General features: G+C 72.4%; 96 protein-coding genes and 2 pseudogenes (2 of these 98 cut by a window edge). 59 read left to right on the forward strand and 39 right to left on the reverse strand.

From position 1 onward, the window contains the following. Positions 1-371: the beginning of a Ppx/GppA phosphatase family protein gene (locus JK364_RS29455; RefSeq protein WP_307841417.1), read on the reverse strand. Its footprint begins 625 nt before the window's first position; the window shows 371 of its 996 coding nt (coding positions 1-371); the start codon lies at positions 369-371; its stop codon lies off the left edge, out of view. A gap of 212 nt (positions 372-583) precedes the next feature. On the opposite strand from JK364_RS29455, the gene JK364_RS29460 reads away from it, so the two are divergent. The 4 genes and pseudogenes from JK364_RS29460 (at position 584) to JK364_RS29475 (ending at position 5929) form a co-directional block, all read left to right on the forward strand. Continuing rightward, entirely contained in the window at positions 584-2902 is a 2319-nt protein-coding gene (locus JK364_RS29460; RefSeq protein WP_201854369.1) for a serine/threonine-protein kinase, read from the forward strand. Positions 2903-3500: 598 nt separating this feature from the next. Next, positions 3501-4316: an alpha/beta fold hydrolase gene (locus JK364_RS29465; RefSeq protein WP_230992676.1), complete on the forward strand. Its 816-nt coding sequence runs from the start codon at positions 3501-3503 to the stop codon at positions 4314-4316. Positions 4317-4339: 23 nt separating this feature from the next. Next, positions 4340-4537: pseudogene (locus tag JK364_RS55610) on the forward strand (MerR family transcriptional regulator); the annotation flags it as partial. A 630-nt stretch (positions 4538-5167) separates the two neighbouring features. Beyond that, positions 5168-5929, forward strand: coding sequence for a class I SAM-dependent methyltransferase (locus JK364_RS29475; RefSeq protein WP_201854483.1), 762 nt, complete (start codon positions 5168-5170; stop codon positions 5927-5929). A gap of 74 nt (positions 5930-6003) precedes the next feature. On the opposite strand, the gene JK364_RS29480 is transcribed toward JK364_RS29475, so the two are convergent. After that, the gene (locus tag JK364_RS29480) at positions 6004-6855 is read right to left on the reverse strand and encodes a universal stress protein (protein ID WP_201854484.1); all 852 of its coding nucleotides are present in this window, start codon (positions 6853-6855) and stop codon (positions 6004-6006) included. 90 nt (positions 6856-6945) lie between these two features. Continuing rightward, positions 6946-7620: a CBS domain-containing protein gene (locus JK364_RS29485; RefSeq protein WP_201854371.1), complete on the reverse strand. Its 675-nt coding sequence runs from the start codon at positions 7618-7620 to the stop codon at positions 6946-6948. 269 nt (positions 7621-7889) lie between these two features. Here JK364_RS29485 and JK364_RS29490 point away from each other — a divergent pair, with 269 nt between their 5' ends. The 3 genes from JK364_RS29490 to JK364_RS29500 all read left to right on the forward strand — a co-directional run bounded on the left by JK364_RS29490 (position 7890) and on the right by JK364_RS29500 (position 11833). Next, positions 7890-9128 (forward strand): Acg family FMN-binding oxidoreductase, encoded by a 1239-nt coding sequence (locus JK364_RS29490; protein ID WP_201854372.1) that lies wholly within the window; start codon positions 7890-7892, stop codon positions 9126-9128. Between the two features lie 69 nt (positions 9129-9197). Continuing rightward, entirely contained in the window at positions 9198-9758 is a 561-nt protein-coding gene (locus JK364_RS29495) for a GNAT family N-acetyltransferase (protein ID WP_201854373.1), read from the forward strand. A 191-nt stretch (positions 9759-9949) separates the two neighbouring features. Next, positions 9950-11833 carry an amidohydrolase gene (locus tag JK364_RS29500; RefSeq protein WP_201854374.1) on the forward strand — a complete coding sequence of 628 codons (1884 nt, stop codon included), beginning with the start codon at positions 9950-9952 and terminating at the stop codon, positions 11831-11833. Between the two features lie 554 nt (positions 11834-12387). On the opposite strand, the gene JK364_RS29505 is transcribed toward JK364_RS29500, so the two are convergent. Beyond that, positions 12388-13020 (reverse strand): NAD(P)-dependent oxidoreductase, encoded by a 633-nt coding sequence (locus JK364_RS29505; RefSeq protein ID WP_201854375.1) that lies wholly within the window; start codon positions 13018-13020, stop codon positions 12388-12390. Then, entirely contained in the window at positions 13017-14018 is a 1002-nt protein-coding gene (locus JK364_RS29510) for an EamA family transporter (RefSeq protein WP_201854376.1), read from the reverse strand. Before JK364_RS29510 ends, JK364_RS29505 begins: the two co-directional genes overlap by 4 nt. 80 nt (positions 14019-14098) lie before the next feature. Between JK364_RS29510 and JK364_RS29515 the strand changes: the two genes are divergently transcribed. Continuing rightward, on the forward strand, positions 14099-14980 hold the full coding sequence (locus JK364_RS29515) for a LysR family transcriptional regulator (protein WP_201854377.1): 882 nt from the start codon (positions 14099-14101) through the stop codon (positions 14978-14980). 43 nt (positions 14981-15023) lie between these two features. Here the strand turns inward: JK364_RS29515 and JK364_RS29520 are convergent, their stop codons facing one another. Continuing rightward, positions 15024-16019 carry a LacI family DNA-binding transcriptional regulator gene (locus tag JK364_RS29520; RefSeq protein ID WP_307841418.1) on the reverse strand — a complete coding sequence of 332 codons (996 nt, stop codon included), beginning with the start codon at positions 16017-16019 and terminating at the stop codon, positions 15024-15026. 139 nt (positions 16020-16158) lie between these two features. On the opposite strand from JK364_RS29520, the gene JK364_RS29525 reads away from it, so the two are divergent. Further along, entirely contained in the window at positions 16159-16719 is a 561-nt protein-coding gene (locus JK364_RS29525; RefSeq protein ID WP_201854379.1) for an NADPH-dependent FMN reductase, read from the forward strand. On the opposite strand, the gene JK364_RS29530 is transcribed toward JK364_RS29525, so the two are convergent. Both JK364_RS29530 and JK364_RS29535 read right to left on the reverse strand, forming a co-directional pair. Further along, the gene (locus JK364_RS29530) at positions 16716-18275 is read right to left on the reverse strand and encodes a sensor histidine kinase (RefSeq protein WP_201854380.1); all 1560 of its coding nucleotides are present in this window, start codon (positions 18273-18275) and stop codon (positions 16716-16718) included. The genes JK364_RS29525 and JK364_RS29530 overlap by 4 nt on opposite strands. A 175-nt stretch (positions 18276-18450) precedes the next feature. Next, complete coding sequence (locus JK364_RS29535) at positions 18451-19311, reverse strand: SDR family oxidoreductase (RefSeq protein ID WP_201854381.1); 861 nt, start codon at positions 19309-19311, stop codon at positions 18451-18453. A 165-nt stretch (positions 19312-19476) separates the two neighbouring features. On the opposite strand from JK364_RS29535, the gene JK364_RS29540 reads away from it, so the two are divergent. Beyond that, complete coding sequence (locus JK364_RS29540) at positions 19477-19872, forward strand: winged helix-turn-helix transcriptional regulator (RefSeq protein ID WP_230992677.1); 396 nt, start codon at positions 19477-19479, stop codon at positions 19870-19872. A gap of 73 nt (positions 19873-19945) precedes the next feature. Here JK364_RS29540 and JK364_RS29545 read toward each other — a convergent pair whose 3' ends face one another. After that, on the reverse strand, positions 19946-20620 hold the full coding sequence (locus tag JK364_RS29545; RefSeq protein WP_201854383.1) for an HAD family hydrolase: 675 nt from the start codon (positions 20618-20620) through the stop codon (positions 19946-19948). A gap of 138 nt (positions 20621-20758) precedes the next feature. Between JK364_RS29545 and JK364_RS29550 the strand changes: the two genes are divergently transcribed. Genes JK364_RS29550 through zwf form a run of 4 tightly spaced genes read left to right on the forward strand, consistent with a single transcriptional unit; the run spans position 20759 to position 26838 of the window. Next, the gene (locus tag JK364_RS29550; RefSeq protein ID WP_201854384.1) at positions 20759-22174 is read left to right on the forward strand and encodes an FAD-dependent oxidoreductase; all 1416 of its coding nucleotides are present in this window, start codon (positions 20759-20761) and stop codon (positions 22172-22174) included. A 54-nt stretch (positions 22175-22228) separates the two neighbouring features. After that, on the forward strand, positions 22229-24277 hold the full coding sequence (tkt, locus tag JK364_RS29555; RefSeq protein ID WP_201854385.1) for a transketolase: 2049 nt from the start codon (positions 22229-22231) through the stop codon (positions 24275-24277). A 27-nt stretch (positions 24278-24304) separates the two neighbouring features. Beyond that, complete coding sequence (gnd, locus tag JK364_RS29560) at positions 24305-25339, forward strand: phosphogluconate dehydrogenase (NAD(+)-dependent, decarboxylating) (RefSeq protein WP_230992678.1); 1035 nt, start codon at positions 24305-24307, stop codon at positions 25337-25339. After that, the gene (gene zwf, locus JK364_RS29565; protein WP_201854386.1) at positions 25336-26838 is read left to right on the forward strand and encodes a glucose-6-phosphate dehydrogenase; all 1503 of its coding nucleotides are present in this window, start codon (positions 25336-25338) and stop codon (positions 26836-26838) included. The genes gnd and zwf overlap by 4 nt, the downstream gene beginning before the upstream one ends. Positions 26839-27198: 360 nt before the next feature. On the opposite strand, the gene JK364_RS29570 is transcribed toward zwf, so the two are convergent. Then, positions 27199-27981 carry an MBL fold metallo-hydrolase gene (locus JK364_RS29570; RefSeq protein ID WP_201854387.1) on the reverse strand — a complete coding sequence of 261 codons (783 nt, stop codon included), beginning with the start codon at positions 27979-27981 and terminating at the stop codon, positions 27199-27201. A 96-nt stretch (positions 27982-28077) separates the two neighbouring features. Here JK364_RS29570 and JK364_RS29575 point away from each other — a divergent pair, with 96 nt between their 5' ends. Then, positions 28078-28680, forward strand: coding sequence for a TetR/AcrR family transcriptional regulator (locus tag JK364_RS29575; RefSeq protein WP_201854388.1), 603 nt, complete (start codon positions 28078-28080; stop codon positions 28678-28680). Positions 28681-28859: 179 nt separating this feature from the next. Beyond that, positions 28860-29162, forward strand: a pseudogene (locus JK364_RS58145) (alcohol dehydrogenase catalytic domain-containing protein); the annotation flags it as partial. Between the two features lie 375 nt (positions 29163-29537). Here JK364_RS58145 and JK364_RS29580 read toward each other — a convergent pair. The 3 genes from JK364_RS29580 to JK364_RS29590 all read right to left on the reverse strand — a co-directional run bounded on the left by JK364_RS29580 (position 29538) and on the right by JK364_RS29590 (position 32027). After that, positions 29538-30302, reverse strand: coding sequence for an SDR family NAD(P)-dependent oxidoreductase (locus tag JK364_RS29580; protein WP_201854389.1), 765 nt, complete (start codon positions 30300-30302; stop codon positions 29538-29540). Between the two features lie 145 nt (positions 30303-30447). Further along, positions 30448-31050, reverse strand: coding sequence for a TetR/AcrR family transcriptional regulator (locus JK364_RS29585; RefSeq protein WP_201854390.1), 603 nt, complete (start codon positions 31048-31050; stop codon positions 30448-30450). Between the two features lie 59 nt (positions 31051-31109). Then, positions 31110-32027 (reverse strand): LysR family transcriptional regulator, encoded by a 918-nt coding sequence (locus JK364_RS29590; protein ID WP_201854391.1) that lies wholly within the window; start codon positions 32025-32027, stop codon positions 31110-31112. A gap of 116 nt (positions 32028-32143) precedes the next feature. Here JK364_RS29590 and JK364_RS29595 point away from each other — a divergent pair, with 116 nt between their 5' ends. Then, the gene (locus JK364_RS29595) at positions 32144-32551 is read left to right on the forward strand and encodes a tautomerase family protein (protein WP_201854392.1); all 408 of its coding nucleotides are present in this window, start codon (positions 32144-32146) and stop codon (positions 32549-32551) included. A gap of 29 nt (positions 32552-32580) precedes the next feature. On the opposite strand, the gene kdpC is transcribed toward JK364_RS29595, so the two are convergent. The 7 genes from kdpC to JK364_RS29630 all read right to left on the reverse strand — a co-directional run bounded on the left by kdpC (position 32581) and on the right by JK364_RS29630 (position 39676). Continuing rightward, entirely contained in the window at positions 32581-33210 is a 630-nt protein-coding gene (gene kdpC / locus JK364_RS29600; protein ID WP_201854394.1) for a potassium-transporting ATPase subunit KdpC, read from the reverse strand. Positions 33211-33249: 39 nt separating this feature from the next. Then, on the reverse strand, positions 33250-35349 hold the full coding sequence (gene kdpB, locus JK364_RS29605) for a potassium-transporting ATPase subunit KdpB (RefSeq protein WP_201854396.1): 2100 nt from the start codon (positions 35347-35349) through the stop codon (positions 33250-33252). Further along, complete coding sequence (gene kdpA / locus JK364_RS29610; protein WP_201854398.1) at positions 35349-37013, reverse strand: potassium-transporting ATPase subunit KdpA; 1665 nt, start codon at positions 37011-37013, stop codon at positions 35349-35351. The genes kdpB and kdpA overlap by 1 nt, the downstream gene beginning before the upstream one ends. After that, the gene (kdpF, locus tag JK364_RS29615; RefSeq protein ID WP_201854399.1) at positions 37013-37102 is read right to left on the reverse strand and encodes a K(+)-transporting ATPase subunit F; all 90 of its coding nucleotides are present in this window, start codon (positions 37100-37102) and stop codon (positions 37013-37015) included. Before kdpF ends, kdpA begins: the two co-directional genes overlap by 1 nt. Further along, positions 37099-37242: a hypothetical protein gene (locus tag JK364_RS29620; protein ID WP_201854400.1), complete on the reverse strand. Its 144-nt coding sequence runs from the start codon at positions 37240-37242 to the stop codon at positions 37099-37101. The genes kdpF and JK364_RS29620 overlap by 4 nt, the downstream gene beginning before the upstream one ends. A 563-nt stretch (positions 37243-37805) precedes the next feature. Continuing rightward, on the reverse strand, positions 37806-39161 hold the full coding sequence (lysA, locus tag JK364_RS29625; protein ID WP_201854402.1) for a diaminopimelate decarboxylase: 1356 nt from the start codon (positions 39159-39161) through the stop codon (positions 37806-37808). 11 nt (positions 39162-39172) lie between these two features. Then, positions 39173-39676, reverse strand: a complete 504-nt coding sequence (locus tag JK364_RS29630; protein ID WP_201854403.1) for an SAV_915 family protein — start codon at positions 39674-39676, stop codon at positions 39173-39175. Positions 39677-39930: 254 nt separating this feature from the next. On the opposite strand from JK364_RS29630, the gene JK364_RS29635 reads away from it, so the two are divergent. The 9 genes from JK364_RS29635 (at position 39931) to JK364_RS29675 (ending at position 46271) form a co-directional block, all read left to right on the forward strand. Further along, positions 39931-42438 (forward strand): DUF4118 domain-containing protein, encoded by a 2508-nt coding sequence (locus tag JK364_RS29635; protein WP_201854405.1) that lies wholly within the window; start codon positions 39931-39933, stop codon positions 42436-42438. 41 nt (positions 42439-42479) lie between these two features. Further along, positions 42480-42806 carry a gas vesicle protein GvpO gene (locus JK364_RS29640; protein ID WP_201854406.1) on the forward strand — a complete coding sequence of 109 codons (327 nt, stop codon included), beginning with the start codon at positions 42480-42482 and terminating at the stop codon, positions 42804-42806. A 206-nt stretch (positions 42807-43012) separates the two neighbouring features. Continuing rightward, on the forward strand, positions 43013-43387 hold the full coding sequence (gene gvpJ / locus JK364_RS29645; protein WP_138917512.1) for a gas vesicle protein GvpJ: 375 nt from the start codon (positions 43013-43015) through the stop codon (positions 43385-43387). 2 nt (positions 43388-43389) lie between these two features. After that, complete coding sequence (locus JK364_RS29650; protein ID WP_201854408.1) at positions 43390-44136, forward strand: GvpL/GvpF family gas vesicle protein; 747 nt, start codon at positions 43390-43392, stop codon at positions 44134-44136. Positions 44137-44149: 13 nt separating this feature from the next. Further along, positions 44150-44413 carry a gas vesicle protein GvpG gene (locus JK364_RS29655; RefSeq protein WP_201854409.1) on the forward strand — a complete coding sequence of 88 codons (264 nt, stop codon included), beginning with the start codon at positions 44150-44152 and terminating at the stop codon, positions 44411-44413. Beyond that, positions 44410-44802, forward strand: a complete 393-nt coding sequence (locus JK364_RS29660) for a gas vesicle protein (protein WP_201854410.1) — start codon at positions 44410-44412, stop codon at positions 44800-44802. The genes JK364_RS29655 and JK364_RS29660 overlap by 4 nt, the downstream gene beginning before the upstream one ends. Beyond that, positions 44799-45662, forward strand: a complete 864-nt coding sequence (locus JK364_RS29665) for a GvpL/GvpF family gas vesicle protein (RefSeq protein ID WP_230992679.1) — start codon at positions 44799-44801, stop codon at positions 45660-45662. Before JK364_RS29660 ends, JK364_RS29665 begins: the two co-directional genes overlap by 4 nt. A 46-nt stretch (positions 45663-45708) precedes the next feature. Then, positions 45709-45918, forward strand: a complete 210-nt coding sequence (locus tag JK364_RS29670; RefSeq protein WP_201854411.1) for a gas vesicle protein — start codon at positions 45709-45711, stop codon at positions 45916-45918. Continuing rightward, entirely contained in the window at positions 45915-46271 is a 357-nt protein-coding gene (locus JK364_RS29675; RefSeq protein WP_372462011.1) for a gas vesicle protein K, read from the forward strand. Before JK364_RS29670 ends, JK364_RS29675 begins: the two co-directional genes overlap by 4 nt. 18 nt (positions 46272-46289) lie before the next feature. Here JK364_RS29675 and JK364_RS29680 read toward each other — a convergent pair whose 3' ends face one another. Continuing rightward, positions 46290-47192, reverse strand: coding sequence for a MurR/RpiR family transcriptional regulator (locus tag JK364_RS29680; RefSeq protein ID WP_201854414.1), 903 nt, complete (start codon positions 47190-47192; stop codon positions 46290-46292). A 121-nt stretch (positions 47193-47313) separates the two neighbouring features. On the opposite strand from JK364_RS29680, the gene JK364_RS29685 reads away from it, so the two are divergent. From JK364_RS29685 to JK364_RS29725, 9 genes are all read left to right on the forward strand, one after another. After that, positions 47314-48486, forward strand: a complete 1173-nt coding sequence (locus JK364_RS29685) for a C45 family autoproteolytic acyltransferase/hydrolase (protein WP_201854416.1) — start codon at positions 47314-47316, stop codon at positions 48484-48486. A 40-nt stretch (positions 48487-48526) separates the two neighbouring features. Beyond that, positions 48527-50176 (forward strand): ABC transporter substrate-binding protein, encoded by a 1650-nt coding sequence (locus JK364_RS29690; protein ID WP_201854417.1) that lies wholly within the window; start codon positions 48527-48529, stop codon positions 50174-50176. A 4-nt stretch (positions 50177-50180) separates the two neighbouring features. Further along, a complete protein-coding gene (locus tag JK364_RS29695; protein WP_201854419.1) occupies positions 50181-51155 on the forward strand; it encodes an ABC transporter permease in 975 nt (324 codons plus the stop codon). After that, positions 51152-52003 carry an ABC transporter permease gene (locus JK364_RS29700; RefSeq protein WP_201854421.1) on the forward strand — a complete coding sequence of 284 codons (852 nt, stop codon included), beginning with the start codon at positions 51152-51154 and terminating at the stop codon, positions 52001-52003. Before JK364_RS29695 ends, JK364_RS29700 begins: the two co-directional genes overlap by 4 nt. 6 nt (positions 52004-52009) lie before the next feature. Next, positions 52010-53032: an ABC transporter ATP-binding protein gene (locus JK364_RS29705; protein ID WP_201854422.1), complete on the forward strand. Its 1023-nt coding sequence runs from the start codon at positions 52010-52012 to the stop codon at positions 53030-53032. After that, a complete protein-coding gene (locus JK364_RS29710) occupies positions 53029-53886 on the forward strand; it encodes an ABC transporter ATP-binding protein (RefSeq protein WP_201854423.1) in 858 nt (285 codons plus the stop codon). Before JK364_RS29705 ends, JK364_RS29710 begins: the two co-directional genes overlap by 4 nt. Before the next feature lie 183 nt (positions 53887-54069). Beyond that, positions 54070-56394: a glycosyl hydrolase family 95 catalytic domain-containing protein gene (locus JK364_RS29715; protein WP_372462007.1), complete on the forward strand. Its 2325-nt coding sequence runs from the start codon at positions 54070-54072 to the stop codon at positions 56392-56394. A gap of 82 nt (positions 56395-56476) precedes the next feature. After that, complete coding sequence (locus JK364_RS29720) at positions 56477-57664, forward strand: helix-turn-helix domain-containing protein (RefSeq protein ID WP_201854425.1); 1188 nt, start codon at positions 56477-56479, stop codon at positions 57662-57664. Next, positions 57661-58215, forward strand: a complete 555-nt coding sequence (locus JK364_RS29725) for a PIN domain-containing protein (RefSeq protein WP_201854426.1) — start codon at positions 57661-57663, stop codon at positions 58213-58215. The genes JK364_RS29720 and JK364_RS29725 overlap by 4 nt, the downstream gene beginning before the upstream one ends. Here the strand turns inward: JK364_RS29725 and JK364_RS29730 are convergent. Beyond that, a complete protein-coding gene (locus JK364_RS29730; protein WP_201854427.1) occupies positions 58204-58659 on the reverse strand; it encodes an ATP-binding protein in 456 nt (151 codons plus the stop codon). The genes JK364_RS29725 and JK364_RS29730 overlap by 12 nt on opposite strands. A 162-nt stretch (positions 58660-58821) precedes the next feature. On the opposite strand from JK364_RS29730, the gene JK364_RS29735 reads away from it, so the two are divergent. Next, complete coding sequence (locus JK364_RS29735; RefSeq protein WP_201854428.1) at positions 58822-59679, forward strand: helix-turn-helix domain-containing protein; 858 nt, start codon at positions 58822-58824, stop codon at positions 59677-59679. Then, positions 59676-59861, forward strand: a complete 186-nt coding sequence (locus JK364_RS29740; RefSeq protein ID WP_201854429.1) for a DUF397 domain-containing protein — start codon at positions 59676-59678, stop codon at positions 59859-59861. Before JK364_RS29735 ends, JK364_RS29740 begins: the two co-directional genes overlap by 4 nt. Positions 59862-59876: 15 nt before the next feature. On the opposite strand, the gene JK364_RS29745 is transcribed toward JK364_RS29740, so the two are convergent. The 3 genes from JK364_RS29745 to JK364_RS58150 all read right to left on the reverse strand — a co-directional run bounded on the left by JK364_RS29745 (position 59877) and on the right by JK364_RS58150 (position 61913). Continuing rightward, positions 59877-60974 carry an LLM class flavin-dependent oxidoreductase gene (locus JK364_RS29745; protein ID WP_201854430.1) on the reverse strand — a complete coding sequence of 366 codons (1098 nt, stop codon included), beginning with the start codon at positions 60972-60974 and terminating at the stop codon, positions 59877-59879. Between the two features lie 45 nt (positions 60975-61019). Beyond that, positions 61020-61574, reverse strand: a complete 555-nt coding sequence (ssuE, locus tag JK364_RS29750) for an NADPH-dependent FMN reductase (RefSeq protein WP_201854431.1) — start codon at positions 61572-61574, stop codon at positions 61020-61022. 258 nt (positions 61575-61832) lie between these two features. After that, positions 61833-61913, reverse strand: coding sequence for a putative leader peptide (locus JK364_RS58150; RefSeq protein ID WP_350338121.1), 81 nt, complete (start codon positions 61911-61913; stop codon positions 61833-61835). 207 nt (positions 61914-62120) lie between these two features. Here JK364_RS58150 and JK364_RS29755 point away from each other — a divergent pair, with 207 nt between their 5' ends. Continuing rightward, positions 62121-63053 carry a LysR family transcriptional regulator gene (locus JK364_RS29755; RefSeq protein WP_201854432.1) on the forward strand — a complete coding sequence of 311 codons (933 nt, stop codon included), beginning with the start codon at positions 62121-62123 and terminating at the stop codon, positions 63051-63053. Here JK364_RS29755 and JK364_RS29760 read toward each other — a convergent pair. Then, complete coding sequence (locus JK364_RS29760) at positions 63043-63468, reverse strand: cytidine deaminase family protein (RefSeq protein WP_201854433.1); 426 nt, start codon at positions 63466-63468, stop codon at positions 63043-63045. The genes JK364_RS29755 and JK364_RS29760 overlap by 11 nt on opposite strands. Further along, positions 63465-65408, reverse strand: a complete 1944-nt coding sequence (locus JK364_RS29765) for a GDSL-type esterase/lipase family protein (protein WP_230992680.1) — start codon at positions 65406-65408, stop codon at positions 63465-63467. The genes JK364_RS29760 and JK364_RS29765 overlap by 4 nt, the downstream gene beginning before the upstream one ends. A gap of 209 nt (positions 65409-65617) precedes the next feature. Here JK364_RS29765 and JK364_RS29770 point away from each other — a divergent pair, with 209 nt between their 5' ends. Continuing rightward, a complete protein-coding gene (locus tag JK364_RS29770; protein WP_201854435.1) occupies positions 65618-66412 on the forward strand; it encodes an IclR family transcriptional regulator in 795 nt (264 codons plus the stop codon). 110 nt (positions 66413-66522) lie between these two features. Here JK364_RS29770 and JK364_RS29775 read toward each other — a convergent pair whose 3' ends face one another. The 4 genes from JK364_RS29775 to JK364_RS29790 all read right to left on the reverse strand — a co-directional run bounded on the left by JK364_RS29775 (position 66523) and on the right by JK364_RS29790 (position 73340). After that, the gene (locus JK364_RS29775; protein ID WP_201854436.1) at positions 66523-67542 is read right to left on the reverse strand and encodes a response regulator transcription factor; all 1020 of its coding nucleotides are present in this window, start codon (positions 67540-67542) and stop codon (positions 66523-66525) included. Positions 67543-67628: 86 nt separating this feature from the next. Continuing rightward, the gene (locus tag JK364_RS29780; RefSeq protein WP_201854437.1) at positions 67629-71312 is read right to left on the reverse strand and encodes a S8 family serine peptidase; all 3684 of its coding nucleotides are present in this window, start codon (positions 71310-71312) and stop codon (positions 67629-67631) included. A gap of 202 nt (positions 71313-71514) precedes the next feature. Beyond that, positions 71515-71883: a GMC oxidoreductase gene (locus JK364_RS29785; protein ID WP_372462008.1), complete on the reverse strand. Its 369-nt coding sequence runs from the start codon at positions 71881-71883 to the stop codon at positions 71515-71517. Continuing rightward, positions 71871-73340 (reverse strand): aldehyde dehydrogenase family protein, encoded by a 1470-nt coding sequence (locus tag JK364_RS29790; RefSeq protein WP_201854438.1) that lies wholly within the window; start codon positions 73338-73340, stop codon positions 71871-71873. Before JK364_RS29790 ends, JK364_RS29785 begins: the two co-directional genes overlap by 13 nt. A gap of 430 nt (positions 73341-73770) precedes the next feature. Here JK364_RS29790 and JK364_RS29795 point away from each other — a divergent pair, with 430 nt between their 5' ends. Continuing rightward, complete coding sequence (locus tag JK364_RS29795; RefSeq protein ID WP_230992681.1) at positions 73771-77394, forward strand: hypothetical protein; 3624 nt, start codon at positions 73771-73773, stop codon at positions 77392-77394. 112 nt (positions 77395-77506) lie between these two features. Here JK364_RS29795 and JK364_RS58155 read toward each other — a convergent pair whose 3' ends face one another. Continuing rightward, a complete protein-coding gene (locus tag JK364_RS58155; RefSeq protein WP_372462009.1) occupies positions 77507-79624 on the reverse strand; it encodes a transcriptional regulator in 2118 nt (705 codons plus the stop codon). Between the two features lie 245 nt (positions 79625-79869). Here JK364_RS58155 and JK364_RS29805 point away from each other — a divergent pair, with 245 nt between their 5' ends. After that, positions 79870-80562, forward strand: a complete 693-nt coding sequence (locus JK364_RS29805; RefSeq protein ID WP_201854439.1) for a hypothetical protein — start codon at positions 79870-79872, stop codon at positions 80560-80562. 697 nt (positions 80563-81259) lie between these two features. Continuing rightward, positions 81260-81940: a GOLPH3/VPS74 family protein gene (locus JK364_RS29810; protein ID WP_201854440.1), complete on the forward strand. Its 681-nt coding sequence runs from the start codon at positions 81260-81262 to the stop codon at positions 81938-81940. Between the two features lie 127 nt (positions 81941-82067). On the opposite strand, the gene ssgD is transcribed toward JK364_RS29810, so the two are convergent. Further along, a complete protein-coding gene (gene ssgD, locus JK364_RS29815) occupies positions 82068-82481 on the reverse strand; it encodes a spore wall synthesis regulator SsgD (RefSeq protein WP_201854441.1) in 414 nt (137 codons plus the stop codon). Positions 82482-82709: 228 nt separating this feature from the next. On the opposite strand from ssgD, the gene JK364_RS29820 reads away from it, so the two are divergent. Next, positions 82710-84185, forward strand: a complete 1476-nt coding sequence (locus tag JK364_RS29820) for a hypothetical protein (RefSeq protein WP_201854442.1) — start codon at positions 82710-82712, stop codon at positions 84183-84185. 636 nt (positions 84186-84821) lie between these two features. Continuing rightward, complete coding sequence (locus JK364_RS29825) at positions 84822-85913, forward strand: WD40/YVTN/BNR-like repeat-containing protein (RefSeq protein ID WP_201854443.1); 1092 nt, start codon at positions 84822-84824, stop codon at positions 85911-85913. 24 nt (positions 85914-85937) lie between these two features. Here JK364_RS29825 and JK364_RS29830 read toward each other — a convergent pair whose 3' ends face one another. Beyond that, complete coding sequence (locus JK364_RS29830) at positions 85938-86234, reverse strand: YciI family protein (protein ID WP_201854444.1); 297 nt, start codon at positions 86232-86234, stop codon at positions 85938-85940. A 30-nt stretch (positions 86235-86264) separates the two neighbouring features. On the opposite strand from JK364_RS29830, the gene JK364_RS29835 reads away from it, so the two are divergent. After that, entirely contained in the window at positions 86265-87002 is a 738-nt protein-coding gene (locus JK364_RS29835; protein WP_201854488.1) for an endonuclease V, read from the forward strand. Positions 87003-87099: 97 nt separating this feature from the next. Here the strand turns inward: JK364_RS29835 and JK364_RS29840 are convergent, their stop codons facing one another. Next, entirely contained in the window at positions 87100-87591 is a 492-nt protein-coding gene (locus JK364_RS29840; RefSeq protein WP_201854445.1) for a DUF1203 domain-containing protein, read from the reverse strand. Positions 87592-87839: 248 nt separating this feature from the next. Between JK364_RS29840 and JK364_RS29845 the strand changes: the two genes are divergently transcribed. The 6 genes from JK364_RS29845 to JK364_RS29870 all read left to right on the forward strand — a co-directional run bounded on the left by JK364_RS29845 (position 87840) and on the right by JK364_RS29870 (position 96141). Next, complete coding sequence (locus JK364_RS29845; protein WP_201854446.1) at positions 87840-88574, forward strand: S1 family peptidase; 735 nt, start codon at positions 87840-87842, stop codon at positions 88572-88574. 216 nt (positions 88575-88790) lie between these two features. Next, positions 88791-89729, forward strand: coding sequence for a dihydrodipicolinate synthase family protein (locus JK364_RS29850; protein WP_201854447.1), 939 nt, complete (start codon positions 88791-88793; stop codon positions 89727-89729). Then, positions 89726-91183 carry a sialate:H+ symport family MFS transporter gene (locus JK364_RS29855; protein ID WP_201854448.1) on the forward strand — a complete coding sequence of 486 codons (1458 nt, stop codon included), beginning with the start codon at positions 89726-89728 and terminating at the stop codon, positions 91181-91183. The genes JK364_RS29850 and JK364_RS29855 overlap by 4 nt, the downstream gene beginning before the upstream one ends. Before the next feature lie 174 nt (positions 91184-91357). Next, positions 91358-92503, forward strand: a complete 1146-nt coding sequence (locus tag JK364_RS29860) for a CaiB/BaiF CoA transferase family protein (protein WP_201854449.1) — start codon at positions 91358-91360, stop codon at positions 92501-92503. A gap of 72 nt (positions 92504-92575) precedes the next feature. Then, positions 92576-93790 carry an acetyl-CoA C-acetyltransferase gene (locus JK364_RS29865; protein ID WP_201854450.1) on the forward strand — a complete coding sequence of 405 codons (1215 nt, stop codon included), beginning with the start codon at positions 92576-92578 and terminating at the stop codon, positions 93788-93790. Positions 93791-93933: 143 nt separating this feature from the next. Further along, positions 93934-96141: a 3-hydroxyacyl-CoA dehydrogenase NAD-binding domain-containing protein gene (locus JK364_RS29870; protein ID WP_201854451.1), complete on the forward strand. Its 2208-nt coding sequence runs from the start codon at positions 93934-93936 to the stop codon at positions 96139-96141. Positions 96142-96331: 190 nt separating this feature from the next. Here the strand turns inward: JK364_RS29870 and JK364_RS29875 are convergent, their stop codons facing one another. Then, positions 96332-97270: a LysR family transcriptional regulator gene (locus tag JK364_RS29875; protein ID WP_201854452.1), complete on the reverse strand. Its 939-nt coding sequence runs from the start codon at positions 97268-97270 to the stop codon at positions 96332-96334. Positions 97271-97369: 99 nt separating this feature from the next. Between JK364_RS29875 and JK364_RS29880 the strand changes: the two genes are divergently transcribed. Further along, complete coding sequence (locus JK364_RS29880) at positions 97370-98263, forward strand: alpha/beta hydrolase (RefSeq protein ID WP_201854453.1); 894 nt, start codon at positions 97370-97372, stop codon at positions 98261-98263. An 87-nt stretch (positions 98264-98350) separates the two neighbouring features. Here the strand turns inward: JK364_RS29880 and JK364_RS29885 are convergent, their stop codons facing one another. Then, complete coding sequence (locus tag JK364_RS29885) at positions 98351-99094, reverse strand: MerR family transcriptional regulator (protein ID WP_201854454.1); 744 nt, start codon at positions 99092-99094, stop codon at positions 98351-98353. 273 nt (positions 99095-99367) lie between these two features. On the opposite strand from JK364_RS29885, the gene JK364_RS29890 reads away from it, so the two are divergent. Next, the gene (locus tag JK364_RS29890; protein ID WP_201854455.1) at positions 99368-103108 is read left to right on the forward strand and encodes a glycoside hydrolase family 2 TIM barrel-domain containing protein; all 3741 of its coding nucleotides are present in this window, start codon (positions 99368-99370) and stop codon (positions 103106-103108) included. A gap of 19 nt (positions 103109-103127) precedes the next feature. Then, positions 103128-103988, forward strand: coding sequence for an oxygenase MpaB family protein (locus tag JK364_RS29895; protein ID WP_201854456.1), 861 nt, complete (start codon positions 103128-103130; stop codon positions 103986-103988). A 138-nt stretch (positions 103989-104126) separates the two neighbouring features. Here the strand turns inward: JK364_RS29895 and JK364_RS29900 are convergent, their stop codons facing one another. Continuing rightward, a complete protein-coding gene (locus JK364_RS29900) occupies positions 104127-105617 on the reverse strand; it encodes a M1 family metallopeptidase (protein WP_201854457.1) in 1491 nt (496 codons plus the stop codon). Positions 105618-105742: 125 nt separating this feature from the next. On the opposite strand from JK364_RS29900, the gene JK364_RS29905 reads away from it, so the two are divergent. The 3 genes from JK364_RS29905 (at position 105743) to JK364_RS29915 (ending at position 111110) form a co-directional block, all read left to right on the forward strand. Further along, positions 105743-107821, forward strand: a complete 2079-nt coding sequence (locus JK364_RS29905) for a Xaa-Pro dipeptidyl-peptidase (protein ID WP_230992682.1) — start codon at positions 105743-105745, stop codon at positions 107819-107821. Positions 107822-107926: 105 nt separating this feature from the next. Next, positions 107927-109249 (forward strand): M14 family metallopeptidase, encoded by a 1323-nt coding sequence (locus JK364_RS29910; RefSeq protein ID WP_201854458.1) that lies wholly within the window; start codon positions 107927-107929, stop codon positions 109247-109249. Positions 109250-109412: 163 nt separating this feature from the next. Then, positions 109413-111110, forward strand: coding sequence for a BCCT family transporter (locus JK364_RS29915; RefSeq protein WP_201854459.1), 1698 nt, complete (start codon positions 109413-109415; stop codon positions 111108-111110). Positions 111111-111158: 48 nt separating this feature from the next. Here JK364_RS29915 and JK364_RS29920 read toward each other — a convergent pair whose 3' ends face one another. Continuing rightward, the gene (locus tag JK364_RS29920; protein ID WP_201854460.1) at positions 111159-112115 is read right to left on the reverse strand and encodes an FAD-dependent oxidoreductase; all 957 of its coding nucleotides are present in this window, start codon (positions 112113-112115) and stop codon (positions 111159-111161) included. Positions 112116-112313: 198 nt separating this feature from the next. Between JK364_RS29920 and JK364_RS29925 the strand changes: the two genes are divergently transcribed. Continuing rightward, the gene (locus tag JK364_RS29925) at positions 112314-113345 is read left to right on the forward strand and encodes an oxidoreductase (protein ID WP_201854461.1); all 1032 of its coding nucleotides are present in this window, start codon (positions 112314-112316) and stop codon (positions 113343-113345) included. 99 nt (positions 113346-113444) lie between these two features. Further along, on the forward strand, positions 113445-114256 hold the start of the coding sequence (locus JK364_RS29930; RefSeq protein ID WP_201854462.1) for an ABC-F family ATP-binding cassette domain-containing protein. It continues 826 nt past the right edge of the window; 812 of the gene's 1638 nt are visible here — the first part of the coding sequence; its start codon is at positions 113445-113447; its stop codon lies beyond the right edge, outside the window.

The raw sequence follows: 114256 nt of genomic DNA on the forward strand, positions 1-114256 counted from the left end.
GCCGACCAGCCGAGCCAGCCGCGCACCGCCCGGAACGTCAGCCGGGCCTCCTCCACGCCGCTCATGAAACCCACGCGGATACCGGTGGCGGCCTCGATCTCGTCGAGCACCGCGTCCCGGTTGGTCGCGTCCCGTACGGCCGAGGTGGCGAAGGGGATCAGATGGTCGACGTGGTGGGCGGACGCGGCCGCGGCACTCGCGGTGACGGCGCCGACCAGGGACCGGACCGCCTCGCGCGGGATCACCCCCTGGCGATCGGTCGCGTCGGCCAGGCGGACCGGCTGTTTCCACGAGGCCACCGGCTCCGGGGGTCTACCGGGGAAAAGGTCGGCGATCTTGAGATGGACGGTACGGGATCCGATGTCGAGCACTCCACAGCGCATCCGTGATGAGTGCCCCCACCTGACATATTCCAGACGTCGGATGATCGCGCGCTGTCCGGACGCTGTCCGGACTGTCCGGAGATCCGGTCTTCGTGTCTTCGTATGGTTCGTGTCTTCGTATGGGGGGAGAGCTGCTACGGGTGGTGGGTTCGTTTACGCTGTCGCTCGCTCGAACGGCGAGAGACGGGGTGACGGGGAGCATGTCCCAACCGGACCATGACCATGGTCGATTGGCGGTTCCATCCGCTGGGGCGGGGCAGCCACCGGGGTGGCCGACAGCTCCGCCACCACACCGCCCCCTGGGGGCCGCGGATCCCGCCACGGCCGGTCCGTACCGGCTGGAGGCGGTGCTGGGCGCGGGGGGAATGGGCCGCGTCTACCTGGCGCGTACGCCGGCCGGCAGCGCGGTGGCGGTCAAGGTCGTCCACCGCGAATACGCGGGCGACGCCTCGTTCCGCAAGCGTTTCGAGCAGGAAGTGGCCGCGGCCCGGCGGGTCCAGGGCCTCTACACCGTGCCGGTCGTGGACGCGGATCTGCGGGCCGAAGAGCCCTGGCTGGCCACGGCGTACGTACCCGGGCCGTCCCTCCAGCACGCGGTCGCCGAAAGCGGGCCGCTGTCGGCCGACGCGGCGCTGGGGCTGATCGCCAGGGTGGCCGAGGCCCTGCAGTCCATCCACGCCGCCGATGTGATCCACCGTGACCTGAAGCCCTCCAACATCATCCTCACCGCCGAGGGACCGAAGGTCATCGACTTCGGTATCGCGCGGGCCGCGGATGTCACCGCGGTGACCGCCACCGGGATGCGCACCGGGACGCCCGCCTACATGGCGCCCGAATACATCAGGGGGCAGGACGTCACCGAGGCCGGTGATGTGTTCGCCCTCGGCGTGATCGCCGGTTTCGCCGCCACCGGACGGCTCGCCTTCGGCGGCGGCTCCGACCACAGCGTCATCTACCGCATCCTGGAGCAGGCTCCCGACCTCGACGGCTGCCCCGAGCCCCTCCGGGCCATCGCCGGCCACTGTCTGGCGAAGGACCCGGAGCGGCGGCCGACCCCCGCCCAGGTCATCGAGCAGTGCGGCCGGGTCGGCACGACGGGCATCGCGGACGCCATCGCCGACGCCCACACCCGCACCGTGGTGTCGCCGTCGGGGCCCGAGCGCGTGGCACCCGGCCCGCTCAACGCCCCTGGCTCGCTGGGCACTCCCGGCTCGCCCGACGCCGAGACACGCACATCACCGTCGCCGCGCGGGTCCGGGCCCGCCGCCCCCGTACCGCCGCCGTCCGCTCCGGCCGCGCCCGACCCGGCACGGGGCGCCTCTCCCAGCGGCCCCGCGACCCCGCCGGGCGCGGACACCCCGCCGAACCCGCCGGTCCCGGACCCGCTCACCACGCCCGCCCCGGGGCTGGCCGTCCTGCTCAGCGGGGTCGGGATCCTCGTCCTCGCCGTCGTCCTGATCGCCGTCTACCTCCCCGGCTCTTCCCCCGACCGCGGCCCCAGCCTCCCCTATCGCTCGTTCGAGCCGACGGCCGCCATCGGCCCCACCGGGCAGTCCAGGGACACCGAAGGCATGGCGTTCAGCCCGGATGGCAAGACGCTGGCCACGGGCAGCGACGAGGGCAAGGTGCGACTGTGGAATGTCGCCGACCGCAAGCCACGCGCCACCTTCACCGAACGCGACGGCGTCGGCAATAGCGGGTTCCCGACCCGCGAAGTGACGTTCAGCCCCGATGGCAAGCTCCTCGCGGCCACCAATATGACCGGTTGGCTGACCATGTGGGACGTGGCCAAGCACCGGCAGATTCGCTTCCTCCAGGGAGCCGATGCCGGCGAAATGGTGGCCTTCAGCCCGGATGGCAAGCTGTTCGCCACCGGCAGCCAGGCCGGCTCGGTGGACCTGTGGGACACCAACAGCCGCAAGGACGAGATACTCGCCTACTACGACCAGGAGGCCAAAGTCACGGGCGTGGCCTTCAGCCCGGACGGCCGGACGCTGGCCTCCGCGAGCGACGACTCCGACAGCAACCTCACCCCGAAACACTCGGTGCGGCTGTGGGACGTGGCACACCGTGACCCGGAGCCTTACGGCCAGGACGATCCACGGGTCACCATCTCCCCCGCGCAAGGAGTCCTGAGCCTGGCGTTCAGTCCGGACGGCAGGACAATCGCCACCGGCAGCTACGACGACACGGTGCGGCTGTGGGATGTGAAGACCGGCCGTCAGCGAGCCACACTCAGCGACTCCTACCAGGGGAGGGTCGACCACCTGGCGTTCAGCCCGGACGGCAAGACGCTCGCCGCCCCCGCCACACATGGACTGATGCTGTGGAACGTGGCCGGCCGCAAACCACGCGCCATTCTGTCGACCGGGGCGCAGGGGGCGGAGAGCACGGTCAAGGATGTGGCCTTCAGCCGGGACGGTCGGCTCATCGCGGGCAACGACACCAAGCACCACAAGGTGTACCTGTGGAAGAACCCGTACCGGGCAAGCCAGGGGGCGGCGTCCGGCGGATCGTGACGCCTGCGGCGGGCTGCCCATCCCCTCCCCGCCCCTTCCCACAACTGGGTCTCTGCCCCAGGTCCCGTAACTGGGGCTTTGCCCCAGGCCCCGCATCCGGGGCTCCGCCCCAGGCCCCCGCGTCCGGGGCTTTGCCCCAGTCCCCGCGTCCGGGGCTTCGCCCCAGGCCCCACAACCGGGGCTCCGCCCCAGGCCCGGCGTCCGGGGCTTCGCCCCAGGCCCCGCATCCGGGGCTCTGCCCCAGACCCCGCATCCGGGCTCTGCCCCAGGCCCCGCATCCGGGGCTCCGCCCCAGGCCCCACAACCGGGGCTCTGCCCCAGATCCCGCGTCCGGGGCTTTGCCCCAGACCCCGCATCCGGGCTCTGCCCCAGGCCCCGCATCCGGGGCTCCGCCCCAGGCCCCACAACCGGGGCTCCGCCCCAGATCCCGCAACCGGGGCTCCGCCCCAGACACCGGACCCCGGGGATCCGCCCCAAACACCGGGGTCCGGGGGCCAAGCCCCGCCACGCGGCGGACACCCCGTAGAGCGCCTGCCGGCGGTGGGGGCCGCCGTGGTGGTTGACCCTGACGTAGGGGCAACCTCGCAGCATGGGCGGCATGACGACGACGCGCCACTTCACCGTCCACCACGACGGTGTCACGATTCCGGTGTCCCGGGGCGGTCGCGGGCGACCGCTGGTCCTGTGCCCCGGCCTCAACTCCACCCAGGCCGATCTGCACGAGCTGATCGAACTCCTGCGGCGCGACCACGACGTGGTGACCTTCGACCTCCGGGGCCATGGCCTCGCCTCGGTCGCCGACCGGTACTCCTTCGACGCGTTTCGGAGCGACCTCTTCGCCGTGCTGGCGGAGTCGGGGCGCCTCGGCCTGCCCTCGCCGCCCGTGCTGGTGGGCTACTCGCTGGGCGCGGACCTGGCCGTGCACTACGCCTCCGAGTGCCCTGAGGCCGTCGCCGGGCTGGTCCTCATCGACGGGGCGAACCCGCTGCCCGAACCCTTCATCACCGACGCCGATCTGCCGGAGTTCCGCGCGATGGCGGAGGACCCGGCCATGTGGCGGGAGATCGAGCGGGCCAGGGGCACCGTGCGTCAGGTGTTGCTCGGCCCCCGGGACATCCTCGAGCTGCAGGTGGAGATGGATGTGGTGCGGGCCGGAATCCTCGACCGGTACCGGAGGATCGACTGCCCGATCCACATGGTCATGTCGGCCGCGATCGCGGGCGACAGCACCGAAGGACGTGCGCCCCGGCACAACCGGCTCTGGCGCGCGGGCATCGACCGGCTTGTGCACGAGCGGCCGGACACCTCCGCGACCTGGTTCGACACCGGCCACCAGCTGGTCTTCACCCACGCCCGGGAGATCGCGGAGATCATCCGCAGCGCACACCACCCGGCCGACGAGGTGGCCTCGTAAACGACTTCCAGGAGACTGGTCCGATGCTGACCATCGGCGAGCTGGCGTCGTACGCCGGGGTGACGGTGCGCGCGGTGCGGCACTACCACGCCAAGGGGCTGCTGCCGGAGCCGGAGCGGGATCACTCCGGCTATCGGCGGTACGGCGCCGACGCCGTCGTCGAGCTGATCAGGATCCGGACCCTCACCGAGGCCGGGGTTCCGCTGGCGCGCGTACGGGAGCTGCTCCGGGCCGGTGAGGAGGAGTTCGCCGCGGCGGTCGCGGAGATCGACCAGCGGCTGCGGGCGGAGATCCGGGAGCGGCAGCGGCACCGAGCGCGGATCGCCCGCCTGGCCGCCGGGGACAGCCTGGCGCTGCCCCCGGAGGTGGTGGAGTTTCTCGACCGGTTGCGGGCGCTCGGGATCGACGAGCGGATCGTCCAGGTGGAGCGCGACGGCTGGATCCCGCTGGCCGCGCACGCACCCGAGCGGGTCCCGGAGTGGATGGCGCGCAAGCGGGAGCAGATCGCCGACCCGCGGTTCATCGGCTTCTACCGCACCCTGGGCCGGGCGCTCGACCGCGCCGACGACGATCCACGGCTGGCGGGGCTGGCCGACGAGCTGGCCGCCTACCTCACGGGGATGGCCGAGGAGCGGGGCGAGGACTACATCGACGATGCCGAGATCGAGCCACCGCTGGTCAGGGTGATGGACACCCTGGCGTTCGACACCATGCCGTCGGCCCGCCGGCTGATCGAGCTGCTGGGGCGGCGGGGTTGGACCGGCTGGACCAAGGTCGGGCGCGTCGGCCGGGAGGTGCGGCCGGACCACGGGGGACTCGGCAGGCGGGGCCGAACGGGTGAGGATGGGGGGATGACCGCCACCTCGCGTGCCCATTCGTTCAACGCGGCCGCCGCCCAGTACGCCGCGAACCGACCCTCCTACCCATCCGCCCTCTTCGACGCCGTCGAGGAGCTCGCCGGGCGCCCTCTCGCGGGCGCCCGCGTCGCCGACGTCGGTGCGGGCACCGGAATCGCCACCGCCCTCCTGCGCGAGCGCGGCGCCGATGTGATCGCCGTCGAGCCGGGCGCGGGCATGGCGGCCCAGTTCCGCCGGACGCTTCCGGACGTGCCGATCGTCCGGGGCGACGGCAACGCCCTGCCCCTCGCCGAGGCCTCCCGCGACCTGATCACGTATGCGCAGTCCTGGCACTGGACCGACACCGACCGGTCCGTTCCGGAGGCACTGCGCGTGCTGCGGCCGGGTGGCGCGCTGGCGGTCTGGTGGAACACCACCGCCTACGACGTGCCGTGGATCGCCGCCCAGGCCGAGCGCGTCGCGGCCCACTCCGATGTGGGGTCGACCCCTCAGGTGCGTCCCGACGACAGCCGCGCCGCCCAGCTCGCGGGCCTCTCCGATCTCCGTGTCAGCCGCCGCCATGTGCGCTGGAGCCGCGTCGTCTCCCTCGACACCCACCTGGCCAACCTCACCAGTCACTCGGCGTTTCTCGTCCTCGGAGAGGCCGGCACCCAGGCGTTTCTCGCCGACGAACGCGGTCGGCTGCGCGAGCTCTTCCCGGACGAGAAGGTGGAGGAGACCTATGTGGTGGACCTACTGGTGGCCGCCCGTCCCTGACCAGCACCCGGGCGCACCGGCCGGCCGCGGCCGTATCGGGTGGCCTGAGCCGCGCCACACGACGTCGAGGGCACTCACTCATGCGGGACGACGGCGACCGGGCAGTTCGCGTGGTGCACCGCCGCCTGCACCACGGGCCCCAGACGGGGCCCCAGCGCGGGCGGGTGTTTGCGCCGTCCGACCATCAGCAGATCGCTGTCGGCCGCGGCCTGGACGACGGCCTGGGCCGGGCTCTCCAACCGGACCTCGTCGACGACCCGCACCCGGGGGAACTTCTCCCGCCACGGCCGCAGCACCTCGTCCAGCTCCCGCCGCGCCCGCTCCACGGTGTCCCGGGCCGTGCCATCGCCCCCGGCGGCCGTGTGGGCCCGGTCGGGCTTGCGTCCGTGGACGGCGTGCAGTGGCACATCGCGGGTGAACGCGGTGACGTAGGCGAACTCCAGGAGGTTGTCCTGCGGGCCGTGCAGGCTCAGGCCCACGACCACACGCCGCTCGTGTCCGTCGGCTTCCCGGCCCGCGCGCATCAGCACCACCGGCCGCTCCGCGCGGGCGATGGTGTGCAGCCCGATGTCACCGAGGAAGAAGCTGGCCACCCGGTCCAGCCCCCGCGATCCGAGCACCAGCATGCGGGAGTGCGCCGCCGCGTCGAGCAGGGCCGTCTCGGCCTCGTCCGCCACCAGGTCCTCGATGATGGTCAGCTTCGGATGGTCACGGGCCAGCTCGGTGTGCGCGTCGTGCACGATCCGCTTCGACCAGTAGTTCTGGTCATCCGCCGCCGGGCTGTCGGGTGTGGGCGGGGACAGCAGGATCCACGCGTGCGTCAGACGCAGCGCCAGCTCACGCCGCTCCGCCTCGTCGGCGGCCCAGTGCGCGGCGGCCAGGCTCTCGGCCGAGCCGTCGAGCCCGACGGTGACCACTTGCTCCATGGCGGCTTGCTCCATGGCGGCTTGCTCCGCGGCGGCTTGTTCCATGGTGGTGCCTCCTGCCGGGTTTCCGGGTTCCCGGGTTCCCGGGTTTCACGCGGCCAGGGCGGGGCCGCCGGTGTCATCGGTGCCGTAGGCGATGTGCTCGGTGACCGAGACCACCCCGTCCACGCCCCGGCACAGCCGCACGATGACCGGGACCAGGCTCCTGGCCTCGACCGATCCGTCCAGCGTGACCTCGCCCTCCCGTACGTCGACCGTCACGGCCGAGGGCGCCAGCCGCAGGGTCCGCCGCAGCAGATCCCTTTCGATCTCGTCGCGGATCGCGTCGTCCTGGCGCAGGAACACCCGCAGCAGATCACCACGGCTGACGATGCCGAGCAGCTTGTCGGTCTCGTCCACCACGGGAAGCCGCTTGATGCTCCGGTCCGACATCACCCGGGCCGCCTCGACGACGGTCCACTCCGGACGCGCGCACACGGCGGGCGCCGACATCAGCTCCTCCGCCCTCGCCCCCTCCGCCTTCGCGCGCTCCCACGCCTCCAGGTGCGGGACCGGCAGGAGACCGGAGGGGTCCGCCTGGCCGGACGACTTGCGCAGCAGATCGCCCTCGGACACCACGCCGACCGGGCGTCCCGAAGCGTCCACGACCGGCACGGCGGTGACATCGCTCGCCGCGAGCAGTGCCACGAGTTCCTTGAACGGCATGTCACGGGGCGCCTGGACCACCGGGCGCGTCATGAGGTCTCCGACCGTTCTGTGATGCATGTTCCGACTCCTCTCGCACCCGCGCGGTGGGTCGGCCGGTGTTTCCGTCGCAGAGCCTGGCTCCCTCGTCGAGCCCGGCTCCTGTACCGAGCCCGGCTCCTGCACCGAGCCTGTCAGCTCGCCCGCGCCGCCGAATGAGCCTCATGGCTCCCTCTCCCGGCCACACGGCCCACCACGGGGCCATCCGGCCCCTCGGCCGAGGGCGTTCCGCCCCAGGACACCGCCCACCGGCGGTGCCACAGTGGACGGCGTCAGGCAGGAGAGGCGGGATGTCGATGCATGCCCATGTCGGCGACCAACTGATTGTCGAAAGCCCCACCACCGGTGCCACCAAACGGGACGGTGAGATCGTCGGACTCCACCATGACGACGGGACACCTCCCTATGACGTGCGGTGGTCGGACTCGGACCAGATCACCCTTGTGTTCCCCGGCCCGGACGCACACATTCACCCCACCGGGCACGAACCGGAACGGCAACGGGAGGAGACGGGCCACCGCGGCTCCACGGCGGCACACCGCGGCGCTCGTTCGCTCTCCGAAGCGGTGGTCATGGCGCTGGTGGAAGACGCCACGGCCGCGCCCTCGATGCACAACGCCCAGCCCTGGCGGTTCGAGTACTCCCGGCGCGGCCGCGTCTTCCGTCTCAGGGCCGATCTGCGGGGCGCTCTGCCGCACACCGACCCCGAACTCCGCGCCCTGCACATCGGCTGTGGCGCCGCCCTGATGAACCTGCGGGTCGCGGTGGCCCACGAGGGCTGGGAGGCGGCGACCCGGCTGCTGCCCGACCCCGTCGACCCGATGCTGCTGGCCTCCGTGACACTGACCCGCCCGCTCGGTGACGAGGCCGGTCCGGCCGCCCTGTACCCGGCCGTGCGCACCCGGCACACCAGCCGGTTTCCCTTCGCCGAGACCGAGATCCCCGCGTCCGTGCGGAGCGCCCTCGTCGACGCAGCGCACCGGGAGCACGTTTCGCTGTCCTTCGTGTCCGGATGGCATCTCCAGTACGTCGTGGACCTGGCGCTGGAGGCCGAGGCCCGCAACCTCACCGACGCCGGCGCCGCCGCGGACCTGGCCCGCTTCACCCGCGCCGCGGACGACACCCGGCCGGCCACCGAAGGCGTTCCGGAGTACGCCTTCGGGCCCCGCCGCCGGATCGGCAAGGCCCCCGTACGTGACTTCGCGGGTGGCAAGTCCATCCCCGGCCGACCGACCGCCGACTTCGAGACCTTCCCCCATCTGGTGTTGCTGTCCACCTCGCGCGACCGCCCGGTGGACTGGCTGCGCACCGGCCAGGCGGTGGAGCGGGTGCTGTTGCGCGCCACCCTGGCGGGACTGTCCGCCTCGTTCGTCACCCAGGCCCTCGAATGGCACGATCTGCGCTGGCCACTGCGCGACCCGACGTCGGCCATGGCCCATGTGCAGATGGTGCTGCGGCTGGGGTACGGCCCCCGGGGCAGGCAGACCCCGCGGCGGCCGGTAGACGACGTCCTGGACATCGAGCCATAGCCCCGGCCGCGACGGCCCGCCGCGAATATCCGCTGGCGGGCCCGGCCGTCCGGTGGTGAGGATCGCGGCATGGATGTCTTCCTGGAAACCGAACGGCTCGTGCTGCGCCCGTTCACCGACGCCGACGCAGGCCACCTCTTCGCGCTCGACAACGACCCCGATGTCATGCGCTACCTCACCGGTGGCAAGCCGACGAGCCGGGAGACGATCCTCACGAGGACCCTGCCACGGTTCCTCCACGACCACCCGGCCCTCGGGGCCCGCGGCTACTGGGCCGCCGAGGAGAAGGCCACCGGAACCTTCCTGGGCTGGTTCGAGTTCCGCCCCCTGGACGACCGCAGCCCCGCCGTGGTGGAGCTCGGCTACCGCCTGAACCAGGCCGCCTGGGGCAAGGGCTACGCCACGGAAGGATCCCGGGCCCTGATCCACAAAGGCTTCACCGACCTCGGCGTGGCACGGGTCACCGCGAACACCATGGCCGTGAACACCGGGTCCCGGCGCGTGATGGAGAAGTCGGGCCTGTCGTTCCTCCGCACCTTCACCGAGGAGTGGCCGGAGGCGATCGAGGGATCCGAACACGGCGAGGTCGAGTACGAGCTCACCCGGGCCGCCTGGGAGCAACGCCGTTAGCCACGCGGCGAAGGAGAAAACCGGGGGAGAAAACCGGGGGAGGGAACCGTGCGTCCGGCGGGGCGGACGGCTGCGGAATCCGTTGTGGACACCCTCACCCACGGGCCATATCGGCGGCGCCGGGCGCTGGTGCTTAAGGGCTTAATCACCAAGGCTGACGCGTCACACCTCATCACACTCAGGGAGTGAGCATGAGCCTTGACCTGGCGCGTCGCCGTCTTCTGTCGGCCGCGGGCGCGGTGGGTGTCGCGGGCGCACTCGGGTCGGCCCCCTCCGCGGCGGTCGCGGCCTCCGGCCGCTCTCCGTCCGGATCCCGTCGTCCGGGGCGGGCCGCGACGATCATCCACGGTGGGCGGGTGCTGACCGGGCTGCCGTATGTGCCACAGCAGGAGGCCCTCGCCGTGGGAAGGGACGGGCGGATCCTCGCGGTCGGCCCGGCGTCCGTGGTACGGCGATTGGCCGGGAGGGACACGGAGTTCGTCGACGCCCGCGGCGGCACCGTCATGGCGGGGATCATCGACGCCCACGCCCACTGCCTGGAGGCCGGGTGGCGCTCGCTCAACCCGTCCCTGGGCAATGAGACGTACACCGTCGCCGCGCTCCAGGCGAAGCTCACCGGTTTCCTGAAGGCGAGCAAGGACCAGGAGCCCGATGGATGGCTGGTGGTGGAGGACTGGAACCCGGTGGGCCTGCCGGCCGGGACCGAGACCCACCACCGCATCCTGGACGCGCTGCCGACCCGCCGGCCGATCGCGCTCAAGGGCTCGGACGCCCACAACATGTGGGTCAACCAGCGTGCCCTGGAGCTGGCGAAGATCACGTCGAGCACCCCGGACCCGGCCGGTGGCCATATCGTCCACGACGCGGCGGGAGCGCCGTCCGGGTTGCTCAAGGACACCGCGCAGGACATCGTCGCCGCGGTGATCCCGCCACCGGACGAGGACAAGGCGCTCGTCGCCGCGGCGAAGGCCCTCCGCCAGGCGGCGGCCAACGGCATCACCACGTACATGGACGCGGCCACCGGGACCGACGGACTCCGCGCCTACGCCGACCTGGCCGCCTCGGACCGGCTGCCGCAGCGGGTCATTCCCGCGCTGCGCCTGGGCATCGACCTCGTCCGCGACCCGAAGGCCGCGCTGGCTCACATCAACGAGCTGCGCACGGCGTACGGACAGGTGCCGGGCCTGTGCTTCGGGACGGCGAAGGTCTTCCTCGACGGCGTGATCGAGCACCCCGCGCAGACCGCCGCACTGCTGGAGCCGTACCTCGACGCCGACGGCGAACCCACCGACAACCGCGGCGACTTGTACGCCACCGCCACCGAGTACGGGCGCCTGGCGACCGTACTGGACCGGGCCGGGTGGCAGTTGCACGCGCACGCGATCGGCGACCGCGCGGTACGCACCGCGCTGGACGGCTACGAGACGGCGGTACGCGCCAACGGCCGCCGCGGCAACCGGCACACCATCGCCCATCTGCAACTGGTGCACCCGGACGACTACCGGCGCTTCGCACCGCTCGGCGTGGTCGCCTGTATGCAGCTTCAGTGGGCGATGCGCAATGTGTGGACGATGGACGCCCTCCTGCCCTACATCGGCCCGGACCGCCACCGGCTGATGTATCCGGCGCGCAGCCTGGAGCGGCACGGCGCGGCGCTGGCCGGGGGATCGGACTGGCCGGTGGACCCGCTCGACTCGTTCAACCAGATCCGCACCGCGATCGACCGGGAGGGCGAGGACGGGGCGCTGTACCCGGAGCGGGAGGGCATCAGCCGCTCCACCAGCCTGCGCATGCACACGGCGGGCTCGGCCCATCAGCTCCGTATCGACCACGAGACCGGTGTGCTCACCCCGGGCCGGGCCGCCGATGTGATCGTGCTCGACCGGGATGTGACCCGAGTGCCGGTCAAGGACATCACCGGCACGAAGGTCCGTCTGACGCTGGCGGGTGGCAGGCGCGTCTGGGACGCGGACCAGCCCGGCGCCGAGGCGGCCACCGCGTCGTTCACGGCGGCCCGGCCCGCCTCCCTCGCCACCGCGCACGGCCGGCACGCCGCCTGCGGCTGCCACCGCTGACCCGCCGTCGCCGCCCTTCGGCCAGAGATGCTTCCCCCACCCCGCCCCTTCCCGCAACCAGGGGCTCCGCCCCTGGACCCCGGGGTCGGGGCGGGGCCCCGGACCCCCTGGCGTGCTGGCACGTCTGGAGGGCTGGGTCGGCCTGGCTGTCTGCCCCTCTCCGCCCCTCCTGCGGTGTCGATGTGCGGCTCCGCCGTGTGGCAGGGGCTTCGCCCCTGGGCCCCGGGGTCGGGGCAGGGCCCAGGACCCCCTGGCGTGCTGGCACGCCTGGAGGGCTGGGCCAGCCTGGCTGCCCGCCCCTCTCCGCCCCTCCTGCGGCGTCGATATGCGGCTCCGCCGCGTGGCAGGGGCTTCGCTCCTGGGCCCCGGGGTCGGGGGCGAAGCCCCGCTTTCCAGCCTCTCCAGGGGGCACCTCCCAGCGGTAGCTGGGGGAGTTTGAGGAGCGGGGGCTGGGGCGGAGCCCCCACGCGGCGGAGCCGCACATCGACGCTGCGTGGGAAGGGGCGGGGAGGGGAGCAGCCCGCCGCAGGCGTACGCGTACCGTCGGACACCCCCTAGTAGCCGATGGTGAAGTGCGCGTCCTCGCTCGGGTTCTCCAACTCGTCGAGGACCGCCACAGCCAGATCCTCGGCCGAGACGCGGGACGCGCCGTCGGCGGTGGTGATGAGGGTCGTGGCGCCGCGCCGGTACTTTCCGGTGCGGTGGCCGGGCTCGAGGAGGGCGGGTGGGCTGAGGTAGATCCAGTCCGCCGAGTGGCCCCGGCAGACGTCCAGTTGCGCGGCGCTGGCGGCGGCGATGGCGCGAAAGGGCTCGGGGACGTACTCCGGGCTGTCGAGGACGAGCCGGTCGGGGCGGCCCGGGTTCCGCAGGGGCGCGGCGCCACCGACGACAAGGATGCGTGTTCCGGCCGTCTCGGCCGCGGTGAGCAGCGCCGTCGTGGTCCTGACGGCGGTGTCCTCGTGACCGGGGGCGGGGCGGGTCGCGGCCACGATCGCGTCGGCTCCGGCGAACAGCCGGCTCATGTGGTCGGGGTCGTTCGCGTCGCCCCGCACGGCGATCACTCCGGGTGGCGGGGCGGCCGTCGGTTCGTTGCGGAACACCGCGACGAGGTCATGGCCCCGGCGCACGGCTTCGCTGACGACGCGCGAGCCGACCATGCCGGCGGCTCCGACTACGGCGATCTTCATCGAGGTGACCCTTCCGGGGCGGAGGTGGAGGTGGAGGTGGAGGTGGAGTCGTGTTCGGGCGTCCGGGTGCGACCCCGTGAGCGGGCGCGGGTGCGGGTGCGTGGCGGAAGCTGTCCCGCGACGATCGCGGCGAGCGAGAGCGCGAATCCCACGAGCTGGATCGGGCCGAGCGTCTGGTCGAGCACGATGGCGCCGAGCACGGCGGCCACCAGCGGTGAGAGCAGGGCGAGCACCGCGACCGAGGCCACGGGCAGGCTGGTGATGCCCTGGAACCACAGCGCGTAAGTGATCAGACCGCCGACCAGTCCCAGCCAGAGGTAGCCGAGGGCGGCGGGCAGGTCGATCGCGGGAGGTGCCCCCTCGACGAGGAAGGTGAGGGGCAGCAGGAAGAGCCCTCCCGCCGTGAGTTGCCATCCGGCGAAGGTGGTGGCACCGACCCCGGCGGGGCGCCCCCAGCGTTTGGTGAGCGTCACGCCGAGCGCCATCGTGACGGCGCCCGCGAGGCCCGCCACGACCCCGACGGTGTCGAGCGTCGCGTTCGGCCCGATCACCACAAGTCCGACGCCGACGACGCCCGTCACCCCCCACAGGAGGCGCCACGGCGATAGGCGCTCATGGAGCACGGTGATGGCCAGGACGGCCACGACCAGCGGCTGGGCCGCCGCCAAGGTGGCGGCGACGCCGCCCGGCAGGCGTTCGGCCGCGACGAACAGCAGCGGGAGGAACAGCCCGATGTTCAGCACGCCGAGCGCCGCGGCCTTGCCCCACCAGGCGCCGCGCGGCAGCGTCCGGGTGAGGGCCAGCGCGATCAGTCCGGCGGGCAACGCGCGCAGGAATCCCGCGAAGAGCGGATGTCCCTCGGGGAGCAGCTCGGTGGTGACGACATACGTCGTGCCCCACACCGAGGGGGCGAGCGCCGTCAGAGCGGTGCGTGGCAGGTTTCCGTGGCGGACACCGCCGGCCCCGCCGGAAACCACTTCTGTGGTGTGCCGTGTCATGCCTCGAAGTCTCGCCTCGGGCCCATTGATGAGTCCAACACATGTTTGTCACCTCATCGATCTCGATCCACGATGGATCCATGGAGCTTCAGCAGATGCGGTACGTCGTCGCCGTCGCCGAGACGAACAGCTTCACGCGCGCCGCGGAACGGTGTCTGGTCGTCCAGTCCGCCCTCAGCCACCAAATCGCCCGCCTGGAAAAGGAGTTGGGTGCGAGACTCTTCGAGCGCACCAGCCGCCGGGTGCGGCTGACCCCGGCCGGTGCGGCCTTCCTCCCGGCCGCCCGCCAGTGCCTGGACGCCGCCGAGCGCGCGGCCGCCGAGGTCGCCGCGGCCGTGGGGGAGGTACGCGGACGGCTCGCCGTGGGCCTGATCCCCACCGTCACCGCGGTCGACATCCCGGGCGCGCTGCGCGACTTCCGCGAGCGGTACCCGCGTGTGCGCGTCAGCCTGCGGGTGGGTGCCAGCGACGAACTCGTCGAGCAGGTCGGGGAAGGCGCCCTCGACGTGGCGTTCCTCGGCCTGCCGACCACCGTCCGCCCGCGAGGTGTCGCCGCGCATGAACTCGCGCGTGACCGGCTCGTCGCCGTGGTCGCGCCGGGCCATCCCCTCGCCGGGGAGTCACGGGTCGACCTGCGCAGGCTCTCCTCCGAGGTGTTCGTGGACCTCCCGGCCGGGACCGCCGGGCGCGCCCAGTCCGACCTGGCCTTCGAGGCCGCGGGTCTCACCCGTGACGTGGCGTTCGAAGTGACCAGCGCGGACTTCATCGCCCGGCTCGTGGGACCGGGCCTCGGCGTGGCGATGCTTCCCACCGCCTACGCGCCTCATCTCGCGGGCGTCGTCACCATCGAGGTCGCGGACGCACCGGCCCGCGTCGAGTACGTCATCTGGAGCCGCTCCACCCGCACACCGGCGGCGACGGCCTTCCTCACGGCGCTGGGCATCACGCCGACGGAATCCTGACGCACGATCCTGACGCACGCGACGGGACCCGGGCCGCCCGCCCTCACGACGCCTGTCGACGGGATCGGCGCATGGAGGACGAACGAACCACCAGACGAGTCCCGATCACCACGGGCGGCGGTGTGTGCGGCGGATCCTCCACCAGGCTCACCAGCGCGTCGACAGCCGCCGTCCCGGCCTGCTCGGGGGCCAGCGACACCGTCGACACGGGCGGCACGGTCCGCCCGTAGGCCGGATCCTCGCTGCCGCATACCACCATCAGGTCCTCCGGCACCGAAAGCCCGCACCGCGTGGCCGCCGCCAGGATCTGACGGCCGCACGGGTCGTACAGGCCGAACACCGCGTCCGGCCCGCCCTCCCCGGTCAGCAGGGCGTCCAGACCCCGCCCCGCGGAGTCGTCCTCGTCGAACGGGACCACACACGGCCGCACCCCGGCCCGCGAACACCACCGCCGGTAGGCCGTCGCGCTCGCGCGGCTGTAGTACTCCTGGGTGGGCCCGGCGATCAGCGCGATCCGCTCCGCGCCCTGCCCGGCCAGATGGTCCAGCACCCGGCGGGTCATGGCCTCGTGGTCGTTGTCGACCCAGGTCTCCCGCGCCCGCAGATCGCCGGGACGGCCGTCGAACACCAACGGCAGACCGCGGGCTCGCAGCATCCGCACCACGGGGTCGCCGGCCGGACTGTCCAGCACCACCACCCCGGCGGCCGGGAGGGTGCGCCACATGTGCTCGGCCGGTCCCGAGTCCATCGCCATCAGCGCGTAGCCACGCCGATGCGCGGCGACGGTGGCCGCGCTGATGGCCTGGGCGAAGTACGGCACGCTCGCGAAGTCCCACGCGCTGTCGCCATGAGCGGTCACCGCGAGCCCCAGGGTGCGCCCGCCGCCGCTCACCGGGCCGTAACCGAGCGCACCGGCCACCGCCCTCACCCGGGCCCGTGTCGCCTCCGAGACCCGGCCGGTGCCGCCCCGCACGTTGGACACCGTCGCGGTCGACACCTCCGCCGCCCGTGCCACATCCCCGATCGTCACCCTCGACACGCCCGGCAGAATACGCTCCCGCCGCCGCGTCATCCGCTGATGTCGTGCGCGAGAGCGGACGATGGGGGACAGCGGTCCAACCGGACGAGTTACCGGCCCGACTCCGGGAACGCGCCACGGAACGGAAAGGATTACGCATATGCCCAAGATCGCCATCATCCTCGGCAGCACCCGCCCCGGGCGCAACGGTGAGGCCGTCGCCCATTGGGTCTTCGACATCGCCCGGCGGCGCACCGACGCGGAGTACGAGCTCGTCGACGTCGCCGACTACCGGCTCCCCCTCCTGGACGAGCCGGTTCCGCCGTCGATGGGCCAGTACTCACAGCCGCACACCAAGGTGTGGGCGGAGAAGATCGCCTCCTTCGACGGCTTTGTGTTCGTCACCCCCGAGTACAACCACTCCACCTGCGGCGCCCTGAAGAACGCCATCGACTATCTGTACGCCGAGTGGAACAACAAGGCCGCCGGCTTCGTCGGCTACGGCAGCGCCGGTGGCACCCGCGCGGTCGAGCATCTGCGCCTGGTCATGGCCGAGCTGCAGGTGGCCGATGTGCGCGCACAGGTCTCGCTGTCCCTGTTCACCGACTTCGAGAACTTCAGCACGTTCACCCCGGCCGAGCACAAGGCCGAGGCCGTGAACACGCTGCTCGACCAGGTCGCCATCTGGAGCACCGCGATGGCCACCGTCCGCGCAGCCTAGTCCGGCCCCGTCGCCGAGGCATGGGTGACCCGCGGGTCGGTGCGTTGCGGTGTGCCGGACGTCGTCGGCAGCGCGTGGCGGCCGGTCAGCCAGTCCCGGCGCAGCAGCGGCAGGGTGCTCTCCACGTCCCGGACGCCGGTGACCGGCAGTCGCACCTCGAAGCGTGTGCCGGGGCGTCCGTCGGGCCGGTCCAGTACGGTGATCCGGCCCCGGTGCAGGGCGATCTGCTGGGCGACCAGGGTCAGGCCGAGGCCGGAACCGGGGCTGTCCGGGCCGCGCCGGAAGCGCTGGAAGACCTCCTCGCGGCGCTCGGGTGGGATGCCGGGGCCGTGGTCGTCCACGGTGAGCACGGCGAGCGGCTGCCGTGGATCGCCGTCGCCGTCGCCGTAGTGGCGCAGGGTCACCTCGATATGGGCCGTGCCGTCGGTGGCGCGGCCGTGGGTCCAGGCGTTGGTCAGCAGATTGTCCACCGCCGAGCGCAGCCCCTCCTCCCAGCCGTGCACCAGCAGCCCCGGGGTGGTGCGCACGGACACCTCGGCGTCCGGGTGGGTGCGCCGCAGGTCGGAGACGGACGCGTCCAGCACCTCCGTGAGGTCCAGCGACGCGAACGCGTCCGCCTCGACCAGGTCGCCCTGCGCGAGCGCCCTGAGCATCACCAGCAGCCCCAGCAGCCGGGTGTGCTCGCGGCCCAGGTCGTCGAGCACCTCCGCACGGTCGACGGGGTCCAGGCCGGGGTGGTCGGCCAGGATGTCGATGTTGGTGCGCATGCTCATCAGCGGGGTGCGCAGCTCGTGGGAGGCGGTCGCGGCGAACGCGCGGGCGGTGGCGAGCGCCTCCCCGGTGCGTTCGACCTGCTCGTCGTAGCGGGCGAGCACGGTCTGCAGCGTGTACGCCAGGTCGTCGACCTCGCCGATACGGGTCGGCGTGTGCTCCAGGCGTACGGTGCTGGTCCTCGGGTCCAGGCCGCTGGTGCGCCGCTGCAGCCGCCGCAGCGGCAGGACCGCCCGGGCCGCGATGGCCCAGGTGGTGGCCCCGGCCAGGGGCGCGGCCACCAGCGCCCCGAACAGGACCCGTTGGCGCACCAGCGCCAGCTCCTCCTCGGCGGTGTCCGGCGAGAACAGCCACAGATTCGGCGTGGTGCCCTCTTTCGCGGCACCGACACGCAGCGACAGGACCAGCCAGTCCGTGTCACCGGAGGTCACGGTGACCGGCTTCGGGGCGTTCTTCGGGGCGTTGCGGGGCAGCGAGGGGAACGGATCGGGCTGCGGCCCGGCCGAGATCGTGCCCCCGGGCGCGGTCAGCCGGATGCCCACGTCCCGCGCGGAGTTGACCAGCCGCCGCTGCCTGGCCCGCTCCATGACCGGGCGGTCGGCCCCGGCGACCTCGAGGAACGCCTTGGCGTTCTTGGCGACGACCGTGGCGCGAGCGCGCAACTGGGAGTTCTGGTGTGCGCGCAGGTCGTCTCCGACCAGACGCAGCAGCAGCCAGCCGGAGGCCAGCACCAGCAGCGGCACGCTCACGCCGACCGCGAGCGCGATGCGGGTGGACAGCCTCATGGCGCCTCCCCGGACGACGTTTCCCCGGACAGTCCGTCGTTGCCTGCCATGCGTACCTCTGTTCCGCGGCGGTCGAACGCGTCCGTCCGACGAACAGATCAAAGCATCGACATGGCCCGTGTCTCCACACCGGACCGGCGCGGCCCCGGCGACCGCCGCCGCGGTGGCCCCGCCGTCAGGAGCCGAGAGCCCCGGTGAGCGCGTCGGTGAGGGTGGTCGTGGGGCGGCCGATCAGACGGCTCAGATCCGAGGAGTCGGTGAAGAGCTCACCGCGCTTGAGCCCGAGGTCCGAATCGGCGAGCACCTCGGCCAGTTCGGCGGGCAGCCCGGCGTCGAGCAGCGCGCCGCGGAACCGCTCGGCGGGGAGGTCGCCGTAGACCACCTCCCGGCCGGTGGCGGCGGACAGCGCGGTGGCCAGCTCCGCGAGGGAGAAGGCGGTGTCCCCGCCCAGTTCGTACACGGAGCCCGCATGCCCTCCGGCGGTCAGGACGGTGGCCGCGGCCGCCGCGTAGTCACGTCGCGACGCGGCGCTGACCCGCCCGGCACCGGCGCTGCCGGGCACGACTCCGGACCGCAGATAGAGCGGGATCTGGGAGGTGTAGTTCTCCAGGTACCAGCCGTTGCGCAGGACGACCCCGGGCACGCCGCTGTCGCGCAGATACCGCTCGGTCCTCGCATGGGCGCCGGCGAGGATCATGCTCGCGGTGTGCGCGTTGAGCGTGCTGGTGTAGGCGATCAGCTCGGCACCGGCCCGCGCGGCCGCGTCGATGGCGCGGGTGTGGTTGTCGAACCGCTCGCTGACGGTGGTCGTCGACACGAGCAGGACCTTCCGCGCCCCCTTGAACGCCTCGGTGAGGCCGGTGGGGTCGGTGAAGTCGGCCTGCCGCACCTGGACGCCGCGCTCGGCCAGATCGGCCAGCCGGTCGGTGCTCCGCCCGGTGGCGATGATGTCGTGTGCCGCCACTCCGCGGCGCAGCAGGTCCTCCACGACGAGACGGCCGAGCTGGCCGGTGGCTCCGGTAACGGCGATGGACATGTCTGTACTCCTGCTTCCGGTACGTGGTTCACCTGGTTCGAAAGGGGGGCTCGAACGCCCCGTCAGAAGTACAGCGGAGTGGCTCCCCATTGGGAAGTGACCACTTTTTGGTAGGGTTACTCTCTGATGGAGAGCAAGGCGACGGCGCCGGAGGAGATCACGGGCATGGCGAAAGCACCGCGCACCGACTGGGACCCGTACGCCGGCGGCTGTCCGTCCCGGGAGGTCCTGGACCGCATCGGCGACAAGTGGACCGTCCTCGTCCTCGGCGAACTCGCGGAATCCGGCTCCAAGCGGTACACGGCGCTGCGCCGGAAGCTGGACGGGGTGAGCGAGAAGATGCTCACGCAGACGCTGCGCGCCCTGGAACGGGACGGGCTGATCCGGCGGACCGTCCATCCGGAGATTCCGCCCCGGGTCGAGTACGAGCTCACCGCACTGGGCACCACGCTGCGCGAGCCGTTGGTGGCGCTGACGAACTGGTCGACGCGGCACATGGACGAGGTGCTGGAGGCGCGGGCCGCCTACGACCGGGAGAAGGACGCCGCCGCGGAAGGCTGACCAGAAGGACGCCGCCGCGGAAGGCTGACCGGGGGTCGGCCCCCGTCGGCCCCCGCTCGTTCTCACGCCGCGCTCACGTGTGCGGGAACGGCTCGGTCAGCGACGTGAGCACATGGTCGGCCTCGGCGGCACGCAGCTCCGCCGCGGAGTAGTGGCCGCTCGCGACCCCCACCGCCGTCGCGTTCGCCGCGTGCGCGGCCTCGATGTCACGGGGGGTGTCCCCGACCACGTAGACATCGGAGCGGCCCAGATCGTGCCCGTGCAGCCGGGCGGCCTTCGCCATCGCCAGGCGGGTGATCTCGGCCCGGTCCGGGGAGTCCGAGCCGTAGGCGCCGAACACGAAATAGCGGCCCAGGCCGCCCGGTTCCATCTTGATCCGGGCCGCGCCCTCCATCGCGCCGGAGATGAGCCCGAGGATGATCCCCGCGTCCGTGATCCGCCGCAGGGTGTCTTCGACGCCGTCCATGACGCGGTACCCCGCCGAGGCCCGGATGTCCTCCGCGAGATGCCACAGATACGCCGCGTACAGGCGGGCCATCTCATCGTGACTGGGTTCGCGGCCGAGCACGGCCCGGAATGTCTCCCGGCCGACCTGCGGGTCCGTCTCCCCGGCCGAGGTGTGTTTTCCGATATCGGCGGCCACGCCGTGCAACCGGTCGAAGGCCCAGGCCCAACTCCGGGCTCCCGAGCCTCCGGTGTGGACCAGGGTTTCGTCGATGTCGAAGAGCACCGCTATCGGTCCGGCCATCACACGTTCTCCTCCGGTTCCGCCTGCTTCCAGGGTGCGCGGTGGTTCCGGGGGCGGCCAGTTGCGGGGCCGCGGCGTTGGTGGTGCCGTTGAAATGACGGAGGCAGCACCCCCGATGGGCCGAGAAGGGGAGCGACCATGGACACCACCGACCGCACCGACCGCAGCCCCCTGAGCCTGCGAGCCGATCTGCTCGTGATCGGTTTCGGCAAGGGCGGCAAGACGGTGGCCGCCACGCTGGGCGGGCTCGGCAAGCGCGTGGTGCTGGTCGAGCGGTCGGCGCGGATGTACGGCGGCACCTGCCCGAACGTCGGCTGTGTGCCGACCAAGGCACTGGTCCACCACTCCCGCAAGCGCCGTCCGGAGGATGTGCCCCAGGAGTGGTACGAGCGCTCCGTCGGCGAGGTGCAGGCGCTGACGAAGCTGTTCCGCGGTGACAACTACGACGGGCTGAACGACATGGACACCGTCTCGGTGATCACCGGGACCGCCGCGTTCACCGATCCGCACACCGTGCGCGTCGAGACCGCCGACGGCCCCCTGACGATCACCGCGGAGACGATCCTCATCAACACCGGATCGGAGCCGATCGTCCTCGACATCCCCGGCCTGCGGACCAGCCAGTACACCGTCACCAGCACCGAACTGATCGACACCACCATCCTCCCGGAACGGCTGGCGATCATCGGCGGCGGCTACCTCGGCCTCGAATTCGCCTCCATCTACGGGCAGTTCGGCTCCGAGGTCACCGTGCTCGAGGCGGCCCCGAAGGTCTTCGGCCTGGTGGACGACGACGTTGCCGCCGTCGCCGAGAGCATCCTGGTGGAGGAGCGCATCGAGATCGTCACGGGGGCCGACGTCACGGAGGTCCGGGACGGCGAAACCCACGCGACCGTCGTCTACGAGACGGACGGCCAACAGCACACGCTGGAGGCCGACGCCGTCCTCGCCGCCACCGGCCGCGCACCGGCCACCCGCGATCTGGCGCTGGACGCCGCCGGTGTGCGCACCACCGAGCGCGGCGCGGTCGAGGTGGACGAGCATCTGCGCACCAGCCGGCCGCACATCTTCGCCCTCGGAGATGTCAACGGCGGGCCGCAGTTCACCTATGTCTCCCTCGATGACAGCCGTATCGTCCTCGACCAGCTCCTCGGCGAGGGCAAACGCTCCACCGACGACCGGGTCGCCATCCCGCACACCGTCTTCATCACCCCGCCGCTGGCCACCGTCGGGCTCACCGAGGAACAGGCCCGCGCGGCCGGACACCGGGTGAAGGTCGCGAGCCAGCCGGTCGCCGAGATCGTCGCCATGCCGCGTGCGTACATCGTCGAGGACACCCGTGGGGTGATGAAGTTCGTGCTCGACGCCGAGACCGACGAGATCCTGGGCGCCGCCCTGCTCAGCGTGGACGCGCAGGAACTCATCAACACCGTCGCGCTCGCCATGCGCCACGGCATCCGGGCGGCCGAGCTCCGCAACGCCGTCTACACCCACCCCACCTCCACCGAGGCCTTCAACGACGTCCTCGCGACGATCGTCCGATCCGACACCTAGCGACCTGGCGAGGCTCAACAGACATCCATCGAGCGCACGGAGGGCGGCGTCGCCATGACCGACCTGGACACGCTGTCGGTGAACACGATCCGCGGACTGTGCATGGACGCGATCCAGAGGGCGAATTCGGGGCACCCCGGAACGCCCATGGGGATGGCGCCCGTCGCGTACACACTGTGGCAGCGGTTTCTGCGCTTCGATCCCGCCGATCCCATCTGGCCGAACCGCGACCGCTTCGTGCTCTCCGAGGGCCATGCCTCCGCCCTGCTCTGGACGCTGCTGCATCTGACCGGCGTGCGCACGGTCGACCCCGAGTACGAGGTGCTGGGCCGTCCGGCGGTGACCCTCGACGATCTGAAGTCCTTCCGGCAACTCGACTCGCGCTGCCCCGGCCACCCCGAGTACCGGTGGACGAGCGGCGTCGAGACGACCACCGGCCCGCTCGGCCAGGGCGTCGCCACCTCCGTCGGCATGGCGATCGCCGGGCAGTGGCTGGCGGCGAGGTACAACCGCGACGACTTCACGCTCTTCGACTTCGATGTGTACGCGCTCGCCGGGGACGGCTGCATGATGGAGGGCGTCTCCTCCGAGGCGGCCTCGCTCGCCGGACATCTGCGGCTGTCCAATCTGTGCTGGATCTACGACTCCAACCGGGTCACCATCGAGGGCCACACCGACATCACCTTCACCGAGGACCTCGCCGCGCGCTTCCTGGCCTACGGCTGGAACGTGACCACCGTGGCCGACGCCAACGACCTGGGCCGGATCGGCCGCGCCTTCCACTCCTTCCGCGCCGAGGCCGCGCGCCCGACCCTGATCCTCGTCCACAGCCACATCGGGTACGGCTCGCCGGTCGAGGACTCACCGAAAGCACACGGGGCGCCGTTCGGGCCGGAGGGGGTCAAAGCCACCAAGCGCGCCCTCGGCCTGCCACCCGACGCCGACTTCCACATCCCCGACGGGGTGCCCGACTGGTTCGCCCGGGGCATCGGCGCGCGCGGTGGCCAGTTGCGCGGCCACTGGGAGAAGACGTTCGACGCCTACCGCGGCGCGTACCCCGAGCTCGCCGACGAGTTGGAGCGGATCCAGCGCCGTGAGCTGCCGGACGGCTGGGAGACCGCGCTGCCCACCTTCCCCGCCGACCCGAAGGGCCTGGCCAGTCGCGACTCCTCGGGGCAGGTGCTGAACGCGGTGGCCAAGGCGGTGCCCTGGGTGCTCGGCGGATCCGCCGACCTGGCGCCGTCGACCAAGACCCGCCTCACCTTCGGCGGCGCGGGCGACTTCCAGCCGTATGACCACGCCGGGCGCAATCTGCACTTCGGCGTCCGGGAACACGCGGCCGCGGCCGTCGCCAATGGAATGGCGCTGACGAAGCTCCGTCCGTACTGGTCCGGGTTCCTGATCTTCTCCGACTACGCCAAGGCGGCCATCCGCCTCTCGGCGCTGATGGAGATCCCCACCGTGCACATCTTCACCCACGACTCCATCGGGGTCGGCGAGGACGGCCCCACCCACCAGCCCGTCGAGCAGCTCGCGGGGCTGCGTGCCACGCCCGGCCTGCTGGTGTTCCGCCCCGCCGACGCGAACGAGGTCGCCGAAACGTGGCGGGTGGTCGCGGGTCTCCGCCGGGCGCCGGCCGCGCTGGTCCTCTCCCGCCAGCCCCTGCCCACCCTCGACCGCGCCCGGCTCGGGGCGGCCACCGGTGTCGCGTGGGGTGCCTACGTCCTGGCGGACGCGGACCGGGGCGAGCCCGAGGTGATCCTGCTCGCCACCGGCTCCGAGGTGGCACTGGCCCTGGCCGCGCACGAGGAGCTCATCGCCGAGGGCATCGCGTCCCGGGTGGTGAGCATGCCCTGCTGGGAGCTGTTCGACCGGCAGCCGCGCGAGTACCGCGACCAGGTGCTGCCGCCCGCGGTCACGCGCAGGGTCGCGGTGGAGGAGGCCTCCACGTTCGGCTGGGACCGGTACGTCGGCGCGGACGGGGCCGTCGTCGGAATGCACACCTTCGGCGCCTCCGCACCCCTCAAACAGCTGCTCACGAAGTTCGGATTCACCCCCGAGCGCGTCGCGCAGGTGGCGCGCGAGCTGGTGGCCCCGGGCTGAGCGGGCGATGACGCGACAGGAGAGCACATGGCTACCGACACCCCCATGCAGCTCGGCATGATCGGGCTCGGCCGGATGGGCGCGAACCTCGTGCGCCGGCTGATGCGCGACGGCCACCGCTGTGTGGTCTACGACGTCAGCGAAAGCGCCGTACAGGAAATGGCGGGCGAGGGCGCGGTCGCCGCCCGTTCGCTCGGCGACCTGGTGGCGAAGCTGGAGCGGCCACGGGCCGTGTGGCTGATGCTGCCCGCCGCCGTCGTACAGCCCACCCTCGACCAGCTCACCGAGCTCCTCGACCCGGACGACGCCATCATCGACGGTGGTAACTCCTACTACCGCGACGACATCACCCGCGCGGCACAGCTCGCCCCGCACCACCTCCACTACCTGGACTGCGGAACCTCCGGCGGGGTCTGGGGACTCGAGCGCGGCTACTGCCTGATGATCGGCGGTGAGGACGGGCCCGTCGCCCGGCTCGACCCCATCTTCCGCACCATCGCGCCCGGCACCGGCTCCGCCGAGCCGACACCGAGCAGACACGGCGACGGAACCGCGCCCGAGGGCTATCTCCACTGCGGGCCCAGCGGAGCCGGCCACTTCGTGAAGATGGTCCACAACGGGGTCGAGTACGGCATGATGGCCGCGATCGCCGAGGGGCTCAGCATCATCGACCACGCGGACGCCGGACTGCGCAAGCGCGCCGCCGACGCGGAGACCACCCCGCTGCGCGAGCCGGAGGCGTACCAGTACGAGATAGACGTCGGCGAGGTGGCCGAGGTGTGGCGCCGCGGCTCGGTCGTGGGCTCCTGGCTCGTCGACCTCACCGCCGACGCACTGGCCCGGTCACCGCAGCTGGACGAGTTCACCGGGCGCGTCTCGGACTCCGGCGAAGGGCGCTGGACGGTCCGGGCCGCGATCGACGAAGGCGTACCCGCCGCCGTGATCAGCACGGCGCTCACCGACCGCTTCCAGTCCCGGGGCCTCGGCGAGTTCGCCGACCGGGTGCTGTCCGCCATGCGCAGCGAGTTCGGCGGACACGCCGAGAAGCGGAGCGGGCGATGACGGCACCGGACGACCATGTGATCGTGCTCTTCGGCGCCACCGGCGACCTCGCCAAGCGCAAGCTCCTCCCCGGGCTGTTCCACCTCGCCGCCGCGGGACTCCTCCCCGACGGCTACCGCATCGTGGGCTCGGCCCCGACCCGGTCCGCCATGAGCGACGACGCGTTCCGCACCCTCGCCCATGACGCGGTCGCCACCTTCGGACGGTCCAAGCCGACCGGGCCGGGGTGGAAGTCCTTCCAGGAGTCGCTGTCCTTCGGCGCGGCCGACCCCCAGGACCCCGGGGCGCTGCTCGCGGCCGTACGGGCGGCGGAGGACTCCCTCGGCGGGCCGTCCCGCAGACTGTTCCACCTGGCCATTCCGCCCTCGGCGTTCGCGTCCACCATCGGCATGCTCGGCGACACGGGCCTGGCGGCGGAGAACGCGAAGGTGATCGTGGAGAAGCCCTTCGGCACCGATCTGGCGTCGGCGCGGGCGCTCAACGAGACGATCAACACCGTCTTCGACGAATCCCGCGTCTTCCGCATCGATCACTTCCTCGGCAAGGAGTCGGTGGACAACATCCTCGCCCTCCGGTTCGCCAACGGCATGTTCGAGCCCAACTGGAACCGGGACCACATCAGATATGTGCAGATCGATGTGCCCGAGACGCTCGGCCTGGAGGGCCGTGCCCACTTCTACGAGGGCACCGGAGCCTTCCGGGACATGATCGTCACCCATCTGATCCAGGTGCTCGGCATCGTGGCGATGGAACCACCGGTCTCGCTCGCCGCCGAGCCGTTGCGCGACGAGAAGGACAAGGTCTTCGAGGCGCTGCGCCCCATCCAGCCCGGGGATGTCGTGCGCGGCCAGTACGAGGGCTACCGCGACGAACCCGGTGTGGCCTCCGATTCGACGACCGAGACGTTCGCCGCGCTGCGGGTGGAGGTGGACAACTGGCGGTGGGCCGGGGTCCCGTTCCATCTGCGCTCCGGCAAGAACCTCGCACAGGGCCGCCAGGTGATCACCCTCGGACTGCGCGAGCCGCCCCTGCGGATGTTCCCCACCGATCCCACCGACCTCGTCGACCAGGAGCGGAACCGGGGCAACAAGATCGTGATCGACTTCGGGGACCCCGGGTGGATCGCCGCCCGCTTCCTCACCAAGGAGCCCGGCCCCGCCATGCGGCTCGAACCGGCCACGATGGCCTTCGGCTACGCCGGGTCGTTCTGCGAGGAGAACGGGCTCGAGGGGTACGAACGCCTCATCCTGGACGCCATGCTGGGCGACCAGTCGCTGTTCACCCGGGCAGGCGGCATCGAACACATCTGGGCCGCGTCGACCCCCCTCCTCGAAAACCCCCCGCCGGTCCAGCCCTACGCCCCCGGCTCCTGGGGCCCCGAACCGGCCGTCAGCGAACTGATCGTGCCCTACCCGTGGCATCTGCCGGACGCCGCCGAGATCCTGCCCGGGACGTTCGGAACGCCCGGAACGTCCGGGACACCCGGGGCCGGCACATGACCGAGTCTCGCGGTCAGATGCCGGAGACGGCCACCCCCCGCTCGGTGAGGGCCGTGTGCACGGGAACGGGCCGCCCGTAGTACGCCTCCCACGCCATGCCGTGGGGCAACGCGGCGGTCGCCAGGGACGGCAGGCCGAGCAGCGGGCTCCCGGATCAGGATGAGTTTCCCGATGGCCTTGCGTATCCTGACCGGCTTGCCCGTCGCCAGCAGCTCGCGGAGTTCGCCCAGTCGGTTGTCCGAGATCATGGCACGGGACCTTATAGGCCGGGCCTGACAGCGGTACGGAATTGCGAGCGGCCACTGTCCCGGGTGGGTCAGCCGGGTGCCGAAGAGCCCGTTGGCACGGCGGAGTCTCCGGTCAGGTGGCCAGGTCCAGCCATTCCCCGACGGCCAGTATCTGTGCGCGCCGTCCGGCGTGTGTGCGGAACTCGTTCTCCGGGTCGGAGACCTCGACGTAGCCCGCGATCTTGTCCGGCTGCTCCGTGTCGTAGTGCATCGGTACCGCGTACCGGGCGTCGAGGATCTCCGCGGCCGCGGCGGCCTGCCTGGGGTCCATCGCGGCGGGCAGCGGGCTGGGCGGCTGCAGGTGGGGTGCGTCGACCACCGCGCCGTTGGCGGGCAGGAACGCCGCGTCGAACGGGCTGAACCGGCGCGCGATGAGCCACCAGGCGCCGTGGAACATCGTGTCGCCGCCGTGGAAGACCCGCTGCCCCTCGGCCTGCACCACCCAGTTCAGCTGTGGGTCGCCCAGCCCGTCGACGGAGGGGACCGCGGTGACGTGGAACGGTCCGATTTCGTGGCTGGACCAGGTATCCACGACCTCGGTGGCCAGCCGGTGCAGGGTCAGCTCGCGCTCGGCCGGCAGGGTTATCACGTTGTCCACGTCGTCGCCGTGACCGGGCGCCGGTCGCAGCACCGGCGCCCGGGGTGTCAGCGCGTTCGCGAGCGCGGACGCGTCGGTGTGGTCCCGGTGCAGGTGGGTGACCAGTGCGGCGGTGGCCTTCCCGCTCGGCGTCGCCAGTCCCTCGCCGGGCTTCCATCCCGTGAACAGCGGTGTGAGGTCCTGTACGTAGTCGATCACCAGCCTCTTGCCGGCCGCCTCGATCTCCAGTCCGGCCCAGCCCAGTCGTCGCACCCGCATCTCGCACTCCTTCGTTTCGGTGGTCGGTCGCCATGGAATTTAGCGTACGGTCGTTCGTTAAATCAATAGCGAACGCACGTACGCTATGCTTGTCGCATGTCACCACGACGCTCAGCGGCCGAAGCGCGGGCCACCAGGGGCCGGATCCTCGGCCGTGCCGCTGAGATCGCCTCCGAGGAAGGGCTGGACGGCATCACCATCGGCCGGCTCGCCGAGGAGCTGGAGATGAGCAAGTCCGGGGTGCACAAGCACTTCGGCACCAAGGAGACGCTGCAGATCTCCACGCTGGACAAGGCGTTCGTGGACTTCTGGCACCGGGTGGTCGAGCCCGCGCTGGCCGAGCCGCCGGGCCTGCGGCGGCTGCGCGTGGTGTGCGCCAACTCCGTGGGCTACCTGGAGGCGCCACTGCTGCCCGGCGGCTGCCTGATGACCGCGGCGCTCAGCGAGTACGACGGCCGCCCCGGCCGGGTTCGCGACGCGGTGGCCGAGGTGTGGTCGCGCTGGCGGGAACAACTGCGGGCGGACCTGGCCGCGGCGGTGGAGGGCGGTGAGCTGCCCGCCGGGTTCGACATCGACCAGGCGCTGTTCGAGATCCTCGCCGCCGGACTGGCCCTGAACGCGGCCATGCAGCTCCAGCACGACCGGGCGGCCGCGGACCGGGCCCGCCGCGCGATCGAACGGGCCCTGGACCAGTCCTGACCGCACGCGGGGCCGGGCACGCCACGCGAGAGTACGGCCGCCATCGCGCCGGGCCCGTCCGATCGCGAGCGGCCGACCGCGGGGCTACGGTGAGAAGGGGTTTCGCTGACATCCGGAGGGGCTCGCCGGACGCCCGGAGGGGGCTCGCCGACATCCGGAGCGACATTGTGCGTGCCATCGTGATCGAGAAGTTCGGCGGACCGGAAGGCCTCGTCCATACGGAGCTGCCGGAGCCCGAGCCCAAGGCCGGACACGTCGTCATCGACATCAAGGCGTTCGGCCTCAACCACGCCGAGATGCATATGCGCAGGGGCGAGTGGGCCGAGGCCGCGAAGGTCAGCGGTATCGAGTGCGTCGGCCTGGTGAAGGCGTGCCCCGGCGGTGAGTTCCCCGTCGGTACGAAGGTCGCCGCGCTGATGGGCGGCCTCGGACGCACCATCAACGGCAGCTACGCCGAGTACACCCGGGCGCCCGCGTCGAACGTCGCCACCATCGCATCCGATCTGCCGTGGGCCGAGCTGGCCGTCGTCCCGGAAACCTACGCGACCGCCTGGACCTGCCTGTTCCGCAATCTGGAGATCGCCCCCGGTGAAACCCTGGTCATCCGGGGCGCCACCTCGGCCTTCGGCCAGGCCGCCAGCAACCTCGCGGTGAACGCCGGAGCACACGTCATCGGCACCTCCCGCAACCGTGAGCGATTCGCCCTGCTGGAACAACTCGGCGTGGGGCGAACCGAGTTGGAGGGCCCTGACCTCTCCGGGCGTCGCGGTGGCGGACACACTCGCCCGGCCGGCCTCCGGGGGTGCCGCACACCGCTGGCGCGGCTCCCGTGCCCACCGGCCGGAACACGTGGTCCGCTACGCCGCGATGACGGCCGCCGTCGTGCGACCGCCGTCGACGTCCAGCACGATGCCGTGGACGAACGCGGCCTCGTCGCCCGCGAGATAGACCGCCGCGTGCGCGATGGCCTCCGGACTGCCGACGCCCCCGGCCGGGGTGCCGTTCATCATGGCCTCGCCCGGGTGCGCCGCGCCGGGTACGGGCGTGTGGACCACTCCCGGAGAGATCGCGTTCACCCGCACACCGCGCGGGCCGAACTCGGCGGCCCAGGCCCGCGTCAGGGTCTCCATCGCGCCCTTGCTGGAGCTGTAGAGCGCGCCCATCGGAATGCCCAGCCGGGCGATCCACGACCCCAGGTTGACGATCGCCCCGCCACCGGCCTCGGCCATCGCCGGAGCGACCGCGGCGGTCAGGAAGAACGGCGCCTTCACATTCACCGCGTAGACCTGGTCGAAGGACTTCTCGTCGGTGTCCGCGGTGCTGTCACCGGGGTAGATCCCGGCGTTGTTGACCAGGACGTCGATGCCTCCACCCAGAACGGAGCCCGCCTCCTCGGCCAGGGCGCGGGAGGCCTCCGCGGTTCCGTCCAGATCCGCCTGTACGAAGTCGGCCCGGCCGCCCCTCGCGCGGATGGCGTCGACCACCTCCGTACCCCGCTCGGCGCTGCGGCCGGACACCACCACATGTGCGCCCTCGGCGGCGAACCGTTCCGCGATCGCCCGCCCGATGTTGCTGGTGGCACCGGTCACCAGAGCCCTCTTGTCCTGCAGCCGTCCACTCATCACGCACTCCCGCACGCTCGTTCACCGCACCATGGATGCCCCGCGATTCCGCCGGGGCCATGCCACTGTGCGAAGAAAAAAATGGACTTGCAAGTCCAGTATCCGGGGTCGCTCGGGCCGCCGCGGTGCGCTCATCCGTGGCCGCTCAGGCCGCCGCGGCGCGCCGCAGATCCCCGATTCCCTGATCGAGCGCGGCCCGCAGATGGTCGGCTCGGCCGGTCGACTGGAGAATCAGCACACCGCCCTGGATGCCCGCCAGCAGGGCGGCCGCGCGGTGCTCGACATCCAGCTCGGCGGGCAGCTGCCCGGCCGTCTGCAGGGCCCGGATGCCGGTGGCCAGGCTCTCCTGCCACTGCCGCATCAACGTCACCACGACATCCCGGGCGCCCGGGGTGGAGCGGCCCAGATGGAGGACCAGCGAGCCCAGCGGGCACTCCTCGCCCTGCTCCGCGTAGCGCTTGACCACCTGATCGCGCCACCGCTGCCACGCCTCCCAGGAGTCCAGGCAGCCCAGATACGGCTGCTGGTCCTCGATGACCTGGTCGGCCTCGTGGTGCGCGACCGCCAGCAGCAGCTCGTCCTTCCCCTCGGGGAAGTAGTGGAACAACTGGCTCTTGCTGGTGCGGGTGCGCGCCATGACGTCGTCGAGCGTGGCCACCGACACGTCCTTCTCGCGCAGCACCGCGGCCGCGCCCTCGATGATCCGGTTCCGGGTGGCCTTCCCCTTCGCCGTCAGCTCCTTGTGCATGGCGCCCCTCTGGACTGGACTGACTGGTCCAGTCTAGCCGGGGGTATCGGCCGAGGCCGTCAGCCGGGGTCGTCGGCCGGCTCGGTGGCTTCCTGCCGCAGGGCATGCGCCACCGCGTTCGCCGACGCCGCGGCGGGGCCCGGCGCGTGCACGAGGCTGACGCGTCGCCACTCCTCCGCCACGCCCTCGACGGCGACGATACGCACCCCGGGCGGGACGGCGGGAAGCAGCGCCGGCGGGGCCGTGGTGATACCCGCCCCGGCCGCCACCAGGTGCAGCTTCGTCAGCCAGTCGCGGACGGTGTGGCGCACCCGGGGCCGTCCCGGCAGCCCCGGCCAGACGCCGAGCAGTGGCTCCTCCGCGGCGGCCGGGCCGGCGATCCACGGCTCGCCCGCGATCTCCTCGGCCGTGACGCTGTCGCGTCCGGCGAACCTGCCGCTCGCCGCCACCGCCACGGCCAGCCGGGTCTCGAACAGCGGCTCCACGCGCAGCGGCGGGGCGTCGGTGTCGGGGGAGCGGTGAGGTGGCCTGGAGGTCAGCAGGGCGATATCGAGGGTGCCGGTGCGCAACGCCCGCACCAGCGACGGGGTGGTGCCCTCCCGTGTGCTCACCCGGATCCGGGGGTGCTCCCGGCGCAGGGTGGCCAGGGCACGGGACACGATCACCGCTCCGGCGGTGGGGAAGAAGCCGAGCCGGACCGGGACGTCCTCCGCCTCGTCCCCGCGCAACTCCCGGTCGGCCGCGTCGAGCGCGTCCAGTGCGACCACGGCGTGCCGCAGCAGGGCACGCCCCTCGGCGGTCAGCCGCACACCGCCGGGGTGGCGGTCGAAGAGCCGGGCACCGGCCGCCTGCTCCAGCGCGGCCACCTGCCGGGAGACGGCCGACTGGGTGTACCCGAGCGCCTCCGCCGCGGCGGTGATCGTGCCCCGCTCCGCCACCTCGCGCAGTACCCGCAGCCCGACCAGGGTCATGTCCATGAGCGCACGTCCATGCGCACGCAGCATACCGGCCATGCGAGACATTCGTTGGCGGAATGTCGTGGGCGTTCCTAGCGTGGTGAACACACACCACAGCGGAACGGAAACGACACACCATGCCTCTGGTCAACATCTACCTGCGCGAGGGCACCACCCCGGAGTACCGCCGGAATGTCTCGCTGGGCATCCACCGGTCCATGGTGGACGTCCTGAAGGTGCCGCAGGACGATCAGTTCCACCTCATCCACGAGCTCAAGCCCGAGAACGTGCAGACGCAGCCGGTGTTCTTCGGCATCCGCCGCGGCGACCGCACGATGTTCATCCAGCTCTTCTTCAACGACCGCGACCCCGAGCAGAAGGCGGAGCTGTTCGCGGCCATCCGCGGGAATCTCCGGCTGTACGCGGACGTCCCCGAGGAGGACATCCTCCTGTGCGCGGTCGAGACGAACAGCGAGAACTGGTGGGCGGCCGGGCGGACCGTCAACCCCCGGACGGGCTACGACGAGCGCATGGACATCGATTGACCATCGATGGACATCGTTCGGGGCGCGCCTCATCCGTGGTCGGCCAGCGCCGCGTTGAGCTGGACGACGTTCACCCGCCGCTCGCCCAGGAAGCCGAGGACACGGTCCTGGACATGGGCGGTGACCAGCGCGCGCACGATTGCCGGCCGCAGACCGCGCGCCGTGGCCACCCGGTTCACCTGCTGGTAGGCGTACGCCGCGGAGATGTGCGGATCCAGGCCGGAGCCGGAGGCGGTGACCGCGTCCGCGGGGACGTCCCCGGGGGCGACACCGTCGAACCGCGCGACCGCGGCACGCCGCGCCTCGACCGTCCGCACCAGGACCGGGTTGTTGGGGCCGAGGTTGGAGGCGCCGGAGGCCAGCGGGTCGTATCCGCCGGCGGACGGGCGGGGCTGGAACCACGCGGGATCGGGTCGGGGCGCCCGGCCGGAGCCCCCGGGGCGTTCCCCGGGCAGGGCGAAGTTCTGGCCGAGGAGGGTGGAGCCCATAACCGTACCGTGCCGGGTGATCCGTGAGCCGTTGGCCTGGTACGGGAAGGCGCCCTGGGCCACGCCGGTGACGGCCAGAGGATAGAGGACGCCGGTGACGAGGGTGAACACGACCAGGATCCGCAGGGCGGTCAGGTGGTTGCGGACCACGGGGGGAAGCGGCTTGGTCATGGTGGCGCCTTCTGCCAGACCGTCCTGGCGGGTCGTCGGTCAGCGCAGTCCGGGGACGAACTGGACGACCAGATCGATGAGTTTGATGCCGAGGAAGGGCAGTACGAGCCCGCCGAGGCCGTAGACCCGGATGTTGCGGCCGAGCAGGTCCGCCGCCGAGGAGGGCCGGTAGCGGACACCGCGCAGGGCGAGCGGGATCAGCGCGACGATGATGAGCGCGTTGAAGATGATCGCGGAGGCGATGGCCGAGGTCGGGCTGTGCAGCCGCATGACATTGAGCTTCTCCAGGCCCGGATGGACCACGGCGAACATCGCGGGGATGATGGCGAAGTACTTCGCCACGTCGTTGGCGATGGAGAACGTGGTCAGCGCGCCACGCGTGATGAGCAGCTGTTTGCCGATCTCCACGATCTCGATCAGCTTGGTGGGGTTGGAGTCCAGGTCCACCATGTTCCCGGCCTCCTTGGCGGCCGAGGTGCCGGTGTTCATGGCGACGCCGACGTCCGCCTGGGCCAGCGCGGGGGCGTCGTTGGTGCCGTCGCCGGTCATCGCCACCAGCTTGCCGCCCGCCTGCTCGCGCCGGATGAGCGCCATCTTGTCCTCGGGCGCGGCCTCCGCCAGGAAGTCGTCCACCCCGGCCTCGTCCGCGATGGCCCGCGCGGTCAGCGGATTGTCGCCGGTGATCATGATCGTGCGGATGCCCATCCGCCGCAGCTCCTCGAACCGCTCCCGCATGCCGTGCTTGACCACGTCCTTGAGGTGGATGACCCCGAGCACCCGGGCGGCCGCGCCGGTGTGTTCGGCGACCACCAGCGGGGTGCCGCCCTCCTGGGAGATCCGGTCCACGACCGCCTGGACATCGGCACCGGACCGTCCCCCGTGTCCGGCCACCCACTCGGCGACGGCCGAGGCGGCGCCCTTGCGCACCTGACGGCCGCCGATGTCCACCCCGCTCATCCGGGTCCGGGCGGTGAAGGGCACGAACCGGGCCCCGCCCAGCTCGCCCTCGTCCCGCGCCCGCAGCCCGTACGTCTCCTTCGCCAGGACCACCACCGAACGGCCCTCCGGCGTCTCATCGGCGAGCGACGACAACTGGGCGGCGTCCGCGAGCTCTTCGACCGCGGTGCCGCCCACGGGCAGGAACTCGGCGGCCTGGCGGTTGCCGAAGGTGATGGTGCCGGTCTTGTCCAGCAGCAGGGTGTTGACGTCCCCGGCGGCCTCGACGGCGCGGCCGGACAGGGCGAGGACATTGCGCTGGACGAGGCGGTCCATACCGGCGATGCCGATCGCGGACAGCAGCGCGCCGATGGTGGTGGGGATGAGCGCGACCACCAGTGCGACGAGGACCACGATGGACTGCTCGGCCCGAGCGTAGATCGCGAACGGCTGAAGGGTGACCACGGCGAGCAGGAAGATGACGGTGAGCGAGGCGAGCAGGATGTTCAGCGCGATCTCGTTCGGCGTCTTCTGCCGTGCCGCGCCCTCCACCAGCGCGATCATCCGGTCGATGAACGTTTCCCCCGGCCTGGAGGTGATCTTCACGACGATCCGGTCCGACAGCACCTTCGTACCGCCGGTGACCGCCGAGCGGTCGCCGCCGGACTCGCGGATGACCGGCGCCGACTCGCCGGTGATCGCCGACTCGTCGACCGAGGCCACGCCCTCGACCACATCCCCGTCCCCCGGGATGACCTGCCCCGCCTCGACCACCACCCGGTCGCCCAGCCGCAGTTCGGCGGCGGGCACCTCCTCCTCCGCCACCTCCGCCGCCCGAGGCCGCCAGTCCACGAGCCGGCGGGCGACCGTGGCCGTCTTCGTCCGCCGCAGCGTCTCCGCCTGGGCCTTGCCCCGCCCCTCGGCGACGGCCTCCGAGAGGGTGGCGAAGAGCACGGTCAGCCAGAGCCAGACGGTGATGACCCAGGCGAAGACACTGGGGCCGCGGCAGGCGAACGCGGTGGTGAGGAGCGCGCCGACCTCCACCACGAACATCACCGGGTTTCTGACCATGCCCCGCGGATCCAGCTTCCTGGCGGCGTCGGGGAGGGAGGCGATCAGCTGCCGGGGGTCGAGCAGACCGCCGGAGACGGTACGGGACGGTGCGGTGCCGGGAGCGGTGCCGGGACGGGACGGTGCGGACATCACTGGAGCCCTTCCGCGAGCGGTCCCAGCGAGAGAGCGGGGAAGTAGGTGAGGCCGACGACGATGAGGACCACGGCGGTGAGCAGACCGACGAACTGCGGCCGGTGGGTGGGCAGGGTCCCGGCCGTGACCGGCACCGGGGCCTGCCCGGCGAGCGACCCGGCCAGCGCCAGGACGAACACCATCGGCAGGAACCGCCCGAAGAGCATGGCCAGGCCGAGCACGGTGTTGTACCAGGCGGTGTCGACGGAGAGCCCGGCGAAGGCGGAGCCGTTGTTGTTGCCCGCCGAGGTGAAGGCGTACAGCACCTCGGAGAAGCCGTGCGGCCCGGGATTGAGCATCCCGGCGCGTTCCCCCGGCCGCGCCATCGCGAGACCCGCGCCGGCCAGCACCACCGCCGGGGTGGTCAGGATGTACAGGGAGGCGAACTTCATCTCCCGCCCGCGCAGCTTCTTGCCCAGGTACTCGGGGGTGCGCCCGACCATCAACCCGGCCACGAAGACCGCGATGACCGCGAGGACGAGCATGCCGTAGAGGCCGGAACCGGTGCCGCCGGGCGCGATTTCGCCCAGCATCATGTTGAAGATCGTCATCCCGCCGCCGAACGGCGAGTACGAGTCATGGGCGGAGTCGATCGCGCCGGTGGAGGTGAGGGTGGTGGCGGCGGCGAAGAGGGCCGAGGCCCAGACGCCGAGCCGCTGCTCCTTGCCCTCCGCCATGCCGCCCGCCGCGTGGCCCGCCCGGCTGCTGACGCCGTGCAGTTCGTTGACGGTGACGATGGCGACCGAGGCGGCCCAGATCAGCGCCATGACCGCCACGATCGCGTACCCCTGCCGGTGGTCGCCGGCCATCCGGCCGAAGGTGCGCGGCAGCGCGAAGGCGATCGCCAGCAGCAGATAGATCTCCAGCCAGTTGGTGAAGGCGTTGGGGTTCTCGAAGGGATGGCTGGAGTTGGCGTTGTAGAAGCCGCCGCCGTTGGTGCCCAGCTCCTTGATGACCTCCTGGGAGGCCACCGGGCCTCCGATGACGCTCTGGTGGCCCCCGGCGATGGTCGGGACCGTCTCCACCCCGTGGAAGTTCTGGATCACACCGCCCGCCACCAGCACGATCGCGAAGACGAACGCGAGCGGGAGGAGGACCCGCAGCACGATCCGCGTCAGATCCACCCAGAAGTTGCCGACCCGGTCGGTCCCGGTGCGGGTGAAGCCGCGGATCAGGGCCGCGACGACGGCGATGCCCACCGCCGCCGAGACGAAGTTCTGCACCGCGAGCCCGGCCATCTGCACCAGATGGCCCAGGGTCGACTCGCCGGAGTACGACTGCCAGTTGGTGTTGGTGACGAAGGAGGCGGCCGTGTTGAAGGACTGGTCCGCGGGCATCGGCGGTCTGCCGAGCGACAGCGGCAGGCAGCTCTGCAGCCGCAGGAATCCGTACAGGAAGAGCACCGACACCGCGGAGAACGCGAGCACCCCGCGCAGATAGGCGCTCCACCGCTGATCGGCGTCCCCGTCCACCCCCGCCAGCCGGTAGACCAGCCGCTCGGCGCGCAGATGCCGGGGCGTGGTGAGGACGTGGGCGATCGCGTCGCCCAGCGGCCGGTAGGTCAGGGCCAGTGCCGCCACCAGCGCCACGATCTGGAGCCAGCCCGCGAGGGTGCCGCTCACTAGAACTTCTCCGGGAAGATCAGGGCCAGCACCAGATAGCCGAGCAGGGCGGCGGCCACGATCAGCCCGACGAGGTTGTCGGCGCTCACAGCCGCTCGGCGCCTCTCGCGACGGCGCCGATGACGGCGAACACGGCGACGGTCAGGACGATGAACACCACATCTGACATACGGACACCACCCCGGCGGCTCGGGTCGTAAGGGCCGTGACCGTTCACCACCTCGGCCACCGACGACCCTTGTTAGCGCGACCCCGGCGCCCCGCCCGAGACGTCGGCGGTGTCCGCGCGCAAATCAGGCCGATGGAGTGAACGGGCGGTGCCCAGGGGCGCCCCGGGGACCGGGGGCGGAGTCCACCTCGGGCAGGTCCTCGGGCAGGTCGACGCCCGGGTCCTGACGCTCTCCTGACGTCGGCCGCGCGGGTCCGTCAGCGCCGCGTCAATGCCCGAGCGTGGGGCGTAAGAGCGGCGACAAGACCCATGGATCGCCCCTCCGCGCCGTGCGAGGTTGGGATCTCGCGGCGGAGAGGGCCGCGGAACGGCCACTCAGTGGTGAGTGGGGTATCAGCGCGATGACCAGCACCGTCGCCGCTGAAATCCGCGACCCGGCGCGTTCACGGTGCCCGGCACCGTACCTGAGTGCGCGTCGGTCCCTGTGGGAACACCGCCTTCCGCCCTCCCCGCTCTCTCCGCCGCGCACCGGCCCTCCTGGGCCGGACCACCGGACACCTCGGGGAGGGGCGGCGATCGCGCCGCCCCTCCCCGGGGCCTCGGGCCCCGTGCCCCTCCCGTCGCTACAGACCGACGTCCCGGCGACGGATGTCGTCCAGCGACTCACGCCGGATCAGCAGCCGCGCCCTGCCGTCGGCCACGGCGACCACCGGCGGGCGGCCGACCAGGTTGTAGCCGGACGCCATGGACAGGTGGTACGCGCCCGCCACCGGCACCGCGAGCAGATCCCCGGGGCGGATGTCGCCCGGCAGCTCCGTCTCGCCCGCCAGGACGTCCCCGGCCTCGCAGTGGCGTCCGGCCACGGTGGCGGGGGCGAGCGGCGCCGCGCCGGCGCGGCCCACGAGCCGGGGCGCGTAGCGCACTCCGTACAGCGCCGGGCGGGGGTTGTCGCTCATCCCGCCGTCCACGGCCACGAAGGTGCGGTGTCCGGTGCGCTTGACGGCCAGGACCCGGTACAGCGCGACCCCGGCCGGTCCGACGACGGCGCGGCCCGGTTCGATGATCAGCCGTGGTACGGGCAGTCCGGCCGCCGCGCAGCTGTCGGCCAGTTCGGCGCGCAGCCGGGGCCCGAGCGCGGCGATGTCGAGGGCGGGCTCGCCGGGGCGGTAGGCGATGCCGTGCCCACCGCCCAGATCCAGCTCGGGGAGGGTGACCCCGTGCTGGTCCCGGACCCTGGCCAGCAGCCCGACCATGCGCCGTACCGCCGCCAGATAGGGCTTGGCGGAGGTGATCTGGGAGCCCAGGTGGCAGTGCGGGCCCGCCAGTTCCAGGCGTGGCTGGTCGAGGATCCGGGCGATGGCGTGGTGTGCCGAGCCGTCGGTGAGCGACAGGCCGAACTTCTGGTCGTCGGTGCCGGTACGGACCTTGGCGTGGCCGCCCGCGGCGATGCCCGGCGCGACCCGGACCATGACCTTCTGGCGGCTGCCCTCGGGCACGGCGACGGCCAGCCGGGCGATCTCCGAGGGGCTGTCGATGACGATGCGCCCGACCCCGAGGCGCAGGGCGGCCTGGAGGTCGTACGGGCTCTTGGCGTTGCCGTGCAGCACGATGTGCTCGGGCGGGAAACCGGTGGTGACCGCGAGCTCCAGCTCCCCGGCCGAGCACACGTCCAGGCCCAGGCCCTCCTCCTCCGCCCAGTGCGCCATCGCGCGGCACAGGAACGCCTTGGCGGCGTAGAGGACGGCGGCCCCCGGGAACGCCTCGCGGTAGGCGCGGCAGCGGGCCCGCACCTCGGCCTCGTCGAGGAGGTACACCGGGGTGCCGAAGCGGTCCGCGAGCTCGGTGAGCGGCACTCCGCCGACGGCCAGGTCGCCGTCGGCGAGCGGGACGGCCGAGGCGGGCCAGACGGACAGCGCGGCGTCGCGGGGCGGGGTGCGGGGTGCGGGGTGTGCGGTGCCCGGGACCAGTGGCGTGACCATGGCGTCCTCCCTCAGCCGAGCCATGCGCTGAGGACCCCGACGAGGGCCGCGGCCCCCGCCACCCGCAAGGCGCCGACGGCCTGCGGGCCCCATGCGGGCGTGGTGTCGTGGCGGCGCGGTGGCGCCGGTGGTGCGACCGCGAGCGTGGTGTCCTGGTGGCGCTTCGGGGCCGGTCGTGCGACCGCGAGCGCGGTGTCTCGGCGGCGCTCCGGCGCCTGTGGTGCGATGTCGCGGACCGCGAGGCGTGGATCCACGGTGAGCGAGGTGGCGCCGAGCGGCTCGGCGAGGGCGCGCAGCGCCGGTTCGCCGAGCCGGATCCACGGCTGCCGGGCGCCGAGCACCGCGGTCAGCCGCCGCCGGGTGGAGAAGCCGACGGCGGTGCGGCCGCCGTGGGGCGTACGGAAGACGCGCAGGGCGGAGCCGGCGGGTCCCGGCCGGACGGGGACGTACAGGACGCGTCCGGCCGGGACGGGTTCGTCGGGCTCGGGGTCGTCTCCGTACAGACGGTCGTTCATGACGTGCCTCCAGGGGCGAGGGGATGGCCCCGGACCCGACAGCGGACCGGGGCCGGAACAGGACGCTAATTCCCGCGCCCCGCGGTGGGTCCCCGTCCCTGACGGGACGCTGACGCGAGGACGGGCAGTCTTGACGCGACGCTGGCGCGACGCCCCGGGCGCACTATGGCCGGGGCGCACCATGGAAGGACGCCCCGGGCGCACCATGGAAGGACGAGGGCTGTGGCCGCGGCAGGGTGCACAGGAGGCCGTCGATGGCACGCGGACGGTTGCGGATCCATCTCGGGGCGGCGCCCGGGGTCGGGAAGACCTACGCCATGCTGCAGGAGGGCCAGCGGCTGCGCGCGCAGGGCGCCGACGTGGTGATCGGCCTGGTCGAACCCCATGGGCGGCGGCTGACCGCGGCCCTGGCCGAGGGGCTGGAGACCGTCCCCCGGCGCACCCTGGTCCACCGGGGAGCGGCCTTCACCGAGATGGACCTGGACGCGGTGCTGGCCCGCCACCCCCAGGTGGCCCTGGTCGACGAGCTGGCCCACACCAACGTCCCCGGATCCCGCAACACCAAGCGCTGGCAGGACGTCGAGGAACTCCTCGGCGCCGGGACCGATGTGGTCACCACCCTCAACATCCAGCACCTGGAGTCGCTGAACGACGTCGTACGGCAGATCACCGGCGTCGTCCAGCACGAGACGCTGCCCGATGAGGTGGCGCGCCGCGCCGACCAGATCGAGCTGGTCGACCTGTTGCCGGAGACGCTGCGCCGCCGTCTGGTGCACGGCGACGTCTACCCACCGGATCGCGTCGAGGGCGCCCTGACCCACTACTTCCGGCTGGGCAACCTCACCGCGCTGCGCGAACTCGCCCTGCTGTGGCTCGCCGACCGGGTCGAGGAGGGGCTGCAGCGCTACCGCGCCGAGCACGGCATCACGGCCCCCTGGGAGACCCGGGAGCGCATCATGGTCGGCCTGACCGGCGGCCCCGAGGGCGAGACGCTGATCCGCCGCGCGGCCCGGATCACCGCCCGGACACCGGGCAGCGAACTGCTGGCCCTGCATGTGGTCCCCGGCGACGGGCTCGCCCAGCCGACCCCGGGCGCGCTGGCCGGGCAGCGGGCCCTGGTGGAGTCGCTGGGCGGCAGCTACCACCAGACCACGGGCGAGGACGTCCCCGAGGCGCTGCTGCGGTTCGCCGAGGCCGAGAACGTCACCCAGATCGTGTTGGGCGCCAGCCGCCGCGGGCGGTTCTCGCCGCTGCTGCGGGCCGGTGTGGGACAGCGGACGATCCACGGATCCGGCCCCATCGACGTCCACATCGTCACCCACGAGCAGGCCGCCGGGGCCGCCTCGCCCCGGCTGCCGCGGCCACAGCGGGGCACCGGACCGGCGCGGCGGTGGTCCGCGACGGCCGGAGCCGCGGTGCTGCTGCCCCTCCTCACGCTGGTGCTGATCGCGGTGCGCGACCGGGTCGGTCTGCCCGGCGCCCTGATGAGCTATCTGCTCGCCGTCGTCCTGGCCGCCCTCGTCGGCGGTGTGTACCCCGCGCTGGCCACGGCGGTCGTGGCGGGGCTGCTCGCCGACTACTACTTCACCCCGCCGCTGCACTCCCTGAAGGTCACCCGCCCGGTCGACATCGTGGCGCTGGTCGTCTTCCTGACCGCCGCATGGCTGGTCGGGGCCGCCGCGGGCGCGGCCGCCCGCCGTACCGGACAGGCGCTGCGCGCCACGTCCGAGGCGCGGGCCCTGAGCCGGCTCGCGGCCGCCATGGCGCGCGGCCAAGATCTGCCCGCCCTGCTGGAGCAGGTGCGGGAGTACTTCTCCCTGACCTCGCTCAGCCTGCTCCAGCGCGCACCGGGCCAGGCCGCCGAGCCCCGCTGGTACGTCGTCGCCAGCACCGGTGAGCGACCGCCCGAGCGGCCCTGCGAGGGCGAGGTGGCGGCCCCCATCGCCGACGACCTCACACTGGCCGCCCGCGGCCACGCCCTCAGCGGGGGCGACCAGCGCGTCTTCGTCGCCTGCGGCACGCAGATCGGCATCGCGCACACCCAGGGCCGGCTCACCCGGCACGCCGCCGAGACCGACACCCTCGCCGCCGCCGAGCGCACCCGCGCCTCACTGCTCCTGACCGCGAGCCACGATCTGCGGGCGCCGCTGCGCGCGGCCGAGGAGGCGCTCGTACCGCTGCACCCCACCTCGGCCGGGGAGATCCGGCGGGTGGCCACCGCCCGGTCGGCGGTGCGGCGCGCCACCCAGCTCCTCACCGACCTGGACGACCTCGGCCGGTTGCACGCCGGGGCGCTGGACCTCTACCTCCGCCCGGTCGACCTGGACGAGGCGCTGACGGCCGCGCTGGACGACCTCGGGACCGGCGGCCACACCCTCGTCCTGCGGCTTCCGGAGCAACCGCCGTACGTCCTCGCCGACGCCGCGCTCCTCACCCGCGTCCTCACCGCGCTCGCGGCCGACGCCCTGCGCCACAGCCCGCCCGACGCGCCACCCACCCTCACGGCCGAGGCCCGGCGGGGCCGGCTGAGGATCCGCATCACGGACGGCACCGCCCCCGGGGCGGCCCGCGCCCCCGCCCGGACCGACACTCTGCCCCTGCGGCTGTCCCGCGACCTCGGCGAGGCGATGGGCGGCACCCTGGAGCACACCAGGACCGGCGGCGCCTTCTCCGTGACGCTCACCCTGCCCACCGCCGCGCACCGCGTGGCGTCGTCACGGGCCGGGCGGGGACGCGGCAACTCCGGGCCGCCGCTTTGGTGATCCGCGCACCACGCGCCCGGAGGACTTGGCACGGTAGGACCATGACGAGCATTGATCCGGACACACCGCGCACGGACACCCCCGAAACCTCCGACGCGCGGCCGCGCCGCGTCCCCGTGGCGCAGGCCATGCGCGGCGCCGCCCGGCAGTTGGGGGAGTTGCTGGGCACCGCGCCGGAGGCGGTTTCCGCGATGCAGCCGACGCCGGACGGATGGGTGGCCGATGTGGAGGTGGTGGAGCTGGAGCGGGTGCCGGAGACCATGACCATCATGGCCACCTACCGTGTGACCCTCGACTCACAGGGCCAACTCCTCGGCTATGAGCGGCATCACCGTTACGCCCGCGGCCAGCTCGACCGCGGACGTTAGACGTCGGCGCCGGACCAGGCACGGCCGTTCGTTTGCCGGGTTTCCTCCCACGGCCCCGCGCCGGTGATGTCCGCGGCGCGGGGCCGTTCCCTGCCCGCGCGCCCCGTGTCACACGCGCCGACATCGGTGAACGCCACCGCCACCGCACCCGTATCAGACGCGGACAGGCGACCGAGCGCGACCGAGAGGAAGCACACGTGACCGTGATGACGCAGACCGGCGGGCTGCCTGCCACCGCATCGACCGGTTCAGGGACCGGAAGCCTCTTCGACATCCTCGAACTCATCCTGGACCGTGGCCTCGTCATCGACGTGTTCATCCGGGTCTCCCTCGTCGGCATCGAGATCTTGAAGATCGACATCCGGATCGTGATCGCCAGCGTGGACACGTATCTGCGCTTCGCCGAGGCGTGCAACCGCCTCGACCTGGAATCGGGCCGCAAGGCCCCGGACAAGCTGAGCGACATCGTCGGCAACATCGTCGAGGGCGGCGCCCGGGGCAAGACCGAGGGGGCGATCAGCGGGGCCCTTGGGGCCATCGGCGATGTCTTCGACCGTGACCGCGACGACGAGGACAGGTGACCATGCCGACCCCGTCCCCGTCCACGCCCCCCGTCTCCCTCTACATCTACGCGATCACCGGGTCCGATCATCCGCTGCGGCTGGCGGGACTGCGGGCCGTGGGCGGCGTGTCCGGCGCCCTGCGCGCGGTCACCGGCGGGCCGTTGGCCTGCGTGGTGAGCCCGGCGCCGGCGGACCTGCGCCCCAAGCGCCGTGACCTCGCCGCCCACCAGGAGGTCCAGGAGCGGCTGATGGCGGACGGCGCGGTGCTGCCGATGCGGTTCGGCATGCTGGCGCCCGACGACGCCGCGGTGACGGCGGCGCTGGACGGCAAGCGCGCCGAATACGTCCGCAGGCTCGAGGAGTTGCACGCCACGGCGGAGTTCAATCTGAAGGCGGCCCGTTCGCAGGACGATCTGCTGCGGGAGGTGCTCACCGAGTCCGACGACGCCCGGCGCCTCAACGAACGCACCCGCGACGGCGGTGGCAGCTACGCGGACCGGGTGGCCCTCGGCGAGCTGGTCGCACATCAACTGGACGCGCGGCAGCGGCTGTTGGCCGACCAGGTCGTCGGGCGGCTGTCGGAGCTGGCCCGCGGCAAGGTGGTGGCGCCCCCGGCCGAGGAGGACTTCCTCAACGCCTCGTTCCTGGTGGAGCGGGGGCGCGCCGAGGAGTTCTCCCGGGCCGCGCGGCAGCTCGCGCGGGGCTATGGAGAGGGCTACGACTTCCGGCTGCGCGGCCCCTTGCCGCCGTACAGCTTCGTGGCCTGAGGGCGGGAGTGCCATGGGACTGCTGACTGGGCTGCTCACCTTTCCGCTGGCGCCGGTGCGCGCCACCGTCTGGGCCGCCGAGCAGATCACCGCGGCCGCCGAGCGCGAACACTACGACCCGGCGCCGGTCCGGCGCGCCCTCGCCGAACTGGAACAGGACCTGCTGGCCGGGCGGATCGACGAGGACGCGTACGACCGCCGCGAGGACGAGTTGCTCGACCGGCTGGCACAGCTGGAACGCCGGGAACGGCCGGACGAGCGGAGACGAGCCCCGTGACGACGACAGAACCGGTGGCGGGCAGGCTGGGCCCGCCACGCCTGCCCGCCGCCCCGTACGGCCAGGGCGCCGAGAGCGCCGCGTCGCTCGCCGACATCCTGGAGCGGGTGCTGGACAAGGGCGTGGTGATCGCGGGCGACATCCGCATCAACCTGCTGGACATCGAGCTGCTCACCATCAAGCTCCGGCTGCTCGTGGCCTCCGTCGACAAGGCGAAGGAGATGGGCATCGACTGGTGGGAGCACGATCCGTCGCTGTCCTCCCGCGCCCGCCCCCGGGCCGTACCGGACGACGACGCGGAGCGGTCCCTCACCGAGGAGAACGCCCGGCTGCGCGCCGAGATCGCGGCGCTGCGGGCACGGGCCGAGGACAGGAGCGTGGACGGTTGACCGAGAGAACACGGCGACAGCACATGGTGTACGCCTACGCGGTGCTGCGCCCCACCCCGGAGGCCGCACGGGCGGTCGCCGTACTGCGCGGGGTGGCGCACGAGCAGGTGGGACTCGTGGAGACCGGAGACCTGGCCGCGGCCGTCGGCCCGGTCCCGGCCGCGGAGTTCGAGGAGGGCGCGCTGAAGGCGGGCCTGGAGGAGCTGCCCCGGCTGGAGGCGCTGGCCCGCGGTCACCACGGGGTGGTGGCGGGGCTGGCCCCGCTGGGCGCCGTACTGCCGCTGCGGCTGGCCACCGTCTACCGGGACGAGGACCGGGTGCGGCGGGTTCTCCAGGAGCGCCGCGACCAGTTCCTGCCGCTGCTGGAACGGCTCGCCGGGCATGTCGAATGGGGCGTCAAGGTCTACACCGATCCGACGGACTCCCCGGCGGGGGACACGGCGGTGCCCGCCGAGGCCACGGGTGGGGAGGCGGCCCTCAGTCCGGGCCGGGCCTATCTCGCCGCCCGCCGCCGGCGCCGGCGCGGCGCCGAGGAACTCTGGCAGACGGCGGCGCGGACGGCCGCCCGCATCGCCGAGGAGGCCGGGGGCCTGGCGGTGGGCAGGGTCGCCCACCGGCCGCAGCGCGGCGAACTCGCTCAGGTGCCCGGCGGCGGGGCGGCGGGTGGCGGGAAGCCCGGTGGCGAGAACATCGCCAATGACGCGTATCTGGTGCCGGCCGACCGCGCCGAGGAGTTCCGCTCCCGGGTGCTGGCCGCCGCCGAGGGGCAGCCCGGGGTGCGCGTCGAGGTGACCGGTCCCTGGGCGCCGTACTCCTTCGCCCTTCCGCCCGACCCGGCCGCCCGGCCGGAGCCCGTATGAGCGGCGCGCTGGACGGAGCCCGGAGCGGCGCGCTGGACGAGGCCGTATGAGCAGCGCGCTGGACGAGGAGGACGCACGGGCGCTCGCGGGCCGGGAGGTCGCCCTGATCGACCTGCTGGACCGGCTGCTCCAGGGCGGGGTCGTGCTCGCCGGTGACCTCGTCCTGTCCATCGCGGACGTCGATCTCGTACGGATCGACCTGCGCGCGGTCATCGCTCCGGTCGACGCCGAACACCCCGCTCCGCTGCTGCCCTGACGAGAGGAAACCCGCGTATGTCAGCCCCCTCCGGCGCCGCCACCCAGCGGCTGCGCACCGACGCGGACACGGTCGAGCGCGATCTGGCCAAGCTGGTGCTGACCGTGGTCGAGCTGTTGCGTCAGCTGATGGAGCGCCAGGCGCTCCACCGCGTCGACAAGGGCGATCTGACGGAGGCGCAGGAGGAGCGCGTCGGCATGACGCTGATGATCCTCCAGCAGCGCATGGAGGAGATGTGCGCCCGTCACGACCTGCGGATGGAGGACCTCAACCTCGACCTCGGCCCGCTCGGCACCCTGCTCTCCCCGGCGGGCTCCTCAGCGGGCTCCCCGGCGGGCCCGCCCTCTCGATGAGAAGCCCCGCGCACCCACTCAGCCCTTACGCGGCCGCGGCTCGGACCGGTCGATCAACTGCCCCCTCAGCACGGTGAGTTGGTGGGACGCCTCGACCGCCCGGGGCTCGTCCAGGGAGGCGAGGGCCAGTACGAGGGTGTCCATGACGACGACCCCCGCCAGGGATTCCGCGGTGATGCCGGTGGGCGTGTGCGGGGCGCTGATCACCACATCGGCGTGGGTGGCCAGCGGCCCCGTGGGAACGTCGGTGACCAGCACGACGCTCGCGCCGACCGCCCGCGCCCGGTCCGTGAGCACGGTGAACTCCCGCAGCCGTCGGCCGGGTTGGAGGATCACCACCGCGTCCCCGCGGCCCAGGCTCAGCAGTTCGTCGGCCATGGTGAAGCCGGTGGCGCCGACGAAGCGTGCCCGGCGACCGGCCCGGCGGAGCTTCAGCACCAGATGCCGGGCGGCCAGCTCCGAGGCGCCGACACCGTAGGCGACCACCTCACGCGCGTCCGCCAGCGTTTGCACCGCTTGCTTCAGCACATCCGTCTCCAGTAGCCGGCGGCACTGTTCGAGACGCTCCGCCGCCTCGTCGAAGACCCGGTCCTTGATCTCGTCCAGGTCATGGCCGACGCGGGCGATGCGCTGCTTGAGCCGCTCCTCGGGGGCGGTCGCGGAGGTGAAGCCGGAGGCCAGCTCCCTCTTGAGCGCGGGCAGGCCGGCGTAGCCGAGGCGCTGCAGGGCGCGGACGACGGTGGCGTTGCTGGTGCCACTGGCCGCGCCCAGCTCCTGTGCGCTCGCGAAGAGCAGATTCTCCGGCGGGGCGCTGACCAGATACTGGGCCACCACCCGCTCGGAAGCGGACAGCTCACCCCACATGTCCCGGACCGCGGCGGCCAGCCGTGTCGTCCCGGTAACGCTCTTCGGTTCGCTCATTACAGCTATTGACTTCCCTGTGGTGGACATTACTATCTGGGCTCATCGTTCCAAGAACGCTAATTTCTGAAACACACATTACAGCCCCTCGTGGGCCCGGGCCTCGGAACACAGGAGTGCCATGACAGCCGCCACCATCCCCACCGTCGAGATCTCCGGCCCGCCGGCCGAGCGCGGCCGCCAGTACGGCGAGGCGGCGCGCGACGCGATCGGCAGGGCGCTCGCCTACTACGAGCAGGCGTTCGGCGAATCCTCGGGGCTCACCTGGGACCAGGTCACCGCGCGCGCCGAGCGCTGGCTGGCGCCGGTCCGCGCCTACGCCCCCGAGCTCGTCGAGGAGATGGGCGGGATCGCCGAGGGGGCGGGCGTAGGACTCCTGGACGTGCTCGCGCTCAACGCCCGCGGCGAGATCATCTACGACCAGACCTTCGCCCGGATGCGGGCCCGCGCGGACGCCGTCGCGGACGTCACGGACGACCGGGAGGTGACCGACGGCTGCACATCCTTCGCCGTACTGGGCGAGGCGAGCGGCGACGGCCACGTCTACTGCGGCCAGAACTGGGACTGGCGGGCGGGCGTCACGGACACCGTCCTGATGCTCCGGATCGTCCAGCCCCCGCACCCCACCGTGATCATGCAGGTGGAGGCCGGGCAGATCGGCCGCCAGGGCGCCAACTCCGCGGGCATCGCCCTCAACGCCAACGGACTCGGCGGCCGGTTCGACGACGCCGTGGGGCTGCCCCAGACCGTGATCCGCCGCCGGGTCCTGGACAGCGTGTCGATCAGCGACGCGGTCGACGTGCTGTGCCGCACCCGCGGCCACATCGCCAGCAACGCCCTGCTGACCTGCCGCGAGGGCTTCGCCCTCGACCTGGAGACCACTCCGGGCGCACACGGCTGGATGTATCCCACGCGGGGGCTGCTCGTCCACGGCAACCACTACCAGACCACCGTCCCCGTCCAGCTCGCGGCCCGCTACCGCCCCGAGTCCTCCGACTCCCTGATCCGGGTGCCCCGGGCCGAAGCCGGGCTGCGCCTGCTGCGCGAGGCCGGCGCGCCGGACGAGTCCCGCAAGCTGATCCGCCAGGCCATGTCCGACCACCTCGGCCACCCCGAGGGCCTGTGCACCCACCCCGACCCCCGGCAGCCCGAGGTCAAGTGGTGGACGACGCTGCTGTCCTCCTGCGTGGACCTGACCACCGGTGACTACCACGTGACCCCCGGAACCCCCTGCGACCACGAGTACCAGCATCTGCCCTGGAACCTCTACGACGGTCCGCACGCCCCCAACTGACGCCCCCCTCACGTCCGCTCGAACGACCAGAGAGCCTGCCATGAGAACCAAGCTCTGTACCACCGCTGTCGGCCTTGTGGGTGCCCTGCTGTTCACCGCAGGGTGTTCCGGGGCGACCTCCGGGTCCGGCGGCGCGTCCGTCGACCCCGCGAAGCTCAAGCTCACCGACACCACCCCCAAGGCATCCGGCGCGGCCACCACCGTGAACTGGCTCGTGGAGCAGGAACCCGCCACCCTGGACATGGACGCCCAGGGCGGCAGCAGCACCCGCACCGTGATGGCCAACATCTGCGAGCGGCTGCTCCTGCTCAAGCCCGATATGACCACCGCGCCGCGACTGGCGGAGAAGGCCGAGTACACCGGCGACAAGAAGCTCGTCCTCACCCTCCGCGACGACGTCACCTTCCACGACGGCGCCCGGATGACCGCCGACGACGTGGTGTGGAGCCTCAAGCGGCACGCCCAGCCGGAGATGAACGAGTCGGACGAGTACGAGGACGTCGACACGATCGCCAAGACCGGCGCGAACGAGGTCACCGTCACCTTCAAGAAGCCGAGCGCCCTGTTCACCAAGGCCCTCGCCGGTGACGCCGGGATCATCATGGAGCGCAAGGCGGTGGAGAAGCAGGGCGACGACTTCGGCACCCCCGGCCACCCCGACGCCTGCACCGGACCGTACCGGCTGAAGAGCTGGAACTCCGGCTCCGCCCTCACCATCGAGCGCTCCGCGGACTACTGGGACAAGAGCGTCCGCCCGCTGACCAAGGAGGTCGTCTTCCGCTGGGCCTCCGGCAGCGCCCTGGTCAACTCCATCTCCACGGGCGCCGCGGACGGCGCCTATCTGACCGCCACCGGCCCCGCCGCCGTGCTGTCCAAGAAGAAGGGGGTGCGCGCCTACTACGGGCAGTCCACCACCGCCTGGTCGCTCAGCCCCACCAGCAGCGGCGCCCTCAAGGACGCCCGGCTGCGCAAGGCGCTGTCGCTGGCCATGGACCGCGAGGGCATCGCCAAGTCCGGCTTCAACGGCCTCGCCGAACCCTGGGCGACCCCGGTGGGCCCCGGAGCCTGGGGCTATGAGAAGGCCGCGTTCCAGAAGGCGCAGAAGGAGCTCGAGCACTCCACCGCCTACACGGTCTCGCCCTCCGCGGACGACATCGACCGGGCGAAGAAGCTGGTCGAGCGGGCCGGGGCGCCCGCGAAGCCGATCGTCGTCTCCAGCGACGGCAGCGAGAGCCAGACGGTCATCACCAACGCGGTGCGCGGCGCGGCCCAGAAGATCGGGCTGAAGGTCACCGTCAAGACGATCGCGTCGAGCCGTTACGACGAGTTCTTCTCCGACCCCAAGTCCCGGAACGGCTTCGACCTGATTCCGGTCGACTGGTACATCTCCAAGGCCGACCCGGCGGGCTTCTACGACAACGGCCTCACCGGCAACGCCAACAACTGGCTCGGCTACTCGGACAAGGGCTATGACGCCCTCGTCGGCAAGGCCCAGCAGACCATCGACGACCGCGAGCGCGCGAAGCTGGTCATCGACGCGCAGTCCAAGTTCGCCGACGACGCGGTGTGGATCCCGCTGGTGCAGGTGCCGTCGGTGATGGTGCTCGGCGACAAGTACACCGGCGCGCCGGCGTCCATGGTGTCGATGTACTACCCGTGGGCCGCCGACCTCGGCACGAAGAAGGGCTGACGCCATGATCCGCGGACTGCCGCGGCGGATCGCCGGCCTGTTCGCCACGCTGCTCGCCGCCTCGTTCATCATCTTCGCCGCCGTCTACGCGGCCCCCGGGGACCCCGCCGTCCTCCTCTCCGGCAGCCGACAGGAGCTCACCCCGGAGAAGCTCGCGGCGGTCCGCGCGGAGCACCACCTCGACGAGCCGCTCGTCGTCCAGTACGGCCGGTGGCTGTGGGACGGCCTCCAGGGCGACCTGGGCCGGTCGTTCCAGTACCGCGACCATGTGGCCGACCTGATCGGGGCGCGGCTGCCGACCACCCTGGAACTCGTCGCCTACGCCACGGTGTTCTTCGTGGTGCTGGGCGTCGGCTCCGGAGTGCTGGCGGCCCTGCGCCGCGGCTGGGTGGACTCGGCGGTCGTCGGCGGCACCACGCTCGCCGCCTCGGTGCCCGCCTTCGTGGCGGCCATCGCGCTGGTCTCCCTGTTCGGGGTGCGGCTTGGCTGGTTCCCGGTGACGGGCCAGGGCGAGGGGCTCGCCGGGCGGCTGCACCATCTCACGCTCCCCGCGTTCGCCCTCGCCCTCAGCGCCCTCGCCGTGATCAGCCGGGTCACCCGGCAGGCCATGGCCGAGGCGTACGCCTCCGACCATGTGGAGGCGGCCCGCGCCGCCGGGCAGTCGGAGCGCCAGATCGTCGTCCAGCATGTGCTGCGCAACGCGCTCGGCCCGATCGTCACCATGTGCGGGCTCGTCATGGCGGGCATGCTCGCCGGGACAGTGGTGGTCGAGACCGCCTTCGGGCTCAGCGGGATCGGCTCACTGCTGGTCAGCGCGATCACCACGCATGACTTCCCGGTCACCCAGGCGGTGCTGCTGCTGATGGTCATCGGCTATGTCGTGGTGACGACGCTGGTCGACCTGGTCCATCCGCTGATCGACCCCCGGGTCGCGCCGGGCGGGAACCCGCGAAGCAAGCCGGAAGGAAAGACCGCATGACGACGGTGACGGCCGGGGCGCTGATCCCGGTGCGGGTACGGGCCCGGCGCCCGGTCCCGGTGATGATCGCGGGCGGCTTCCTCGCCCTGATCGTGGTGGCGGCGGTGTGCGCACCCCTGATCGCCCCGCACGCGCCCGACGCGGTCGACCTGTCCGCCTCGCTCGCGGGGACCACCTCCCAGCATCCGCTGGGCACCGACGCCTCGGGGCAGGATCTGCTCTCCCGGGTGCTGTACGGCGCCCGGTCGAGCCTGCTGGCCCCCCTGGCGCTGCTCGCGCTGGCCGCGCTGCTCGGCGTCACGATCGGCACGGTCGCGGCGTGGCGCGGCGGCTGGGTGGACACCCTGCTCTCCCGGGTGACCGATGTGATGTACGCCTTCCCGGGCCTGCTGTTCGTGGTCCTGGTGATCGCGGTCTTCGGCGACGGCCTCACCACGTCGATCATCGCGCTGGGGCTCGCGTACGCGCCCACCATCGCGCGGTACACCCGCAGCCTCGCCCTCGCCGAGCGGTCCAAGCCGTATATCGACGCCTATCGGGTGCAGGGCATGAGCGGGACCCGGATCTGCGTACGCCATCTGGTGCCCAATCTGGCCGGGGCGATCGTCGGCTATCTCGTGGTGCTCTTCGGCGAGGGGCTGATGAGCCTGGCCACCCTCAGCTATCTGGGCTTCGGCGCCGGATCGCCCTCGATCGACTGGGGGCTGATGGTGCAGGAGGGGCAGGACGCCGTGGTGCAGGGGGCGCTGCTGCCCTCCCTCGTGCCGGGCACGGCCATCGCCGTCGTCGTGGTGGCCTTCAACATCGTCGGGGTCTGGGTCTCGGACCGGCTGGGCAAGGGGAGGTAGGCGGCGATGCTGCTGGACATCGAGGATCTCACCATCGAGCTGCCGGCCGGTGCCGCCGCCCGGCCGATGCTCGCCGAGGTGTCGCTGAGGGTCGGCCGGGGTGAAGTGGTCGGCCTGGTGGGCGAGTCCGGCTCGGGCAAGTCCACCACGGCGCGGGCGGTGCTGCGCATGCTCCCCGAGGGGGCGCGGGCCTCCGGTTCGGTACGGGTGGACGGCGAGGACGTGCTCGCCATGGACCCGGCCCGGCTGCGCCGCCACCGGTCCCGCACCGTCTCCATGATCTTCCAGGACCCGCGCTCCGCGATGAACCCGGTCCGCCGGATCGGCGACTTCCTCACCGATCCGCTCACCCGGGTCCTGGGCCTGTCCCGGCGCGACGCGGTGGTGAGGGCCACGGAGCTGCTGGCCTCGGTGGGGCTGTCCGACCCCGAGCGCCGGATGCGGCAGCGCCCGCACGAGCTGTCCGGCGGGATGCTGCAGCGGGTCGTGATCGCCGCCGCGCTGTCCACCGACCCCGATCTGCTCCTCGCCGACGAGGCGACGAGCGCGCTGGACGCGACCACCCAGGCGGAGGTCCTGGCCCTGCTGCGGTCCATCCAGGAGGAGCGGCGGCGGGCCGGCAGCGGCCTCGGGACGCTCTTCATCACCCACGACCTGCCGCTCGCGGCCGCGTACTGCGACCGCGTGTATGTGATGTACGCGGGCCGGGTGGTGGAGCAGCAGCCCGCCCACGGGCTGTTCGCCGACCCGAAACACCCCTACACCCGCGGTCTGCTGGAATGCTCGCCCAGCCTGGGGGACGACCGCGAACCGCTCCCCATCCCCGGCCGCCCGCCCTCCCTGTCCGACGCCCTCACCGGCTGCCCCTTCCTCCCGCGCTGCGCACGGGCCGAGGCGGAGTGCGAGACCTGGGCGCCGGTGGCCGTCCCGTTCGGCGGCGGCGATGACGACGGCGACGGCGACGGATCGGATGCGGACGGCTCCGCGGCCTGCCGCCGACTGGAACTCGTATCGAGGAGCACCGCATGACCGAGCCCGCACTCGTCGTAGAGGGGCTGCGCAAGACCTATGCGCTTCCGGGCGGTGGCCGGACCACGGCCGTGGACGACGTCTCGTTCACCGTCCCGGCCGGCGGCTCGCTGGGCATCGTCGGGGAGTCCGGCTCCGGCAAGACCACGGTGGCCCGGATCCTGGTGGACCTCGTACGCCCGGACGCGGGGACCATCACGGTGAACGGGCGGGAGCGCACACCGGGGCGGCGGGGCGGTGGATGGCTACGGGGACCGGGCGCGCGCTCGGCCGCACGGCTGGGCCGCGCCCGTGAGATCCAGATCGTCTTCCAGGACCCGTACGTATCGCTCGACCCGCGGCTGACCGCGCGTCAGTGCCTGCACACCGCCCTGCGGCTGCACGGCCGGCACGACGGGCCAGCCGTCGCCGGCCGGATCGAGGAGCTGCTGGACCAGGTGGGCCTCGGCAAGCGGGAGGGCGACGCCCGCCCGCGCGGTCTGTCGGGCGGCCAGCGCCAGCGGCTGGCCATCGCCCGTGCGCTCGCCGTGGAACCCGAGGTGCTGGTGCTGGACGAGGCGGTGGCGGCGCTGGACGTGTCCATCCAGGCGCAGATCCTCCGGCTGCTCGCCGATATCCGCCGGGAGACCGGGGTGGCCCTGGTCTTCGTCAGCCATGACCTGGCCGTCGTACGGCACATCACGGACGACACGCTGGTGATGCGGCGTGGCCGCGCGGTCGAGACGGGTCCGACGGCCCGGGTGCTGGACACCCCGGAGGACCCGTACACCCGGCTGCTGCTGTCGTCGGTGCCGCACGACGGGTGGGACCCGGCGGAGACGGTACGGCTGCGCGCGGAACTCGCCGAGCTGTGACCGTGGCTACTGAAGGCGAGACATCGGCTCACTCTGGCCCCCGGTGGCTCAAAGTGAGGAGCTGAGCCCATCTCATCTGCGAATACGTGACGGTATGAATTTCCATACGTCGGAGGTATTCCCAGGTGCCCATGCGCCCTGCACCATGCCGGTAGTTCACCACCGGATATGGGAGGCACATACGTGACCGCGCCAACAGGGAACGGGATCTCTCGAAGAGGTGTGCTCGGCACCGCGGCCGTGGTCGGCGCCGGAGGCCGGCTGGCCGGATCCGGCACCGCCTGGGCCGCGCCCCAGGCCTCCGGCGGAGCGGCGGCCCTGACCGAACGCGTGGTCAGGGCCGCCGCCCCGCGGTGGCGGCGGATGCCCGGCGACTGGAAGGACGGTCCGTTCCTGGCCAACGGCCTGCTGGGCGCGGTGGTGTACAAGGGCGAGACGTCCAACTCCGTGAAGGTCATGCTCAGCCACACCCAGGTGCAGGACCAGCGCCCCCAGTGGCGCGCCCCGTACGGCTACTCCCGCCTGCCCATCGGCCACTTCGACCTCACCCTCGCCGGAGAGGTGACCGGTGTCGACTGGACACTCGACCTCTGGGACGCCGAACTGCGCGGCACCGTCACCACCACCCGGGGCAGCGTCCGCTTCTCGATGCTGGTGCACAACGCCCGTACCGCGCTGCTGATCTCCACCCGGCCCAGCGCCGGTGAGGAGGCCGCGGCCTGGTCGTTCACCTGGATGCCCGCGGCCTCGCCCCGCACCAAGGACAAGCCCGCCGACTACACGGGCAACCCCGACCCCCGCACCGGCTCCGCGGGCGACACCCACTATGTGCGGCAGCCGCTGATCGCGGGCGGCGGCTGGACCACCGCCTGGCGCGAACGGCGGGTGGGCACCGGCAGGCTCCTGGCCGCCCATATCGTCTACCGCCACCCCGGGGACCTGTCGCGCACCACCGAACTGGCCGTCGCCGAGGTGGCCCGCACCCTCGCCGCCGACCCCGACGACCTGGTGCGCTCACACCGCGACTGGTGGCACCGCTACTACCGGCGCAGCCTGCTCTCCGTACCCGACAAGCGCCTTCAGCACTTCTACTGGATCCAGCTCTACAAGGCCGCCTGCGCCACCCGCGCCGACGGGCCCTCGATGTCCGAATGGGGGCCGTGGTACCCGGAGACCGGCGGCAGCTGGACCGCGGTGTGGTGGAACCTCAACGTACAGATCGCCACCTGGCTGATCCAGGGCGCCAACCACCTCGAACTCGACTCAGTGACCTCCACCTTCCGGGACTTCGAGAAGAACCTGCCGCTGTCCGTCCCACCGGAGTACCAGGACGGGAACACCTACGCGCTCGCCCACCCCTCCGACTGGCTGCTGCGCCCCGGCGACAAGACCGTCGGCATCCCCGGCACCGCCACCAAGACCGACAACAACGGCAATCTCATCTGGGCCATGCACAACATCTGGCTCAGCTACCGCCACACCATGGACATCCGCATCGTGCGCGACGTCCTCTACCCGATCCTCGCCAAGGCGGTGAACTTCTACGACCACTTCCTGTACGAGGGCGGCGACGGGAAGCTGCATCTGCCGCTGACCCGCTCACCGGAGTGGGCGGACGCCGAGGACTGCACGTACGACCTCTCCCTGCTCCGCTGGGGCTGCGCCACCCTCCTGGACTGCCTGCGGATCCTGCGCACCGACCACCCCCGCGCCCGGCGCTGGCGCGAGATCCTCGACCGCCTGGTGGCCTACCCCCGCGATGCCACCGGCATCATGATCGGCGCCGAGAAGCCGCTCACCGAGTCCCACCGCCACTTCTCCCATATGCTCTGGCTCTACCCGCTGCACGAACTGGACTGGGACCGCCCGGCCGACCGGGACATCATGCGGACCACCTTCGACCACTGGGTCAAGGACTGCAGCCTGTGGGCCGGTTACAGCTACGCCGTCGCCTCCTCCATGGCCTCGCGCATGGAACGGCCCGAGGAGGCCCTGGACTTCCTCACCTTCCTCACGGACGGCAACCTGATCAAGAACGCCTGGATCACCCCGAACACCATGTACGTCGAGGGCGGCAACCTCGCCACCGAGAGCCCTCTGACGGCGGCCCAGTCGGTCCTGGAGATGGCCGTCCAGAGCCACAACGGCGTGGTGCGGGTCTTCCCGTCCGTCTCCCGCCGCTGGCCCGACCTCTCGGTCCAGTCCCTGCGCACCCAGGGTGCCTTCCTCGTGGACGCCGACCGCTCGGCCGGGCGCACCCGCTGGGTCCGCGTCCACAGCGAGGCCGGTGCCCCCCTCGTCCTGCACCACGGCATCCCCGGCCCGATCGACGTCCGCGACCACCGGGGCCGCCCCCTCCACTACCGCACCACCGGCCCCGGCCGTATCGAGATCCCCCTCGCCCGCGACGAGACGGCCCTCATCACCCCCCGGGGCCACCGCCCGGACCCGGCCCCGCGCGACGTCCCGGCCATCGGCGACGCCAAGCCGTGGGGACTGCCGGACTGAGGTGAGCGATGAGCGAGCCCCCGCTTCCCCAGGGGCTCGCTCATCGATTGCGATTTTCGCAAGCGCCGGTTAGGCTGTCCTCATGGACGAGACTGTGACCGACCGTGTGCGCAAGGTCATTGGTGCGGCCGACCTCCAGCAGGCCGCGTTCGCGGAGTGCGTCGGGCTCACCCCCGACAAGCTGTCCAAGTCTCTGAGCGGCAGGCGCCGTTTCACCTCGCTCGACCTGGCCCGCATCGCGGAGCTGGGCCAGACCACGGTGGACTGGCTGCTCACCGGCCGTGAGCCGCAGCGTCCTGCCTTCGCGGCACGCGCCAGCGGCTCCTTCTCCGACTCCGACGACGGGCTCGCCCTGAAGGATCTCGTCCACCGGTTCACCACCGCGTACGACGTGCTCGACCTGATGGGCCGATCCCGCTCGCTGCCGGCCCTGCCCCGTCCCAAGGCGGACCTGGAGCGGTATGTCGACCAGGGGGAAGAGCTGGCCCTGGATGCCCTGACGGCGCTTTCCGCTCACGGAGTGGCGTCAGTGGCCGCATGCGAGACCTCCGATCTCGCCCATGCCCTCGAAGAGCACTTCGGAATCGACGTGGCGCAGACGGACCTCCCGCACGGCCTCGACGGGGCGGCCTGGCAGACGGACCACTTCAGGCTGGTGCTGCTGGCACGCACCGGTGTGTGGACCCGGCAGCGCTTCACCCTGGCCCATGAACTCGGCCATATCCTCGCCCGGGACGCACAGGAGATGCGCACCGAGACCCATCTGGCTCCCGGCAGGCAGAAGGACCATACGGAGATCCGTGCCAATGTCTTCGCGGCGAACTTCCTGATGCCGCAGGCGGAGATCCACGCTGAAGTGGACGCCGAGTCGGTCGAATCCGGGCTGTCCGATGATGCCTTCCGGGCTCTGGTCGTCCGGTTCAAGGTCTCTCCGAGCGCTCTCGCCGCCCGCCTGCACCAGCTCGGTCTGGTCACCCCCGATGCCAGAAACCGCCTGCGCGGCGTGACCACCGAGATGTGCCATCTGTTGACCCAGCGCGCGGATCTCCATGAGAAGCGCGTCGCCGCCGCCCAGGCCAGACGCCTCCCGCTGGGCCCCGCCCGTGGTCTCTACGAGGGCTATCTCGCCGGTGACACCACGTTGCGCCCGCTCGCGGCCTACTTCGGCATGGACCCCGATGAACTGCGCGACGCCCTGGAGCCCGGGCTGTCCGCGGTCACGGTCCCCGCCGCGGACACCGAGAAGGGCGACCTGATCTTCCAGCCATGACGGCCACGCATCGCACCTGGTGGTTCCCCGACAACACGGTCCTGTGCAACTTCGCGGCCGTCGACCGGCTGAGCCTGCTGGAAAAGGTCCTCGACAGCCGGGGTCGCTGGACCCAGGCCGTCGCCTACGAGGCCACCCGCTCGGCGCGCTATCTGCCCCGGCTCCGCACGGTCGCCGCCGACGGCTGGCTCGGCAAGCCGATCGAGATCGACGACCCGCACGAGACTCAACTCGTCGACCGCTTACGGCGGTTGGTCTTCGCCGGTGACCCGGCGCGCCCCCTCCAGCACCTCGGCGAGGCCGAGACCCTGACGCTCATCCAGAACCGGCCGGAATTTACCGGCTCGGTCTGGATCACCGACGACGGCGAGGCCGGCCGCTTCGCCCGACGCAAGGGGATCACGGTTATGGACACCGTGGACATCGTCCGGGTGGCCGTGGCCGAGGAACTGGTCGTGGCGCACGAAGGGCACCGCCTTTTACACGCCATGACGGAGCAGGGCCGTTATCTGCGAGGCATACCCCCGCGCCCCGAGGACCTACGGCACTGACCGGCCGCCGGGGTGAGAGTCCAACTCCGCCCAAACCGTCTTGCCCACCGGATGGTGCGGCTCGGTGCCCCAGCGGTCGGCGAGCGCGTCCACCAGCAGCAGGCCGCGCCCGGTTTCGCGGTCCGGGGGAGGCGCGGTCGGCTGGAGGATGGGCTGTCGCTCGCCCCGTGTGTCGATGACCTCGATGCGGAGGGTTTCCGCGGCGCCGTCGAGGGCGAGACCGAGCCGGAAGTCCCGGCCCGGTACGCGCCCGTGCAGCGCCGCGTTGGCGCTCAGCTCGGCGATGATCGCCACGGCGCGGTCGGCGACGGCGGGTGACACCGGCCAGGCGCGGAACTGCTCCACGGCCAGCAGCCGGGCCAGCCGGGCCCCGCGCCGCGTGGAGGACAGGCGTTGGGTAAAGGTCCAGCTCGTGGCGGGGAGTTGGGGCGTGCTTGCGTTCATGGGGCCACGGTGGTGGGTGTGCGACGGCCTTCACCAGCGGCGCGCCGCGTACGCAGCGTCAGCGTACATGCGCGTTCGGTGGACGGTACACCCGTCGATCCGTCACCCTGGGTGAGTCGAGCGCGGGGGCCCTCGCACGTACGCACCTGGAGGTGGCCGCGTATGACGACCGACAACACCTGTATGGCCGGGGACGGTGACTGGGAACGGGAGCCCGACCCCTCCGACAGTCTGCGGACCTTCGGGGCCGTGGTCCAGGCCCTCCGCGAACACGCGGGCCTCACGCGGGCTCAGTTCGGGGAGCTGGTCCGGTTCTCGAAGCACACCGTGGCATCGGTGGAGCTGGGGCGGCGCATGCCGGACGAGTCGTTCGTGGAGCGGGCGGAGGAGGTTCTGGGCAACACGGGCGCGCTGCGGAAGGCGGCCCAGCATCTGTCGCGCGGCGAGCCGGGGCTGGCGGCGTGGTTCCGGCGCTGGGCGCGGCTGGAGCGGGTGGCGGTGAGCCTGTACACGTATGAGTGTCGGTTGGTTCCGGGGCTGTTGCAGTCGGAGGACTACGCGCGGGCGGTGTTCGACGGCACCATCCCGCTGCTGACGGATGAGCAGTTGGAGGCCCAGCTTGTAGCGCGGACCGAGCGGCAGAAAATGCTGCACGAGCGGCCGCACGTCCCGTTCAGCTTCATCGTGGAGGAGGCCGTGTTCCGGCGCGGGTTCGGCGACAGGGAGCAGCGGCGGGCCTTGCTCGACCACGTGCTGAAGCGCAGCGCACTGCGCAATGTGAAGCTGCAAGTGGTACCGCTGGAAGCCGAGTTGCACGCCTGCCTGGACGGACCTGTCCGGCTGTTGGAAACGCCGGAGGGGCGGCGCCTCGCGTACTCCGAAGGGCAGCAGAATGGACGGCTCATCGCCGACCGAAAAGAGGTGAGCCTGCTCTGTCAGCGCTATGAAACACTGCGCTCGCAAGCCCTGACGCCCCAAGACTCGCGGGGCTTGCTGGAGCGACTGCGAGGAGAGCTATGAGCGCGACGGAACTTGCTTGGTTCAAGTCCAGTTACAGCGGCAGTCAGGGAGACGACTGCGTTGAGGTCGCCGTCACCGAAGGGGCCGTCCACGTACGGGACTCCAAGGACACGGCGCGCCCCGGTCTCGCCGTCAGCCGTGACGGCTGGACGCAGTTCGTCCGGTTCGCCGCACACGGCTGAGCGTGCCCCATCGACTCAGGGGTGGGACCACAGCCCCTGCTTGCGCAGCAGGGGCAGGACGCCCTCGCCGAACCAGTACGCCTCCTCCAGGTGCGGATAGCCGGACAGGATGAACTCGTCGATGCCGAGGCGGTGGTATTCGGCGATCCGCTCGGCCACCTCGGCGTGGCTGCCCACCAGCGCCGTGCCCGCGCCGCCGCGCACCAAGCCGACACCGGCCCAGAGGTTGGGGTAGATCTCGAGGTTGTCCAGGCTGCCGCCGTGCAGGGCGAGCATGCGCTGCTGGCCCTCGGACTCGCTGCGGCCGAGGCCGTTCTGGATGGAGCGCACGGTCTCCGGGTCGAAGCCGTCGAGCAGTCGGCCCGCCTCGGCCCATGCCTGCTCGGCGGTGTCGCGGGTGATGACGTGCAGCCGGATGCCGAAGCGGATCGTACGGCCCTGCTCGGCGGCGAGGGAACGGATCCAGGCGATCTTCTTCGCGACCTGGGCGGGGGGTTCGCCCCAGGTGAGGTAGACATCGGAGTGGCGGGCGGCGATCTGACCGGCGGCGGGGGAGGAGCCACCGAAGTAGACATCCGGGACCGGGTCGGGGAGCCGGGCCAGCTTGGCGCCCTCGACACGGAGGTGTTCACCGGCGTGGTCGACGGTCTTGCCGTCCCACAGGTCGCGGACGATGCCCAGGAACTCGCCGGTGCGGGCGTAGCGGGCGTCCTTGTCGAGGAAGTCGCCGTAGCCGCGCTGCTCCTGGCTCTCGCCGCCGGTGACCACGTTGAGCATCAGCCGTCCGCCGGTCTGCCGCTGGTAGGTGGAGGCCATCTGGGCGGCGAAGGTGGGCGAGAGGAAGCCGGGGCGGAACGCCACCAGGAACTTCAGCCGCTCGGTGTGCTGGCTGACCATCGCGGTGGTCAGCCAGGCGTCCTCGCACCAGGCACCGGTCGGGGTCAGCGCGCCCACGAAGCCGAGGTGTTCGGCGGCGCGGGCGATCTGGGCGAGATAGCTCACGGACGGCGGGCGGTCCCCTCCGGCCGAGGTGACGGGGGTGCCATGGCCACCGCCGACGACATGGCGGCTGTCGCCGTTGGTGGGCAGGAACCAGTGGAAGGTGAGGGACATGGTGCGGCTCCGTTCAGGGGGTGGGCTCGGGCAGGGGCGACATGGTCAGCTCGCCGCCGCCAGTACGGTGGGGTGGCCGAGCGCCGCCGAGAACTGGTCGACCACCTGCTCCAGCGCCTCGGCGGCCCCGGCGGCCACGCTCACCCCGCCGTCCGGCTCCACCGTGATGTCCTTGTCCAGCGTGAACCAGCCCTGGACGATATGGGCCGCGCCCATGGAGGACAGCACCGGCCGCAGCGCGTAGTCGATGGCCAGGACGTGGGCGGTGGTGCCACCGGTGGCCAGCGGCAGCACCGTCTTGCCCGCGAGCGCGTACTGCGGCAGCAGATCCAGCAGGGACTTCAGCAGTCCGGAGTAGGCGGCCTTGTAGACCGGCGTCCCCACCACGAGCCCGTCCGCCTGCTCGACCAGCGCCTTGGCCCGGACGATGGCCGGGTGCGAGAAGTCCGCGCCGAGCAGCGCGGCGGCGGGCAGGGTACGGACGTCGAGCGGGACCACATGGTGGCCCTGGGCGGTCAGCCGGGCGTCCAGATGGCGCAGCAGCCGGGCGGTCCGGGAGGTGGCGGAGGGAGAGCCGGAGAGGGACAGGACGGTGGCCATGAGCAACCCTTCGTGATGCCGGGCACGGGGAACTCCCGGTGGAGCGATTACGGGCATGGGGAATCGCGCCCCGGCGGCGAACGGAATTCACCGTGGCAGGGGCGCGGAAAGACCGGGAGCGCGAAGGGGCGCCAAAGGCGGGGTAGCGCGGCCGCAATTCCTCGGGGGCAGCGGCTAAAAGCCTTTCCCGATCATGGGAGGCGACGGGGAGCGAAGCGGAGGCGATCCCTCAGGGCTCGCTCGGACCCATACGGTGGGTCAGACCGGACAGCAACAGAACGCGCTGGAGACACGCGCGAGGTCGACGTGGCGTCGCCGCGTGAGGTCCTGTCGCTTCATGTCACCGATCCAACCAGGGGGAAGTCCTGCCGGTCAAGAAGGCCCGGGAGCCATTCCATATCCCGGACGCGCGGGCCGGGCCGCGGAATTCCGCGGCGCCCGCTTCGAGATTACCCGGGAGGCGGGCCGGGGCGTGAGTCGGTATTCATGAGACCGTGACAGGGATTCCCTTGAAGCGGGCGGGCCCGCGCGGGCATCGTGCGGCGTGTGCGAATTGAACAGCTGGAATACATCGCCGCCGTCACCCGCCTCGGATCGCTCCGTCGCGCCGCCGAGGAACTGCATCTGTCCCAGCCGGCGCTCAGCGAGACGGTGCGCAATCTCGAACGCGAACTCGGCGTCGATCTGCTGGAGCGCAAGCGCTCCGGCGCGACGATCAGCGCGGAGGGACGGGAGCTGCTGCCGCATATCGCCGGCGTCATCGAGGCCGTCGACCGGCTGCGCGGCGCCGCCGGGGACCAGCACCGCGTCAGCCGGATGATCCGGCTGGGCACGGTCAACACCGCGACCGTCCCGCTGCTGATCCCGGCCGTCCGGGAGTTCCGCGCCATCCATCCGGTGACCCAGGTCGAGGTGGTGGGCGCACAGCAGACCGAGATCCACCGGGCGCTGCTGGAGGGGAGTTTCGACCTGGGGCTGGTCAACTGCCTCCGGGGGGACGACGTCCCGCCCACCCTGGAGACCACCGAGCTGCTGCGCGGCCGCCCGGTGGTCTGTCTGCGCCCGGACAGCCCGCTGGCCGCCCGGCCGACGGTGAGCGCGGCGGATCTGCTGGACGGGCGGGAGCCGCTGATCGTGATGCGCTCCGGCTATCTGATGCACCGCTTCATCCACCGGCTGCTGGCCGGGCGCACCCCGTCCTTCTCGTACTCCACCGACGGGGCCGAGATGGGCAAGCTGATGGTGGCCGAGGGGCTCGGCGTCACCGTGCTCCCCGACTTCAGCGTCATCGGCGACCCCCTGGAGCGCGGGGGCGCGATCACCCACCGGCCGCTCGCGGACGGCGAGGCCACCGAGGTGCTGCTGATGATCCAGCGCCGCCGCTCGGGCTCGGTGCCGCGCGCCGTACGCGACCTGCACGAGCTCTTCGTGCGGCGCGCGGACAACCGCGGTGGGCCGGGGGAGGCGGTCAGGGCGTAGGGCCGCCGTCGTTCTCCTCCTGGTGGTCGGCCCAGCGGTAGCTCTCCGGGAGCAGATCGGCGACGGGCACGGCGCGCAGCCGCTCACCCGCCCCGACGATGACGCGGATGTCCGGGAAGTAGTCGAGCATCATCTGGCGGCACCGGCCGCAGGGAGGGATCACCCCGCGCCCGCGGTCGCCCACGGCGACCATCGTCACCAGGTCGTACGCGCCCTGGGCGGCCGCCGCGCCGATGACGACGAGTTCGGCGCAGGGGCCGCCGGTGAAGTGGTAGGCGTTCATCGCGGTGACGATCCGCCCGTCCCGGTCGCGGGCCGCCGCCGCCACGGTGTGGTTGTCACCCCGGCTGCGGGCGGCCGCCACCTGGGTCGCGGCCTGGACGAGGTCATGGTCGACGGAATGAGGCGTGGTCATGTCCGGAGCTTGGCAGAGATGACCGGGGCCAGGCGGTCGGTGATGGTGCGGTGGCCCTTGTCATTGGGGTGGACCGAGTCCGAGAGGTCGTCGGCGGCGAGCCAGCCGGTGGTGTCGACGTAGGAGGCCCTGGCGTCGCCGGAGCCGGTCACGGCGGCCTTGGTCTCGGTGCCGAACCGGCCGCTGAAGGTGCGCAGCGCGAAGATCCAGGCGTTCGGGTAGGCGGTGCGGACCTTGCGCAGCAGACTCGCGTAGGACGCCTGGAACTGCGCCGGGGTCACCCCGCGGCCCACGTCGTTGGTGCCGAGGTTGATGACCACCGCGTTCGCCTGGTAGCGGGAGAAGTCCCAGTCGGGCGTGGCGGCGTTCGGGTTCAGCTTGGTGAACTGCTGCTCCAGGCTCATCCGGTCGTCCGCCGTGTCGACCAGAGCCGCGCCGCCCTGGGCGATCTGGGTGTGGTCGGCGCCGAGCCGTTCGCCGATGAGCCATCCGTAGGCGGTGCGGGCGTTCTGCGAGGTGGTCGTGCCGACCGTGATCGAGTCGCCGACGAATTCGATCAGGTTCTTCGGGGTCGGCGGGGTGAAGGTGGTGGCGCCGCTGTCCAGGGTCAGGCCCTGGAAGACCGCGTCGCCGTGGTAGGAGCCCGCGACCACCTGGTAGTTGACCTGGAGGGTGTGGTTTCCGGCGGCGAGCGGGGCCGGGGTGAGGTTCACCGTGCCCTTGGCCTCGTCGTAGAAGGTGGCGGGGCCGCCGTCGATGCTGGCCCACAGGTCGATCGCGTTGCGCTGCTCGAGCTTGACGGTGCGGCCGGTGAAGCCGGTGCGGAAGTACGCGCCCGCCCAGTAGGGGGTGTAGGCGGTGGCCGAGCTCTTGGTGTCCCAGCGGCCGGTGAACCGGATGTTGGGGTCGCCCGGCCGGCCGGGCGCGGCGGCGTTGAGGGCCGCGGAGCCGGGCGCGGTGCCGAGCTTCGCGGCGATGATCGGGGCCAGGCGGTCGGCGAACTTGGTGTGCCCCGCCTCGTTGGGGTGGCCGTTGCCGTCCTCGTAGTCCGTGCCGTCGGTGAGCCAGCCGGTGGTGTCGACGTAGCTCACCTTGGCGTCACCGGCCGCGTTGCGCGCGCTCACGGCCGCCTTGGTCTCCGTCACATAGCGCTTCTTGAGGGTCTGGACGGCGAAGAGCGCCGCGTTCGGGTACTTCGCGCGGATGTCGCGGAGGAGACCGGTGTACGCGGACTGGAACTCAGGCCCCGTGACGCTGTGCCCGATGTCATTGGTGCCGAGGTTGATGACCACCGCACTGGCCTGGTAGCGGGAGAAGTCCCAGTTCTGGTCGCCGGTCGAGGCCGTCTTGAAGAACTGCGTGGCCAGCCCCGCACAGCCGTCCTTGCCGACCAGGCAGTAGCCCGAGCGGGCGATCTGGGTGTGCCGCATGCCCAGCCGCTCGCCGGTCTTCCAGCCGTACGAGTCCAGCGCGAGCCGGTCGGTGAGGGCGCCCGCGGTGATGGAGTCGCCCACGAACTCGATGAGCCCGGACGGGACGCGCGGGGCGGCCGTACCCGCGCCCGCGTCCAGGAGCAGGCCCTGGAAGACGGTGTCGCCGGAGCGGTAGGAGACGCGGAGGGTGTGGGTGCCCTGGGGGAGCGGCTGGGGGGTGAGGGTGACGGTGCCCTTGACGCCCGCGTAGAAGACATCGGGGCCGCCGTCGACGCTCGCGTAGAAGTTCACCGCCTCCCGGGCCTTGACCTTCACCGTGGTGCCGGTGAACGCCGTCTGGAGGTAGCCGCCGGTCCAGTTGGGGACGGCGGCGGTGGCGGAGCCGAGGTCCCAGCGGCCGGTGTAGACGATGTTGGGGTCGGTCACCGAGCCGTTCCCCAGGGCCGCCGCCCGTGCGGTGGAGGTGATACCGAGGCTCAGCCCCACCGCGCAGAGCGACGCGGTCATGACAAGGACGAAGAGTCTGCGTAAGGAATGCGGGATCGATCGCATGGGGGTCCTCTCGGGGGAGGGAGTGGATGCCCGGGTGGGATCCGGGGAGGGTCTGGGGAGGGTCCGGGAAGGGGCTGGGAGCGCTCCCAGGCATCGTGGCCCCACGATGGAAGCCTTGAATCGGTTCAACGTCAAGGTGTGCGGCGACAGTTACGATGTGAGCCATGGCGGAAACCGGTGGGGTGCGCGAAGTGAAGTCCGCGGGCCGCACCGTGGAACTGCTGGAGCTGCTCGCCGCGCGCGGCGACCAGCCGGCCCGGCTGCGCGAACTCGCCGAGGAGCTCGGCGTCCCGCGCAGCAGTATGTACGCCCTCCTCAAGACCCTGATCGACCGCGGCTGGGTGCGCACCGACGTCACCGGCTCGCTGTACGGCATCGGCATCCGCGCGCTGCTCACCGGCACCAGCTATCTGGACAGCGATCCACGGGTGCGGGCGGCGCGGCCGTATCTGGACGAGGCGTCCGACGCGCTGGGCGAGACCATTCACTTCGCCCGGCTGGACGGCGGCGATGTCGTCTACCTCGCCACGCGCGAGTCGCATGAGTACCTGCGCCCCTTCAGCCGCGTCGGGCGGCGGCTCCCGGCCCATGTGGGAGCCCTGGGGAAGGCGCTGCTCGCCGAGCGGATCGACGGTGAACTCCCGCTGGGAGGTGAGGAGTTGGCGCAGGCGACGCCCAACACCCACCGCACCCGCGCCGCACTCCTGGCCGATCTGAAGCGGGTGCGGGAGCGGGGCCACGCCATCGACCGGGAGGAGGGGGTCCTGGGCATCGTGGGCTTCGGGTTCGCCCTGCGGTACGACGCTCCGGCGGTGGACGCGATCAGCTGCTCGGTGCCGACGGCCCGGCTGACGGAGGGGCGGGAGGAGCGGATCGTCGCGGTGATGCGGGAGATCCGGGCGAAGATCGAGGCGGTTGTGCCGAGGGGGACGGGCACGGGCCCGCGGTGGCGCCCGTAGGCCCGGTTCCGTGCGGCGTCGGGCCCGAGGTCCGTGCGGCGTCGGGCCCGAGGTCCGCGCGGCGTCGGGCCCGAGGTCCGCGCGGTGTCAGGCCCGGGGTCCGCACCGCGTCAGGCCCAGCCCCGTTGGGCGGCGCGGACGCCCGCCTGGAAGCGTCCGGCGGCGGCGAGGCGGAGCTGGAGGTCGCTGACCCGGCGGCGCAGGGTGCGCAGGCTCACACCGAGGTGACGGGCGATGGCCTCGTCCTTCATGCCCGCCGCCAGCAGGCCGATCAGCCGGCGGTCCGCCGCGCTGAGCTCCTCGCCACCGTCGTCCGGCGTACCGCTCAGCGGGGTCCCCTGCTGCCAGAAGGTCTCGAAGAGCGTCTGGAGGGCGTCGGTGAGGGCCGAGTGCCGCACGATCACCGCGCAATACGCCGGACCGGCGTCCGCGCTGGTCAGTGGCAGCATCGCGGTGCGGCGGTCGACCACCAGCAGCTTCATGGGGACGGTCGGCAGCACCCGGGCCTGTTCGCCGAGCGCGACCATGCCCTCCGCGTACGCCAGCAGGTCGGGGGACTCCAGCGAGGTGACGGAGTACACGGTGCGGTAGGCGACCCCGCGGCGCAGCACCTCGCTCTGGAGGTCCAGCTGCGGGGTGAGCGGGGCGAGGTAGGGCGGGGAGTCGAAGAGGCAGACCTCGTGTTCGGCGCGGGCGTACAGCTCCTCCAGCCGGGCGGCGTTGGCGCTCTCGCCGCGTACGACCTCGACGAGCGAGGACGGCTCGGCGCGCAGCAGCCCGGCGGCGTAGATCTTGGCCATGTCGTCGGCGGTGGCGGCGAGCAGGTCGGATTCGCTCTCGCGCTTGCGGATGAGGGCCCGTACGGCGATACGGGGGTCGACGGGCCGCAGTCCCCCGGTGGAGTCGGGGGCCTGGATCAGACCGAGGCGGAGCAGCCGGGCGCAGGCGCGGCGTACCCGCGGCGGGGAGGCGCCGAGCAGTCGCGACCAGCCGGTGATGCCCGCCTCGGGCTGGTGGAGGATCGCGTGGTACAGCGCTTCGTCGAAGTCGGAGACCCCTGCCGCGGCCCAGGGACTCGGGCTCGTGGCAGGGGTCTCGTCGGATGCGGATACGGATGCTCTGCTGTCCACTGGCGGCGACTCCAGCGCGTCGATGAATCGATTCGATCAACGGCACGCTAGACGTTGTTCGTTACCGCCGAAGGAAGGCTTTCGGCCTACTTCAGGCCATATGCACGAATGACCGTTTGATCGATTCGATTGCCGTCCGCGTCGGCGGCCTGGACGCGCAGGCTGACGAAGCCGTTGGTGGCGCCGAGCGGGGGATGGCCGACCGCGGCCCGGTAGCCCGTGCCGGAGCGGGTGAGACTGACCTTCTTCCAGGTCGTGCCGTCGTCGTAGGACGCCCATGCCTTCGCCCCGGTGAGCTTCGCGGCGTCAGCGCCCTCCTGGTGGCGAATGGTCAGGCCGAAGCCGAACTTTCGCCCTGCCTTGGCCTGGCCGAGCAGGTCCACGCCGAGGTCGTAGTCGATGGAGAGCAGGGGGAGGGCCGTCGCCTGGGCGGTGTGCGCGGAGGCGAAGTCCCATTGCGTGGTGGTCCTGGTCGAGTACGCCGACCAGTCGGCCTTGCGGCGGGCGTCGATCGTCAGCCGGTACGCGGCCTTCTCGCCGGGCACCTGGAAGGTGCCGGAGCCGTACGGGGCCTCGCCGACCGGCTTGCCGTCCGCGTACAGGCTGGTCTTCACCGCGTCGATGCCGTCCTTGGCCGCGCCCGCGGAGCCGTAGTGGCCGGGGCCCGAGTCGGAGAACTCCGGTATGGCGACCGTGAGTTGGTCGCCCTCGCGCTCCGAGGCGCCGAACTCGGCGGCGGTGGTGGGCCGGATGACGGGCGACAGCCAGTCCACGGTCTCCTTCGTCCCGGGTGCGTAGGTCTTGAGCGGTGACCACTGCCGTCCGCCGCCGTCGTAGTCCTGCATCGCGGTGCGCCAGACGCGGGTGTCGGGGTCGGCGCTGTAGTACTCGGTGCGCTGGGTGCCGAGCGCCACCTCGGACTTCTGCTCCACGGAGAAGAGCTGGTAGGGGCGGAAGGTGTGGGTGGCCTCGGCGCCGAGCTGGTCCTTCCCGGGGGCGTGGTAGCGGGCGGTGACCTTGTGGGTGGTGCGGCTGTTGATGGGGTACGTGAGGTCCTCGCCGATGGCGTCCCGCTCGGGCAGCAGGACGTCGTACAGGTACGGGCTGTTGGCCGTACCGCCCAGTTCGATGGTCACCCCCCTGGTCTGGCCGTCCAGCAGCGAGAGCAGCTTGTCGCCCTCCTCACCGGGCACGGACATGACGGGAATCGTCGCGCTGTCGACCGCCGTGAGCCACAGGCCGAGCGTGGTCTTGCGATAGACGAGGACGTAGGCGGCGCCCGCCTTGGTGGCGTTGATGACCGCTTCGTCGGGCCATCCGTCGGGTTCGAGGCCCACCAGTACGGCCTTGCCCTTCACGTCCAGGCCCTCGAAGTCCTCGGGCGTACCGGCCCCGGCGGACACCAGCCGCACCTTCCGCTTGCCGTCGATCTTGACGGGCCAGCCGGTGTACGTGTCCACGTACTGCGGGCTGAGCGTGACCCGCTCGGGGCTGGTGACGCTCGCGGTCAGCTTCGTCTTCTCCAGCCGCCAGCGGCTGTAGAACTCGAAGAAGCCCTTGGTGACCTTCTTGGTCGGCGCCGCGTAGATGTGTTTCCTCCACTTGCCCATGGAGTAGGTCAGGCCGAAGGAGCTGCCGCCCTTCAGCTCCCGGTGCCAGGAGGTGATCACGCCCTGGGGCTCGGCGTCCTTCTCCTTGGTCTGTGGCTTGATCTCGACGGCCTTGCGGGCGTCGAGGGTGAGCGAGGTGTCGCCCGTCAGCTCGATCTCCGGATCGCCGACGACGCTCGTCGCGACCTCGTGCTTGCCGCTGTCGTAGACCGGGATCCAGGTGGCGAGGGAGTACGTGCCGGCCGGGAGCTGGAAGGAGTCGGAGCCGAGCAGGTAGCCGAACTGGTTCTGGCTCGCGTCGCCGAGCTCCTGGAGGGTGTAGAGCGCGCTCGGTGCCTGCTTGCCCTCGCGGTCCAGCAGCGTGACGTTGAGGGCGTAGAGCTTCTCGGCCTTCTCGTAGGCGACGGCGGTGGTCACCTTGACCGTGCCGCCCGCGCCGTCGTCGCCGGTCGCGGTGATGTACCCGGCGTGGCGGCCCGCTTTCGCCTTGGCCGGGTCGACGGTGACCAGGGCCTTCACCTCGCCGTTCGCGGGCACGGTCACGGTGTCGGAGCCGAGGGTGAGGGAGTCGTCGCCGACCGAGGACGCCAGCTTCAGCGTCACCGGTTTGTCAGTGGCGTTGGTGTACTTGATGGCCTTGGGGTCGGCCTTGTCGGCGTCGTACGCGTACTGGCCGTAGTTGAGGACCGGGGTCCCGAAGACGTTCTGGGTGGCCGCGCGCGGCACGTCGACCCGGCCGTCGCCCTGGGTGAACGGGCCCTCCGCCGCGCTGGTCTTGGCCGTGCTGGCCAACGTGTCCTTGATCTGCGGACCGGTCCAGTCGGGGTGGACCTCCGCGACGATCGCCGCCGCGCCCGCGACATGCGGCGTGGCCATCGAGGTGCCGCTCGACGTGGTGTACAGGTCGTTGACGGGGGTGCCCATGGCCGTACCGGCCGCACGGGCCGCCGTGATGTTCACGCCGGGCGCGGTGATCTCGGGCTTGATCGCGTAGTCCCCGGTGCGCGGACCGCGGCTGGAGAAGGTCGCCCACTTGTCGGACTTGTCGACGGCGCCGACGGTGAGGGCCGAATCGGCGATGCCGGGGGTCTCCACGGTCCCTTCGAACGGGCCGGAGTTGCCCGCCGCGATCACGAACAGCGCCCCGGAGGACGCCGACAGCTGGTCGACCGCCTCGCTCAGCGGATCCGAGGGGCCGGACGCCGTGCCGCCGAGCGACATGGAGATGATCTTCGCATCGGAGGCGGCGGCCCACTCCATGCCCTCGATGATCCACGACGAGTAGCCCTCGCCCGCGTCGTTCATCACCTTGCCGACCAGCAGCTTCGCGCCCGGTGCCACGCCCTTGTACTTCCCGTCGGACCCGGCGCCGCTGCCCACGATGGTGTCGGCCACATGGGTGCCGTGGCCGTGGCCGTCCTTGACGGTCTGGTCCGGGACGAAGCTCTTGGAGTCGGCGATCGCGTCCTTGACGTCCGGATGCGTGGTGTCGATGCCGGTGTCCAGCACGGCGACCTTCACGCCCTTGCCGTCGTATCCGGCCTTCCACATCTCCGGGGCGCCGATCTGCGGCACGCTGACGTCGAGCGACGCCTTGACCTTCCGGTCCAGCCAGAGCTTCCGTAACCCCTTGTCGCGGCTGACGTCGGCCCAGAAGTCCGCCGCGTCGGCCTTCCTGGCGCTGAGCGCCGCACCGTCCACGCTGGTGAGTGCCAGGGTCTTGCGCGCGCCCTCGGGGGTCGGGTGCGCGGCCTTGGTGCGATAGGTGGCGATGACCGGTATCGAGCCGGTCTTCCGGTCGTCGTAGCCCTGCTTCACCAGCTGGGTGATGTTGAACAGGCCCGCGTCGACCCGGCCCTTGGACATCAGCCGGAGCGCGTCCACGGGTACGACGCTGATTTCCTTGTCCTGCTGGGTGGTCACGAACTCCGCCGACTCGCGGCCCGGCGCCCGCTGCACCTCCACGGCGTACTTGCCGTCGGGGCCGGTGGTGACGCTGACCGTGTCGCCGGTGATCAGGGTGACCGTGTGCTGCTGCGTACGGACCGGTGGGGCCTCCGCGGCGGCCTGGGACGGCCGCCCGCTGGCCACCGGGGCGGCCATGGCGCCCATCACACCGGCGGCGCCCACCACAGCCAAGAAGCGACGCAATCTTCGCATCGGCTGGCTTCCTCCCTCATCGCATCCGACTCTCCTGTCGGAAGGTGCGATCAGAGTGGTGGCCGCGAGCGGATGTGCTCAAGGGAATCCTGTGGCCGGGGCGTGCCAACGCCCTGAATGGCCACAGAAGTTGGGGAGCAGTAGAAGGAGTCCTGCTCGATCACGCGTGGTTGATCACGCGTGCTCGATCACGCGTGCTTGATCATGCCTGCTTGATCATGTCCGCGCACTTCTCGCCGATCATCATCGTCGTGATGCACGGATTGACGGCGATCAGGTACGGCATCGCCGAGCCGTCCGCCACCCGCAGCCCCGTCACCCCCTTGACCCTCAGCCGCGGATCCAGCGGGGCGTCCGGGTCGTCGGGCGCGCCCATCCGCACCGTGCACGCCGGGTGGTAGACGGTGTTGTGGGTCGCGCGGAGGTAGCCGGCCACCTCGGCGCCGCTGTTCACATCGGGTCCGGGGGCCAGTTCGGCGCCCGCCCACATGGCCGAGTCGTCGTCGTGCGAACCGTCCGGCCGTGGTTCCGGCGGCGGTCCGGCCGGCTCGGTCGCCGTCACTCGAACCATCGCTGGGGACGGGGCGCGGTGTTGCGCCAGATGTGCTTGAGCTCCTGGTACTCGTGCAGCCCCGACGGGCCCAGCTCCCGGCCGAAACCGGACTGCTTCATCCCGCCCCACTCGGCCTGCGGGACATACGGATGGAAGTCGTTGATCCATACGGTCCCGGCCCGCAGCCGGGACGCCACCCGGTGCGCCTTCTCGGTGTCCTGCGTCCACACCCCGCCCGCCAGGCCGTACACCGTGTCGTTGGCGAGCGCCACCGCCTCGTCCTCGTCCCGGAACCGCTCCACGGTGAGCACCGGGCCGAACGACTCGTCCTGCACCACCGACATGTCCGGGGTGCAGTCGTCCAGCACGGTCGGCAGGTAGTAGAAGCCCTTCGCCAGGTCCGGGTCGTCGGGCGGGGTCCCGCCGCAGCGCAGCACCGCGCCCTCGTCGACCCCCGCCGCCACATAGTCGGCGATCTTCTGACGGTGCTCGGCGGAGATCAGCGGCCCGGCGCGGGCGTTCTCGTCGAACGGCCCGCCCAGCCGGATGTTCCGGGCCCGATGGACGATCTCGTCGATGAACGCGTCATGCAGCTGCTCCTGGACCAGCAGCCGGGCACCGGCCGAGCACACCTGCCCGGAGTGCAGGAACACCGCAGTGAGCGCGTAGTCCACCGCGGTGTCGAAATCGCAGTCGGTGAAGACGATATTGGGGTTCTTGCCGCCCAGCTCCAGGGCCAGCTTCTTCACCGTGGGCGCGACGGCCGACATGATCCAGCGGCCGGTGACCACTCCGCCGGTGAAGGACACCAAGTCCACGCGCTCGTCCGTGACCAGCGGCGCGCCCGCGGTGGCCCCCGAGCCGAGGATCAGATTGGCGGCCCCGCCCGGCAGCCCGGCCTCGGTCAGCAGCCGCATCAGATGGATCGCGGTGTGCGGGGTCAGCTCGCTGGGCTTGAGGACGAAGGTGTTCCCGGCCGCCAGCGCGGGCGCCACCTTCCAGGCCGTCTGCAGCAGCGGGTAGTTCCACGGCGTGATCAGCACACACACCCCGACCGGCTCGTGCACCACCCTGCTGTCGATCTCCGGACTGCCCACCTCCACCACGCGGCCGCCGCTCCCGGAGGAGGCGAGGGTGCCGAAGTAGCGGAAGCAGTTCGCGATGTCGTCGAGGTCGTACTCGCTCTCGACCAGCCGCTTCCCGGTGTCCAGGGACTCGGCGCGGGCGAGCGTCGGCTTCTCGCGCTCCAGCAGCTCGGCCACCCGCAGCAGCACCCCGCCCCGGTCACCGGGCGGGGTACCGGGCCACGATCCGCGGTCGAAGGCGTCCCGGGCGGCCGCCACCGCCGCGGCGGCGTCCTTGGGCCCCGCCTCGTCGACCACCGCGACCAGCGAGCCGTCCGCCGGGCAGCGGATCTCGCGGCTGTGTCCGTCGAGGGCGGTCGTCCAGTGGCCGCCGATGAACAGCTCCGGCATGGCTTCCTCCGGGCTCGGACGACAGGGCCGGTCCCGAGTGGATCCATCGACGCACCCGTCCGGCCCACACACCGAGCGTAAGTGGCGCCGGTCCCCCTCGCACGGCGTGGGAGGGCGCGGGCGCGGTCCGCCGGTACCGGCGAGATCGGCGAGATCGGGGAGCCCGGCGAGCCCGGCCGGGGCGCGCCTGCGGTCGTCGCCGGGGTGCGGCTCGGCGGGGTGCGGGTCGGCCGGCCGCGGGTCGTCGGGGCTGTGCGAATCGCGGCCCGGACGCGGCACGCGCGGGTGGGACGCGAGCGAGCGCGGCCGGGCGCGAGGCCCGCGGGGCGGGATCGCATGACCAGGGCACGGGCCCGGGGTGATGGGTGTCCCGGGAAACCTTCTTGCGGCGGGACGTGTGACCGGACGTGTGAGCGGCACAATCCCTGGCATGGTCAACGCGTCCGAAGCCCACCGCGGCCCCGAAGCCCACAGCGGCCCCGAGCCTCCCCGCGCTCCCCAAGCCCACGGGGCTGCCGAAGCCGACGGCGGCTCCGAAGCCCACGGCGTCCCCGATCCCCATCGGGCCCTCGCCGACGAGCTGCTCGCCGCCCTCGATCCGCTGCCCTTTCCGCGCCGGATGCGGGAGCTGGCCGGGCGGGCGAGGGCGGCCAGTGCCGAGGGGCGGCTGGGCGCGCTGATCGAGGAGTTGGAGCGGCGCGGGACGTACGAGCGGCGGCTGGCGGCCGTGGCCGCGGCCGCCGGCGGGCGCACCGGCCATCTCGTGGCGCGGCTCGCCGACCCGGACCCCGTGGTGCGGCACCGCGCCCTCGACACCGCACGCCGTGGCGGCCCCGGCGCGGTTCCGGACGACGCGCTGGAGGCGGCCTTCGAGGACGCGCCCGCCACCGTACGGCGCGAACTGGCGCGCACCGTCGTGGCCGGGCGGCGCACCGCGCTCGCGGACCGGATGGTCGAGCCGTTCCGGGAGCGCTGGGGCGACGGCGAGGCCGCCCGGCTGCTTCCCGGATGCGGCGCCGAGACCGTGGCGCGGCTGCTGCCCGGGCTGTTCCACGCCGTCCGCGGCTGGCGGTCCCTCGTCTCCCGGCATCCCCTCGCCGTCCTGGACGAGGCGGCGCGTCAGCTCGCCGCGCTGCCCGCGCCGCTGCGCGCCGACTGGTGGGCCCGCTACGCGCCCTGTGTCGCGCTTGCCGCGCCCGTCGAGCCCGAGCGGGTGCTGGAGCTGCTGGAGGACTACGGCCAGGGCCCGCTGCCGACTCCCGTACGGGCCCGGCTGTCCGTGCTGGTGGCCGCCGATCCGAGCGGTACGCTGCGGCTGCTGCTGGCCCCCGAACACAGCGGCACCCGGCGGCGGCTGGACCGGGCCGTGCTGCGCCGGCTCGTCCGCGCCGACCCGCCCGAGCTCGCCGAACTGGGCCGGGCCCTGCGGCACGACGCGGACCCCGACGCTCTCGCCCGGCTGCTGGCCGCACTCCCGCCCGCCCGCCGCTCCGCGTTCTACGACCAGGCCACCTACGACCAGTCCAGCGGCGATCAGTCCACGTACGGCCAGGCCGCTGGCGACCGGGCCACCGACGGTCAGGCCACCCACGGACGCGACGCCGCCCACGTCGCCCACGCCGTTATCGAGCCCGCCGTGCTCGAAGTCCTGCCGCGCCCCCGCCGCCAGGCCGAGGCTCGCCGGATGGCCGCACAGGCGCGCGAGCGCGGCGCGCCCTGGACCACCGTGCTGGAGTCGGTGGCCCATCTGCCGGTCGAGGAGGCGCGCGAGGAGCTGGCGGCCGCCGTGCGCCGCTCCTCGGCCGAGGACCGCGCCCTGGCCCATCCGCTGCTGATCCGGTGCGTCGCCCGCTCCGGCGACCCGGAGGCCCTCACCGAGCTGCTGCGCCTGCTGGAGCGGCTGCGCAACGAGCAGGACCCGGTGCGCTCCGCGGCGCTCGGCGCGCTCGCCCACACCCACCCCGGGCTGTTCACCGACGACGCCGCCGAGCACCTGGACCGGATCGCCGCCGACGCGATCTCCGCCCGCGACTCGTCCGCCGCCACCCGCCAGGCGCTGCGCCGGCTGGCCGTGGCGCTGCTGCGCGAACACGCCGTCACCGGGCGGCGGCAGCTGCTGGGCTGGGCGCTGCGCACCCTCACCCGGCTCGCGGGCAGTGTCGGCCCCGCCGACCTGGGCCGCCTCGACCACCAGCTGCGGCGCGGCCAGGAGCAGGCGGTGTTCGAGGCGCTGCGGCCCTGGCTGGAGGCGGGCGCCGAGCGGGTCGACCACGAGCTGACCTTCGCCCTCGCCCGCTCCCTCGGACGGCGCGCCCACACCCTCCCCGAGCTCCAGGAACTCCTCTGGCAGGCCATCTCGTTCGGCAGCGACACGACGGCCCGTACCGCCATCGGGCTGTGGCTGGAACCACCGGCCGAGCGGGACGCCCGCGTGGCCGAGCTGCTCGCGCACGAGCCCTCGGCGGCCGTGCTGCCGCCCGTCCTGGCCGTGCTGACCCGCCGTCGCACCGATCTGCTCGACCTCGTCCTCGGCGATACCCCGCCGTACGGGCGCTTTCTGCCCCCCGGCACCCACTGGAACCCGCCCACCGGGCGGGACACCGGCCGCTGGCTGCCCCGTCAGCAGGCCGCCGCCGCCCGCGTCCTGGACCGGGCCGCCGCCGACACCTCCCTGCGGCCGGGGCAGCGGGCGACCGCCGTCGCCGACGCCGCGCCGATCCCCGGCCACGGCGCGGCCACCGTCCGGACCTGGACGGACACCGACGATGTGGTCCTGGCCGAGGCCGCGCTCGCCGCCCTCGCCCGCACCGACCGCCCCGGCGAGGCCCTGCCCGCCCTGCTCGCCCACGCGGGCGACGACCGGGCCCGGGTGGCGATGTACGCGGCCACCCGGGCGTCCCGGTACGTCGAGCCGTCGCGGCTGGGGCGGCTGGTGCGCGGGGTGCTCGCCCCGGACGGCGTCGCCACCGCCGTACCGCCCGTCCCCGCGAAAGTCACCAGCCGTAAGGAGGCCGTCCGGCTCGCCGCCACCCTGCTCCCGGTGGCCGACGCCGCCGCGCTGCTCGCCGACGCCTTCGAACTGCCCGGCCAGCACCCCGATGTGCAGGCCGCCTGTGTCGCCTTCGCCACCGGGCTGCTCGACACCAAACGCGCCTGGGAGCTGCTGACCGCCGCCGCGAGCGGACGGCGCGAGCTGCGCCACGCCGTGCTGCGCACCCGCCCGCTGGACCTCCCCGAGCCCCACCGCGGCCGCTACGCCCAGCTCATACGCGCGGTCTGCGACACCGACGACCCCGAGGTGGCGGCGGCCGGGTACGGGGCGCTGGCCCGCTGGTCGCCGTGGGCGCCGGACGCGGCGGCCGTGCTGGTGGCGGCCGTCACCGACCTGGGCAACCGGGCGAGCTGGCGGCCCGCCGCCGACGCTCTGCTGGACCTGATGGCCGCGGCGCCCGACGGTTCGCCCGGTGACAACCCCTTGGCCTGGGCGCTCGCCGCGCTCGCCACCGCCGACGCCCGGCCCGGCGGCCCCGACGCCGAACCGGACCGGGACCGCCCCGCCCACCGCCGCATCCGGCACCTCGCCGACCGGCTCGCCACCCGGGCCCGGATGCGGCCCCGGGTGACCCGGCGCACCGCGCGGGCCGCCGGTGAACTCCTCGCCGGATACGAGACGTTCGTCCAGGAGGCCGCCCATGTACTGGTGAACGCCCTCGACCTGGACTCCCGCCCCGGCCCGCTGACCGCCGCCCTCGCCCGCCTCGCCCGGCTGCACACCACCCGCCCCGCGCTCGCCGTCCGTACCGCCGACGCCCTGCGCCGACGGCTGAACACCGCCACGCGGCCGGGCTCCGACGCGGCCCTACTGCGCGCCGCGCGGGAGCTCGACGAGGACGGCGGCCACGCCTCCGGGCTGTTCGCCGCGACCCTTACGGAGGTGGCCGGGGCCCGTACGGAATGGGCGGAGCCCTGGCGGGAGCGGCTGCGCACGCTGCGCGGCCATCCGCACGCGGATGTGCGGGACGCGGCGCTGCGGCTGACGACGACGGTGGAGTGAGGCGGCGGTGTGGCCGGGGGCGAGGGGTCCCGGGGGCCGTGGGAGGCCCGGGGGCCGGGGGCGCGGGGGCCTGGGCGGTCGCGGGGGGCCCGGGATCCAGGGGTCCCGGGGGTCAGTCGCTCTTGTGCCAGGTGCCGTCGGTGTAGTCGTAGGCGTAGGCCGGGCGCCCCTTGACGCTGCTGGTGTGGAACGGCGAGCCGTGGTCGTCGATCCGCACCGTCCCCGAGCGGCCGCCGCTCGACCAGTCCAGCTCCAGGTACCAGCTGCAGTCACAGCCCGCCGTCCGGGCGTTGACCAGCAGCACCTCCGGATCCGAGGCCGAGACGCGGTAGGGGAAGTGGACGGCGGGGATCGGCTTACCCGCGTCATTGCCCTCCGTGGGCCGGGCCAGCGGACGGGCGGCGTCCAGATTCACCGCGAAGGCGCGCGGGGTGAGGGAGCCCCCGCAGCCGTTGTCCATGGCGAACGACGACCACGCGAGCGGGGTGCGGCGGCCCACGACCCGTACGTGCAGGGCTTGCAGGACCACGGCCGACGAGGCCCGGCCCTGCACCGTGACCTCCACATTCGTGGTTCCGCCGTGCACCGCGTCATGGGCGGCTGCCCATGTCGGGGCGTCCTGCTCGGTGGGCGGCGGGGCGACCTGGGTCGGGGGCCGGTCGATGAGATAGCGATGGCCGCAGCCGTTCTCCCAGACATGGGAACGGGTGGAGAGGGTGAGCGGGACCTGGGTGGATCCGCCGTGGTCCGTCCCCTTGGTCGCGCCGGGCGTAGGGGACCCGGAGGCGTCCCCCTTGGCCCTGCGCTCCTTACCGCCGCGTTCGCCCTTCCCGTCGTCGCCGCGCGGTGCGCCGGACTCCTTGTCGCCGTCCGTCTTCTGACGGTCCAGATGGCCTCGCGCGGTCGGCCCGGCGGGCGGGGTGGAGGTGGGCGCGGCGGAGGGAGGCACGGCCGCGGTGTCCTTACGGCCGTCCTCCCCGGGCGGCCGCACCTCGACCGCCGTAACGGCGAGCACGACAACGGCGGCGGCCCCGGCGAGCAGCGCCCACGGCCGCCGTGCGCGTGAGGCGGTGGCGGTGGCGGCGTCCGTGGCGTTCGCCGCCACGGCCCGCAAACGGGTCCGCTTGGCGGGCGGGGGGTCAGCCTTGCCCGTGGGTGGGGGGCCGGTCTTGTCGGTGGCCGTGCGTTCGGCCTTGGCTGTGGGTGCGGATTTGGCCGTGGCCGTTAACCCGGCTTGGGCGGTGAGCGCGCCGGGCGGTTCGGCTCGGGTGCCGTCGTCCCGGTCGGTGGCCGGGGATCCGACCTCGGCCGTGGGCGTGGCGGGCGGTTCGGCTCGGGTGCCATCGGCCCGGTCGCCGTCGTTCCGGTCGGTGGCGTCGCCGTGCTGGCGGGGGTTGCCGTCCTGGTGTGCGGCCGCGCCGCGGTGCGTGGCGCCATGGGCCTGTGCCGACCGGTCCGGGCCGGTGTCGCCTCCGGGGCGGCCCGGTGCGGGGTCGGCCACGGCGGACGCGTGGTGTGCGACCGGGCGGCGGGCGTCGGGCATCGGAGTGGCCCTCGACGCGTCGGCCGGGGTGGCGGTGTCGTGTCGCTCCGCTGGCCGCTCATCGGCTGCCGCGCCCGGCTGGGCGTCGCGCGAGCGCGCACCGGCCTCCGGCCCGCTGCCGTTGTCTCCGGCCGGGCCGGTGGTCATGGCCGCATCCGGGTGAGGGTCGGTCACCGGGCCCGAGCCGGACGTGGCGACGCGCGCCTCACGGCGGTCGGCGGCCAAAGGCGCGGCGGGCCCCGAGGCGGCGGGCGGGGTGGTGGTCCCGGACGCGTCCGACGCGGCGTCGGTGCCTCGTACGCCGGCCGAGTGCCGCGGCGCACCGCCACCGGACCGGGCGTTGCTCCCCCGCACCGCGCTGTCCGCGGCCGGGCCGTCTGCCGCGTCCTCGCCCTCGCCCCCGCGCGGAGCCGACACCGCACTCTCGCGCGCGCGGCGCTTCGCGGCGTCCGCGAGGATCCAGCGGCGGTGGAGGGCGACCAGCTCCTCAGGGGTGGCGCCGCACAGCCGGGCGAAGCGCTCGACGGGGGCGTACTCCGCCGGGACCGCGTCGCCGTTGCAGTAGCGGTGCAGCGTGGACGTGCTGACGTGCAGTCGTGTGGCCAGCGAGCCGTAACTGCGGCCCGAGCGCTCCTTCAGCGCCCGCAGTCTCTCGGCGAAATCCTCGACCTCTTTGGCGTTCCCCACGCCCACCACCCCCCAATATCGTCCCCGGCACCGCGAGTCGTCCCGTGGGCGTCCCACGAGCGCGTTCCAGGGTGTTGTCATACCCCCAAGTCAGCGTACGTGCAGGCGTTCCAGCGTCCCGAATGCCCCGCCGGTCGTAGCCGCCGCGGCCAGGTGGCGCACACGCTTGTCCTGCCGCCGCGACCTCCCGGTGCGACGGCGACATGCTGAAACCCTGAGATCGGGAAGAGACGGGGAAACACCTCATGCGCAAGCCCACGCACTCATTCCGCGGCGCCGCGCCCGGCGTCGTGGCAGCGGCCGCGATCGTGGCCGTGGCCGGGACCGGGCCGGCCCTGGCCCATGCACCGCAGGCCCAGGCCCAGGCCCAGGCCCAGGCCCAAGCCCAAGCTCAGGCTCAGGCGGTGGTGCCCCAGCGCACCCCCGGCCACCTCGTGCCGAGGGAGCTCCCGCCGCATCCGAGCTCCGACTGGTACGCGAGTGATGTCACCAAGGGCCTGCCCGAGACCCCTCCGTTCTGCGTGGAGAAGACCTTCCCGTCGGCCGGGGCGACCCACCGCACCTTCTGGACCGAGTACGACACCGGCGCCACCCAGATCGTGGTCAGGACAGGCACGGTGGAGGCGGCCCGCAAGCTCGCCGCCGCGGCCGAGAAGAAGATCCAGAACTGCGCCGCCGACTGGGAGAGCCAGTACCCGGAGGGCACCGCCTCATGGCGGGACTACGGCCCCCTGACGGCCGAGGACGGCGCCCATGTCTACGGCGTCCACACCTCGTACCCGGACTCGGAGCCCGGCATCCACCTCTTCGGCGTCGGCCGCGACGGCCGGACCGTCACCGTCGTGACGTGGGGCGAGATGGGCGGCTACGACCAGGCGCCGCTGGCCGACTTCAAGCGCACCGTCACCACTGCCGTGGTCAAGCTGTACCACCCGTGAGCAGGGTCTGACGGGGGTCCTTACGGGGCGTACGGGGGTGCGGCCCGAGGGGGCTGACGGGGGCTGACTGGGGTGAAACGGCCTGAGGAGGCCGACGGGGGACGGGGCCGTGGCCCAAACGGGGCCAACGGGGCCAACGGGGGTGACGTGGCCCGGGGCCGACGGGGGCGGCCGAGGGTCTGACGGGGGACGCGACCCGAGAGGGCTGGCGGGGGATGTCGCCCGAGGGGGCTGACGGAGGATGCGGCCCCAGGGGGCCGTCGGGGTACGGGGGACGTGCCCCGACGGGGACGCGGGCCCGAGCGGTGTCAACGGGGGTGATGCCGCTCGGGGCCGAGGGGGAGGGGGATCCGGCCCGAGGGGGGCCGACGGGGGATCCGGCCCGAGGAGGGCCGACGGAGGCCGACGGCGGCGGGGACCGGTGGCGGCCACGCGTACACACGGGGGTACGCGTCGCCGCCACCTCCGCGTGTCCCGGGCCCGCCGTCCTCGGGCCCACCGTGTCCGGGGAGGGGCCATGTCCCTGGGGGATGCCAAGACCCGGGGAGGTGACGTGTTCCGGGCAACCGGGCCTCAGTCAGGTGACGTGTTCCCAGGAGCCGCGGAGACCCGTGGCGGAGGGTCGATCATGAGGGCACGTGGCCGATATGGTCGAGGCACGCCGCCCCACCGGACGCCCGACCGTCGGAGGTTTCCCGTGCCGAACGGATCGCTCTCCCTCGCCGCCTCGCTCTACCTGCTCTCCTACGACCCCGAGACCGGCCGGCCCGCCGGTGCTCACACCGCCCTCCTCGTCCGCGCCGCCGCCCTCACCGAACTCGTTCAGCGGGGCATGCTCACCGACGCCGACGGCAGCCCCTGCCCGGTGGCCGATGCCGCCACCGGCGACCAAGCGCTCGACAGGCTGCTGGAGCTGATCGGCGAATCCCGGCCGCGCAGCTGGCAGATCTGGGTGGGACATCAGCCGCGGCTGACCGAGCACGCGGTCCGCGACCAGATGGTGGCGGCTGGATATGTGCGGGCGAAGGGGAAGCGGATGCTGGGGCTGTTCCCGGCCAAGGAGTACATGCTGGAACGGCCCGATCAGGTGGCCGGGATGCGGGACGACGCGGTGCGCGTCCTGCGCGGTGAGCAGCCGGCGGCCGAAGTGTCCGAACGGGACGCGGCGTTGGTCACCCTGGCGGCGGCGGGTGAGCTGAGGTCCGTGGTGACGGCCACGGACGCCAAGGTCCGCAAGCGCCGGATCCTGGAGCTGGGGGAGCGCTGCGGGGGCATGGGCCCGGTGCTGGAGAAGGTGATCGCTCAGGTGCGGACGGCGCTCGCCGCCGCCGTCGTCACGGCCGTGCTGGCGTCGACCACGGCCGTGACCGCCACCTGACCCCTCACCGGTAGGGGCGGGCTCAGGCGCCCGTACGGGCCAGGACGTCCGTACGGGGCCGGGCTCGGGGTGGGTGTCCGGGGTGTCCGGGGTGTCCGTACGGACTTTCGGGGTGCCCGTACGGACGTCAGGCGTCTCTCAGGAGCGATGCCAGCCCCTCGTCCAGGTCGAGCTCCCCGGCCTCGCTGCCCTCGGGGACGACCGCGTACGACCGGCCGAGGAATCTGCGGAGGTCGGCGGTGTCGAACTGGACCATGGCCATGCCCTCGGGGGCATGGAACTCCAGGACCGTCCCCTGCGGTCCGCTCGGCCACATCTGCACATCCCCGCTGCCCGCCGGGCCACGCAGCCCGGCCGCGAGCAGCTCGCGCCCGAACGTCCACTCCACCGCGGAGCCGTCGAGGGACGCGGAAGGCGGGAAGGAGACGCGGACGGCGAACGGGTCGTCCCGCTCGTAGCGCAGGCACGCCGGAATCGCGCGTGACTCGGGCGTCGACGCGATGAGCTGTGCCCGGACGGCTTGGTCGATGACAGTGGTCACGTCGGCTCCCTTGCGATAGGTGCGGGGCGCGTCGCCCTTACGACTGTTAAGACGTTTGGGCGATCAGGGCAGTGCACCCACTTTCTACGTGACGTGCGTCACGACTGATTTTTCGGGGGGACATAGGGCATTTAGAGTTGCCAAACCATGCAAGGTCTCGGGCGCCGTGCGGAGCTGTTACAGAAACGTCGGCAATGACGAGGCACCCACCCCAGGGGTTGTTCCACCATGACCGAAGGTCACGCGGCGCTCGACACGGCCGCCTACAGCCGAATCTACGAAGCCGAATATTCGCGTCTGTGCGGATATGCCCGAACTCTCACCGGCAACCCCTGGGTTGCGGGGGATCTGGTGGCCGAGGCGCACTACAGCGTGTGGCGTCGGATCCGCGCCGGGCATCCCCTCGGTGCCGATGCCGTCCCGGCCGAGCTGACGGGCGCCGTAAGGGCGCTGTCGGCCGGGGTGGGGAACGGGGGGCCGCCGCAGCAGGCGTCGTACCTCGAACCGCTCGTCCAGGTCCTCGACGAGCTGCCGCAGCGCTGGGTCAAGGTGCTGTGGCTCGCCGAGGTGGACGGGCTCCCGTCGGAGGAGGTGGCGTGGCAGGCCGGGGCGAGCCCGGACGGTGCGGCGGCCCTGGTGGAGCGCGTCCGGGAGAGCGTGCGCCAGGAGTTCCTGCGCGCCCAGCCCGGCTATCCGGCGAGCGCCGCGTGCGGTGGGCACTGGGAGGGGCTGCCCGACCATGTGCGGGGCGCGGACTCCCCGCACCAGGCCGAACAGATCGCCGTGCACATCGACGGCTGCCGGGACTGCCGGGGCCGGATGGAGCAGCTGGTCGCGGCCGACGACCGGCTCCCCGCGCTGACCGGCCCCGCGCTGCTCGCGCTCTATGACCGGGACATGGCGCGCTTCCTGGCGCCGCTGGCGGCCGCCGGTGCGATGGGTGCCGCGGGCGCCGTGGGGGCCGCGGGCGCCGTGGGGGCCGCCGGAGTGGGTGCCCTGGCGACCGGCGGCGGTGCGCATGCGGCGCCCTCGAACGGGCCGCTGGTCTCCTCCCGCCGTTCCATGCACCACCTCGTCCGCGGGCAGGTGCGCCAGGCGGGGCCGGTGGCGGTCGCGGCGGCCGCGGGCGGGGTGCTGCTGGTCGCGGGGGCGGCGGTCATGACGGGGCTGGCGCTGACGGACGGCGGCTCGGCGGCGGCGCAGCAGCCGGCGGCGGCCTCGCAGCCGTCCATATCGGATACATCCGACTCCGCTGATTCTTCCGCTTCTTCCGGGTCGTCCGTCACGTCTGAAGCCTCGCGGCACTCGGGCGGGTCGCGGGCGGGCGTTCCGGGGGAGGCGTCCCGGAACCGGCCGTCCAGTGCGAGCGTGCCCACCGGGCACGCTCCGACGGATGTGCCGTCCAGTGCCGTATCCCCCTCGCGCAAGGCGCCGACGTCCGGTTCCTCCGAATCGCCCTCGTCGCGACCGTCTTCGCCCGCTTCGTCCTCCGCGTCGAACGGCCCGTCGCACCGGCCGACGGACGAACCGACCCAGAAGCCGACCGCGAGGCCGACGGATGGCGGCACGTCGGACCCGGCTCCGAGCGGGCAGCCGACGCAGCGGCCCACGGCAAAGCCGACCGACCCCGGCGGCTCCGGCTCCGGCTCCGGCGACTCCCGGGACTGTGTCTCGCTGGTCGTCCGGCTCTGCGTCTCCCACTAGGCCCAATAGGGGCTGTCCGGCGTCCGGCGGATCGTGACGCCTGCGGCGGGCTGTTCCCCTCCCCGCCCCTTCCCGAACCTGGGGCTCCGCCCCAGCCCCCGTACCGGGGCTCCGCCCCAGCCCCCGTACCGGGGCTCCGCCCCAGCCCCCGTACCGGGGCTCCGCCCCAGCCCCCGTACCGGGGCTCCGCCCCAGCCCCCGTACCGGGGCTCCGCCCCAGCCCTCGAACCGGGGCTCCGCCCCTTCCCGCGGCATCGATAGGCGGCTCCGCCGCGTGGTGGGGCTGCGCCCCACACCCGGGGTCCAGGGGCGGAGCCCCTGGTATCGGGAAGGGGCGGGGAGGGGAAAGCCTCGATATGCGGCCGCCCCATGGTCCGCCGGACACCCCGTGGGACCGGGAGGTGGCCGCTGGCCGGGCCGAGCGCCTTACGGCTGACGGCTGCCGTGATCACGGGAGCCGTCCCTGCGGCGCCCGGACCCGCAGGAAGGCCCGGCACGCCCCGCGATGCGGCGCCGTTCGCCGTCTTCCGCGGCGTCCGTGTTCCCCATCCGTGGACGCCGATCCCGTGTTCCCCATCCGTGGACGCCGATCCCCCTCATGGGCTAGCTTCCAGGCCCATGAGGGGCATGGGGATCATGGGCATGATGAGACGTGTGGTGGCGGCCGGGCTCTGCGGGGCGGCGCTCGCCGCCGTGGCGGCCGTGCCCGCCGACGCCCAACCGGCGGGCGGGGAAGGCCGGTTGGGGCTGGGCTGGCGGCTCAAGGAGAGCGGCACCGACGCCCGGTTCCGCGGGCTGGCCGCGATCAGCCGGACGACGGCGTGGGTCGCGGGCACCAAGGGCACGGTGCTGCGGACGCGCGACGGCGGGCGCAGCTGGGCGAATGTCTCGCCGCCCGCCGCGGAGGGGCTGGAGTTCCGCGATGTGGAGGCGTTCGACGCGCGCCGCGCCGTGGTGCTGGCCATCGGTGAGGGCGAGTCGTCACGGGTCTTCCGTACGGATGACGGCGGCGCCACCTGGAGCGAGAGCTTCCGGAACACCGACCCCCGCGCCTTCTACGACTGCATGACGTTCTTCGACACCCGCCATGGGATCGCGCTCAGCGACCCGGTGGACGGCCGGTACCGCATCCTGTCCACCGGCGACGGCGGCCGCAGCTGGCGCGTCCTGCCGTCGGACGGGATGCCCGCGGCGCAGCAGGGCGAGGCCGCGTTCGCCGCGAGCGGGCAGTGTTTGGTGGCCGCCGGGGGCCGCGGTGCGTGGTTCGCCACCGGTGGCGCGGCCACCGGCCGGGTGTTCCACTCCACCGACCGCGGCCGCACCTGGACGGTGACCGATATGCCGATCCCGGCGGGCGACCCCGCGCGCGGGGTCTTCGGACTGGCCTTCCGTGACGCCCGTAAGGGCCTCGCCGTCGGCGGTGACTACCGCCCCGACCAGCCGTCGCCTCGGGCGGCGGCCGTCACCGGGGACGGCGGCGCCCACTGGACCCCGTCCGCCCAGCCGCCACCCGCGTACCGCTCGGGCGTCACCTGGCTGCCGTACAGCTCCCGCGCGGCCCTCGCGGTCGGCCCGACGGGCACCGACCTCACCCTTGACGCGGGCCGCACCTGGCGCCCGGTCGACCAGGGCTCCTACGACACGGTCGACTGCACCCCGGACCTCGCGTGCTGGGCGGCGGGCGAAAAGGGCCGCATCGCTCGGCTGGAGCCGACCAGCGGTCCATAGGACGATTGCGGGCCCGTGCCGTCCTTACGGTCGTTGCCGGCGGTGTTCGGCCAGGGCCGGGGCGGTACGGGTCGCAAGGAACTCGGTGATGGTGTACTCGCCGATGCCCGCGACCACGAAGGGGTCGCTCGCCACCATCTCCTCGATCCTCGCCCGGTCGTCGCCGAGCGCCAGGATGACCCCGCCGTCGCGGGGGTTCTTGGGCCCGGAGGCGAGGAAGACGCCGTTCGCGAAGTGGTCGTCCACCCAGACGAGGTGCTCGGGGAGGGCGGCCTCGACGCGGTCCGCCGAGGCGGTGTACGTGATCTCCAGTACGAACATGACGGGCAGGCTAGTAACGTGAATGCCACGATGACCAGCGCCGTCGATCCACGATATGAGCTGCCCCGCGACTGGCCCACGACCGAGGCCGAGGCCATCGCCGTCCAGGAGCGGACGCGGGCGTCCGTGGTCGTCGGCGGGGAGGTGCCCGAGCCGGGCACCGGCACCGGTGCGGTCGTCGGAGTGGACGTGGCGTACGACGACGAGCGCGACCTGGTCGCGGCCGCCGCCGTGGCCCTGGACGCCCGTGACCTCGCCGTCGTCGCGGAGGCGACCGCGGTCGGGCGGGTCACCTTCCCGTACGTCCCCGGGCTGCTGGCGTTCCGTGAGATCCCGGCCGTCCTCGACGCGCTCGGCGACCTCGACCGGCGGCTCGGCCGCCGCCCCGACCTGGTGGTGTGCGACGGCTACGGCCTCGCCCACCCCCGCCGGTTCGGGCTGGCCAGCCATCTCGGGGTGCTCACCGGGCTGCCCACCATCGGCGTCGCCAAGAACCCCTTCGGCTTCCGCCACACCGACCCGGGGCCGCGTCGCGGCGACTGGTCGCCCCTGCTCGACGGGGACGAGGAGGTCGGCCGGGCGCTGCGCACCCGTGACGCGGTGAAGCCGCTCTTCGTCTCCGTCGGCCATCGGGTGACCATCGCGGACGCGTGCGCGTACACCCTGCATCTGGCCCGCGACTTCCGGCAGCCCGAGACGACACGGCGCGCGGACGCGCTGTGCCGCCGGGCCCTGAAAACCGCCACGCTCCGAACGCGGTGTGGGTGAGCCCGACCTCCGAACGTGGCGGCTGTGCACGCGGTACTCCGAGTGCGGCGCCGGGCGAACCCCTGTACCCCCCGGCGTCGCCCACCCTCCGATCGCCTCAGGCCCGCCGCGTCTCGGCCAGGAAGCAGCCGAACTCGACGGCCCGTACATGCACCGCCGACACCCGCGGGTCCCCGTACAGCTCGGCCAGCCCCTCCTCGATCGTCGGCTCGCCGTCGTTCAGCAGCCGCCCGCCGAGGATGTTGCCCTCGGCCGTGTACGCCCGCAGCACCCGCCGCTGGCCCCGGATGCCGTCCGCGATGCCGGGGCCGGTCCAGCCGTCGCACTCGTCGAGGTGGATGAAGACCGGGCCGACCTCGTTGTACGGGCCGGGTGTGGCACCCGTCTCCCGCGCCCAGCGGCGCAGCGGGGCGTAGGAGACGAGCGCGATGGTCTCGTGCGGCCGGCTCCGGCCCAGGCAGCAGCGCATCGGGCTGCCGCCCTCCTCGTCCTCCACCACCGCGCGAGGAGGGTTGCCCGCGTCATCGGTGATCCGCAGCTGCTTCAGCACCTCGGGCGCGATGGCCCGCATCTCATAGTTTTCGTCCATGCGGTCCAGACTGGCCGCTGGGCTTCCGGGGTGCTGGCGGGATTCGGACGAGGCGCTATCGACGAGGACGTCATCCGGCCGAAGCGCCGAGAACGCCGGCACCCGGAGAGCGTCCGCCGGATGTTCGCCAATACCGCCGGCCGTCCGCCGACTCTGCGCAAGCGCACCGCTCGAGATCGTTCGGAACTTTGTGGCCCAGCATGGCATCTGACCATCAGAAGGTGCCCCGACGAGAGGAGTTGTTCCGGATGGTGCGTCGAGTTCGTGTGCTGGTGCTGACCGCCTTACTGCTGGTGACAGGCGCGGTGATGTCGTCCGCGCCGGCCTCCGCCGTCATCGGCGGGTCGAAGAGTACCTACGGCCCGTGGGCGGTGCGCATGCTCGTCGACGGCAAACCGACGTGTACCGGGACGGCGGTCACACGACAGTGGATCATCAGCGCCTCGCACTGCTTCTTCGAGCAGGGGGAGCCGGTCGCCGACCGGCGGATCTCGTTCCGGGTCGGCAACCTCGACATGCGGAAGGGCACCACGGTCCACCCGGTGCGCGGCGCACGCGTGGGAAGCGCGCAGGCGGACATGATGCTCATCAAGGTCCCGACGATGAGGGTCCGCACGGCGCGCTTGGACACGGCCGGTGTCCACCGCGGTCAGGTCGTGCGGCAGTACGGGTGGGGCGCCACCTGCACCGGGGACGAGAACACCTGCCAGTCCCCCGTGCTCAAGCAGTCGGACCTGCGGGTCGTACGGCAGGACGACCCCCGTTGCGAGGGCTACACCGTGCCGGGCGGCTCGGACTTCTGCATGGAAAAGGTGTCCGGGATTCCCGCCGGCGGCGACTCCGGAGGCCCGGTGATGAGCATCGGCCCGCGCGGCACCGAAACCCTCCTCGGCGTCTTTGACGGCTCCGACCGGCAGAAGATCGCCGAGGCCGGGGAGGTCTCCCAACAACTTGCCTGGATCCGCTCAGTCACCCGGCGATAGCACAGAACGCGGGCAGGAGTGTACGCGCCGACACCCGTGTACGGCGTCTCGCCGTCCAGCAACTAGCCGCCGAGGACCTGGAAAGCCGACGGTATTCGGACGGAGTGCTGAGGTAAACGACGGTCTTGACAGGGGGATGGCGCTCCGTCAGATTCGGGCCCCAACATAGGACGTCCCACGTCCATATTGTCCCGCTATCCAGAAGGCTGGGTGTCGATGAGTCTTCCGGCTCCCCTTACCGGTGTCGTTCCGCCCCTGTGCACCCCCCTCACGCCCGCGGGCGAGGTCGACACGCGTTCCCTCGCCGCGCTCGCCGAGCGGCTGATCGACGCGGGGGTGAGCGCGCTGTTCGCGCTCGGCTCCAGCGGAGAGGCCGCCTATCTGAGCGACCGCGACCGCCGTACGGCCCTTACGGCGGTCATCGAGGCCGCCGACGGCCGGGTTCCCGTGCTCGCGGGGGCGATCGACATGACGACCGCGCGGGTGCTCGATCACGCCCGTACGGCGGCGGAGCTGGGCGCGGACGCGATCGTGGCCACCGCGCCCTTCTACACCCGCACCCACCCCCTGGAGATCGCCGACCACTTCCGGCGGCTGCGCGACGGGGTGGACAGGCCGCTGTTCGCGTATGACATCCCGGTCGCCGTCCACTCCAAGCTGACGCCCTCGACGCTGCTGCCGCTGGCCGCCGACGCCACGCTGGCCGGGGTCAAGGACAGCAGCGGGGACGACGGGGCGCTGCGGCGGCTGCTGGTCGAGGTCCGCCGGCGCGGCCTCGCCGACACCTTCACCGTGCTCACCGGATCCGAACTGTCGGTGGACGGCGCCCTGCTGGCGGGCGCCCATGGTGTCGTCCCGGGGCTGGCCAATGTCGATCCGGCCGGGTTCGTCCGGCTGTACGAGCACGCGCGCGCGGGGCGCTGGGAGCGGGCGGCCGCCGAACAGGACCGGCTGGCCGCGCTCTTCGCCATCACCGACACCGGGGATCCCACCCTCATGGGCGGCAGTTCCTCGGGCCTGGGCGGCTTCAAGGCCGCGCTGCGGCTGCTGGGCGTGATCGAGTGCGCGGACACCGCCGCGCCCCAGGTGCCGCTGGGCGAGGAGGCCGTCAAGACCGTACGTCAACTCCTTGAGGAGGGAGGGCTGTTGTCGTGACCGAAGCCGCCAAGGTGCCCTGGTACCGAGAGGTCTCACCCGGTCAGTGGAAGTCCCTGTTCGCCGCCTGGATCGGCTATCTGCTCGACGGTTTCGACTTTGTGCTGATCACGCTCGTCCTGACCGAGATAGCCGACGAGTTCGACCTGAGCACGGCGTCGGCGGCGAGCCTGGTCTCGGGCGCCTTCATCACCCGCTGGCTCGGCGGGGCGGTGCTGGGCGCGCTGGGCGACCGCTACGGCCGTAAGGCCGCCATGATCATCAGCATTCTGCTCTACTCGCTCGGCACCTTCGCCTGCGGGTTCGCCTGGAACTACATCAGCCTGTTCACTGCCCGCCTGGTGATTGGCATGGGCATGGCTGGCGAGTACAGCGCAAGCGCCACCTACGTCCTGGAGAGCTGGCCCGCGCGGCTGCGCAACCGCGCCTCCGGCTTCCTCATCTCGGGCTACTCGGGCGGCACCATCATCGCCTCCGAGCTCTACAAGTGGGTGGTGCCCCACTGGGGCTGGCGCTGGATGTTCTGGATCGGTGTGCTGCCGGTGCTGGTCGCCCTGTGGGTGCGGCGCGCGCTCCCGGAGGCAGGGGACTGGCACGAGGAGGTGGCGGCGGCGCGGGCGCGCCCGAACCCCTTCCGGCCGCTGTTCGCCGGACGCACCCGGGCGAGCGTCAACACGGCGCTGGCCGTGTCCGCGAGCGTGGCCCTGTTCCTGGTCTTCACCCCGGCGGGCGCGGGCTGGCGCTGGCCGCTGTCGATCCTGGCGGCGGGGTGCCTGTTCGCCTTCGCGGCCCAGCTCGGCGGACGGCGCCGCTGGCCGCTGTACGTGTCCCTGATGTGCACGGTCTTCTGCGCGTTCCTCTACAGCTGGCCGATCCAGGCGCTGCTGCCCACCTATCTGAAGGAGCAGCTCGAGTACTCGCCCTCCGAGGTCACCGATGTGATGTTCTACGCCGGGTTCGGGACCATGGCCGGCTGCTGGCTGGCGGGTTTCGTGGGCGACTGGCTCGGCACCCGGCGCGCCTACGCCGTGACCCTGCTCGCCTCGCTGGCCTTCGTCTTCCCGGTGTTCGCGGTGCAGGACTCGCTGGTCGGGCTGGGAGTGCTGCTGTTCTTCCTGCTCGCGCTGAGCCAGGGGATCTCCGGCATCCTGCCGAAGTACATCGCGGGCCACTTCCCGACCGGGAGCCGGGCGGCCTCGCTCGGCTTCGTCTACAACACCGGGGCGCTCGGCGGCGCGGTGGCGCCGGTGCTCGGCGCCCATCTGGCCGAGGGCATGTCCCTCGGAAGGGCGCTGGCGGTGCTCACCTTCGGACTGACGCTGGTGGTGATCGTGCTGGTCGGCGCCGATGTGCCGGGCCGGCTGGGCCGGCTGACCGATCCGCAGGGCGACGAGGACCATCTTGTGCCCGGACAGCCGCCGTCGATGGCGGGGCCCGACCCGAAGAAGACCTGATCCGAACCCCCGGTCGGCGCCACACCCGGCCCACCGCGCGCCCGCACGGCCGAACCCCCTTGCCGGTCCCGGGGATTGGTTATCCACAGGCCCAGGAGAGGGCTTGTGGAATGCGGGACGCGTTCTTAGCATCGGCGGTGTTACAGCGGTGGTGTCACACGATTGGGGGACGGAATGACGGTGGCGGAGGAAGAGGCGGCGAGCGGCCCGCTGGCCGGGGTGCGCGTGGTGGAGCTGGCCGGGATCGGGCCGGGCCCGTTCGCCGCCATGGTCCTCGCCGACCTCGGAGCGGACGTTGTGCGCGTCGACCGCCCCGGAGGCGCCGGGGGCCTGCGGATCGACCCGGCCTACGACCTCGCCAATCGCAACAAGCGCTCGGTGCTGATCGACCTGAAGGCCGACGGGGGCGCGGCCGTCGTGCTCGACCTCGTCGAGCGCGCCGACATCCTCATCGAGGGCTACCGCCCGGGGGTTGCCGAGAAGCTGGGCCTCGGCCCGGACGACTGCCTGGCCCGTAACTCCAAGCTGGTCTACGGCCGGATGACCGGCTGGGGGCAGGAGGGCCCGCTCGCCCGGACCGCCGGCCATGACATCGGCTATATCGCCGTCACCGGCGCCCTCAGCATGATCGGCGCCGCCGACGGCCCGCCCGTCGCCCCCGTCAACCTCCTGGGGGACTACGCGGGAGGCTCGCTCTATCTCGTCATCGGCCTCCTCGCCGCCCTGCACCACGCCCGCGCGGGCGGCCCCGGCCAGGTCGTGGACGCCGCGATCGTGGACGGCACCGCCCATCTGACCGCCGTCACCCACGGCATGATGGCCGCCGGCGGCTGGCGGGACCAGCGCGGCAGCAACCTCCTCGACGGCGGCTGCCCCTTCTACGGAACCTATGAGACCTCCGATGGCGGCTATATGGCGGTCGGGCCGCTGGAGCGCAAGTTCTACACCGAGTTCATCGAGCTGCTGGGGATCGCCGACCAGGCCCCGGCCCGCGATGACTTCGACAGCTGGACCGCGCTGCGCGCCGCCATCGCCGACCGGTTCAAGGAGCGCACCCGCGAGGAGTGGACCGCCGTCTTCGGCGCCTCGGACGCCTGCGTCGCCCCCGTACTGTCGCTGCGGGAGGCCCCGTCCCATCCGCAGCTCGCCGCCCGCTCCACCTTCCTCGACCACGGCGGGATCACCCAGCCCGCGCCCGCCCCGCGCTTCTCCGCCACCCCGGGCGCGGTGCGCCGCGCGCCCGCCCGGCCCGGGGCGGACGCCGACGAGGTGGCCCACGACTGGGGAGTCACCTCGCTCATCGAGGGAAACCCGTCATGAGCCCCATGTCTCCGCTTCCCGCCGGACCACTGAGCCGTCCCCGCGCCAACCCTCCCCTGAAAGGCCGCTGACGTGAGCACCGAAGCGTATGTGTACGACGCCGTCCGCACCCCGCGCGGGCGCGGGAAGGCCGACGGTGCCCTGCATGGCACCAAGCCCGTCGACCTGGTCGTGGGCCTCATCCATGAGCTGCGGCGGCGGTTCCCCGAGCTCGATCCGGCGGCGATCGACGACGTGGTCCTCGGTGTCGTCAGCCCGCTCGGCGACCAGGGCTCCGACATCGCCAAGATCGCGGTCATCGCGGCCGGGCTCCCGGACACGGTCGCGGGCGTCCAGGAGAACCGCTTCTGTGCCTCGGGCCTGGAGGCCGTCAACCTGGCGGCGGCCAAGGTCCGCTCCGGCTGGGAGGACCTGGTGCTCGCGGGCGGGGTCGAGTCGATGTCCCGCGTGAAGATGGGCTCGGACGGCGGGGCCTGGTTCGCGGACCCGATGACCAACTACGAGACCGGTTTCGTACCGCAGGGCATCGGGGCCGACCTCATCGCCACCATCGGCGGCTTCAGCCGCCATGACGTGGACAGCTACGCCGCGCTCTCCCACGAGCGGGCCGCCCGAGCCTGGAAGGAGGGGTACTTCGACCGCTCCGTCGTCCCCGTCCGCGACCGCAGCGGGCTGACCGTCCTCGACCAGGACGAGCACATCCGCCCCGGCACCACCCCCGAGACCCTGGCGGGTCTGAAGCCGTCGTTCGCCGCCATCGGCGAGGCGGGCGGCTTCGACGCGGTGGCGCTGCAGAGGTACCACTGGGTCGAGGCGATCGACCATGTCCACCACGCGGGCAACTCCTCGGGCATGGTGGACGGCGCCGCCCTGGTGGCCATCGGCAACCGCGAGGTCGGCGAGCGCTTCGGGCTGACACCGCGCGCCCGGATCGTCTCCGCCGCCGTCTCCGGCGCCGACCCCACCATCATGCTCACCGGCCCGGCTCCCGCCACCCGTAAGGCGCTCGGCAAGGCCGGGCTGACCATCGACGACATCGACCTGGTCGAGATCAACGAGGCGTTCGCGGCGGTGGTGCTGCGCTTCGTGGACGACATGGGGCTGAGCCTGGACAAGGTCAACGTCAACGGCGGCGCGATCGCCATGGGCCATCCGCTGGGTGCCACCGGCGCGATGATCCTCGGCACGGTGATCGACGAGTTGGGGCGGCGCGACGGGCGGTTCGGGCTGGTGACGCTGTGCGTGGGAGGCGGGATGGGCATCGCGACGGTGGTCGAGCGGCTCTAGGGGGCGTCCGACGGATCGTGCCGCCCGCGGCGGGCTGCTCCCCACCCCGACACCGTGTTGAGCCGAGCCGCCCTCAAGACACCGCCGTTCCCTCTCCTTCCCGCCCCGCCCCGCCCCGCGCCCCTTCGCCCTGGAGACCTCAGATGACCCACCCCACCACCGCCTCGGCCATCCGCTGGGAGCAGGACGACGAAGGCGTCGTCACCCTGGTGCTCGACGACCCCGGCCAGTCCGCCAACACCATGAACGCCGCGTTCATCGACTCCCTCGACGCGATCGCCGACCGCGTCGAGGCCGAGCGGGACGCCATCCGCGGCATCATCGTCACCTCCGCCAAGAAGACCTTCTTCGCCGGTGGCGACCTCAATGACCTCATCCAGGTCGGGCCCGGCCAGGCCCAGGAGGTCTACGAGAAGAACCTCCGCATCAAGCGCGCGCTGCGCCGGATCGAGACCCTCGGCAAGCCCGTGGTGGCCGCGATCAACGGTGCGGCGCTCGGCGGCGGGCTGGAGATCGCACTCGCCTGCCACCACCGCATCGCCCTCGACGCCCCCGGCGCTCGCATCGGCTTCCCCGAGGTCACCCTGGGCCTGCTCCCCGGCAGCGGGGGCGTCGCCCGTACCGTACGGCTGCTCGGCGTCACCGACGCACTGCTCAAGTGGCTGCTCCAGGGCACGCGATACAGCCCCCCGCGCGCCCAGGAGGCGGGGCTGGTGCATGAGGTCGTGACCTCCCGCGAGGAGCTGCTGACCCGGGCGCGCGCCTTCATCGCCGCCCACCCCGAGTCGGCCCAGCCCTGGGACGACAAGGACTACCGGATTCCGGGCGGCACCCCGGCGCAGCCGAAGTTCGCCGTCAATCTGCCCGCCTTCCCGGCCAATCTGCGGAAGCAGCTGAACGGCGCGCCCTACCCGGCGCAGCGCAATATCCTGGCCGCCGCCGTCGAGGGGTCCCAGGTCGACTTCGAGACCGCGCAGACCATCGAGGCCCGGTACTTCACCGAGCTGGTCGTCGGCCAGACCGCCAAGAACATGATTCAGGCGTTCTTCTTCGAACTGCAGGCGGTCAATTCCGGTGTCAACCGGCCTCAGGGGATCGAGCCCAGCCAGGTCCGCAAGGTCGCGGTGCTGGGCGCCGGGATGATGGGCGCGGGCATCGCGTTCGCGTGCGCCAAGGCGGGTATCGAGGTCGTCCTGAAGGACGTGTCCGTGGAGGCCGCCGCCAAGGGCAAGGCGTACTCCGAGGGACTGCTGGCCAAGGCGCTCGCCAAGGGCCGGACCACCGAGGCCAAGCGGGACCAGCTGCTGGCCCGGATCACCCCGACCGCCGATCCGCGCGACCTCGAGGGCTGTGACGCGGTCATCGAGGCGGTCTTCGAGGACCCGGCGCTCAAGCACAAGGTGTTCCAGGAGATCGAGGGCGTCATCGCCCCGGATGCGCTCTTGTGCTCCAACACCTCCACCCTCCCCATCACCCTGCTCGCGGAAGGGGTGCAGCGCGCCGAGGACTTCATCGGGCTGCACTTCTTCTCGCCCGTCGACAAGATGCCGCTGGTCGAGATCATCAAGGGCGAGCGCACCGGCGACCAGGCGCTGGCCCGCGCCTTCGATCTGGTGCGGCAGATCAGCAAGACCCCCATCGTGGTCAATGACTCGCGCGGCTTCTTCACCTCCCGCGTCATCGGCCACTTCCTCAACGAGGGCGTGGCGATGGTGGGGGAGGGCATCGACCCGGCCTCCGTGGAGCAGGCAGCCGCCCAGGCCGGATACCCGGCCAAGGTGCTCTCCCTGATGGACGAGCTGACCCTCACCCTGCCGCGCAAGATCCGCGAGGAGACGCGCCGGGCGACCGAGGAGGCGGGCGGCGAGTGGCGGCCGCATCCGGCCGACGCGGTGATCGACCGCATGGTGGAGGAGCTCGGGCGCCCCGGCCGCAGCGGCGGCGCGGGCTTCTACGACTACGACGCGACGACCGGCAAGCGCGCCGGGCTGTGGCCGGGGCTGCGCGAGCACTTCGCACCGGGCGGCTCCGGAGACGCCGCGCGTGAGGGCACCCGCATCCCCTTCGAGGACATGAAGGAGCGGATGCTCTTCTGCGAGGCCATCGACACGGTGCGGCTGCTGGAGGAGGGCGTGCTGACCTCCGTCGCCGACGCCAACATCGGCTCCATCCTCGGCATCGGCTTCCCCGGCTGGACGGGCGGGGTGCTGCAGTACATCAACGGATACGAGGGCGGCGTGGCCGGTTTCGTGGCCCGTGCCCGGCAGCTGGAGGCGGCGTACGGGGAGCGGTTCGCCCCGCCCGCGCTGCTGGTGGAGAAGGCGGAGCGCGGGGAGCGCTTCACGGACTAGGGGGCCGTACGGCGGGCCATGTGGCGGAGCCGCATGTCGACGCTTTCCCCTCCCCGCCCCTTCCCGCAACCGGGGCCCGGCCCCGGCCCCCGCCGGGGCTCCGCCCCTGGACCCCGCTCCTCAAACGCCGGAGGGGCTGGATTGACGGGCCGGCCGGTCCGGCCCGTCAGCGGCAGGTCCGCCCGGCCCGTCAGCGCGGGCCGAGATGGCGTTCGAGCCGCTCGGCCACCCCCGGGCACCGCTCCCGGGTGATGTCCAGGAAGGCCGCCAGCACGGGGGAGCGGTCGTGGGCGCGGAACGACATCACCAGCTCCGGCAGTTCCACCCGCGGACTCACCTCGCACACCCGCACGTCCGGCCGCGCCGCCACCCGCAGACACGCGGGGCCGAGCCCCACCCCGACCCCGCACGAGGCCAGCCCGATGATGGTGTGCGCGTCCCATGCCTCCGTGACCCCACCGGCCCGCGCGGGCACGTCGGCGCCCTCGCCCAGCAGCCCGGCCAGCCAGGCGGCGACCGTCGGCTCCTCCTCCGCGGGCGCGACGATCAGATGCTGCCCCTTGAGCTGCTCGAGGCTCACCTTGGCCTGTCCGGCGAAGGGATGGGCGGCCCCGACGACCGCCACCAGATGGTCCCGGCCGACCGTGACCGACACCAGATCCTCGGCACCGGCGCCCCGGGGCGCCCCGCGCCCGATGGCGAGGTCCAGTTCGCCCGCGAGCAGCGCCGCCGTGGACCGGCGGGTGGACATCTCCTGGAGCCCCAGCCGCACCTCGGGGCGGTCGCGGATGAACGTGCCCAGCACGGACGGCAGAAGCTCCAGCAGCGCCGAGCCGATGAAGCCGAGCCGCAGCCGCCCCGTCTCGCCCCGAGCCGCCCGGCCCGCGTCCGACACGGCGGCCGACATCTCGGCCAGCGCCCGGCGCGCCCTGGCCAGGAACGCCTCGCCCGCGGCGGTCGGGAACACTCCGCGCGCCGTACGGTCGAAGAGCCGCGCGCCCAGCTCCCGCTCCAGCGCCGCGATCTGCTGGGACAGCGGGGGCTGGGCGATACCGAGGGCGGCCGCCGCCCGTCCGAAGTGCTGATGCTCGGCCAGCGCCAGGGCGTAGCGCAGATGACGTGACTCCATCGGGCCGAGGATAGCCGAGGCCATATTCAGGAGATATCGGCGACGGGGTAGTCAGATATGAGGGTGGATAACGCCTGGCCGTGCCGGTGGACTGTCCCCATGAGTGCCACGAGCCCCAGAACCCCTCTCACCGATTCCCACCCCGGCCCGGTTCCGTCCGGCACCGTGTTCGTGCTGGTCCACGGCGCCTGGCACGCCTCCTGGCAGTGGGCGTCCACCCAGCGCGCCCTGGCCCGGCTGGGCGCGGCGAGCCTCGCCGTCGATCTGCCGGGGCACGGCTTCGAGGCCCCGCTGCCCTCGGGCCTCCTCCTCCCCGGCCAGCCGGGTCTGGCGACCGAGAAGTCGGCGCTGGCCGGGGTGACCCTGGAGGAGTGCGCGGAGGCCGTCGTCGCCGCGCTGCGGTCGGTCCGGCGGTATCCGAAGGTCGTCCTGGTCTCGCACAGCGCCGGTGGCGCCCCCGCGTCCCTGGCCGCGGAGCGGGCGCCCGAGCTCGTCGACGAGCTGATCCATCTGTCGTCCTTCGTTCCGGCCGGGCGCCCGCGCTTCGCCGACTATCTGACGTCCCCCGAGCAGACCGCGACCACGCGGGGGCAGGGGCTGATGCTGGGCGACCCGGAGGCCATCGGCGCGTTCCGGATCAATCCGTGCTCCGCCGATCCGGCGTATGTGGAGGAGCTGCGGCTGGCCTTCTACGACGACGTCCCCGCCGAGTCCTTCGCCCGCTGGCACCAGGCCCTGAGCCCGGATCTGCCCTTCGCGGTGCCGACCACCCCGATCACCCTGACCCGGGAGCGGTGGGGCCGGATCCCGCGTACCTTCATCCGGTGCGCCGAGGACTGGGCGTGCACCCCCGCGATGCAGGATCTGATGATCGCGGAGGCCGACGCGGCCATGCCGGATCAGCCCTTCACCGTGCGGCCGCTGCCGGGCAGCCACTCGCCGTTCGCCGCCCGCCCCGACGAGCTCGCCGCCGCGCTGACCGGCGGCCGCTGACCAGCCGGTTCCCCCGGGGTGGCCGCCGCGCCGCCCCCGGGCCCGCTCAGTCCGCCCCGGGCCCGCTCAGTCCGCCCCCGGGCCCGCTCAGTCCGCGTCCTGCCCGTACCAGGCCCGCAGCTCCTGCTTCATCGACCGCTGGAACGCGATCACCAGCGCCTCCACCACCAGCGGCTGCATATGGGCCGACAGCGACTTCTTCGCCTGCATCCGCTCCGGTCCGCTCCCGGACTCGTGATCGCGCTCGGGCCCCCACACCTCGTCCCGGAACAACCGGCTGAGCTCGCGCGCCGCGGAACGGGTGTGCTCCAGGACGACCGCGTGGGCCGTGCGTATCGACTCCAGCTCGATCGGCGCCTCCAGCAGCCGCAGCCCCAGATGGAGCACCTTGGGGTCGATCCGGAACCGATCCGGGTCGTCGGTGCGCTCCAGTGCGTCCAGTGCGGCCAGCCGGTCGATGTCCTCCTCGGTGAGCTCCCGCCCGGCCCGTCGGTCCAGCTGCTCGCGGGTCGCCTCCTCGGGGGCGTCCGGGCCCCAGGAGGCGACCAGGGCGCGGTGGATCGCCAGATCGTCCTCGCTCAGATCCGGTGGCAGTTGGCTCAGATAGCGCTCGATGGCGGACAGCGTCATGCCGTGGCGCTGCAACTGTTCGATCAGCGCCAGCCGGGAGAGGTGCTCGGAGCCGTAGTGGCCGACCCGGCGCGGGCCGATCACCGGTGGCGGCAGCAGTCCCCGGGTGCTGTAGAAGCGCACGGTGCGCACGGTCACCCCGGCGCGGGCCGCCAGCTCGTCGACGGTGAGGGTGGGTTCCTCGGTGCCGGGGGTGGTCATCGGTCGTGCCTCGCTTCCGCGTCGTCCTGCTCCGCTGTGCTGCTGCCCGATCGGGTTCATCAGTATTGCTGTCGCATCATCGCTGTGAAACCTCCCACCGCCACACGGTGAACACCGGGATCGGTAGGACCTGTTGACGCTCTCTTTACCGATGAATAGCGTGCGACGCCGTTCAGCTGTGTTGGTTTTCTTCCGAATCTGTGAGGTGGGGTCGGATTGAGCTCGGAACGCGGCAGGTATCGAATACGGCGATTGATCGGGGCGGTGCTGGCCATGACCACCGCCGTCGGTCTCGGTCTCACGGCCGCGGACACGGCCGTCGGGAGGTCGCCGGACGCGGGCAAGTTCCCCGCCGATGTGCACACCTATCTCGAGGACCCGGAGCGCACCGGCGAGGGCCAGGAGCCCCCGCACACCCGGCTGCGACCGGACGGGCCCGACCGCGCGCGGTGGGAGCGCAGCCTGGACGGATCCTGGCGGTTCGCCCTGGCCGACCGGCCGGAGAACGCCCCGGGCGGCTTCTGGAAGGACGGCTACGACGCCTCGGCGTGGCAGCGCGTCCAGGTCCCGCACACCTGGCAGACCGACGACCTCGACCATCCGGTGTTCCGCAATGTGCAGAGCGAGATGGCGCCCGACGATCCGCCCAAGGTGCCCCGTGACACCAACCCGACCGGGGCGTACATCCGTGACGTCACCGTGCCCCGGAACTGGGACGGGCGGCGGCAGGTGATCCGCTTCGACGGGGTCACCTCCGGCTGGTTCCTGTGGATCAACGGCCACTACGTCGGCTACGACCAGGGCGGCTATGTGCCCGCCGAGTTCGATGTGACCGACTATCTGCGGCCCGGCGCCACCAACCGGATCGCCATCCAGGTGCACCGCTGGAGCGCGGGTTCGTATCTGGAGGACTACGACCAGTGGCGCTACGCGGGCATCTTCCGCTCCGTATCGCTGTACTCCACGCCGACGACCCGGATGGAGGACGCGTACGTCACCAACGATCTCGACGCCTCCTACCGGGACGCCACCCTGCGCACCGAAGTGGACATCGCGCGTACCGGAAGCGACAAGAGCGGACCGCACCAGGTCACCGGTGTGCTCTACGACCCCAAGGGGCGCGAGGTACGGCGGCTGACGGCCGAGGAGGAGGCCGGGAAGGCGGAGCTGACCGGGCAGATCGCCCATCCCGCCAAATGGTCGGACGAGACGCCGAACCTCTACGCACTGGTGCTCACCCTGCGCGATCCGGAGGGCAAGACGGTCCAGACCGTGCGCCAGAGCGTCGGATTCCGTGAGATCGAGGTCAAGGACAAGCAGCTCACGCTCAACGGCAAGCGGATCCTGATCCGTGGCGTCAACCGCGCCGAGACCGACCCGGCCACCGGACGCCATGCCACCCGCGCCCGGATGGAGCAGGACATCCGGCTGATGAAGCGGCTGAACGTCAACGCGATCCGCACCTCGCACTACCCCTCGGACCCGTACCTCTATGAGCTCGCCGACCGCGAGGGCATCCTGATCGACGACGAGATGGAGGTCGAGACCCACAGCCACGAGAACTGCCCGGACGACTGCCTGGCCGAGCGCCCCGAATGGCAGAAGGCGTTCCTCGAGCGCCACCAGGGCATGGTGGAGCGCGACAAGAACCACCCCAGCGTGATCATGTGGGACACCGGGAACGAGGCCGGGCTGGGCAAGGCGCACTACGCGATGGCGAAGTGGACCCGGGCGAACGAGCCCACCCGCCCGCTCTACCACCAGTCCAACAGCCCCGACGGCGACGCCCCCTACGCGGACATCGCCGGGCCCCGCTACCCCACCCCGGCCTCCCTGGAAACCAAGGCCAAGACCTTCACCAAGCCCATCGTGATGGGGGAGTACGCCCACGCCATGGGCAACAGCCTGGGCAACTTCCGCGAGTTCTGGGAGGTGATGCGCGCCTACCCCAGCGCCCAGGGCGGCTTCATCTGGGACTGGGCCGAGCAGAACATCCGCCGTCCGCTGATCACCACCCCCGACTCCTCGGGCCATGACATCGCCGCCTCCCTGTCCGGCAAGCCCAAGGTGGTCGACGGCTACGGGGGGAAGGGCAAGGCGCTGTATCTGTCCGGTCTTGACGACTTCGTGGAGACCTACCGCGATCCGAAGCTCGACCTCACCGGCACCGCCGTCACCCTCGACGCCCGCGTCAAACCGGCCGAGCCCTGGACCGGGGACTTCACCATCGTCAGCAAGGGCGACCAGTACGTCCTGCGGATGAAGGACGAGGACACCCTCGAATTCACGATCACCAGCGGCGGCAAGCCCCGCACCGTCACCGCCCCCGTGCCCGACGGCTGGACCGGCGCCTGGCACCGGGTCACCGGCACCTACGACGGCAGCGCGCTGCGTCTCTATGCCGACGGTAAGGAGCTCGCCAAGACCGAGTGGAGCGGGCACATCGACTACACCGGCTTCGACCTCGGCGTCGGCCGGAACAACGACACCATGGAGGACGGCTGGACCGGCCGCACCGCCAAGGGCACCATCGACCAGGTCCGGGTCTACGACACGGCGCTCGGCGCGGAGCGGCTCGCGGCCGGCCAGGACCCCGAGCGCGACGCCCTGATCGCCCTGAACTTCGACGACTTCACCCGTAAGGGCAGCTATCTCTCCTACGGGCTCTATGAATCCGGTGTGGACGGCCTGGTCACCGCCGACCGCGACCCGGAGCCCGAGACCGCGCAACTGGCCTGGGTGCAGGCGCCCATCCGCATCACCGACCCGGGCGGCGAGGGCGCCCGCACCGGCAGGGTGAAGGTCACCAATGAGCGCGCCTTCACCGGCACCGACGACCTCCGGCTGCGCTGGACGGTGACCGAGGGCACGCGGACCGTCGCGAACGGCACCCGCGCCCTGGACGTCGGGCCCGGCGAGAGCGCCACGGTCCAGCTCCCCGCCCCGCCCGCCAACCCCGGCGGCTACGAGCGTCACCTCACCGTCCAGGCCGTTACCGCCCACGACACCGACTGGGCGAAGGCCGGGCATGTGGTGTCCTTCGGCCAGTTCGCGGTCGGCGGCGACAAGGTGCCCGAGCCCGCCCCCGCCCCGGCGGCCGAAGGCCCCGCCAAGGCCGTCGAGAGCGGCGAGGCCGTACGGGTCAGCGGCGAGGGCTTCCGCTACACCTTCGGCAAGAAGGAGGGCACGCTCACCTCGATGCGGGTGGCGGGCCGCGAACTGCTCCGCTCCGGCCCCGAACTGGATGCCTGGCGCGCCCCGATCAGCAATGAGCGCTCCGACTGGGGCACCGCCGAGGGCAAGCGCTGGCGCTCGCTGGGTCTCGACCGGCTGCGCACCACCGTCGACGGGGTCGAGGTGACCCCCGGCGACGACGGCACGGTCACCGTCACCGTCCGCTCCACGGCCGCCGCGCCCGATGTGACCGGCGCGTCCTTCGGACAGACCGTGGCCTACCGGGTCGACGGCGCGGGCCAGGTCCGGATCCGGCACCAGGCCGAGGCGCGCGGCGACTTCCGTACCCTGCCCTATCTGCCCAGGATCGGCCTCAAGCTGAAGGTGCCCGAGCGGTACGGCACCTTCCGCTGGTACGGACGCGGACCGGTGGAGAACCTCAACGACCGTAAGGACGGCACCCCCATGGGCGTCTGGTCCTCCTCGGTCGAGGACCAGTACGTGGAGTATCTGAAGCCCCAGGACCACGGCAACCACGACGATGTGCGCTGGGCGTCCCTCACCGACCGCGGTGGCGCCGGACTGCTGGTCTCCGGCGACCTGGAGGCGGGCGCCAGCGCGTACGACGAGCTCGACCGCGCCGCCTACCCGCACTTCCTCAAGCGCAACGACGGCTGGAACACCCTGCACGCCGACCACGCGGTCACCGGCGCGGGCGACACCCCCAACCCGGTGCGCGACCAGTACCGGGTGAAGGCCGACGGCGCCTACGACTACACGCTCACCCTGCGCCCGCTCGACGGCGGCACGAGCGCGCACACTGGAACAGGAGGGAAGTAACCGCACCACCGATGGACCCATGAGCACGCAGAGCCCCCGCCACACCGCCGAAGGCCACGATCCGCCCCCCGCGGGCGGCATCCTGTGGGCCGTGGCGGGGGAGCTGCGCAGCGTGCTCGCCCTGCCGGCCGCGATGACCATGCAGGTGGCGCATCCGGCCGTCGGGGCGGGCGTGGACCAGCACTCCGTCTTCCGCACCGACCCCTGGGGGCGCGGGGAGCGCTCCCTGCGGTCGGTGCAGCTGTGGGTGTACGGCGGCGCGGAGGCCGAGGCGGAGGGCCACCGGCTGCGCAGGCTCCACGCGTCCATACAGGGCGTGGACGCGCACGGCCGCCCCTACCGGGCGCTGGACCCGCCCGTCTACGCGTGGGTGCACGCCACCGGCTATCCCGTCTATCTGCGCGCCCAGCGCTATCTGGGCACCCGCCCCTTCACCGCGGCCGAGGAGCGGCAGCTGTACGGGGAATGGCTGCGGATCGGGCGGGTGCTGGGCAACGACGAGCGCGAGTTGCCGGGATCCGTCGAGGAGTTCTGGCCCTACTACCACGCGATGGTGCGGGAACGGCTGGAGCCGACCGCCGTCGCCCGTGAACTGGCCGCACCCGACGCGGCCGTGCCCGCGCCGGACGCGCCGCCGCTCCGTCCGCTGTGGCCGCTGCTGCGCCCGCTGTTCACCCGCTTCCGCGCGTTCCTCACCGTCGGGCTGATGCCGCCGGACGCGCGGGAGGCGATCGGGCTGGAGTGGACGCGGGGGCAGGAGCGGCGGCTGCGGTGGTTCGGGACGGCCGCGCGGGTGGTGGTCCCGCTGCTGCCCGAGCGGCTCCGCTACCTCCCCATCGCCCGCGAGGCCCGCCGCCGCGCCCGCGCCGGAGAGCCGTGATCAACGGCTTTCCGTGGTGCGTGGCGCATGACGTGGCGCATGACGTGGTGCCTGGCTTGGCGCCTGGCTTGGTGCCGCGTGATGAGGCTTTGAGGGCCCCGGCCGGGGGGTGGAGGCCCCGGCCGGGGCCCGGGGGGCTCAGCGTCCGTGGGCGCTGTGGGTGTCCTGGATCCGCTGCCACGACTTCGGCCGCACCGGCGCCTTGGCCGGGCTCACCTCCGCCGCCCGCGCCTGTGCGGCGGCCGGCTTCGACGGGGTGAACAGCCAGGTGTCGAAGAGCGAGGCCAGCGGCTTGCCCGAGACCTTCTCCGCATAGGTCACGAAGTCCTTGACGGAGGCGTTCCCGTACCGGTGCTCCGCCGTCCATCCCTTCAGGATCGCGAAGAAGTCCTTGTCGCCGATGTGGTTCCGCAGCGCCTGGAGGGCCAGCGCGCCCCGGTCGTACACCGCGTCATGGAACTGGTTCTCCGCCCCCGGGTTGCCCGGCTCGACCTTCCAGAAGGGGTCGTCGGCCGGGTAGGAGGCGTAGGTGTAGTCCGCCAGTTCCTGTGCGGTGCCCTCGCCCTCCTTCTCCGACCACAGCCACTGTGCGTAGCTGGCGAAGCCCTCGTTGATCCAGATGTCCCGCCAGTCCTTCAGCGAGACGCTGTCGCCGAACCACTGATGGGCCAGCTCATGCACGACCAGCGAGGTGTTCGCGCCCTTGGCGAACCCCTTCGGGCTGTAGAACGGCCGGGTCTGGGTCTCCAGCGCGTAGCCCGTGGGCACGTTGGGCACATAGCCGCCCAGCGCGTCGAAGGGGTACGGGCCGAAGACCGTGGACTCCCAGTCCACGATCTCCGCCGACCGCTCCACACTCGCCCGCGCCGCCCCCGCGTTGTCCCCGAGGTCCTTGCTGTAGGCGTTGATCACCGGCAGGCCGTTGGCGGTGGTGTCCGTCGTGATGTCGAACTTGCCGACCGCCAGCGTGGCCAGATACGTGGCCTGCGGCTTGCTGGAGCGCCAGTTGTAGCGGGTCCAGCCCAGCTGGGAGCTGGTCGACTGCAGGGTGCCGTTGCTGATCGCCTGCGTTCCGTCCGGCACCGCCACCGACACGTCGTAGGTGGCCTTGTCCAGCGGATGGTCATTGCTCGGGAACCACCACCACGCCGACTCCGGCTCATTGGCCGCGATCCCGCCGTCCGGGGTGCGCAGCCAGGAGGTGAAACCGCTCGCCACGACCTTCGAGGGCGTGCCGCTGTAGCGCACGACCACGGTGAAGGGGCGGTCGGAGGTGAGCGGCGCGGCCGGGGTGATCTCCAGCTCATGGTCGCCGGTCGCCTTGAAGGCGGCCTTCTTCCCGCCCACCAGCACCTCGCTCACATCGAGCGCGAAGTCCAGGTTGAACCGGGACAGATCCTGCCGGGCGTCGGCCACGATCGTCGCCGTGCCCTCCAGCCGGTCCGTCTTCGGCTGGTACTTCAGCCGCAGGTTGTAATGGGAGACGTCGTACCCGCCGTTGCCGTACGAGGGGTAGTAGGAGTCCCCGATGCCGGGGGCGCCCGGCGTGGCATCGGCCGCCGATGCCGGGATCGCCAGCAGCAGGCAGGCCGCGGCCGCGCCCGGGACGAGGAGTCTGTGGTGACGCACGAGTCCTCCAACTCGTAGGGGAGAACGATCACTCGTGACCTTATGTACTCCTCACACGCACCTCACGTCCATCACGCCGTCCGACATCCAATCGACATCCGGACGCAACGCGTATCGACTCGGACATGCCCAGGACACGTATCGCCCTCTTCTGTACAGGAGTTGACTCGCGCTACCGTCCGCCCGTGCTGCTACAGACGCGGAGATCCCGCATCCCCTGGACCACACTCGTGCTGTCGGCGGTCACCGCGCTGGTCGCCGCCGTCGTATCGCTGCTGCCACCGCTCGGTGCCCCGGCCGCCCACGCCGCCTCCGCCGCGCAGAGCAGATCGGACGGCAAGGCAAAAAGCCCATCAGAAAGCAGACCCGTCTACTCCTACGAGAACGCCATCCGCGAATCCGTATGGGTGGACACCACGATCGACGGCGACGCGGACGGACGGACCGACCGGGTCGCCGTCGACATCGTGCGGCCGCGCGAACCCGCCGCTCAGGGCCGCCGCGTCCCCGTCATCATGGACGCCAGCCCGTACTACTCCTGCTGCGGCCGCGGCAACGAGAGCCAGACCAAGACCTATGACGCGGCCGGGAATCCGGTCCGGTTCCCGCTCTTCTACGACAACTACTTCGTACCGCGCGGCTACGCCACCGTCCTGGTCGACCTCGCCGGAACCAACCGCTCCGACGGCTGTGTGGACGTCGGCGGCCGCTCCGACATCCTCTCCGCCAAGGCCGTGGTCGACTGGCTGAACGGCCGCGCGACCGCGTACCGCACCCGCACCGGCGGGCAGACGGTCAAGGCGAGCTGGACCAACGGCGCCACCGGCATGATCGGCAAGAGCTATGACGGCACCATCGCCAACGGGGTGGCCGCCACCGGCGTCAAGGGGCTCAAGACCGTCGTGCCCATCGGCGCCATCTCCTCCTGGTACGACTACTACTTCGCCAAGGGCGCCGCGCTCTTCGACTCCGGCCCCGACGGGCTTTCGGACGCCGTCGAGAGCGATGACGCCCGCGCCCGTTGCGCCGCCGTACAGAAACGTCTCGTCGAGGGCGCCCCGCGCAACGGCGACTGGACCGATCTGTGGACCGACCGCACCTACGTACCGGACGCGGACAAGGTGCGGGCCAGCGTCTTCGCCGTCCACGGGGCGCAGGACCTCAACGTCCGCACCAAGCACCTCGGACAGTGGTGGAACGCCCTCGCCGACGCGGGCGTCGAGCGCAAGATCTGGCTCTCGCAGACCGGGCATGTCGACCCGTTCGACTACCGGCGCGGGGAGTGGGTGCGCACCCTGCACCGCTGGTTCGACCACTACCTCCTCGGCGTCGACAACGGCATCGAACGCGAGCCGATGGCCGATGTCGAGCGCGCCCCCGACCAGTGGTCCACCGACCCTGTCTGGCCCCCCTCCGGCACCCGGCAGACCACCCTGCGCCCGCGCGGCGGCGCCACGGCGGGAGTGGGCGTGCTCGGCACGGAGCGAGCCGAGCCCGGCGCCACCGAGACTTTCACCGACGACCCCGCGCTGAGCGAGGCCGACTGGTCCGCGGCGATCGACACCCCGACGCCCGGCAAGGCGGGCTTCACCACCGGTCCGCTCACGAAGGACCTGCGGCTGTCCGGTTCCGGCACGGTCACCGTCACCGCCACGTCCTCCACCACCAGCGCCCATCTCTCCGCGGTCCTGGTCGACCTCGGCCCGGCCACCATCCGCGACTACACGGCGGCGGGCGAGGGGATCACCACCCTCGACCGGCGCACCTGCTGGGGCAGCGGCACGGAGGGCGACAGCGCCTGCTTCAAGGAGACCGCCGCCGACAAGGCGGACGTGGACTACACGGTCTTCAGCCGGGGCTGGGCCGACCTCGGTCACTCCGCGGACGACGGCAAGGGCCGCCCGCTGACCCCCGGCAAGGCGTACACCATCACCCTCGACCTCGCGGCGACCGACCATGTCGTCCCGGCCGGCCACCGCCTCGGTCTGATCATCGCCGGTACCGACGCGGGCCTCATCGAACCGCCGTCCACCACCCCGCGGCTGACCCTGGACCTGCCCCGCACCTCGGCCCGGCTGCCCCTGGTCGGCGGCGCCCCGAAGGCCGCGGCCGCCCCCTCGCGCACGGCGGCCACACCGCCGCTGAAGGGCGTACGGGCCCCGCACCACCGGACCCCGCTCCCGTCCATGCCCACCCACGGCTGACCCGCGCCGGTGGGTCCCCGCCGCCGCGCGGGGCCCACCGGCGTCGGGCCCGGCAGGACGCCGGCACCGATATCGCCCCCATCCCCTCACCTCAGGAGGTCGTTCGTGTTCGCGCGGTCACCCCTCATCCGCAGCGCCGCCTGCGGCGCGATCGGTGCGCTGCTGACCGGGTCGTTCCTCAGCGCGCCCGCGCGGGCCGAACAGCGCCCGCCGCGTACGGGGTTCGAGACCAGCCATGGCGCACGGTGGACCACCCAGGCCGAGGAGACGGACTTCCTCACGGCCGTCGACAAGGCCGCCCCGCGCGTCGCCGTCGACCGCATCGGCGCCACCGCGCAGGGGCGGCCGCTGCGGCTGGTGCGGATCGGCGCCCCGGCCGCGCCCGCCGATCCGGCCCGGGCGGCGCACGGCAACGTCCTGCTGCTGATCTGCTCCCAGCACGGGGACGAGCCCGCCGGCCGCGAGGCGTGTCTGTCCACCGTCCGCGACCTCGCCTACGCCAAGGACGGCCGGACGCGGCGCTTCCTGGAGCGCACCCAGGTGCTCGTCGTCCCGACCGCCAACCCCGACGGCCGTGCCGCCGACACCCGCGGCAACTCCGACGGCGTGGACATCAACCGCGACCACATCGCGCTCTCCACCGCCGAGTCCCGCGCGATGGCGGGCGTCATCCGCGACTGGCGCCCGGACACCGTCCACGACCTGCACGAGTACGGGGCGACCGCTCCGTACTACGTGAAGGACCTGCTGGCGCTGTGGCCGCGGAACCTCAACACCGCGAGCCCGGTGCACCGCGAGGCGCGCACCCTGTCGGACGCCTATGTGCGCCCCGGTGTCGAGGCCGCGGGCCACACCACCGGCGTCTACGGCATCTGGACCGACCCCGAGACCGGCGAGCCGGTCAAGCAGGTGGCGGGCGACGGCCAGGAGCGGATCCTGCGCAACACCGCGGGCGTCAAGGCTGCCGTCGGGCTGCTGGTCGAGACCCGGGTCGACCCGCTCACCGACGCCGAGAAGGCCGACCCCGCCCTCAACAACCGCCGCCGGGTGGGCTCCCACCTGGCGGCCCTGAACGGCACCTTCGACTTCATCAGCGAGCGGCGCGCCCGGATCGAGGCGGCCACGACGGCGGCACGGCTGGCCGGCTACGCGGACCGGGGCCCGGTCTACCTCGGCGGCGCCGACAACGAACCGCCGGAGGAGGACACGGTCCTCCAGGATCCGCCGTGCGGCTACTGGCTGGACGCCGAACAGTATGGTGAGGTGCGGGACGAGCTGGCCCTGCACGGGGTGACGGCGCGGAGCGTCAAGCGCGACGGAAGCGCCTTCGTACCGCTGCGCCAGTCGGCCCGCGCGCTGGTGCCGCTGCTGCTGGACGGCCGCGCCGCGTACCACCTCACCGAGGGGCAGCCGGTGGACGCATGCTGATATGACGCCCTGACGGCACACGAAAGCACCGGCCCCCATGGCCGGTTGGCATGCATCTCAGAGTCCTGGGTAGCCGAAAGTCCGTCAGATAAACCTTCAGTGAAAGGGCTCTTGCGTGCCGCAGACAGGTACAACCACGGGGGACGTCGGCGGCGATCCTCCGGTGACCGCGGATCCTCCCGGCTCCGACCCCGCCGGGCCCGATCGCACCCCCCGGACGGACCGCGTGGTCTTCGGCGTCTCCGCCGCGCTCACGCTGGCCTTCGTCGTCTGGGGGGCCGTGGCCACCGACACCCTGGAGAGCGTTTCCAACAGCATGCTCTCCGGGCTGATCCACAACGGCGGATGGGCCTTCGTCCTGACCGCGTCGGGATTCGTGATCTTCGCCCTCTGGCTGGCCATGAGCCGCTACGGCAAGATCACCCTCGGACAGGAGGGCGAGGAACCCGAATTCCGCACCGTCTCATGGGTCGCGATGATGTTCAGCGCGGGCATGGGCATCGGTTTGATGTTCTACGGCGTGAGCGAGCCGCTGTCGCACTTCATGACCCCGCCGCCCGGGACCGACCCCGGCAGCTCGGCCGAGAAGATGCAGACCGCGATGTCCACCACGCTCTTCCACTGGACGCTGCACCCCTGGGCCATCTACGCGGTCGTCGGCCTGGCCATCGCGTACAGCACCTTCCGCCGCGGCCGCCGGCAGACCATCAGCGCGGTCTTCACGCCCCTCATGGGCTCCAAGAACGCCAACGGCTGGGGCGGCCGGGTCATCGACATCCTGGCCATCTTCGCCACGCTCTTCGGCTCCGCCGCCTCGCTCGGACTCGGCGCGCTGCAGATCGGCAGCGGTATCGAGGTGCTGGGCTGGAAGAACGACGTGGGCACCGGGCTGCTGGTCGCCGTCATCGCGATCCTTACGGTCGCCTTCATCGCGTCCGCCGTCTCCGGTGTCGAGAAGGGCATCCAGTGGCTGTCCAACATCAATATGGTGCTGGCGCTCTTCCTCGCGGTCTTCGTCTTCGTGGCGGGGCCGACCATCGTCATCCTCGACATGGTTCCGACCTCCATGGCCTCCTACGTCGGCGACCTGGCGCAGCTGGCCGGCCGCACCGAGGCGACCGGCGGCGAATCGGTCGCGTCGTGGCTGGGCGACTGGACCGTCTTCTACTGGGCCTGGTGGATCTCCTGGACGCCGTTCGTCGGCATGTTCATCGCCCGGATCAGCCGGGGCCGCACCATCCGGCAGTTCGTGGGCGGCGTCATCCTGGTGCCGAGCACGGTCAGCCTGATCTGGTTCGCCATCTTCGGCAGTTCGGCGATGAAGCTGCAGGACATGGGCCGGCTCGGCGACGACTCCACCCCCGAAGGACGGCTGTTCGCGGTTCTGCACGAGTACCCGATCGCCACGGTCATGAGCGTCCTGGTCATGATCCTCGTCGGCATCTTCTTCGTCTCCGGCGCCGACGCGGCGTCCATCGTGATGGGCACGCTCTCGCAGAAGGGCACCTTCGAGCCGACCCGCTTCGTCGTCGTCTTCTGGGGCGTGGTCACCGGCGCGGTGGCGGCCGTCATGCTGCTCATCGGCGGTGGTGAGGACGACGCCCTGACCGGGTTGCAGAACCTGACGATCCTGGTGGCGGCGCCCTTCACCCTGGTGATGGTGGGGCTGTGCTGGGCGCTGATGAAGGATCTGCGCCGCGATCCGCTGATCGTGCGGGGCGAGAGGGGCGAGGAGGCCGTCGAGATGGCGGTCATCGCGGGTCACGAGAAGTACGACGGTGAGTTCGAGATCCGTATCGGCCCGGTGCGGAACGGCGACGGCGCTCTCCGTGACGACGTTGCCGAGGCCAAGAAGAAGTAGTGCCTCGGGAGGGCCGGGCCGATTCGGTCGGACCGGCCCTCCGCTCGTTCACCGTCCTATCAGCAGCCGGAATGCCTCCTCGGCGCAGCCCCAGGCGACCGTGACGCCCGCGCCGCCGTGGCCGTAGTTGTGGACGCAAGCCCCGCCGCCCGGCAACTCCTCCCGCTCCAGCCGCACCCGCGACCGCGCCGGCCGCAGCCCCACTCGGTGGGCCAGCACGCGGGCGTGGGCCACCTGGGGGTGGACGCGGGCGCAGCGTGCCACGATCGCCTCCGCCGTCGCGGGATCGGGCTCCAGACTCCAGGCGTTCTCCCGTGCGGTGCCGCCGAGCACCAGGCCGTAAGGCTGCGGCAGTGCGTACAGCGTGTCCGGCGAGTGGGGGTCCGCGGCCACCAGCCACTCCTCCACGCCCGGGTTCTCCACGACCACGAGCTGCCCCTGCACCGGGTGCACCCCGGCGTCGGGCACCAGCTCCCGGGCGCCCAGGCCCGTGCAGTTGACGACGAGCGGAGCGGCCCGGCCGGCCTCGGCGAGTGAGGTCACGGCCCGCTCCTCGACCCTTCCGCCCGCGGCCGTGAGGCGCCGCCGCAGATAGCCGAGGTAGGTCGGCATGTCGACCAGCGGAACGCGGGCCCGCAGGCCCACCGCGAAGCCGTCCGGCAGCTCGTCGGGGCGCCCCTGCCGCAGCCCCGGCACCGCCGTCGCCCACGGCCCCAGGTCCCCGGTGCCGATGCCCGCCTGAACCCCCTCGACCTGGCGGACGCCGGTCTCCGCGGGCCGCCGGGCCAGTGCGGTCAGGGTGTGCAGCGTCCGTACGGACCAGGTCGTCACCTGCTCCTCCGGCTCGATGCGGTACGGCCACCACAGCCCTCCGGCCACGGCCGACGTGGTGCGCCCGACCGGGTCGCGGGTCCACACCGCTACCCGCAGGCCGTCCTCGGCCAGCACGATGGCGCTGGTCAGGCCGATGACCCCAGCGCCGACGACGATCGCATCCCATGTCATGTGCGGAGGCTATCCCCGGGATGGCGGGGCCCGTCGGCCGTCCATGGCACTGGCCCGTCGGCCCTCCACGGCACTGGCCCGTCGGCCCTCCATGGCAGCGGCCCGTCCGTCCGTCCCCGCGTTCCGGATTCATCCCTTGTACCGGTGTGCGCAGGGCGAGTCGCGGCCATGGTGTCGCAAAGCGGGAATACTTGGGGCATGAACCCCGCGTACGTGACCTTCGGGCTGACGCCGGCGGTGCGCGCCGGCGGCGTCCTGGCCAATGGCGCGTACCACATACACCGCGATTTCCTGGACTTCGTGGTGGACGGCCAACCGCTGCTGCGCCGCCTCGCCTATCTCGACGCGGTCTCGTCGCTCGCCTCCGGGCTCGGCCCGTCCGTCTTCACCGAGCAGGTCCGCGGGCTGCTGCTGGAGACCGACGCGCCGTTGGAGGGCGGCCGGTTCGTCATCTACGGCTGCCCGGAGTGCGAGGGGCTGGAGTGCGGCGCCGTCACCGCGGTGATCGAGCGCGACGGGGCGGACTTCGTCTGGCGGGATTTCGCCTGGCAGACGGACGGGAGTCCCGACCTCGACCTCAACGGTTACCACGGCATCGGCCCGTACCGCTTCCGCGGTGAGCAGTACCGCGCCGCCCTGGAGCGGCTGCTGCTCACCGACGGCGCGCACGAGGTCCCGACCGGCCCCCGGGTGTTGCTGATCGGGCAGCGCGCGGCCGTTCTCGCCAGACTCGCCGCGGCGCTGCGGCGCATCGGCATCGGCGCCGAGATCACTCTTGACGCGGTCGGGGCGCTCGCCGAGGAGCTGCGGAAGTACCGAGCGGTGGTCTTCGGCCGGACGGTCGGCCAGGAGGAGCGCGACGCCGTACGGGACGCCTTCGCGGCCGCGCGTTCCCAGGCCGTCCTGGTCACCGCGCTCGCCCCCATCGTCCCCGTGCTCGTCGCCCAGGTCGAACAGGCCCTGGAACGCACCCCCCGCGACCGCCGCCTCGTCGGCCTCACGGCGGACGGCGGCGAGGCGGTGGTGGAGGTGGCCTCCGAGTGCCGGGTGAGGCTGGTCGCCCACCGGCTCGACCGGCTCTCCCGCACCCGTGCGCAGGAGCTCTTCGACGCCCCGGTGGAGCCGGGGATCCATCGGATTCCCCTGGCGGCGAGGGCGGTGCGGGGCCAGTCGTTCGTGGTGGCCCGCACCAGCGACGTGGCTCTGGTGACGCCGGTGGCGCGCCGATAGGGCTCGCCCCGGGCCCGGTTCCCCTGCCCCGGGCGGGCTCCTCCGCCCCGGGAATCCCGCGGCGGGCCGCAGCCGGCGGCGACTAGGATCGGCCCTCTGATGACTGCCACTCTCGTCGCCAAGGACCTCACCGCCGCACACGGCGACCGCACCCTCTTCTCCGGGCTCGACCTCGTCGTCGCCCCCGGCGAAGTCATCGGGCTCGTCGGTGTCAACGGTGCGGGCAAGTCCACCCTGCTGCGCCTGCTCGCCGGTCTCACCGATCCCGAGCAGGGGGCCGTACGCCTCAGCCCGCCGCACGCCACGGTGGGCCACCTCCCGCAGGAGCCCGAGCGGCGGCCGGGGGAGACCGTACAGGGCTTCCTGGCCCGCCGCACCGGGGTCGCGGCCGCGCAGGCCGAGCTCGACGCCGCCACCCAGGCGCTCGTGGACGCCGCGCCGGGCGCGGACGACGCATACGCCACCGCCCTGGAGCGCTGGCTCTCCCTGGGCGCCGCCGACCTCGACGAGCGGGCCGGTGAAGTCGCCGCTTCGCTCGGGCTCGACATCTCCCTGGACCGCCCCATGACCGCCCTCTCGGGAGGACAGGCGGCGCGCGCCGGGCTCGCCTCGCTCCTCCTCTCCCGGTACGACGTCTTCCTGCTCGACGAGCCCACCAACGACCTCGACCTCGACGGACTCCAGCGCCTCGAGATCTTCGTACGCGGGCTGCGCGCCGGTACGGTGCTCGTCAGCCACGACCGTGAATTTCTCGCCCGCACGGTCGACAAGGTGCTCGAACTCGACCTCGCCCAGCAGCGGGTCAACCTCTACGGCGGCGGCTACGAGGCCTATCTGGAGGAGCGGGAGACGGCCCGCCGCCACGCCCGCGAACGCTACGAGGAGTACGCGGACACCCGCGCCACCCTGGA

Origin of the sequence: Streptomyces endocoffeicus, assembly GCF_016741935.1 — a bacterium.
GTDB lineage: Bacteria > Actinomycetota > Actinomycetes > Streptomycetales > Streptomycetaceae > Streptomyces > Streptomyces endocoffeicus.

Excerpts from the sequence above, each read along its gene's own strand:
- JK364_RS29460 (WP_201854369.1), top strand. The coding sequence starts at position 584 with ATGTCCCAACCGGACCATGACCATGGTCGATTGGCGGTTCCATCCGCT.
- JK364_RS29465 (WP_230992676.1), top strand. The coding sequence starts at position 3,501 with ATGACGACGACGCGCCACTTCACCGTCCACCACGACGGTGTCACGATT.
- JK364_RS29475 (WP_201854483.1), top strand. The coding sequence starts at position 5,168 with ATGACCGCCACCTCGCGTGCCCATTCGTTCAACGCGGCCGCCGCCCAG.
- JK364_RS29480 (WP_201854484.1), bottom strand. The coding sequence starts at position 6,855 with ATGGAGCAAGTGGTCACCGTCGGGCTCGACGGCTCGGCCGAGAGCCTG.
- JK364_RS29485 (WP_201854371.1), bottom strand. The coding sequence starts at position 7,620 with ATGCATCACAGAACGGTCGGAGACCTCATGACGCGCCCGGTGGTCCAG.
- JK364_RS29490 (WP_201854372.1), top strand. The coding sequence starts at position 7,890 with ATGTCGATGCATGCCCATGTCGGCGACCAACTGATTGTCGAAAGCCCC.
- JK364_RS29495 (WP_201854373.1), top strand. The coding sequence starts at position 9,198 with ATGGATGTCTTCCTGGAAACCGAACGGCTCGTGCTGCGCCCGTTCACC.
- JK364_RS29500 (WP_201854374.1), top strand. The coding sequence starts at position 9,950 with ATGAGCCTTGACCTGGCGCGTCGCCGTCTTCTGTCGGCCGCGGGCGCG.
- JK364_RS29505 (WP_201854375.1), bottom strand. The coding sequence starts at position 13,020 with ATGAAGATCGCCGTAGTCGGAGCCGCCGGCATGGTCGGCTCGCGCGTC.
- JK364_RS29510 (WP_201854376.1), bottom strand. The coding sequence starts at position 14,018 with ATGACACGGCACACCACAGAAGTGGTTTCCGGCGGGGCCGGCGGTGTC.
- JK364_RS29515 (WP_201854377.1), top strand. The coding sequence starts at position 14,099 with ATGGAGCTTCAGCAGATGCGGTACGTCGTCGCCGTCGCCGAGACGAAC.
- JK364_RS29525 (WP_201854379.1), top strand. The coding sequence starts at position 16,159 with ATGCCCAAGATCGCCATCATCCTCGGCAGCACCCGCCCCGGGCGCAAC.
- JK364_RS29530 (WP_201854380.1), bottom strand. The coding sequence starts at position 18,275 with ATGAGGCTGTCCACCCGCATCGCGCTCGCGGTCGGCGTGAGCGTGCCG.
- JK364_RS29535 (WP_201854381.1), bottom strand. The coding sequence starts at position 19,311 with ATGTCCATCGCCGTTACCGGAGCCACCGGCCAGCTCGGCCGTCTCGTC.
- JK364_RS29540 (WP_230992677.1), top strand. The coding sequence starts at position 19,477 with ATGGCGAAAGCACCGCGCACCGACTGGGACCCGTACGCCGGCGGCTGT.
- JK364_RS29545 (WP_201854383.1), bottom strand. The coding sequence starts at position 20,620 with ATGGCCGGACCGATAGCGGTGCTCTTCGACATCGACGAAACCCTGGTC.
- JK364_RS29550 (WP_201854384.1), top strand. The coding sequence starts at position 20,759 with ATGGACACCACCGACCGCACCGACCGCAGCCCCCTGAGCCTGCGAGCC.
- tkt (WP_201854385.1), top strand. The coding sequence starts at position 22,229 with ATGACCGACCTGGACACGCTGTCGGTGAACACGATCCGCGGACTGTGC.
- gnd (WP_230992678.1), top strand. The coding sequence starts at position 24,305 with ATGGCTACCGACACCCCCATGCAGCTCGGCATGATCGGGCTCGGCCGG.
- zwf (WP_201854386.1), top strand. The coding sequence starts at position 25,336 with ATGACGGCACCGGACGACCATGTGATCGTGCTCTTCGGCGCCACCGGC.
- JK364_RS29570 (WP_201854387.1), bottom strand. The coding sequence starts at position 27,981 with ATGCGGGTGCGACGACTGGGCTGGGCCGGACTGGAGATCGAGGCGGCC.
- JK364_RS29575 (WP_201854388.1), top strand. The coding sequence starts at position 28,078 with ATGTCACCACGACGCTCAGCGGCCGAAGCGCGGGCCACCAGGGGCCGG.
- JK364_RS29580 (WP_201854389.1), bottom strand. The coding sequence starts at position 30,302 with ATGAGTGGACGGCTGCAGGACAAGAGGGCTCTGGTGACCGGTGCCACC.
- JK364_RS29585 (WP_201854390.1), bottom strand. The coding sequence starts at position 31,050 with ATGCACAAGGAGCTGACGGCGAAGGGGAAGGCCACCCGGAACCGGATC.
- JK364_RS29590 (WP_201854391.1), bottom strand. The coding sequence starts at position 32,027 with ATGGACATGACCCTGGTCGGGCTGCGGGTACTGCGCGAGGTGGCGGAG.
- JK364_RS29595 (WP_201854392.1), top strand. The coding sequence starts at position 32,144 with ATGCCTCTGGTCAACATCTACCTGCGCGAGGGCACCACCCCGGAGTAC.
- kdpC (WP_201854394.1), bottom strand. The coding sequence starts at position 33,210 with ATGACCAAGCCGCTTCCCCCCGTGGTCCGCAACCACCTGACCGCCCTG.
- kdpB (WP_201854396.1), bottom strand. The coding sequence starts at position 35,349 with ATGTCCGCACCGTCCCGTCCCGGCACCGCTCCCGGCACCGCACCGTCC.
- lysA (WP_201854402.1), bottom strand. The coding sequence starts at position 39,161 with ATGGTCACGCCACTGGTCCCGGGCACCGCACACCCCGCACCCCGCACC.
- JK364_RS29630 (WP_201854403.1), bottom strand. The coding sequence starts at position 39,676 with ATGAACGACCGTCTGTACGGAGACGACCCCGAGCCCGACGAACCCGTC.
- JK364_RS29635 (WP_201854405.1), top strand. The coding sequence starts at position 39,931 with ATGGCACGCGGACGGTTGCGGATCCATCTCGGGGCGGCGCCCGGGGTC.
- JK364_RS29640 (WP_201854406.1), top strand. The coding sequence starts at position 42,480 with ATGACGAGCATTGATCCGGACACACCGCGCACGGACACCCCCGAAACC.
- gvpJ (WP_138917512.1), top strand. The coding sequence starts at position 43,013 with ATGACGCAGACCGGCGGGCTGCCTGCCACCGCATCGACCGGTTCAGGG.
- JK364_RS29650 (WP_201854408.1), top strand. The coding sequence starts at position 43,390 with ATGCCGACCCCGTCCCCGTCCACGCCCCCCGTCTCCCTCTACATCTAC.
- JK364_RS29655 (WP_201854409.1), top strand. The coding sequence starts at position 44,150 with ATGGGACTGCTGACTGGGCTGCTCACCTTTCCGCTGGCGCCGGTGCGC.
- JK364_RS29670 (WP_201854411.1), top strand. The coding sequence starts at position 45,709 with ATGAGCAGCGCGCTGGACGAGGAGGACGCACGGGCGCTCGCGGGCCGG.
- JK364_RS29680 (WP_201854414.1), bottom strand. The coding sequence starts at position 47,192 with ATGAGCGAACCGAAGAGCGTTACCGGGACGACACGGCTGGCCGCCGCG.
- JK364_RS29685 (WP_201854416.1), top strand. The coding sequence starts at position 47,314 with ATGACAGCCGCCACCATCCCCACCGTCGAGATCTCCGGCCCGCCGGCC.
- JK364_RS29690 (WP_201854417.1), top strand. The coding sequence starts at position 48,527 with ATGAGAACCAAGCTCTGTACCACCGCTGTCGGCCTTGTGGGTGCCCTG.
- JK364_RS29695 (WP_201854419.1), top strand. The coding sequence starts at position 50,181 with ATGATCCGCGGACTGCCGCGGCGGATCGCCGGCCTGTTCGCCACGCTG.
- JK364_RS29700 (WP_201854421.1), top strand. The coding sequence starts at position 51,152 with ATGACGACGGTGACGGCCGGGGCGCTGATCCCGGTGCGGGTACGGGCC.
- JK364_RS29705 (WP_201854422.1), top strand. The coding sequence starts at position 52,010 with ATGCTGCTGGACATCGAGGATCTCACCATCGAGCTGCCGGCCGGTGCC.
- JK364_RS29710 (WP_201854423.1), top strand. The coding sequence starts at position 53,029 with ATGACCGAGCCCGCACTCGTCGTAGAGGGGCTGCGCAAGACCTATGCG.
- JK364_RS29720 (WP_201854425.1), top strand. The coding sequence starts at position 56,477 with ATGGACGAGACTGTGACCGACCGTGTGCGCAAGGTCATTGGTGCGGCC.
- JK364_RS29725 (WP_201854426.1), top strand. The coding sequence starts at position 57,661 with ATGACGGCCACGCATCGCACCTGGTGGTTCCCCGACAACACGGTCCTG.
- JK364_RS29730 (WP_201854427.1), bottom strand. The coding sequence starts at position 58,659 with ATGAACGCAAGCACGCCCCAACTCCCCGCCACGAGCTGGACCTTTACC.
- JK364_RS29735 (WP_201854428.1), top strand. The coding sequence starts at position 58,822 with ATGACGACCGACAACACCTGTATGGCCGGGGACGGTGACTGGGAACGG.
- JK364_RS29740 (WP_201854429.1), top strand. The coding sequence starts at position 59,676 with ATGAGCGCGACGGAACTTGCTTGGTTCAAGTCCAGTTACAGCGGCAGT.
- JK364_RS29745 (WP_201854430.1), bottom strand. The coding sequence starts at position 60,974 with ATGTCCCTCACCTTCCACTGGTTCCTGCCCACCAACGGCGACAGCCGC.
- ssuE (WP_201854431.1), bottom strand. The coding sequence starts at position 61,574 with ATGGCCACCGTCCTGTCCCTCTCCGGCTCTCCCTCCGCCACCTCCCGG.
- JK364_RS58150 (WP_350338121.1), bottom strand. The coding sequence starts at position 61,913 with ATGAAGCGACAGGACCTCACGCGGCGACGCCACGTCGACCTCGCGCGT.
- JK364_RS29760 (WP_201854433.1), bottom strand. The coding sequence starts at position 63,468 with ATGACCACGCCTCATTCCGTCGACCATGACCTCGTCCAGGCCGCGACC.
- JK364_RS29765 (WP_230992680.1), bottom strand. The coding sequence starts at position 65,408 with ATGACCGCGTCGCTCTGCGCGGTGGGGCTGAGCCTCGGTATCACCTCC.
- JK364_RS29770 (WP_201854435.1), top strand. The coding sequence starts at position 65,618 with ATGGCGGAAACCGGTGGGGTGCGCGAAGTGAAGTCCGCGGGCCGCACC.
- JK364_RS29780 (WP_201854437.1), bottom strand. The coding sequence starts at position 71,312 with ATGCGAAGATTGCGTCGCTTCTTGGCTGTGGTGGGCGCCGCCGGTGTG.
- JK364_RS29785 (WP_372462008.1), bottom strand. The coding sequence starts at position 71,883 with ATGGTTCGAGTGACGGCGACCGAGCCGGCCGGACCGCCGCCGGAACCA.
- JK364_RS29790 (WP_201854438.1), bottom strand. The coding sequence starts at position 73,340 with ATGCCGGAGCTGTTCATCGGCGGCCACTGGACGACCGCCCTCGACGGA.
- JK364_RS29795 (WP_230992681.1), top strand. The coding sequence starts at position 73,771 with ATGGTCAACGCGTCCGAAGCCCACCGCGGCCCCGAAGCCCACAGCGGC.
- JK364_RS29805 (WP_201854439.1), top strand. The coding sequence starts at position 79,870 with ATGCGCAAGCCCACGCACTCATTCCGCGGCGCCGCGCCCGGCGTCGTG.
- JK364_RS29820 (WP_201854442.1), top strand. The coding sequence starts at position 82,710 with ATGACCGAAGGTCACGCGGCGCTCGACACGGCCGCCTACAGCCGAATC.
- JK364_RS29825 (WP_201854443.1), top strand. The coding sequence starts at position 84,822 with ATGGGCATGATGAGACGTGTGGTGGCGGCCGGGCTCTGCGGGGCGGCG.
- JK364_RS29830 (WP_201854444.1), bottom strand. The coding sequence starts at position 86,234 with ATGTTCGTACTGGAGATCACGTACACCGCCTCGGCGGACCGCGTCGAG.
- JK364_RS29835 (WP_201854488.1), top strand. The coding sequence starts at position 86,265 with ATGACCAGCGCCGTCGATCCACGATATGAGCTGCCCCGCGACTGGCCC.
- JK364_RS29840 (WP_201854445.1), bottom strand. The coding sequence starts at position 87,591 with ATGGACGAAAACTATGAGATGCGGGCCATCGCGCCCGAGGTGCTGAAG.
- JK364_RS29845 (WP_201854446.1), top strand. The coding sequence starts at position 87,840 with ATGGTGCGTCGAGTTCGTGTGCTGGTGCTGACCGCCTTACTGCTGGTG.
- JK364_RS29850 (WP_201854447.1), top strand. The coding sequence starts at position 88,791 with ATGAGTCTTCCGGCTCCCCTTACCGGTGTCGTTCCGCCCCTGTGCACC.
- JK364_RS29860 (WP_201854449.1), top strand. The coding sequence starts at position 91,358 with ATGACGGTGGCGGAGGAAGAGGCGGCGAGCGGCCCGCTGGCCGGGGTG.
- JK364_RS29870 (WP_201854451.1), top strand. The coding sequence starts at position 93,934 with ATGACCCACCCCACCACCGCCTCGGCCATCCGCTGGGAGCAGGACGAC.
- JK364_RS29875 (WP_201854452.1), bottom strand. The coding sequence starts at position 97,270 with ATGGAGTCACGTCATCTGCGCTACGCCCTGGCGCTGGCCGAGCATCAG.
- JK364_RS29880 (WP_201854453.1), top strand. The coding sequence starts at position 97,370 with ATGAGTGCCACGAGCCCCAGAACCCCTCTCACCGATTCCCACCCCGGC.
- JK364_RS29885 (WP_201854454.1), bottom strand. The coding sequence starts at position 99,094 with ATGACCACCCCCGGCACCGAGGAACCCACCCTCACCGTCGACGAGCTG.
- JK364_RS29890 (WP_201854455.1), top strand. The coding sequence starts at position 99,368 with ATGACCACCGCCGTCGGTCTCGGTCTCACGGCCGCGGACACGGCCGTC.
- JK364_RS29895 (WP_201854456.1), top strand. The coding sequence starts at position 103,128 with ATGAGCACGCAGAGCCCCCGCCACACCGCCGAAGGCCACGATCCGCCC.
- JK364_RS29905 (WP_230992682.1), top strand. The coding sequence starts at position 105,743 with ATGCCCAGGACACGTATCGCCCTCTTCTGTACAGGAGTTGACTCGCGC.
- JK364_RS29920 (WP_201854460.1), bottom strand. The coding sequence starts at position 112,115 with ATGACATGGGATGCGATCGTCGTCGGCGCTGGGGTCATCGGCCTGACC.
- JK364_RS29925 (WP_201854461.1), top strand. The coding sequence starts at position 112,314 with ATGAACCCCGCGTACGTGACCTTCGGGCTGACGCCGGCGGTGCGCGCC.